Raw genomic sequence first — 115343 nt, 5'->3', positions numbered from 1 at the left:
GATGCAGCCTGGAATAGCTTTGCGGTAAAAGCGTTGGTCGCCCAGCAGCAGAAAGCGGCAGCCGATCTTAATCTGCAGGGCGTGCCAGCTATCTTCGTTAACGGCAAATACATGGTGAACAACGGCGGCCTGGACACCAGCTCTATGGACAATTTCGTTGCCGATTATGCCAACGTAGTGAAATTCCTGGTTGAGAAGAAGTAATTAAGCTCGAATAAACGCCGGCGATGTCGGCGTTTTTACTCCCTTTCCCATGACGTAATAATGATATCCCCGTTAACCCTCCGCTTAATATCCACATGGACGATCACCTTTTCAAAAAGGCGCGCTTCATCACGGTAAGTTAATAACAAATTGAAAAACCATAACTTTTATCTGTAAAATGATTGCAATAAGCGTAAATAACAATACGTTATGAATTTTACGCACAAAGTTATCCACAGACCGATCCTTGCGATCCACTCCGCGTAACAACGAAAAAGATCCTGACATCTCTGCTCTGATTCAACATTCCTCTCTGGTTGTGGCATCCTTATAGCCCTCATTATCGCAACGAAGAAAATACGAACCTATGGCGCAAATTGCAGAAAATCCCCTGATTCTGGTAGACGGATCCTCTTATCTCTACCGGGCGTATCATGCCTTTCCGCCGCTGACCAACAGTGCAGGCGAGCCCACGGGCGCGATGTACGGTGTGCTCAACATGCTGAAAAGTTTGCTGATGCAGTATCAGCCGAGCCATGTGGCCGTGGTCTTCGATGCGAAAGGCAAAACTTTCCGCGATGAATTATTCGAGCACTACAAATCGCATCGTCCGCCAATGCCCGACGATCTGCGTGCACAGATCGAGCCGCTGCACGAGATGGTCAAAGCGATGGGATTACCGCTGCTGGCGGTGACCGGCGTTGAGGCTGATGATGTGATTGGTACTCTGGCACTGGAAGCAGAAAAGCAGGGCCGTGCAGTGCTGATCAGTACCGGTGATAAGGATATGGCGCAGCTGGTCACGCCGGGCATTACGTTGATTAATACCATGACCAACACCGTGTTGGGCCCGGAAGAGGTTGAGCAAAAATACGGTGTGCCGCCTTCATTGATTATCGATTTCCTTGCCATGATGGGTGACAGCTCGGATAACATTCCGGGTGTGCCTGGCGTGGGTGAGAAAACGGCACAGGCGCTGCTGCAGGGCCTGGGCGGTATGCAGTCGATTTACGACAACCTGGATAAAGTGGCGGATCTTTCGTTCCGTGGCGCGAAGACCATGGCAGCGAAGCTAGAGCAGAATCGCGAAGTCGCATTCCTGTCCTATCAGCTGGCGACCATCAAAACGGATGTAGAACTGGAACTGGGTTGTGAGCAACTCACCGTTAACGAACCGGACGTTGAAAAGCTGCAAAATCTTTTCGGCCGTTATGAATTCAAACGCTGGATCACAGATTTACAGGACGGCACCTGGTTGCAGGGCAAAAAGAGCAATGTGCAGGCGCAGAAATCGCTGGCGACTGAACCTGTGGCTGCGGTGGCGGAAACCGCTAGCGTGCTGTCATCTGACGGCTACGTCACCATTTTGGATGAGGCAACCTTCGACGAATGGCTGCAAAAACTGAATAAAGCAGAACTCTTTGCCTTCGATCTGGAAACCGATTCTCTGGATAGCTGGAGTGCCAACATTGTCGGCCTCTCCTTTGCGGTTGCGCCCGGTGAAGCCGCTTATCTTCCGGTGGCCCATGACTATCTTGATGCGCCAGAACAACTCGACCGCAGCGACGTGTTGAAAAAGCTAAAACCGCTACTGGAAGACGCTAAATCTGCAAAAGTCGGCCAGAACCTCAAATACGATCGTGGCGTGCTGAAGAACTACGATATTGAGCTGAACGGCATTAAATTCGACACCATGCTGGAATCTTATTGCCTGAGCAGCGTCGGCGGCAAACATGATATGGATAGCCTGGCTTCGCGCTGGCTGAACCATAAAACCGTCACCTTCGAAGAGATTGCCGGTAAAGGAAAAAATCAGCTGACCTTCAACCAGATTGCTATCGAGCAGGCCGCTCATTACGCTGCAGAAGACGCAGATGTCACGCTGCAGTTGCATCTGCAGATGTGGCCGAAGCTGGAGCAGGAAGCGGGTCCGAAGCAGGTCTTCACCGATATCGAGATGCCGCTGGTGACCGTGATTTCACGCATTGAACGCAACGGCGTATTGATCGATCAAAACATCCTGGCCAAACATTCGCAGGAGCTGACCGCACGTCTGGCGGAACTGGAGTTGAAAGCGCACGAACTGGCAGGCGAGCCGTTTAATCTCTCCTCCACCAAACAGCTGCAAACCATTCTGTTTGAAAAGCAGGGTATCAAGCCCACTAAAAAAACGCCGGGTGGCGCACCGTCAACCAGCGAAGAAGTGCTGGCTGAACTGGCGCTGGACTATCCGCTGCCCAAAGTGATTCTGGAGCATCGTGGCCTGTCTAAGCTGAAGTCGACTTATACCGACAAATTGCCTTTGATGATCAATCCGGTTACCGGCCGCGTGCATACTTCTTATCATCAGGCGGTCACGGCCACCGGACGTCTCTCATCTACCGATCCCAACCTGCAAAATATCCCAGTGCGCAACGATGAAGGCCGTCGTATTCGCCAGGCTTTTATCGCAGGTAAAGATAATCGCATCGTTGCGGCTGACTACTCGCAAATTGAACTGCGCATCATGGCGCATCTGTCGCAGGATAAAGGCCTGCTGGATGCGTTTGCGCAGGGTGAAGACATTCACCGCGCGACAGCGTCAGAAGTCTTTGGTGTTGCGCTGAGCAAGGTTTCAGGTGAGCAACGCCGCAGTGCCAAGGCAATTAACTTTGGTCTGATTTATGGCATGAGTGCCTTCGGTCTGTCGCGCCAGTTGAATATCGGTGCTGGCGAAGCGAAAAAGTATATGGATCTCTACTTTGAGCGTTATCCGGGCGTACTGCGTTACATGGAAGAGACTCGCACCCAGGCGGCCGATAAGGGCTACGTGGAGACACTGGATGGTCGCCGCCTGTGGCTTCCGGACATCAGCTCCAGCAACGCCATTCGTCGTAAGGCGGCAGAGCGCGCGGCGATTAACGCCCCGATGCAGGGCACCGCAGCGGACATTATCAAACGCGCGATGATCGCTGTAGATGGCTGGTTACTGCAACAGCAGGATGACGCTGTGAAGATGATCATGCAGGTACACGATGAACTGGTGTTTGAAATCCACAAAGATGCGGTAGAGAGTGCGAGTGCGACGATCCGCCAACTGATGGAGAGCAGCATGAAACTTGATGTACCGCTGCAGGTTGAAGTGGGAACGGGCGATAACTGGGACCAGGCGCACTAAGGAACGTTGTCGGCGGTATATCTATGCCGCTGACATCGTCATAAGAAAAAAGTTTACTTAATCGGTTCAGCAACGATGTAAAGCCGCTTGTTAAATGCGCATTTTGTAACTGCCTATCGGCTAAGCATTTTTTTAGTAATTAAACTACACGCCTTAAGCCAAAGTGTGACGGACCCGGAAAAAAAGATGTGGAATCCTGAAACTTAACAACAAAAAACCCTTTGTTGGTCAGGAAAAATCAGGTAAAGTTCATCGCGTAGGGTACAGAGGTAAGATGTTCTATCTTTCAGACCTTTTACTTCACGTAATCGGATTTGGCTGAATATTTAGCCGCCCCAGTCATTTATGACTGGGGCGTTTTTTATTGGGCTTTTTCTGAAAAGCGGGTCGTAAACCCGCGCTTCACATTACTCAGAAGGGGCTTCTTCATCTTCCTGCGCCGGTTCCAGTTCACTGAACCAGCTATCCAGTTTCTGACGAACGATATCAACGCCGATCTTCTTGAGTGACGAGAACATCTCTACCTGCACATCACCCATAAAACTTAATGCTGCCTCACGCACCAGTTTGAGCTGCGCTTTACGTGCACCAGATGCCAGCTTATCTGCTTTGGTTAACAGCACCAGTACAGGGATGCCGCTCTGGACTGCCCATTCAATCATATTCTGATCGAGGTCTTTCAGTGGATGGCGAATATCCATCAGCACCACCAGGCCTTTCAGTGCCTGGCGCTTCTGCAAATATTCAGACAGCGCACGCTGCCATTTACGTTTCATCTCTTCCGGGACTTCGGCGTAGCCATAACCCGGTAAGTCGACCAGGGTTTTCCCCTCGACGACCTGGAACAGGTTGATGAGCTGAGTACGACCTGGCGTTTTACTGGTACGCGCCAGGCTTTTCTGGTTAGTGATGGTATTCAGCGCGCTGGATTTGCCTGCGTTAGAGCGTCCGGCAAACGCGACCTCAATGCCCACATCTGCCGGTAAATGGCGAATATCCGGGGCGCTGAGCACGAAGTGGGTCATGTGATAATTCAAAGCAGACAAAGTAAAGCTCCAGCAAAGTGATTCGTTCAATTGGGCTGATTATACCTGTTATGGCGCAAAAGTGCCCGATAGCGTCTTAACGCGCCACTTTGTAAGAGATCGACGATAATTACTGCCAGTCATTACCGATTAATAGAATGTTCATATGTTGGATAGCGTAATATTTTCAATAAGATAAATAGATATTGAAAATTACCGCTCTAAATTAAAGACATGTCTCACTTGTTCATTTTACTGATTGGTCTACATTTGGTGTCAGTGCACGGCAGCACCCATCAGGATGATGCGCTCAGGAGTGTCGGGGATGACCAGGAGCATGGCAGGATGTGATTCAGGTATGAGTCGGACAAGGAAAAGGATTACTCGCAGGAGCGATGAGGCGAAGGAGCAACCGGGACGTTGAGAGCTGTAAAGGATTTATACCGTTATTCCTTCAGTAGAAGGTGCGAAATAAGGCGATAGCATAGGCTATCGCCTTTTTTCTTTGTCATCTTTCTGCTAGATTTCGCCGCAATTCTATACTGAAGAAAAATCGCCGAGACCGGACACCATGAAGCAACCTGCACCAGCCCAGCGTGGCAAACCTGCTGCTAAAGCCAAACGCAAATCGCGTGAAGAACTGAACCAGGAAGCACGCGATCGTAAACGCGATAAAAAGCACAGCGGCCATAAAGCGGGCAGCCGTGCTAACCCGGAAACCAAAGGCGCTGGCAAAGGCCAGGGTCAGAAAAATGCCGATCCACGTACTGGCAGTAAAAAACCGGTTGCGCTGGTGGCCGATGGTAAAACCGTACCGGAGAAAAAGCCGGTAGCGAAAGCCAGGCCGAAAGCGGAGAAGGTTCGTCTGACACCGGAAGAAGAGCTGGCGAAGCTGGAAAATGATGAACGCCTCGACACCTTACTGGACCGTCTGGAAAGTGGTGAGACACTCAGCGCTGAAGATCAGGCATGGCTCGATCAGACGCTGGATCGCATTGACGAACTGATGGAAACCCTCGGTATCGCGTTGGATGATGACGGTGCTGAAGATGAACAAGCCGAAGTCGATATGATGCGCTTGTTAAAAGGCAACTAAGTCATTTTTGATCGGCATGCGCATTTGCGCATGCCGCGCTAAACAGGTATTCGCTGATGCTTTGGCCTGGATCAATTTTAGCGCTGCTGCTGACATGTTATCTCCTGTGGTTATTGTTTAAACTTCGTCGCCTGTCGCGTCTGAAGTCGCGTTTACGCCGGCGTACGGCTCACCGCTATCTCTCCTCTTCTGCAACGCGACCCTCCCTCAAACGACGGCACCGTAAGGAGTGAGCATGTCATCGCAGCAGATTGAATGGGACCAGCGGCTGATTGAAAAATACAATTACGCGGGTCCGCGCTACACCTCATATCCCACTGCGCTGGAGTTCAATGAGAACTTTGGCGAGGCAAGCTTCCAGTTTGCGGTTGAACGCTATCCTCAACGTTCCCTGTCGCTGTATGTCCATATTCCGTTCTGCCATCGCCTTTGCTACTTCTGCGGCTGTAATAAGATTGTGACGCGCCAGCTGCACAAGGCCGATCGCTATCTGGATGTGCTGGAGCAGGAAATCCGCCAGCGTGCGCCGCTGTTTGCCGGACGCCGCGTCACGCAATTGCACTGGGGCGGTGGTACGCCAACCTTTCTCAATCAAGCTCAGGTCAGCCGTCTGGTGGCGCTGCTGCGTGGCCATTTTGAGATTGCTGATGACGTTGAGATGTCGATCGAAGTCGATCCACGCGAAATTGAGCTGGCGATGATCGATCATCTGCGTGCTGAAGGTTTTAATCGCCTGAGTATGGGTGTGCAGGACTTCAATAAGGCGGTGCAGGAGCGTGTCAATCGCGTGCAGGATGAAGAGACTATCTTCGGGCTGGTCGAGCGCGCGCGTGCGCGAGGATTCCGCTCAGTCAGCCTGGATCTGATTTACGGCCTGCCGCTCCAGACGCCCGAAAGCTTTGCCTTCACCTTACAGCGAGTCATCGCGCTTAATCCCGATCGTCTCAGCGTATTCAATTACGCGCACATGCCGACGCTGTTTGCTGCACAACGCAAAATCAAAGATGAAGAGCTACCTGGTGCGGAACAGAAGCTGCAAATCCTGCAGCAAACCATTGGCACCCTAACGGATGCAGGCTATCAGTTCATCGGGATGGATCACTTTGCCAAACCGGATGATGAGCTGGCCATTGCGCAACGTGCGGGTGAACTGCACCGCAATTTTCAGGGGTACACCACGCAAGGCGAGACTGAGCTGGTGGGATTCGGCGTCTCAGCGATCAGTATGCTGGGAGACAGTTATGCTCAGAACCAAAAAGAATTGAAAGAATACTATGCCAGCGTGGAGCAGAGCGGGAACGCGCTATGGCGTGGTTTGACACTAAGCGACGATGACTGTCTGCGCCGTGATGTCATCAAAACGCTGATTTGTCATTTCTCATTAGATTTCGCGGCGATTGAAGCGCAGTGGCCGATCACCTTCGAAACCTATTTTGCGGAAGATTTAGCGTTACTGGCACCTTTGATGGCGGATGGTTTGCTGGAACGGCGTGGGCGTAGTCTGCATGTCACAGGAATTGGGCGTTTACTGATTCGTAACATCTGCATGTGCTTCGATCGTTATTTGCGCCAAAAGGCTCGCATGCAGCAATTCTCGCGGGTGATATAAAAATTCAGGGGAGCATCGCGCTCCCCTGATTCTCACTTATTCCATTCCGAGCTCTTTCAGTTTACGCGTCAGGGTATTACGACCCCAACCCAACAAACGTGCGGCTTCCTGCTTGTGTCCCTGAGTGTGACGCAGGGCGGTGGTGAGCAGCGTGCGCTCCATCTCCGGCTGCGCTTCAGAGAGCAGGTTTTGATGACCGGAACGCAGCGCGCGGTCCGCCCATTGTGCCAGCAAGGTGGCCCAGCTATCCGGCAGAGACTGCACTGGATTGTCCGGCGTGCTCGACTCAAACAGCTCCGGCGGCAGATCCTGAATCAGTACTTCCTGGCCTGCAGCCATCACGGTTAACCAGCGGCAGGTATTTTCCAGCTGGCGTACGTTACCGGACCAATGCAGGCGCGTCAGCGCGGTTTCGGTTTCCGGATGCAGAATCTTCGCTTCGACGCCCAACTCACGCGCGGCGACTTGCAGGAAGTAGCGCGCCAGACGTGGGATATCTTCGCGACGCTCACGCAGCGGCGGTAAGTGCACGCGAATCACGTTCAGGCGATGGAACAGATCCTCACGGAACTTGCCTTCCTGCACGCGCAACTCAAGGTTTTGGTGGGTTGCCGCGATAATACGCACATCCACTTTCACCGGTGCGTAGCCGCCCACGCGATAGAACTGGCCATCGGCCAACACGCGCAGCAAGCGGGTTTGCACGTCGAGCGGCATATCACCTATTTCATCAAGAAACAGCGTGCCCCCATCGGCCTGTTCAAAACGGCCCTGACGGATCTGATTCGCCCCGGTAAAGGCCCCTTTCTCATGCCCGAACAATTCGGATTCGATCAGGTCTTTCGGGATTGCCGCCATATTCAGCGCGATAAACGGTGATTTGGCACGCGGGCTGTGACGATGCAGAGCATGCGCCACTAACTCTTTACCGGTACCCGATTCACCATTAATCAGCACGCTGATGGAAGATCGCGACAAACGGCCGATGATGCGAAACACATCCTGCATCGCCGGCGCTTCGCCAATGATGTCGGTTGTCGGGCCGCTTACCGGCTGATTACGCGGCTGCTGCTGTTCCTGATAGTGACTGATCGCACGTTCAACCAGCGCGACCGCTTCATCAATATCAAACGGCTTGGGCAGATAATCGAACGCGCCTTGTTGATATGCGCTGACGGCGGCATCAAGATCCGAATGCGCGGTCATTATGATGACCGGTAGCATTGGGTGACGCTGTTTAATTTGTTTCAGCAGCGCCAGTCCATCCATGCCCGGCATGCGAATATCCGATAACAATACATCTGGGGTTTTACTTGAGAGTGCATCCAGCACCTCATTGCCGCTGTCAAATGTCGCGCAGCTCAAACCGGCTCCAGTGAGCGCACGTTCAAGCACCCAGCGGATGGAGCTATCGTCATCGACGATCCAGACTATCCCTCGTTGCATAGAAACCTCACTGGCGAATAGGCAGGTAAACCGAGAATTCGGTATGTCCTGGCCAACTGTTAAATTCTATTTTTCCTGAATGCTGATCGATCAGGCTGCGGGCGATGGAGAGACCTAAACCGGTGCCTCCTTCTCGACCACTCACCATCGGATAGAACAGCGTGTCCTGTAGCTGAGCAGGAATCCCAGGGCCATCATCTTCGATATCAATACGTGCCACCAGGCGATAACGGGTGCCGTGCAGCGTCAGCTGGAACGCGGTACGGGTGCGGATCACGATAGTGCCACCTTCGTCACCCAGCGCCTGCAACGCATTACGCACTACGTTGAGTAGCACCTGCTCAATCTGATCGGGATCGTGTGGCAGCTCGGGCAGGCTCGGGTCGTAATCACGCACCAGCGAGACATTGTCCGGCAGCTCCATCGAGACCAGATTCACCACGCGCTCCGCCACCTGATGAATGCTTTGTGTGACGTGCATACCGGGCTGTTGGGGCCCCAGTAAACGATCAACCAGATTACGCAGGCGGTCCGCCTGTTCGATAATAATCCGGGTATATTCATGCAGCGAAGGATCGGGCAGAGCACGCGTTAATAACTGCGCGGCGCCGCGTAAACCTCCGAGCGGGTTTTTAATTTCATGCGCCAGTCCGCGCACTAAATCACGTGCAGCGACCTGCTGAGCATGTTGCAGCTGTTCCTGGCTGAGACGGCGTTGATTATCCATCGGCGCCATTTCCAGCAAGATAAGACCATCGGGTAGACGCTGTGCGGTCAGCGACATAATGTGCGCGCGGCCATCGACCACTAACGTCACTTCGCTGTCGGTAAAGCCCTGGCCTGCTCCAAGACTCTCGCTCATCACCTCAATATTCAGCGAAAAATAGCCGGTTAATTCCGGTAATGGCGTGCCGAACAATTTGCGTGAGCTTTGTGCCAGTAATTGCTGCGCTGCCGGGTTGGCATAATGGATAACCAGATCGTTATCGACCAGCAAAATACTGTTGATTAGAGAGTTAAGAATCTGCCCCGCGTCGGGCAATGTGCCAGTTGCCATACAGCGTTCCTCTGCACTAATTTAGTGCATTATAGCCTTTTGGGACTGAAAACTATCATTCGAACGATGAATTCGCGGTGAAAAAAGCCCATCCGGAGATGGGCTAAAGTTTCCACGGCAACAAAAAAACGTTCAGGTTATTTACGCCGCCAATCAGCGGCGTGAAATGCGCTGAAATTTTTTAAATTAAACGCTGTAGTACAGTTCGAACTCAACTGGGTGCGGAGTCATGCGCACGCGGTCAACTTCTGGCTTACGCAGTTCGATATACGCGTCGATAGCGTCATCAGTGAACACGCCGCCACGGGTCAGGAACTCGCGGTCTTCGTTCAGTGCGTTCAATGCTTCTTCCAGAGAACCTGCAACTTTTGGAATCTCAGCTTCTTCTTCCGGTGGCAGGTCATACAGGTTTTTGTCCATCGCATCGCCAGGGTGGATCTTGTTGATAACACCATCAAGACCCGCCATCAGCAGCGCGGTGAAGGCCAGGTACGGGTTAGCCGCTGGATCCGGGAAGCGTGCTTCGATACGACGCGCTTTCGGGCTCGCAACCACTGGGATACGGATTGAAGCTGAACGGTTACGTGCTGAGTAAGCCAGCATAACAGGTGCTTCGTAACCCGGGACCAGACGCTTGTAAGAGTTGGTGGTTGGGTTAGCCAGGGCGTTGATCGCTTTAGCGTGCTTGATGATACCGCCGATGTAGAACAGAGCAGTTTCAGACAGGCCGCCGTACTTGTCGCCAGAGAACAGGTTCACGCCGCCTTTTGACAGGGACATGTGGCAGTGCATACCAGAACCGTTATCGCCGAACATTGGCTTAGGCATGAAGGTTGCAGTTTTGCCGTACGCGTGAGCAACGTTGTGCACTACGTATTTGTAGATCTGAATTTCGTCAGCTTTTTTGGTCATGGTGTTGAAGCGGGTAGCCACTTCGTTCTGACCAGCAGTAGCAACTTCGTGGTGGTGAGCTTCAACCACCAGGCCCATCTGCTCCATGGTCAGACACATAGCAGAACGGATGTCCTGAGATGAATCGACTGGTGGAACCGGGAAGTAACCGCCTTTCAGACCTGGACGGTGACCTTTGTTACCGCCTTCGTATTCTTTACCGGTGTTCCATGCCGCTTCGATATCATCGATAGCCACGTGTGAACCTGAAGTAGAAGAACCGAAACGAATGTCATCGAACAGGAAGAACTCTGGCTCTGGTCCAAACAGCACGGTATCCGCGATGCCTGAAGAACGCAGGAACTCTTCTGCACGTTTAGCAATGGAGCGTGGGTCACGGTCGTAGCCCTGCAGCGTGCCTGGCTCGAGGATGTCACAACGGATGATCAGCGTTGGATCTTCGAAGAAAGGATCCATAACTGCAGTGGTCGCATCCGGCATCAACACCATGTCTGATTCGTTAATGCCTTTCCAGCCACCGATGGATGAGCCATCGAACATTTTGCCTTCTTCGAAAAAGTCAGCGTTAACCTGGTGAGCAGGGATAGTAACGTGCTGTTCTTTACCTTTGGTATCGGTAAAACGCAGGTCAACAAACTTAACTTCGTGCTCGTTCATCATCGAGAGGACGTGTTCAGCGGACATACTTAAACTCTCCTGGAAATGGTCATAATCGTCATGGTGAGAGAACTTCGTTGCCTGGAATGTGTCACGCTTACTGACCACCCCTAACCAAGATCTCGGCAAGCTCTTTTCAACCGTTGTATAACTGTCGTTTTCGCTTGAAAGATATAAAGCGAATTCTGTGCCAACTTTATTACAATGGTAAAAATGGCGCTGTGACGCGCTCTTTCGTGAGTCGGTCACTGCACCAGTATGGATGATGCGCACTAATTTGGTGCTTCATAGATCAATTTTCGCCCCAAAAAGGTGCAAAACCCCATCGCAGTGCAGATTAATGCACCGTTATTGGTGCTAAAAAACAGCACTAAGATAAACTTTAAGGGAATACTGTGATCATGTTCAGTCTTTCGCTTAATCCGTGTACAATACCGCGTTATTTCTATAATGCCTGAGGCAAAGCTGTGATCGAAAATTTGCGTAACATCGCCATCATCGCGCACGTTGACCATGGTAAGACCACCCTGGTTGACAAGCTGTTACAACAGTCTGGTACGTTTGATGCTCGTACCGAAGCGACTGAGCGCGTAATGGACTCCAACGATTTGGAGAAAGAGCGTGGGATTACCATCCTCGCAAAAAACACCGCCATCAAATGGAACGACTACCGTATCAACATCGTTGATACCCCAGGACACGCCGACTTCGGTGGTGAAGTGGAACGTGTTATGTCCATGGTGGATTCGGTGCTGCTGGTTGTAGATGCGATGGATGGCCCTATGCCGCAAACCCGCTTCGTAACCAAAAAAGCCTTTGCTCATGGTTTGAAGCCGATTGTAGTCATCAACAAAGTTGACCGTCCGGGCGCGCGTCCTGATTGGGTTGTTGATCAGGTGTTTGACCTGTTCGTTAACCTCGACGCGACTGACGAGCAGCTGGACTTCCCTATCATTTATGCGTCAGCGCTGAATGGTATCGCCGGTCTGGATCACAACGACATGGCAGACGACATGACCCCGCTGTACCAGGCGATTGTGGATCGTGTTTCTCCACCACAGGTTGAAGTTGAAGCCCCACTGCAGATGCAGATCTCGCAGCTGGACTACAACAACTACCTGGGCGTTATCGGCATTGGCCGCATCAAGCGCGGTAAAATCAAGCCGAACCAGCAAGTCACTATCATTGATAGCGAAGGCAAAACCCGCAACGGTAAAGTCGGTAAAGTACTGGGCCACCTGGGTCTGGAACGTATCGAGAGTGCCGAGGCTGAAGCAGGCGATATCATCGCTGTGACCGGTCTGGGCGAGCTGAACATCTCTGACACCATCTGCGACACGCAGAAGGTTGAAGCGCTGCCAGCCCTGAGCGTTGATGAGCCAACCGTAACCATGTTCTTTAACGTCAACACTTCACCTTTCTGCGGTAAAGAAGGTAAGTATGTGACTTCGCGCCAGATCCTGGAGCGTCTGAACAAAGAACTGGTGCACAACGTGGCACTGCGTGTTGAAGAAACCGAAGATTCAGACGCATTCCGTGTGTCTGGTCGTGGTGAGCTGCACTTGTCTGTTCTGATCGAGAACATGCGTCGTGAAGGTTTCGAACTGGCGGTATCCCGTCCGAAAGTTATCTTCCGCGAATTCGAAGGCCGTAAACAAGAGCCATTCGAAAACGTGACCCTCGACATCGAAGAAACCCACCAGGGTTCTGTGATGCAGGCGATGGGTGAGCGTAAAGGCGATCTGAAAAATATGGATCCAGATGGCAAAGGCCGTGTACGTCTCGACTACATGATCCCAAGCCGCGGCCTGATCGGCTTCCGTAACGAATTCATGACCATGACTTCAGGTACTGGCCTGCTGTACTCCACCTTCAGCCACTACGACGATGTGCGTCCAGGCGAAGTGGGCCAGCGTCAGAACGGTGTACTGATCTCTAACGGCCAGGGTAAAGCAGTCGCATTCGCACTGTTCAGCCTGCAGGATCGCGGTAAGCTGTTCCTGGGTCACGGTGCTGAGGTTTATGAAGGCCAGATCATCGGTATTCACAGCCGTTCTAACGACCTGACAGTTAACTGCCTGACCGGTAAGAAACTGACCAACATGCGTGCATCAGGTACTGATGAAGCGACCACTCTGGTTCCACCGCAGAAAATGACGCTGGAGCAGGCTATCGAGTTCATCGATGATGACGAACTGGTAGAAGTGACTCCGCAGTCAGTCCGTATTCGTAAACGTCACCTGACCGAGAACGACCGTAAGCGTGCGTCTCGCGGCGGTAAAGAGTAAGCGAAACAGTCTGATATTTAAGCCCCGCATCGCGGGGCTTTTTTGTGCCTGCAACCCGCTGCAACGCTCGCTTTGTGAAAGTTGTCCCCGATTCCAGAACGCTTATTTCCCCCTCATCGTACCTGTTCAGTCATGCTTTTTGCCGCTAAAGTGAATGATCCAGGGAATAGAAGGAGAGGCGTCATGCTGTACATCTTTGATTTAGGCAATGTGATTGTTGATATCGATTTTAATCGCGTGCTCGGCGTCTGGAGTGACCTGGGACGTGTGCCGCTGGCGACCTTACAAAGTCGCTTCCAGATGGATGAGGCGTTCGAGAAACACGAACGTGGTGAGATCAGCGATCCCGAGTTTGCGGCGCGTATCTGTGATCAACTGGATATCGCCTTAAGCTATCCGCAATTCACCGCGGGCTGGCAGGCGGTGTTTGTCGGGGTGCGTCCGGAAACGCTGGCGATCATGAACACACTGCGCGCCAACGGTGAGCGCGTGGTAATCCTGTCCAACACCAATCAGTTGCACTTTGAGTTCTGGCCAACGCAGTATCCGGAAGTGCAACAGGCCGCCGATCACGTCTATATGTCGCAAGACATAGGCATGCGTAAGCCAGAAGCGCGTATCTATCAATATGTGCTTGAGCACGAAGGCTATACCGCCGATCAAGCGGTGTTCTTTGATGATAATCGCGCCAACATTGATGCCGCGCGCGCGCTAGGTATAGAGAGCGTGCTGGTGGAAGACGCGAAAACCGTGCCGGACTGGTTCGCGAGCCGTCGCTGAGTGGTAACACGTAACCATTTGCGTCACTCGGCACACGCGTTTTTCCTGTGGGTTAAACTGCTCTGGCGCCGTGTTGATGAAGACAACATGACGACGCAGGCCGGGAATCTGGCCTACGTCTCATTGCTGGCTTTGGTGCCGCTGATCGCCGTGGTGTTTGCGCTTTTTGCCGCTTTCCCGATGTTTTCGGAGATCAGCGTCCAGCTTAAACATTTCATCTTCAGCAACTTTATGCCGGCAGCCGGAGACGTTATCCAGCGCTATCTCGACCAGTTTGTGGCCAACGTCAATAAAATGACAGCGGTAGGGATTGTCGGATTGATCGTGACCGCGCTGTTGCTGATGCACTCGGTGGACAGCGCACTCAACGCGATCTGGCGCAGTACTAAACCACGGCCAATGGTTTACTCCTTTGCCGTCTACTGGATGATCCTGACGCTCGGCCCGATACTGGCGGGTGCCAGTCTGGCCATCAGCTCTTACTTGTTATCGCTACGCTGGGTCAACGTCACCGGCGTCACCAGCCTTATCGATCAGGTGTTACGCATCTTCCCTCTGGTGCTCGCCATCCTCGCGTTCTGGTTGCTCTATAGCATCGTCCCAACGCGCCGTGTGCCAACGCGTGATGCACTGGTCGGCGCGATTGTCGCCGGGCTGTTGTTTGAGCTGGGCAAAAAAGGGTTTGCGCTCTATGTTACGATGTTCCCTTCGTATCAATTAATTTACGGCGTACTGGCAGTCATCCCGATTCTGTTTTTATGGGTTTACTGGACCTGGTGTATTGTGTTGTTAGGCGCGGAAATCACCGTCACCCTGGATGACTATCGCCAGCTAAAACAGCAGGAACGCGAAAAAGAACGAGAGGAAACATGATTGCTTTGATTCAGCGCGTCAGTCGCGCCAGCGTCGTGGTGGATGACGCGACGGTGGGCGAGATTGGCGCCGGTTTGCTGGTGTTATTAGGGGTGGAGAAGGGCGATGATGAGCAAAAGGCACAGCGCTTATCTGAACGCGTGCTGGGTTATCGCATCTTCGGTGATGAGAACGACAAAATGAACCTGAACGTACAGCAGGCCGGTGGCAGCGTGCTGGTGGTTTCGCAATTCACACTTGCCGCCGACACCAACAAAGGCATGCGTCCCTCATTCTCGGGTGGTGCCGAACCGGCGGAAGCCGAGCGTCTCTATCACTATTTCAGCGATTGTTGCCGGGCACAGGGTGTGACCACGGCGAACGGTCGTTTTGCTGCCAACATGCAGGTTTCGCTGGTGAATGATGGCCCAGTGACCTTCTGGTTGCAGGTGTGAGGTTTTCAGCCGAGCGGCCAGGGATCAGCCACGCAAGCTCCGAACGAGAGAATCACTTTATGTATCATCTTCGTGTGCCGCAAACGGCGGAAGAACTGGATACTTATTATCAGTTCCGCTGGGAAATGTTACGTAAGCCGCTGCGTCAGCCGCAGGGCTCTGAACGTGATGCCTGGGATGCGCTGGCGCATCATCAGATGGTGGTCGATGAGCAGGGTGATCCTGTTGCGGTTGGCCGTCTCTATATCAATGCGGAAAACGAAGCGGCCATCCGCTTCCTGGCCGTACACCCTTCGGTGCAGGGCAAAGGATTAGGGACGCTGGTGGCGATGACGCTGGAATCCGTTGCGCGTCAGGAGGGGGCGAAGCGCGTGACCTGTAGCGCGCGTGAAGACGCCGTGGAGTTCTTCGCCAAGCTGGGCTATGTCAATCAGGGAGAAATCACCGCGCCACAAACCACGCCGGTGCGCCATTTCCTGATGATCAAACCGGTGGTAACACTGGATGACATTCTGCACCGCGCTGACTGGTGTGGTCAGTTGCAGCAGGCCTGGTACGAGCATATTCCGCTCAGTGAGAAAATGGGCGTGCGCATTCTGCAATATACCGGGCAGAAGTTCGTTACTACCATGCCAGAAACCGGCAACCAGAACCCGCACCACACATTATTTGCTGGCAGTTTGTTCTCACTGGCTACGCTCACAGGCTGGGGGCTGATTTGGCTATTACTGCGCGAGCGGCATCTCGGCGGCACTATCATCCTTGCCGATGCTCATATTCGTTACAGTAAGCCCATTAGTGGGCGTCCGGGTGCAATTGCCGACCTGGGATCACTGAGTGGCGACCTTGACCGTCTGGCGCGTGGTCGTAAAGCACGCGTGCAGATGGAAGTGGAACTGTTTGGTGACGATGAGCTGGGTGCGGTGTTTGAAGGGGTATATATCGTACTGCCAGCCGATGCAGAGGGTGCATTAGAAGAGGGTGGCTCGGGTGCACGCATTAATTAATGCGTGCAGATTACGTTTTAGCCATCTTCAACCTTAATCGGTAGCAGCGCGAAGAATGGCGCATCGGTGAGCGACAGGGTGTCGCTACTGATACGCGGCATTCCTCGCATCGCTACCGTTTGCTGCCAATCTATTGAACCTGACCCGCATGCATCGTCTGCTGCACCGATTGTGTATCGGTGGTCACGGACACATTACCCTCAACACTTTGGCGCAATGGCGCGGCAGCACTCAATGAACCTTTCACCTGTAACAAAAGATTACTGTTGCCGCTAAGAGGCAACGCAGGCCAGCCCCAGTTCTGCAACACATTGGCGGGCACCGCCTGACCTTTGAGATTCAGCGTCAATGGACGCTGTGCATCCTGGCCAACACTCGCCGTCCCTTCCAGCAAACCGTTACCGTTGAAGGCGCTCATTTCCGTCACCTGAATCTGCTGATCGTTAGCATTAAAGGCAATGGAGGGATGGCGCAGATCGGTGCGATTAAACGTTGCTTCCGCCGCGTTAAAGCTCGCTTTACCGCCCCAGATTCCCCACTGATGCTGGCGTGCCAGTAGCAGGTTATCGGCGTTACCATCCAGCGCGGTCATCTGGAATGGGAAAGCAGGGTTGATGTCGATCACCAGATTACGATTGGCTGTAGCGTGTGTCACCAGCACGCTATCCAGCCATGATGGCAACGCTTGCTGCCAGCGGTCGCGCCAGTTCTGCGGTAAGGTATATTCCAGCCCGGCAATGGCTAAATCATTCAGCGTCAGGCGTTTATCGCTGCGCGTCCAGTTGCCGCTGGCACGGATCACGCCATTGGCCCAACGTGAACTGAACTGGGCCAATTCAATGCCCTGCGCCGAGAAGTTGGCATTCACAATCGGATCGTTAAGCTCAAAGCCACCATTAATGAAGTTACCGGCATTCATCGACAGTGAGCCATCATCGCTTTGCCAGTCATCTCCACGCAGCGTGATGTTCTTCAGGGTTAAATCGAGGTCGGTGACAGCCCAATCGGGCCCTTGCAGTCGGGCATCGGTCATATCCAGGCGATTGATGCTCACTGACGGCACGTCGCGCAGAGGATTGAGGAAATCACTCAGATTTTGATGGGTCTGCAGGCGGATATCGTTAAGACGTAGCTGATCAATCTTCCAGTTACCCTGCGCGTCGCGCTCGGCGTTGCCGGTCATCGAACCACGCGCGAGATCGGCCCCAATATTGCTGAATATCATGCGGTGCTGCTTCACACTTCCCTGCAGCAGCACATTGTTGCCCGGAACACCATTCAGCGTCAGCTTGCCTGCGCTCATCTGGAACTGTGCATCGCTGCCCAGCATATCCGTCGGGGTCGGTTTCCACGGGATAATTCCTCCATTAACCCGTTCAGCGATCATCGGCAGCATGCTGTGCGGGCTATCAATGCGCACGTTGTTCAGTTGCAGGCGATTGGCCTGGATAGGCAGCGTGGTATCGGGCGTCTGATTCGCGAGGTTAATCTCGCCATCACGCACGTCGATGCTATCAAAATGCAGCCAGTCACTGAATTGCACCAGCGCCAGTCCAAGATCGACGCGCTTGGCCACCAACACCGCTGGCTGACCATCGTGCCCAAAGCTGAAATCATCCAGCATGATGTGCGAGGGAGAAGAGAAGTTGTGCTCTATCTTGCTGAGGGAAAGATGCCAGGCGGTCTTATCACTTACCCAACGGCTAAACCAACCTGCGCCCCACTGTGTCTGTAGCAAGACATACAGGACAACCAGCCCCAGCAGAATCAGCAGCAGTAAGGTAAGGAAAAACTTGCCTAAAAATTTCATCGCATCCATCCATCCCGATATTTATCCGGTAAGAGGTTGTTATGCCTGAATTACCGTTACAGCTCAACAGCCTGGATGTAAAAGCGGATAAATAACAGGCAGGCCGTAGCCTGCCTTAAGGGTTACTTTTCCTGTGGAAAGACGAGGTTAAGCACGATTGCGGTGATACCACCGGCAGCAATGCCTGAGGAGAGCAGGGTTTTCAGCCAGTCCGGGGCGAATTGCAGAATCAGCGGTTGCTGTGAAACACCCAGGCCAACGGCCAGCGACAGTGCGATGATCATAATGGCGCGACGGTTCAGCGGCTCGCGCGAAACGATGCGTACACCCGATGCCGCAATCGTACCAAACATCACGATGGTGGCACCACCCAGCACTGGCTCAGGAATGTGCTGCACAAAACCACTCACCGCCGGGAACAGGCCAAGCACGATCAGCATCAGTGCCACGACAAAGCCCACATAACGGCTGGCAACGCCGGTCAATTGGATCACGCCATTGTTCTGCCCAAAGCAGGAGTTCGGAAACGTATTGAACAATGCGGATACAAATGAGTTGAGGCCATTAGCCAGCACGCCGCCTTTTAAGCGCTTCATATACAGTGGGCCGCTCACCGGTTGCTCTGACACATCCGAGGTGGCAGTGATATCGCCGATGGTTTCCAGCGAGGTCACCATAAACACCAGCATCAACGGGATCAGCAGGTTCCAGTCAAAACCGAGACCGTAATAAAGCGGTGTCGGCACTGCCACCAGCGGTTGATCGGTGGGCGCGCTGGTGGCAGGCAGCATATCCAGCGCCCATGCCAACGCATAACCGACCGCCATCGCGATCACCAGTGAAGCCACACGCAGGTAGGGATTGCGCTGACGGTTGAGCAGGATAATCACCACCAATACCGCGCCAGCCAGCAGCAGGTTCTTTGGTGCGCCGAAAGTGTGATCGCTCATCGCCGCGAAGCCACCGCCAATCGAGGTCAGGCCGACCTGAATCAGTGACAGGCCAATAATCATCACCACAATGCCGGAAACCAGCGGGGTAATAATACGACGCGCCAGATGCAGAACGCGTGACAGCACCATTTCGGTACAGGACGCCACCATCAACGTACCGAACAGCGCGGCCATCATGGTCGGGACATCGGCACCGCCATTTTTCAGCGCCATGCCACCCATAATCAGCGGTGTCACAAAGTTAAAGCTGGTGCCCTGAATGGAGAGCAAACCCGAACCCACCGGTCCCCAGGTTTTGATTTGCAGGATCGAAGCCACACCCGATGCAAATAGCGACATGCTGATAATGTGCTGCGTATCCTGAGCCGGTAAGCCCAGCGCCTGGCAGATCAACAGTGCAGGGGTAATCACAGCAACGAACATCGCCAGCAGATGCTGACAGGCAGCAAACAGCGTTTGTGGCAACGGTGGACGATCTTCGAGGCGGTAAATCAGTTCACTCTTTGGACGGGCTGACTGATGAGATTCAGCGGTATTGACGGACATGGTGCGCGTTCTCAATGACAACAAAGGGGCGATTTTAAACGGTTGCGTTGTGAAAGCAATCGTTTGCAATGCCCCTTTTCACTTGCATTGATTTAAAGCGTAAACACGGTACGGCTGCGGCTATCATCTTCCTGCCATGCCTGAGTCACTTCACGCAACGGGCGCATCTGGAAAGCGACCGAAAAATCACTCTCCGCCGCGGCATTCAACATTTCGCTGATGCAGGCGATCAGATCCGCATCGGATACGCTACCCAGACCGCTGCCCATTAATGTCAGACCCGATGAGCGCAACAGCTTGCTGTGCAGGGTGATCTCCTGGCCACTCAGCGAGCCGATTTGCACGAAGCGCACCGATTTCTCTCCACCCGCGACAGCCGCCTGCATGATATCAAGTGCACTCTGGCCCCACAGGTAATCCAGCACGATATCGATACCTTCTTTCATCAGTGCGGGCAGTGCGCCGGGCAACTCATCCAGCGTCAGGGTGATGTCCGCGCCCTGGGCACGCAGTTGATCCAGTACTTCACGATTGCGACCAGTGGCGATGATTTTGCCCGCGCCGAGATGGCGGGCAATGCGTACCGCTAGTCCACCTGAGGTGCCGGTGGCGCCATTGATCAGCACCGTTTCACCTGGCTGCAACTGCGCCCGGCGCGTCAATGCTGCCCAGGAGGACATGCCCGGATTGGCGATGGCGGCTGCCAGCACCGGATCGAGTGAGGCGGGCAGAGGCACAATGGCAGTGACTGGAACCAGGGTTCTTTCCGCCATGCTGCCCCAGGGCGCATCAAAGGCGAGAAAATAGACCGGATCGCCGTTGCTGAGTGTACCGGTGCCGTCAATGCCGGTGATAAAAGGGTAATGCGTGGTGGCGCTGTAGTGTTTGCCAGAAGCGCGTGCTTTCGCCAGTTGACTGACGGCAGCTGCTTTAACGCTGACAATAACATGTTGTTCATCGGCTTGCGGTTCAGGGAAATCAGCGTAAACCGGCTGTTCGCCCGCTGCAGAAACGATAGCTGCTTTCATGCTTTCTCCTTCAGATAATCGGAATATATGTGTAATATGCACACATTAGTTCTGCCTCGGGATGACGTCAATGAAAAGTGTGCAAAATACACATAATAGTGCAGGGTTCGACGATCTGCATAATGCGCTGCTGATGATTGTGGGTACTTTTAATCGCCCGCAACGTGATGAATTACTAATAAAAGAGTCCAATATTCAACTCGATCGTGCGCTATTTCCGCTGCTAATTCAGATTGGCCGCTTTGGACCGATTGGCGTGGTGGAACTGGCAGAGCGCGCCGGACGCGATTACACCACCGTGAGCCGTCAGGTGGCGAAACTGGAAGAGCTGGGGTTAGCGCAACGACAGAAAAATGCCAAAGACAAACGCGTAAACGAAGCGGTCATTACCGCCACTGGCAAAGCGATGACGGATAAAATCGATGCCGCACGGGCGCAGATTTATCAGCATCTGTTTGAGAACTGGCAGGATAGCGAGCGCACCGAGCTGGCGCGTCTGTTGCAGAAATTTGTCGGGGATTTTATGGCGATCGATCGTAGTGAGTAAGGGCGGGCATCGTGTCGTGTTGGCTCTTTAACACGCTGTCTTTTGCCCACTTTTAAGCATTGCTGTAGCGCTCGGTCTCTGGCAGCCAGCGTTCAATCAACGCCTGCGCCTGTTCTGGATAGTGCTGGTGGATATGGCGTGCCACGCGTTGCACTTCCGGGATCATGCCCTGATCGCGCAGTAAGTCTGCAACCTTAAACTCCGCATTACCGGTCTGGCGCGTACCAAGTAATTCACCAGGACCGCGAATTTCCAGGTCGTGCTGAGCGATGACGAAGCCATCGTTGCTGTCGCGCAGTACCTGCAAACGCTTCTGCGCGGTTTTGCTGAGCGGCGCTTTATACAACAGCACGCAATGCGAGGCGACTGCGCCACGGCCCACGCGACCGCGCAGCTGATGCAGCTGAGCCAGGCCCAAACGTTCCGGGTTTTCGATGATCATCAGGCTGGCGTTGGGCACGTCTACCCCGACTTCAATCACCGTCGTCGCGACCAGTAACTGAATCTCGTTGGCTTTGAAGGCCGCCATGACCGCCTGTTTTTCTGCCGGTTTCATGCGGCCGTGCACCAGCCCAACCTGCAAGCCAGGCAGCGCGAGTTTCAACTCTTCCCAGGTGGCTTCCGCCGCTTGTGCTTCCAGTACATCTGACTCTTCAATCAGCGTACAGACCCAGTAAGCCTGGCGACCTTCATGGCAGGCGTTTTTCACACGCTCAATAATATCGCCGCGGCGACTGTCAGGAATGGCCACTGTGGTGACCGGTGTGCGGCCAGGCGGTAATTCGTCGATGGTGGAGGTGTCGAGATCGGCATAGGCGGTCATCGCCAGGGTACGCGGAATCGGCGTGGCGGTCATAATCAGCTGATGCGGATGGAACCCCTGCTCTTCACCTTTTTCCCATAGCGCAAGACGTTGATGCACGCCGAAGCGATGTTGCTCATCAATGATCACCAGCGCCATGCCGTTGAATTTGACCTGCTCCTGGAACAGCGCATGCGTGCCGACCACCATCGCTACCTGCCCGCTGGCAATCGCTTCCTGCTGGGCTTCACGTGCTTTGCCTTTTTGCTTGCCAGCCAGCCAACCCACTTCAATGCCCAGCGGCGCAAACCACTGGCGGAAATTGTTGGCATGCTGCTCGGCCAGCAGCTCGGTCGGCGCCATCAGCGCCACCTGTTTGCCATGCGCAATGACATTCAGCGCCGCCAGCGCCGCGACCAGCGTTTTGCCCGATCCCACATCGCCCTGCACCAGACGCATCATTGGGAAGTCGTTGGCTAAATCGCGCTCGATCTCCTCAACCACGCGTTTTTGCGCGCCGGTGGGTGAGAAGGGCAGCGCGGCCAGCAATTGATTCACCAGATTATGCTTAGCAGGCATCGGCAACGCATGATGACGTTGTGCGCCGGCACGAACCGCCAGCATGCTGAGGTTGTGCGCCAGCAGCTCTTCAAGGATTAAGCGCTTTTGTGCGGGATGGCGACCGGTTTCCAGCTCGCTCAGACGTAAATCGGGCGGCGGACGATGCAGCGTGCGCAGGGCATCCGGCAAACTCATCAAGCCACCGCTCAGTTCTGACGGAAGCAACTCGGCAATCGGGCAGCTTTCCAGCAACGTCAGCGCTTGATCGGTGAGATTGCGCAGCGTGGCCTGACGAATGCCTTCAGTGGTGGGATAGACCGGTGTCAGGGTTTCCTGTAGCTCGACGCCGCCCTGTTCGCCCTGCACGCGATACTCGGGATGAATAATTTCAGCACCGCGCTGACCACGTTTGATTTCGCCATAAGCGGTGACGCGGCGGCCTGGCGCCAGACTGTTTTTCATCCCGGCATTGAAATTGAAGAAGCGCATGGTCAGCACGCCGCTGCCATCACTGATCTGGCACACCAGCATGCGGCGGCGGCCAAAGGTGATCTCACTGTGTAGCACTTCACCTTCCACCGTGGACCAGACGCCCGGCAGCAGGTCATTAATCTTGTAGAGTTGGGTGCGATCTTCGTAGCGCAGCGGCAGATGCAGCAGCAAATCCTGAATAGTGAACAGGCTGAGTTTAGCCAGTTTTCCCGCCTGACTGGCGCCGACGCCGGTCAGGGTACTGAGCGGTATGGCATCCAGCAGACGGCCTTTCATTTTTTACCTGTGGATTGCATGGTGGCCCACCAGTCGGCATCGGCTTCCACCTCGCCCTGGGCGTTGATATGCGGATAAGGCAGACCTTTTTGCTTCGCCACGCGTGCAAGCACCGGATAACCGCCTTCAAACAGCAAACGCTGCTGTTCATCGGCATCAAGCAAGCTGTGCTGACGTTTGTACATGCCGGCGTTCTGCCGTTGACGCTGCGCTTCATACAGAATCAGCGCGGAGGCGACGGACACGTTGAGCGACTGCACCATGCCCACCATCGGCACAATGATGTCTTGATCGGCGAGCGCCAGCGCTTCAGCGGTGATGCCTGTTTTTTCCTGCCCCATCAGAATGCAGGTCGGTTTGGTGTAATCGATCTCGCGAAAATCCACTGCATTGGCCGACAGATTGGTCGCCAGCACCTGCATCCCCTGATCTTTCAAGTGACGCACGGCTTCTGCGATATGACGATGCGTCTGCACTTTCACCCAACTGTTGCTGCCCGCTGAAGCAGATACCATGGTGCGCATGCGCACGCTAGGCCAGACGGCGTGCACTTCATGGATGCCGACCGCGTCAGCAGTACGAATCACCGCCGAGACATTATGCGGCTTATGGACCTGCTCCATGCATACGGTGAGGTCGTGCTGGCGCATGGCCAGCATTTCCTGGATACGAGCAAAACGTTGAGCGTTCATGCACTAATTACGGTTACGGTGAACTTTAATCACATCCGGCATTACGCGGATTTTACGCATAATATTGGCCAGATGGACGCGGTCGTTCGCGGTGAGACGGATAAAGGCGCTGTAAACACGGCCGTCGCGCTCTTCCGTGTTAAGACTTTGGATGTTGGATCCCGCTGTGTTGATAGCTGCCGTCAGGTTCGCCAGTGCGCCCTGATGGTTGAACATATCAACCTTAATTTCCGCGACAAACTCCTGGTCGATAACCTTGTCCCACTCAACCGGCATAAACTTCTCGGGCTCTTTCTGATAGCCACGGATGTTACGACAGGATTCGTGATGCACCACCAGACCTTTACCCGGGCTGACGTGCGCGACAATCGGATCGCCAGGAATCGGACGACAGCACTTGGCAAAGGTAATCAATACGCCATCAGCACCTTTGATCGGCAGCTTTTTGCGTTTGCTGTTGCTTTGCGGCTGCTCAGCACCCGACTGCAGCAGGTTTTTCGCCACGACCACGCTCATGGCGTTGCCGAGGCCGATCTCCGCCAGCAAATCGTCAATGCTGGTCAGCTTAATGCGCTCCAGCTCGTGCTGAATATTTTCCGGCGGGATCTCTGCCAGCTTCTTGCTGCCGCCGAGCGCATGGCTCAACAGACGACGGCCAAGGTTGACGGAGTCTTCGCGTTTGAGGTTTTTTAGTAGCTGACGAATTTTGGCGCGTGCTTTCGAGCTCACCACAAAGTTGAGCCATGCCGCGTTAGGACGGGCACCTGGCGCAGTGATGATTTCGATGGTTTGGCCGCTAGTTAGCGATTGCGACAGCGGATAAGGCTGGCGATCGACGCGGGCGCCCACACAGGCATGGCCAATATCGGTGTGCACGGCGTAAGCGAAGTCTACCGGTGTGGCGCCAGCAGGCAGTTCGACGATACGGCCTTCCGGCGTGAAGACGTAGATCTCATCCGGGAAGAGATCGGATTTCACGCTCTCGATAAATTCAAACGAGCTACCGGCGCTTTGTTGCAGCTCCAGCAGGCTTTGCAGCCAGCGCTGGGCGCGAATCTGTGCGGTCGTGCCGCTTTCACCGGCCTCTTTATAAGCCCAGTGTGCCGCTACCCCCATCTCCGCCATCTGATCCATATCTTCGGTACGGATTTGCACTTCAACGGGCACGCCGTGCGGGCCAATCATTGATGTATGCAGTGATTGATAGCCGTTGGCCTTGGGAATAGCGATGTAATCTTTGACGCGTCCAGGACGCGGTTTGTACAGGCTGTGCATCTGACCGAGCACGCGATAACAGGTATCCAGGTCTTTCACGATAACGCGAAAGGCATAAATATCCATGATCGAGTGGAATCGCTGCTCTTTCAGGTGCATTTTGCGGTAGATCGAATAGAGATGCTTCTCGCGGCCACTGACACGGCAGGGAATGCCTGCTTCCTGTAAGCGCCCGTCGATTTCAGAAAGGATCTTCTGAATCATCTCTTTACGATTACCGCGTGCCGCTTTCACCACCTCTTTGATCACGCGGAAACGATTTGGATAGAGGGCTTCAAAGCCGAGTTCTTCCAACTCTGTTTTCAGGTGATGAATACCAAGTCGGTGCGCCAGAGGACTGTAAATCTCCAGCGTTTCGAGTGCGATACGACGTTTCTTATCCGGTCGCAACGCACCGAGCGTGCGCATGTTGTGCGTGCGGTCAGCCAGCTTGATCAGAATGACGCGGATATCCTGCACCATCGCCATGATCATTTTGCGGAAGTTTTCAGCCTGCGCTTCTTTCTTGTCGCGGAACTTCAGCTTGTCGAGTTTCGACACGCCTTCCACCAGTTCGGCCACGCTTTTGCCAAACAGCTGTTCCATATCCTGGTAAGTGGCGGGTGTATCTTCGATCACGTCATGCAGCAGCGCTGCCATCAGCGTTTCATGGTCGAGTTTCATCTCGGCCAGAATGCAGGCAACGGCAACAGGATGGGTGATGTAAGGTTCACCGCTGGAGCGTGTCTGACCCTCGTGGGCATCACGCGCGACGAGATAAGCTTGCTTGAGGCGCTTGATTTGCTCCTCAGGCAAGTATTTTTCAATCAGTTGATTGAGGCTTTCAAACAGATACAAGGTTGACCTGCGAAGTGCTGTTAACGACGACCTTCAGCGATAGCGGTAACGGCTTGTAACTCAGCGGCTTCCTGCTCTTGCTGCTCCTGACGATCACGCACATCCAGAATCTGGGTAGTGATCAGGCCTTCTTCGATTTCGCGCAGGGCGATAACGGTGGCTTTATCGTTCTCTTCCGGAACCAGCGGATCTTTACCGCCTACCTGCATCTGACGTGCACGACGTGCAGCGACCAACACCAGGTCAAAACGGTTACCAATTTTCTCTACTGCGTCCTGAACGGTTACGCGTGCCATAGGTGTGCTACTCCACAGATGATGAAGAAATGACTGGGCATAATACTGAAAGTGACTTCAGACTGCCAATAGTTTGCTGATTAAAGCATCATGTCGCGATTTTTGGCGACTCATACGCAGACGTTCTGCGCGAATAATGTGTTTCAGGTCGGTCAGTGCCAGGTCGAAATCATCATTCACGATCAGATAATCGTATTCTGCGTAGTGACTCATTTCCGCCACGGCCTGAGCCATACGGCGGGCGATAACCTCTTCGCTATCCTGACCACGGCCACGCAGGCGACGATCTAACTCTTCAGTCGACGGCGGCAGCACAAAAATGCTGCGTGCGGCAGGCATTTTCTGGCGAATTTGCTGAGCACCTTGCCAGTCGATATCCAGAAATACATCGACACCGGTCGCCAGCACGCGCTCAATCGCGGCGCGCGAGGTACCGTAGTAATTGCCAAACACTTCCGCATGTTCGAGGAAGTCTTCAGCGGCAATCATGGTCTCAAATTCAGGCTTGGAGACAAAGAAATAGTGTTCACCATGAACTTCACCGGGACGCACGCCGCGAGTGGTATGGGAAACAGACACCTGCGTATCGTACAGCGGCTGTGTCTTCAATAAAGCCTGAATCAGACTGGATTTACCCGCGCCACTGGGGGCGGAAACAATATAAAGCGTGCCTTGAGCCATGGTTATCTTGAATTGAGTAAAGAGCGGAGTCGATTTCCTGCACAGTATACACGGCTTAACGGTGCCACGCAGCGTTTGCCGTTGGGCTAAGGTAATTCTTTTTCTGTGAACCCGCGCCAGATAACGCGGTAAGCCGCTGCAAACGGCTTAAAAAACTGGGAATACGTTTGCTCTCTACCACCTTCAGCACTGGTCATTGCCCTCATCGCACTCTCCAATAGACAAAAAGGAGAGCAACGATGAAAGGATGGTGGTGGTTGTGTTGCTGGTTTTTCACCGCGGCTTGCGGGGCTGAAGCGCTGTGCCCTAACTGGTCACCGGTGCGCGCCGAACAAGAGATGGTTCAATTACATAGCCAGCTACGGCACTGGGATGATGCCTACTATCGCAAGGGCACGAGTCTGGTTAGCGATGGGGACTATGACAGCCTGCAGCAACGCTTACTGCATTGGCAGCGCTGCTTCGCGCCGGATCAACGGGCTTATCAAGCGCAGCCCACAACGGACGGTAGTACCCGACACCCGGTGGCACACACAGGGGTACGGAAACTGCGTGACAAGTTGGCGGTGGCTTACTGGATGCAGGATAAATCGCCACTGTGGATACAGCCGAAAGTCGATGGCGTGGCGGTAACGCTGGTGTATCGACGCGGGCAATTGGTTTCTCTGGTGAGTCGCGGCGATGGCTTGCGTGGCGAAGAGTGGATAACCAAAGCCCGCCATATTCCGGCGATTCCTACTCACATTGAAACCGATCGTGAAGAGGTGGTGCTGCAAGGCGAGCTGTTTCTGCTTATGACCGATCATCAGCAAGCACGTGACGGAGGGCGAAATGCCAGAGCGCAGGTGGCGGGTGCGATGATGCGTCATGAAGCTTCTCCGCTGCTGGCAGATTTCGGCATTTTTATCTGGGCATGGCCCGATGGTCCAATCCAGATGCCCGCTCGACTGGCGCAGTTATCACGCTGGGGATTCGGTCTGGCGCAGGACTGGAGCCACCCAATCGAGAATGAAGAGGAGGCGGAGGTGTGGCGCGATCGCTGGTTCCGTGCATCTTTGCCGTTCGTCACCGATGGCGTCGTGATCCATCAATCACCCGTCGGTGCCGGGCGGGACTGGCAGCCTGGCCAGGGACATTGGTCCGCCGCGTGGAAATATCAGCCGGTTGAAGTCAGCAGTGAAGTGCTGTCCGTGGATTTCAACGTTGGGCGCACGGGGAAAATTGCCGTGGTGCTGAACCTCACTCCCGTTCAGCTGGATGATAAAACCGTGCGCAGAGTGAATCTTGGATCGCTGCGGCGATGGCGGGAGCTGGATGTCATCGCAGGTGATCAAGTGATAGTCACGTTAGCCGGTCAGGGTATTCCTCGCTTAGAGCGAGTCATTTGGCGGGTGAGAGGGCGAGATTATCCTTTAACACCACAGCAGGGCGAATTTAATCCGCTGTCTTGTTTGCACTTCAACCAGGATTGTCGGCTGCAGTTCTTATCACGCCTCACCTGGCTCAGTCAGAAATCGGTGCTGAACATCCCTGGCGTGCAACGTAGTAGCTGGCAGCGGTTACTGAACAGTGGCGCCATCACCCATCTTTTCTCCTGGCTGACGTTAACGCCAGAAGAGATCGCGCAGGACAGCGGGATGTCCTCTGCGCGGGCACAAGAGATTTGGCAACGTTTCCAACAGACACGTCAGCAACCCTTTCGGCGCTGGGTGAGCGCACTAGGTCTACCGCTTCCCCGAACCGCGTTGCAGGCCTTAGCGGATAACGACTGGACAGCGTTGCTGGCTCGCTCGGCAGATGAGTGGCAGCAGCTACCCGGCATCGGGCGCACACTGGCAGAGCGGATTGTTAGCATGCTGCAGGATGAGGAATTACAGCAACTGATCCGCTTTTTACAGCAGCAGGAAATTCCTGCTGCACCTTTAATGTTCGGGGTGGGGATAGTTGAAGATCGGCAGACCAAGGCGGAAGCGCAGCGCTAATAAACGGCCAATGAAGCCGGCCAGCAGCGTAATGATCACCACGGCTTCATGGGGAAGCGGCGTTTTGAGCAGCAGAATGTAGATCCAACCTGCGGCAAATGCGATACCGGCATAGAGCTCTTTTTGGAACACCAGCGGGATGCGATTGCAGAACATATCACGCAGCACGCCACCAAAAACCCCCGTGATCACGGCGGCAATAGCGGCAATGATCGAGGCATGACCAGAATCCAGCGCGACCTGCGCGCCAATAATGGAGAACACCACCAGGCCAAGCGCATCCAGTACCAGAAACACTTTACGCAGATGATTCATTAAAGGGGCAACAAAAGTGGTCACCACCGCCGCGGCGGCCACGATCATGATGTACTCCGGGTTTTTAACCCAACTCAACGGATAATGCCCGAGCAGGATGTCACGCACCGAGCCGCCTCCGATTGCAGTGACGGACGCAATGATGATGACGCCAAACAGATCCATTTTGCGGCGACCAGCGGCCAGCGCACCGGTCATGGCTTCGGCGGTGATGCCAATAATGTAGAGAACGGTTAATAACATAGAGCACTCCATAAGATCGGCGGCCAGCCTAAAGATTTCCTCAGCTATCGACCACTGAGTATTTCTAAAGCAGACGTCATCGGATTAGCTGTTTTGATGCCGCTCATGCTAACAGGCTTAACCCGCTTGATAAATCAGGAGTGCGTTACGCTTTCGCATTAAAAAATGTGATGTGATCTGTGTGATCGTGCAGGTCTGAGGGGTAAGAAGACGGGGGAAGAAGAGATGTTAACCGTATCAAAAAAGAAAAAAGCGTGCTGGCGACCAGCACGCGAACGCATCTTCTCAGATGCCCAGAGCCCACCATACAGACTTGTTTTTATTATCCGTTTCTTGCTCGCACGTTAGCGAAACTTTTCAGGCTAAAACGGTATTCTGGCTGGAACCAGGAACGACCGTAGTAGCAGTAGACCAGCATTCTGATGGATACCATGGCCAGGTAGCCCCATATAGCGCACAACACTGAAGGGGTCAGCCATACGGTAAACAGTGTGACACCCAGACCAACCAGCACCGATGAGGTTTCTGTGAAGGCGATACGCGAGAATTGTTTCTCACGCTGTAATATGGCGCGATAATGTTGCCCTTGTGGAATAATGATGAAAATCACCGAAATCATTTCCAGCATAATCGCCATTTCCGGTTGGTTCATGATTCGGCTATATAAATCACTACCAATAAACAGCACGGCGAATATCATCATGCCACTTAATACATTTCCCCAGTAGAGAATGGATAGTTCGCTGTTATTAAGATTTATATTTCTGATAACTGAATTGCCAAATCCACGGTCGGCAAGCGTATCAATAATCAATAACATCACAATGGCAATGGCGAGTAAATCTAACTCGTTTGCCTGAAGTATTTGTGCCAGAAGTGAAAGTTGTAAAACACCAATGCCGACGATTTTTATGGATGACAAAATTGACCATTTGGCGCTGGCCAAACTTTTTTCTCTTATCGCCATGTTCTGCTCGTTATGGTACATGTACCAATGCAATTAAGGGTTCACCCGGGCGCCTGCCCAGAGTACAGATCACATCAATGCAGCGTGTCCTGACGCAGCCCTGAAATGCCTTTCAGAGTTTGCCACGTAAAGATGCATTCAATTAAATGATGTTCTGAATTTAAAGAGATGCCCCTGGCGCGTAAATATTTCATTGTCTCAGCGGTATCTCCTCCTGTTCGGAGGAAATCCGCAAGATCATTATAAAATCCCTTTGAATTATTATATTCCCCGGCCAGTATCCTACTGGCAATCTCAACAAATTCTTTTTCAGACAACAAAGGATAGGTTGAGCGATCCATGTTATTTCCCTGCTGTTGTTATTATCGGGTATTGCTGTGTGTGAATGAGTTATACCGTGTTTTAATTAAATTAACACCATAAGAAAACTCCTATAAATGAACTTCAGAAATCAATGGTTTCAGACTTTGCATCAGAATAGATAAGGGGACGGATGAGCGATTAATAAGTCCTGTTAGACATTTTGATCGGCGATTAAACAAGCCATTTGAATAAGTAAGAAAAAACACCGATAAATCAGAGGGGCTAAGACTTAGGAGGCGTGCTCTCACCAGGAGTTTTCCTGGTGAGAAGACTTTAGCCAGACTGGTGATTAGCACGAAAAGCAACAGATATTATCGTTAAACAGTTAAACGCTATTGCGTAGAAAAAGATGACTTTTTTATTGATTGCTTCCAGCGAAAGTTAAAGCAGTACGATTTTTATAATGCATTGATTCTAATGAGTTAACAGGTGGAGAAGTTGATCCAGGTCGCGTTTTACCCAGTCAACGTCCTGAGCAAATTTTTCATCAGACATAAGGGGTTGGCGATAAACCACCATCACCACTTCGGCTCCCTTTTCGTTAGCAATCACGCGCATCGGCATATAAATCTCCTTACCGCTGCCGGTATCGATCCAATGATCCATGACGCCAAAGGGGTTGTGTGGCGTGAAGCGGATTTTCACTGAACCTTCAGGTCCTTTGGCTTTCCAGTAGTTACCCTCTTGCGTGAGCGTACTGGCACTTAGCCCACTGGCCCATTTGGCAAAGCATTCAGGTTTCCAGATGGTTTCATATAAATCTAACCAGTTGCGGGGAATGGTCAGCGTGACTGTCTGAGATGGCAGCATGGAACCTCCGTTAGGCGAATGAAAGGCAGGGAATCCGTAAGGGTGGCTTCTGGAGATGAATGATGGCCGCCACAGTAAAATGGCGGTCTTAAGGCCGTACCCTACAGAATGATGAGACCGCCTACAGCAAAGAGTACCTTAACTGAAGGGGATTCCGCTGCAAATGGCAGGATAGTGGAAGTGTGCTGCAACAGAGGTTTCCAGTAAAAATCCTGCTATCAGATAAACTTGCCGCGTCCCTGAATATCCTTCATCTCTGCTGTACCGTCCTGATGGCGTAAAACGAAGCGGTCAGATTGAGCCACTACCGCGCAGCTGTGATTGGGGAAGATGCGTAGCAGAGCCCCAAGCGCCGGAGCATGATCTCCGTATTGCAGAAAGCCATGCTCTTCCGAAAGTTTCAGAACTTCGTATTGGTTGCCCTGCTCATCAACGGCGATACCGAAACCGCTGGCGTTAGTGCCGTGCGGACCCTTATCAGAGCTGAGCATCTTGGAGCCGGCATCAATAATCGCGAAATGCGGATTCACCGCCACTACACGCGTTACCACGCTGAGTGCCAGTGCATCGGGCGTGCACAGCCCCAGGCGCCAGGCGGTAAGATCCAGCAGCGCATAATTTCCAGGACGAATTTCGTCGCTGCCTTCAGCCACCGGCGCGGCCAGGGCTGTAGGCGTGGAGCCAACAGAAATGCGGCAACGCGCAAAGCCTGCAGCGATCAATTGCTGCTGAACCTGGTTCATTAACATGATTTCCTGCTGTGCAACTTCAGCGATAGCCTCGGCATGACCCGCGCCGTAAGCATGGCCGGCGTGCGAAACCAGTCCGGCAAAAGGCAATCCCGCTGCTTTAATCTGCTGCGCCAATGCCACGGCCTCACCGCTGTGCGGATCCACTCCCACGCGATGCAACCCCACATCGACTTTAATGGCGATAGACAATTCACACGTGGGCTGCTGGCGATGCGCTTGAGCGATTGCCGTGACGCCGAGAGTACAGTCGGCAATACAGGTGACACGCGCCTGATATTGCACGGCGACAGCCAGTAATTCAGTGAGTGTATCGGCGTGAACAACGGGATAAGCCAGCAGCAAATCGCGCTCCCCACCGAGGATAAAGGCAACACCCTCACTAGGTTTTGACACGGTAATACCACGCGCACCTAACTGGCGTTGCTGTTCGGCAATCCAGACACTTTTATGCGTTTTGATATGTGGACGCAGCGTGACACCTGCGGCATCGGCTTTTTGCTGCATGTGTTGCAGATTGCGTTGCAGGTGTGTCGCATCAATTTCGAGGTAAGGCGTCAGTCGGTCAGCGATAAGCGGGCGTAACCAGCCGGCATTGGCATTCTGTTCCATCATGATAGTCCGCAGAGTATTCCAGGTGCGGACTATCATTCATTAATGTGCGGCAGAATGCCAGCCGTCAGCTTATTCCTTCACTGAAGTGTCAGTGTTCTGGAATCCGCCGCCCAGGTCTTCAATTAATACCACTGCCAGATTGATCTGCTGCGCCTGCAATGCCACCAGTTTCTGATCGGACTCGATGAGTTGGTTCTGGATGGTTAGCACATCAAGGTACGGACGCAATCCTGCGGTGTATTCACGGTTTAAATCATCCCATGCGCTATGAATGAGTTGATTCGCGCTCTGCTGCTGCGCCAGCTGATCCTGAATCGACTGCAGTTGCGTAATGGTATCGCTGATATTCCCCAGGGAACCAATCAGCAGCTTGTTGTACTGCGCGACAGCCAGATCATAGTTAGCGTCACTTTCCGCTAAATCGGCGCGGCGCTTGCCGGCATCGAAGATCGGCAGAGACAGACTTGGACCCACGTTAAAGAACCGGCTGGGTGCACCGAAAAATGCATCGCCGAGCAGTGAACGGGTACCGGCTTCCGCCACCAGGTTGATGTTGGGATAGAACTCGGTTTTCGTTGCGGCAATTTGTTTTGATGCTGCTTCTACGCGCCAGCGTGCTGCCACCACATCCGGGCGACGACCCAGTAGCTCCGCCGGAATATTACCCGGCAGCGTGGCGGCAATGGGGACATCCATTTTCGCCGCTTTCAGTTGGTGCCAGTAATCCGGCCCTTTACCAATTAGCGTGGAAAGTTGAATGCCAGCATCGGTGACATTCTGTTTGGCTTCGGTCAGGGTGGCTTCAGCGGTTTTTTGCTGCGATAACGCCTGCTTGTATTGATAGTCGGACGTTAAACCGGCGCTGACATACTGCTGCTGAATTTTGGCGATGCCACTGGAACGGTCGGCATTCTGTTTTGCCAGTTCAGCGTTCGACCAGGCCAGGTTGAGGTTATTCCAGGCGCGCGTCACGTTGACGGCGAGCGTCAACTGGCTGGCCTGGCGATCCAACTCACTGGCGCGCGCCTGACCTAGCGCGGCTTCTGCTGCATCTTTCTTGCCGCCCCACAGGTCAAAGGTGTAGCTCATGCCGATATTGGCCGTGCGCAGCGTGCTGTAGCTTTTACCTTGCAGAAGCGGGTCGTCGACTTTTGCCACACGGGAACGCGTGATCCCGGCATTAAGATCCACATCGGGATAGCGCTCAGCCTCGGCGGCAATGACCTGCGCATTGGCTTTGTCTGCCTGCGCGTTCACCACCTGCAAATCCGGGCTTGAAGTCATAGCATCGGCAATGAGCCGATTCAGTTGTGGATCGTTAAATCCCTGCCACCATTCGGTTTTTGGCCAGTTTGCTGCGCTGAAATGCGCGCCGCTAAGGGATGCTTTGGCTTGCAGTGAGTTGGCATCAAGCAGAGAGTTATGAGGATGTAAGCCGTGCGGATTGGCACAACCGGTCAGCAGAGCGCTGGCCACGGCAAGCGCCAGCAGCGCGCGTGGTTTGGTGGTAAGTAGCAGGTTCATGTTTTTGGTCAGAATAGAAGAGAGCAGACCATTACATGAGTCTGTGCAATTTTTGACAAACCTGTTTTTCGTTAAGAATGGTTGGTAAATGTGAGCAGTGCAGAAGGGGCAGCAGGCGAAGGCCTGCTGCATCAACAGATTAGACGTAAAGTGACGCTTCACCCGGTGGGCGAGTTTTAAAGCGGCGGTGCAGCCATAAGTACTGCTCAGGTGCGCGCAGGATCTCTTTCTCGATCACTTTATTCATGTAAGCCGCGGCAGCCGCTTCATCTTCATACGGATAGTTTTGCAACTCCGGTTGAATGATGAGCTGATAACCGCTCTTATCGCTGTTGCGGATCAGCACTATCGTTAGCATGGCCGGTTTAGCCAGACGCGATAATACGAAGGTGCCATTGGTGGTAGCCGCTTTTTCGACAGCAAACAGCGGAGCGAACACGCTGCCTTTCGGGCCGTAATCCTGATCTGGCGCGAACCAGACGGCTTCGCCCTGTTTCAATGCCTGCACCATACCGCGCAGATCGCGACGATCAATCATCGCCTTATTCGATCGCATACGACCTTTTGTCTGCGCCCACTCCATTGCCTGATTATTGTGAGGGCGATACATCGCCATCATTGGCTGGCACAGTCCGGTAATGCGGCCACCCAGCTCAAGCGACATGAAATGCACACCAATCGCCATCACGCCGCGATGGTTTTGCTGCGCATTTTGCAGGTTGTGCAGGCCTTCAACCTGGAAATAACGGCGGACGCGCGCATCCGACCAGAACCAGGCAATACCGGTTTCTGCCAGCGCCATACCAAGGGATTCAAAATTACCGGCGATCAATACCTCTTTATCTTCCTCATTGATATGCGGGAAGCAGAGTTCAATATTGCGGCGGGTAATGCGCTCACGACGCTTCAGAAAGTGACGCGACAGCTTGCCGGCAGAGGCGCCAAGCCGAATTAAAATAGGATAGGGAAGCTGCACCAGCAGCCACAGCACACCCAGCCCAAACCAGGTAAACCAGTAGCGGGGATGCAAAAGTTTAGAATTGAACTGCCCGTTTTTCTTCATAACGCCTTCAGGGAAAGAGTGGGTGTATCGCACAAAGAAGGGTGTCCATGAATTCCTGGCGGTACGGCTGTGTTAATTACGACCAGTAGATTAGCAAATAGTGCCCTCAAAGAAACGTAATCTCTGCAATCTTTAGGATGGAGAGGTTTCATTGAGGAAGCGTATTTTCAACGGAAGATTCATGGAATGAAAATAAATAGTTGATGAAAAACAACAACATAATTTCTTACTGTGAAAGTCCCTAAGGTTGATTCACAGTCATGTTTGGTCAGCCATTGACATGCATCATCATCAAAGCTTTCACAATCTTTACATTGCAAAGTCTGCAAATTGGTCTAAAGGATAAACGAAACGCACTGGGCATGCTGAGCGGGCAAAAAAGCCCGGATCACCGGGCTTTTTTTAACACCAGCCGAATGAGGTGTTATTCGATGTTCTGAATCTGCTCGCGCATCTGCTCAATCAATACCTTCAGCTCAATAGCTGACGCCGTGATATCGGCATTGATCGACTTAGAGGCCAGTGTGTTCGACTCACGATTGAACTCTTGCATCATAAAGTCGAGACGGCGACCAACCGCTTCTTTCTTCTTCAGGATGTTGTAGGTCTCTTTGACGTGCGCATCCAGACGATCCAGCTCTTCCGCCACATCAATGCGCTGCGCCATCATGACGAGTTCTTGCTCAAGGCGCGTATTTTCCAGCTGTACTTCCGCTTCTTCCAGTTTGCTGACCAGACGTTCACGCTGCCACTTCACCACTTCCGGCATCTGCGCACGCACCTTGCTGACTTCCAGCGACACGCCTTCTAAACGCTGCTCAATCAGGGTTTTGAGCGCAGTGCCTTCGCTTTCACGAGCAATGATGAAGTCATCCAGTGTGCCGTCGAGTGCGGTCAGCAGTTCGGTATTGATAGCATCCAGATCCTGTTCCTGAGCTGACATCACGCCAGGCCAGCGCAGAATATCCAGCGGATTGATCGCGCCTTCGTCGGTCTGCATCTTCACCCAGTTGGCGGATCGCACCAGCTGTTTCGCCAACGCCTCATTCAGTTGCAGCTCACCTTGTGCACTGGGGTCGGCATCAAAGCGCAGGTTGCACTCGATTTTACCGCGCGTCAGGCGATTACGGATACGCTCGCGAATCACCGGCTCCAGGCTACGAAATTGTTCCGGCAGACGGATGTAGGTTTCCAGATAGCGTTGGTTTACCGAACGGATTTCCCAGGCTGCGCTGCCCCAGTGGCCTTTTGCTTCACGGCGGGCGTAAGCGGTCATGCTGCGGATCATAAGCTTGTACTCATTTTCAGGAATGTTCATCGCATTATAGTGATGGCAGCCAAACCATGATAGGCATAAGCGCAATGAGCTAACGCCGCGCGCAACTTTCAGTGAAAAGGATGACGTATCCATCATTCACACCCTATGATGTCCAGTGTGATACTTAAACAGTCTGAGGCTATGATGCTGAATAAATTGGCGATGCCGTTGGCTATCGTCTTCTTTCTGGCCGGATGCCAGACACCCGCTGCACCTCGTGAACAAATTCTACCCAATACCGCCCCTGTTGCCGTGTGCGGCTCAGGAGACATCATGATGCAAACCACCCTGTGGTTTGGGATGAACAAGCCGAAAGGCGGCGTCATCAGCAGCAGCGAATGGCAGCAATTTGTTGATAATGATGTCACGCCACGATTCAAAGATGGGCTTTCAGTGTATGACGGTAAAGGTCAGTGGCTGGGAGAGGGTGGAAAGCTGGCGCGTGAAAACAGCAAAGCGTTAATGCTGATACATCAGCCGGGCCGTGCAAGTTCTGACAGCATCAATGCGCTGCGCGACATTTATAAAACGCGCTTCGATCAGGAGTCGGTGATGCGTGTCGATTCGCTGGTGTGTGTCGCGTTCTAAAGCAGAACAGGGCCGCTTTGATGGGCGCGCCCCTGTAAAGAGCGGCTAGCAGGCCGCTCCGCTGTGATTAAATGAACAATCCTGCAAACGCGGCTGACAGCAGGCTCACTAGTGTGGAACCATAAACCAGCTTCCAGCCAAAGCGCGATACCACATTGCCCTGGCGCTCATTCAGTCCTTTAATCGCTCCCGCCACGATGCCAATTGAGGCAAAGTTAGCAAAAGACACTAAAAACACGGACAGAATGCCGAGACCGCGCGGTGACATTCCCGCAGCGACTTTCTTCAGCTCAATCATGGCCACGAATTCATTGGCTACCAGTTTGGTCGCCATGATGCTTGCCGCTTGCAGGGCATCGGCAGAAGGAATGCCAATCAACCACGCAAACGGATAGAAGACATAGCCAAGCAGTTGCTGGAAGCTGTAGCCAAATACCGCGGCAAACAGAGCGTTAATGGCGGCGATCAGGGCGATAAATCCAATCAGCATCGCCAGAATAATCATCGCCACTTTAAAACCTGCCAGGATGTATTCGCCCAGCATCTCAAAGAAGCTCTGGTCTTCGTGCAGCTTATCCAGTGCAATGCGTTCTTCATTTTCCGGGCGTGTCGGGTTGATGATCGACAGGATAATGAAGGTACTGAACATATTCAGCAGCAGTGCGGCAACCACATATTTTGCATCAATCATCGACATGTAAGCACCGACAATCGATAGCGACACCGTCGACATCGCAGTTGCGGCCATGGTGTACATGCGCGGTGCGGAGATATCGCCGAGGATACCTTTATAGGCGATGAAGTTCTCCGATTGACCCAGAATCAGCGTACTCACGGCATTGAATGATTCAAGTTTGCCCATCCCGTTCACCTTCGACAGCAGGGTACCGACCAGACGAATCAACAACGGCAGAATACGCCAGTGCTGCAAGATGCCGATCAGGGCGGAAATGAACACAATCGGACAGAGCACGCCGAGGAAAATAAACGCCAGTCCCTGTTTCGCCATATTGCCGAACACAAAATCGGTACCTTGCGCAGCAAAGGTCAATAAGGTTTCGAAGAAGCCGCCGACAGCGGTCACCACAGACTGGCCGCCCGCAGAATGCAGGAAGAACCAACCCAGTGCCGCTTCAACCACCAGCAATTGAATAATAAAACGTGGGCGAATCAGTTTGCGGTCATGACTGACCAATAGCGCAAGGGCGAAGATCACCACCAGCGCCAGCAGGAAATGGAGTATTGCTGTCATCATTTGTCTTTTTATGAGAGGAAAGGGCGCATTTAGCCACAGCTGAGGCGAAATTTCATCCGGGAAAAGTGCCGCATGTAGGCAGGACAGCCGCGCACGAAGTCCGTATAATGCGCAGCCAAACCTAAGTAAGCCGGAGAGAAACCATGCGTCCAGCAGGCCGTAACGCATCTGAAGTGCGTCCCGTCACCCTCACTCGTCACTACACCAAACATGCAGAAGGATCCGTGCTGGTTGAGTTCGGTGAAACCAAAGTGCTGTGCACCGCCACCGTTGAAGAGGGTGTGCCACGTTTCCTCAAAGGCAAAGGTCAGGGCTGGGTCACTGCGGAATACGGCATGTTGCCGCGTTCCACCCACAGCCGTATGGCGCGCGAAGCGGCCAAAGGTAAGCAAGGTGGCCGTACGCTGGAAATTCAACGTCTGATTGCTCGCTCGCTGCGTGCCGCAGTGGATTTGGATGCGTTGGGCGAGTTCACCATCACACTGGACTGCGACGTGATTCAGGCCGACGGTGGCACGCGTACTGCGTCGATTACCGGTGCATGCGTCGCGTTAGCCGATGCGTTGAATGCGCTGGTTGCAGCGGGCAAGTTAAAAGCCAGCCCGTTAAAAGGCATGGTGGCGGCGATTTCGGTCGGTATCGTTGGCGGTGAAGCGCTGTGCGATCTTGAGTACGTGGAAGATTCTGCGGCTGAAACCGATATGAACGTCGTCATGACTGAAGATGGCCGCATGATTGAAGTGCAGGGCACCGCCGAAGGCGAGCCGTTCAGCCATGAGGAATTACTGCAGCTGCTGGCGCTGGCGCGAGGCGGCATTGAGCAGTTGATTCAGGCGCAAAAAGCAGCGCTAACAAATTGATATAACAGGCGACCATAGAGTCGCCTTTTCTTTATTTGAGGAGTGAGAAATGAAAGCCTGGCAGCGTCAGTTTATTGAATTCGCCCTGAACAAAGGGGTGCTGAAGTTTGGTGAGTTCACCCTGAAATCGGGTCGTAAAAGCCCATACTTCTTTAATGCCGGTTTATTCAATACTGGCCGTGACTTAGCGCTGCTGGGACGTTTCTATGCGCAGGCGCTGGTGGATGGCGGCGTTGATTTTGATCTGCTGTTTGGCCCGGCCTACAAAGGGATTCCGATTGCCACCACCACGGCCGTCGCACTGGCCGATCATCATGATCGCGATGTGCCTTACTGCTTCAATCGTAAAGAAGCCAAAGACCACGGTGAAGGCGGCTTGCTGGTCGGTAGCCCGCTGCAGGGTAAAGTGATGCTGGTGGATGATGTGATCACCGCAGGTACCGCTATTCGTGAATCGATGGACATCATCAGCGCGCACAATGCCACATTGGCGGGCGTCATGATTTCGCTGGATCGCCAGGAGCGCGGCCGTGGTGATATCTCCGCCATTCAGGAAGTGGAACGTGACTATCAGTGCAAGGTCACGGCGATCATTACGCTCGCGGAACTGATTGATTATCTGGAAGAGAAGCCGGAAATGGCAGACCATCTGGCGAAAGTGCGGGCGTATCGTAAAGAGTACGGTATTTAACACCGCGGCTTTATCACGGCCGCCATCGCTGGCGACCGGATGATGAACCAAGGTATTTTATCGCGCGCCCAATCATGGGCGCGCCTGATGAATCGCTAAACTAACTGTGCCGCAATCAGTGGCCAGCGGCTGTCAAAATCAGTGGTTGGGCGATAGCGGAATTCAGATCGCACATAGCGGGAAAGCAACCCTTCGCAGAACGCCAGCAACTGGCTCGCCAGCAGCGTTTCATCAGTCTGGAAGCCTTCCCCATCACGCATTTTCTTTTCTCGCATCACCTGACGCAGCTGCACCTCAATGCGTTCGAACAACTGATTGATACGCCCTTGCAGGCGATCCTGTTCAAACATCAGCGCGTGGCCAGTCAAAATGCGTGTCAGCCCCGGATTACGCTCACCAAATCCCAGAATCAGCTGCACGATTAAACGCAGTCGTGCGAGTGTTTCTTTCTCATCTTTCAGGATTAGATTGATGCGGGTAATCAGACTGTCTTCAATAAACTCGATCAGGCTGTCGAACATACGCGTTTTGCTCGGGAAGTGGCGGTAGAGTGCCGCTTCCGAAACGCCTACATTGGCTGCCAGCTTGGCGGTGGTGATTCGCTGACTGCCATCGCCCGACTCCAGCATTTGCGCTAGCGCCTGCAAAATCTCTTCGCGACGATTCCGTTTCGCGGCTTTTTTTTCTGCCATGACCTTCAAGACCCCTGAAATTCACCAAAAACAGGCAATACTGCCTCGTCAGCCACAAGCAGTTTGGCCCGTAGCGACGAGAGATAAAAAGATGGCTTGCGAAAAGTGTCGCGTGTTACTGACGACCAGAGTGGCCAAAACCGCCGGCGCCGCGATCGCTGGTGTCAAAATCTTCCACCAGGTTGAATTCGGCTTGTACCACCGGAACAAAGACCAGTTGTGCCAAACGGTCGCCAGGCTGCAGCGTAAAGCTATCCTGACCACGGTTCCAGACGGAGACCATCAGTTGGCCCTGATAATCGGAGTCGATTAAGCCCACCAGGTTGCCCAGCACGATTCCATGCTTATGGCCCAGACCTGAGCGGGGCAAAATCACAGCGGCCAGCGCAGGGTCAGCAATGTGAATCGCCAGACCAGTTGGCACCAGCGTGGTCATGCCTGGGGAGATCTCCAGTGCACCATCAAGGCAAGCACGCAGATCGAGACCCGCAGAACCCGAGGTGGCATAAGTTGGCAGTGGGAATTCGTTACCCACGCGCGCATCCAGAATTTTAACGTCGATTTTTTTCATCATAACGGCTGACAATCTCGTCTATTAATTGTTGGCCAAGGAGCGTCTTATCACTGAGCGGTAAGACTTTCTCTCCTTCCTGCCAAAAAAGGTGAAGAGCATTGGTGTCGCTATTGAATCCCTGTCCTGCCTGCGCCACATCGTTCGCGCAGATCAGATCCAGATTTTTTCGCACCCGTTTTTGCCGCGCGTATTCTTCCACATTCTGGGTTTCGGCAGCAAATCCCACCACATAAGGGCGATGTTTCTGTAATGCCGCTACGCCTGCGACAATATCCGGGTTCTTCACCAACTGCAGCGTGACGTTATCATCGCCACCCTGTTTTTTGATTTTCTCTGCGGCAATGTTTGCCGCCCGGTAGTCTGCCACGGCAGCGCTGGCAATGAAAATATGTTGTTGGCTGATTTGCGCCATCACCGCCGCTTCCATTTCCAGTGCACTCCCCACATCAACGCGCGTGACGCCAGCGGGCGTAGGCAGTGTGACCGGGCCCGCCACCAGTGTCACCGTTGCGCCACGTTTTGCGGCGGCGGCGGCAATGGCGAATCCCATTTTACCGGAGCTGTGATTGCTAATGTAACGAACCGGGTCCAGCGCCTCACGGGTTGGGCCCGCGGTGATCATAATGTTGAGATGTTGCAGATCGTTGACGGGCGCGGCCCACTCCAGCGCATGAGCGACAATTGCCAGCGGATCAAGCATGCGGCCGGGACCTACATCGCCGCAGGCCTGGCTGCCGCTGTCCGGCCCCCAAATCAGAACGCCTCGCTGATCCAGACGCTGAAGATTCTCCTGGGTAATCGGCGCGCGGTACATCTGTTGGTTCATGGCCGGCACGATGGCCAGAGGCGCTGCGCTGGCGAGACAAGCCGTGGTGACCAAATCGTTAGCCATCCCTGCCGTGATGCGTGCAATCAAATCGGCGGTCGCGGGGGCCAGTACAATCAGATCAGCCCATTTCGCCAGCTCGATATGGCCCATAGCGGCTTCAGCGGCAGGGTCGAGTAAATCATCCAGCACCGGATATCCGGAAACGGCTTGTAAGCTGAGCGGAGGGATAAAGGCTTTCGCTGCATCAGTCATCATGACACGCACCTCTGCGCCACGATCGCGCAGACGACGAACCAACTCGGGTGTTTTATAAGCAGCAATACCGCCGCTGACGCCGAGCAGAATTTTTTTTCCGGCTAATCCCGTCATGTTCTTTGCCTCAACTCAAAACGGATTGCCGCTGTGATGCGGCAGATGCAGGCAACTTTATCACAAAATCCAGCGACCGCCTTTTCACGGCCTGCGCCCTTTGCGAGATGGCTCTGAAATCGCGACCGGCTTGCTGGTATGCCTCCTGGCAAATACGCACAATCGCCCTGACCCAGGAAGGAGAATGTCATGACGGAACTGGCCCCACGAGAAAAACTGGCCATCACAGGCGCAGAATCATTGAGCGATGCAGAACTGTTAGCGATTTTTTTGCGCACCGGCAGCCACGGTATTCCGGTGATGGCGCTGGCGCGACAAATGCTTAATGAGTTTGGCTCGCTATATCGCATCATGACCGCAAATGAAACAGAACTGAGCGTGATTAAAGGCGTAGGCACGGCCAAAATTACCCAACTGCATGCAGTGGCTGAACTGGGGCGACGTTTTTTCGCCAGTCAGCTGGCGCGAGAAAATGTGATGGAGAATCCACAGGTGACAAGGCATTACTTGCAAAGCGTGCTGGCGCATCAGGAGCGAGAGGTTTTTATGGCGCTATTCCTGGATAATCAGCATCGGGTTTTGCAGGCGCAAAAGATGTTTACCGGCAGTATTGCCAGTGTCGAAGTGCATCCACGTGAAATTGTGCGCGAAGCGTTAAAACTCAACGCGGCCGCCGTGATTTTGGCGCATAATCATCCTTCCGGCATAGCCGAGCCCAGTCGCGCCGATCGTGATATTACCGGTAAAGTCGGGCAGGCTTGCGCGCTGCTGAATATTCGCTTACTTGATCATTTGGTGATCGGTCACGGCGAGTATACCTCCTTCGCTGAGCGCGGTTGGCTGTAAAATAACCATCCGATTGCGCAGAAATGATGCATTTTCGCGCGATCCATCGGGATCTTTATTTGTTCGGGACTTGAGCACTTGGGCTGAGCGGCGTATACTACGCCACCTTTGAGAATCTCGGGTTTGGCGTTTGGGCCAGCTTAGCGGGTTCACATGGAACTCGCTTGGGCGGGCTAAGGCCTGACGAGGCGGCCAAAACCTAGTTTTTAAAGCTCGAGCTGATTTGATTTTTGGAGAATAGAAATGTCACGAGTCTGCCAGGTAACTGGAAAGCGTCCGGTAACGGGTAACAACCGTTCCCACGCAATGAACGCGACGAAACGCCGTTTCCTGCCGAACCTGCACTCTCACCGTTTCTGGGTTGAGAGCGAAAAGCGCTTCGTTACTCTGCGTGTATCTGCTAAAGGTATGCGTGTTATTGATAAAAAGGGCATTGATACGGTTCTGACCGAAATCCGCGCCCGTGGTGAGAAGTACTAAGTACTAAGGAATTGAATCATGGCTAAAGGTATTCGTGAGAAGATCAAGCTGGTTTCCTCTGCTGGTACAGGTCACTTCTATACCACCACGAAGAACAAACGTACTAAACCAGAGAAACTGGAACTGAAAAAGTTCGATCCGGTTGTACGTCAGCACGTGATCTACAAAGAAGCCAAAATTAAGTAATTTTGGTGTTCTTGCGAAAAACCCGGCTTCGGCCGGGTTTTTTGTTTCTGCGATTTGTTGAGGAGATGACATGCCTGAATTACCAGAGGTAGAAACCAGCCGACGTGGTATTGAGCCACATATGGTGGGCGCAACGATTTTGCATGCGATTGTGCGTAATTCACGCCTGCGCTGGCCGGTCTCGCACGAAATTCATGCGCTGAGCGACCAACCAGTGTTGAGCGTGCAACGGCGCGCAAAATACCTGCTGCTGGAATTACCCCACGGCTGGATCATCATTCACCTCGGCATGTCTGGCAGTTTACGCATGTTACCGGGTGAGCAACCCGCGGCTAAGCACGACCACGTCGATTTGGTGATGAGTAACGGCAAGGTGCTGCGTTACACCGACCCACGTCGCTTTGGTGCATGGCTGTGGGCCTCTGAGCTTGAAGGCAGCAGCGTACTGGCACATCTCGGTCCTGAACCGCTCAGCAGCGAATTCGATGGTGCTTATCTGTTTGAGAAGTCACGTGGAAAGCGCACGGTCATTAAACAGTGGCTGATGGATAACAAAGTGGTGGTTGGCGTGGGCAACATTTATGCCAGTGAATCACTGTTTACCGCCGGGATCTTACCCGATCGATCGGCGATGAGTTTGAGTCGTGATGAAGCGGAGTTGATGGTGGCGACAATCAAGGCCGTCTTGCTGCGTTCGATTGAGCAAGGCGGTACCACGCTACGTGATTTCCTGCAAACCGATGGAAAGCCTGGCTACTTTGCCCAGGAATTGCAGGTGTACGGTCGGGCGGGCGAACCCTGCCGAGCCTGCGGTACGCCAATCGTCAGCGGCAAACATGGCCAGCGCAGCACCTTCTGGTGCCCTCGCTGCCAGCATTAATCAGGGCTGCGCCAGTTTTGTCAGCAATGCCTGATGCACCACGGCAGGCAGAAATGCCTGCACATCACCTTTATGACGCGCCACTTCCTTCACCAGCGATGATGACACGAATGAGAATCCTTCGGACGGCATCAGAAACACGCTCTCCAGTGTAGGTAGCAAATGACGGTTCATCTGTGCCAGCTGCAGTTCATATTCGAAATCTGACACCGCACGCAGTCCTCGCACCAGCACATTGGCATTTTGCGCTTTGGCGAAGTTCGCCATCAAATCGCTAAAACCCAGCACCTCAACATTGGCTAAGTGTTGAGTGGCCTGCCGTGCCAAATCCACGCGCTCATCGAGTGTAAACAGCGGCTTTTTGCTGGGGCTGGCGGCAATAGCAACCACGATGCGATCAAACATCTGCGCCGCGCGCGTCACAATATCCACATGGCCCAACGTGATGGGATCGAACGTGCCGGGATAAATCGCTTTGGTGCTCATACGCGACCTTGTGTTGAGGTGTGATGCAGCGCCCAGAGCGCTGAGTATTTGTTAAAGGTGTATTGCGCGTTGACGACGGCCAGAATCCAGCCCTGCTTGCCGTCGAGGAATCCGGCGCGCAGCAGCAACGTCTTAAGGAATGCGCCTAACGTGTGGCTGAAAATCGAGAAGATGCCACAACGCTTGCCTCGCTGAAAACGTTCTTGCGCCCAGGCTTCGGCATAATTCATCTGTTTACGTTGGAAAGCAATCAAATCGCGGCAGGTGAGATGCTGGAGATCGCCTGGTAACGTCACCACCGGTGCGCCCTGAGTTTCCAGCGATTCGTGCACCAGATTGTCATTGTAATTGAGTACGCGAGGATAGAGGCGCATCACGCGATCCGGATACCAGCCACTATGGCGCATAAAGCGGCCAAGGAACAAATTGCTGCGTCCCAGGCAATAAACAGTATCAGAGGGTGGTTGCTCCAGTACGTTTTCAATCGCGCGGCGTAACTCGGGCGTGACACGCTCATCGGCATCCAGCATCAGAATCATATCGCCGCTTGCATGGGCTTGTGCACGCTGGCGCTGCTTGCCGAAGCCCGCCCAGCCTTCAGCCTGATGCACCTGCGCGCCGTGCGCGCGGGCCACTGCTACGGTGTTATCCTGGCTGCCTGAATCCAGCAGCACAATCTCATCTGCCCAGCTCACTGAGGCCAGCGCCTCCGGCAGCAATTCAGCTTCGTTTTTGGCGATCATCACCACGGAAAGACGTTGGCGTTGTGGCATGCGTTAATGAGCTCGTGGCGGCAAATGTGGTTCGAGTAACTGTAGCAGACGCTGCAATGCGCCCTGATTTTGATGCAGCACTTCGACTGCGTGGCGGCCGTAATAGCGGCGGTAATCATCATCCTGCAGCAGATTGGCCACCTGTTTCTCCAGCGAAACCACGTCCGTGACGGTGATCAGGCCTTCAGCCTGCTGCAATTTGGCGCAGATATCTTTGAAGTTCCAGATATGCGGCCCCATCAGCACCGGAATGGCATGGGCAGCCGGTTCCAGCGGATTATGACCGCCGCGTTCTACCAAACTGCCACCAACAAAGGCGATATCGGCGATGCCGTACAGCAGCATTAATTCACCCATGGTGTCGCCAATCACGACCTGCGTTGCGCCAGACGGAATCTCACCGCTGCTGCGCAGAGTGAAACTGAAACCGCGCTTTTGCGTTAGCTCGCAGGCATCTTTGAAACGTTCAGGATGGCGTGGCACCAGAATCAGCAACAGATCGGGAAATTGCTGCAACAGGCGACGATGCGCATCAAGGATGATGGTCTCTTCACCCTCATGTGTACTGGTGGCGATCCACACCGGACGGCGCGATGCCCATTGACGGCGCAACGTGACCGCACGGGCCGCCAACTCTGGCGTCACGGAGATATCAAACTTCAGGCTACCAGTGACGGCGAGATGCGTACGCTTGAGGCCCAGGCTCAGGAAACGCTCAGCATCCTCGTTGTTCTGCGCCGCAATCAGCGTAATACGCTGCAGCAAATCGCGCATAAAGCCACCGAGCTTTTTATAGCCTTTGGCCGAGCGCTCTGACAGACGGGCATTGGCAATGACCAGCGGAATTTGGCGCTGGTGCAGAATACGGATGATGTTCGGCCACAACTCGGTCTCCATGATGATCACCAGACGAGGTTCAACGGTATCAAGGAAACGGTTAATCGAACCGGGCAAATCATAGGGCAGATAGACATGATGCACATCTTTACCAAACGCGGACTGAGCGCGTTCGGAACCGGTTGGCGTCATGGTAGTCACGGTGATCGGCAGAGTAGGATAGCGATGGCGCAATGCGCGTACCAGCGGCACGGCGGCCAGTGTTTCACCCACAGAAACCGAATGCAGCACAATGCCGTGCGGTTCAACTTTTCCCACACAGTAGCCGTAGCGTTCTGACCAGCGTTTACGATAGGCCGGTGCTTTTCGACCGCGCAGCCACAGGCGCAGCCAGATCAGTGGCTGTATTAAATAGAGCAGGGCTGTGTATAGAGTTGTCATAGTTATCGTTACGACAGATTCGCGTCAAAAAACACATGAAAGGCGGCATGTTATCAGAAACTGACCGCCTGCTCATACCACTTCGTCAGCTGGTCTTCAGCACCTGCTGATAGAGTGAAGTCAGGGACTGCGCCAGCCGCTGTGGACCAAAAGGTTCGATTCTGCGGCGTGCGGCTTCACCCATGGCAGAATTCTGCGAAAGTGCAGGTGTGGCGACAATGGCGTCATTTAATGCCTTGATATCTAATGCATCACAAACGAAGCCTTCCTGACCGGCTTGAATAAATTCTGCGCCGCCACAGCCGGTGCTGGTAATCACGGCCAAACCGCAGGCCATCGCTTCAAGCACCACATTCGGAAAAGGATCATAAAGCGTGGGCAACAGTAAGGCGTCAGCGGCGTGATAATAGGGCTGCACATCCTGCTGCACGCCAACAAAGCGCAAGCGATCAAGGCAATTAAGCTGGTTAGCCAGCTGCTGATAGCGTGAAAGTTGTTTGTCCTGGCCAACCACAACCAGATAGCGATCGCTGTGGGCGAGTGCTTCAATGGCGGCTTTCAAGCCTTTGCGCTCAAAGCCTGAACCCACGTAGATCATCACCGTGGCATCCTGTGGCAGCGTCAATTGCTGGCGTATGGCGTAGCGCTGAGCTTCAGTTGCTGGCTGGAAACGTTGGCTATCGATGGCGTTGTGAATGACATGGATTTTGCTGGCATCTAGCGTGAAATGACGCAAAATATCTTGCTTCACCATCTCTGAGTTACAGATCACCGCTTTCAGTGATGCTGCATTGAACATCTCTGCTTCAGCCTGCAGAACATAACGATGGTAAGGACTCAGGCTGGCGCTCAAGCGCTGCCAGGGTGAGACGATACGCGCACGTTGTTCCAGCCACACGCGATGGACGCCATCACCGGCGCGGAAAATATCGCAGCCCGCAATGCGTTCGTGGCTCTGCACGATATCGAACTTCTCACGTTCCCAACATGCACGTGCCGCGTGGGCAAAACCGCGTTCGCGCGATACGCGTCCAAATTTGGCGGGATTGCAGATGTGCAGATGCCAGGCTGGATTGGGTGTGCCCTGCCAGCTGCGTGTGATGATATTCAGATCGAGCTGCTCGCTGTCCAGTGCTTCCAGCGCCCGCGAGATGAAACGCTCGGCACCGCCATCCGGACGATATTTCTGCCGGACAATCGCCAGGCGTAACTTAGTCATGCAAAAAACTCCTGGCGGCGGCCACCACATCATCCACCGGAATGGCTGAGAGATAGCGCTGTTCTGTTTTGGTATCGATGTCGTCTGGCGAAGGCAGCGGTGCATAATCACCGGCCCAGATCACGCGATTGTTTTCACCCCACGGACGCCAGTGTTGCAGTTTGGTGGGGCCAAACAGCGCAAGACAGGGCGTATCGAGTGCGGCGGCCATGTGCATGGGGGCAGAATCCACACCGATAAACAGCTGCGCTGCATCAATCAATGCCGCCAATTGCGGCAATGAAAGCTGCCCGGCAAGTGAAACCACATTCTGGCTATGGCACAGCGACTGAATGTGAGCGATCATCGCTTGCTCATGCTTGTCAGGTGCGGCAGTCAGCACGATGGTATGACCATCGGCGGCGAGCGTATCAATCAGCTGCGCGACCTTTTCATCTTCCCAGCATTTGAATACCCAACGCGATGTTGGCTGTAACACGATAAATGGCCCGCTGACCTTTTGCTGAACCAATGCATCCTGCACTTTCTGTTTATCTGCCGCACTAAAGTGCATTGAGGCTTTTGCACCTTCTGCGCTGATACCTAGCGGTTCAAGCGCCGCCATATTCTGCTCGACGGTGTGCAATTGATTATGTGTTTTTGTCGAAACCAGATAGTTATGGCACCAACGCCACAGAGCGTGATCACGTTTGGCGTAGGCAAAACCAATGCGCACCGGCGCAGCTGAAAAACGTGTGATAATCGCGCTGCGCCATTGATCGGCGAGGTTAATGACCACGTCATAATGGCAGGCACGTACAGCTGAAAGCAGCGCCATCTCATGGCGGAACTTCTGCCAGCCGCCCTCTTTTTTCCAGTTGCGGTCAATAATGTGCAACTGGCGAATAGCGGGGTGTGCTTCCAGCATCGGCCGCGTCTCTTTATACAACAGGACGTCGATGTTGGCGTTTGGATAGCGCTGGCGCAGCGCATTGATAGCGGGCGTGGTCAGCAGCATATCGCCGTGATGGCGCAGCTTGATCAGCAGAATATTTTTCGGTGCAAATTGGACTGGAATCGGGCTTGCCATACTCAAATGATCTCAAATTTCAGTGAGCTGATTGTAGGGCAAACCCCTATAGGGCGAAAGCCAGCCGCGACGCTTATTTGTTACGCCAGCGATAAATCCGACTCAGCCATAACAGCAGTTGATACCACTGCCGCGCGCCGCGTGCATTCCGCAGCATACGTTTATGGGTTTGCGTGGCAAACAGATCCGCAATCATCGCCTGCCGTGCGCTCTCTTCCGGTTCACGGCGAATGGAATGGCAGACGCTGAGGGCTTCATGCGTGATTTGATAATGGAATACGGGATAGATTTTAACTTTATCGCGATAGCGTGCATTGATCTCTTCCAGCATCTGCGCGATTTTCAGGTAGTGGCGTTGATACTCAACATTTCGTTGGCCGGTACGTTTGCGGTTGCTGATGGAGGCATCGTGCAGGTAGTAGCGGTAGAGCATTTGATCGGTGTAGCGCACGCGTCTGGCGTTGAACATGAACTCTGTGGTCCAGGGAATATCCTGATGATGTAACCCCGGTTCGAAAGTGAGATTGTTTTGTTCAATCAGTTCACGGCGATAAATACCCAGCCATACCACGTGCATGTATCGATGCGTCTGCAGTGCGGTGTTCAGCCATTCTGGGCCGCTCAATACATCGGTGCTGGTTAAGCGATCCAGGGGAATCAACGGTTTGGTCGTCTGGCTGGCTTTGAAAAACCACTCCGCATTACACTGCGCGACATCGAGATCGTCTCGCTCGGCCATCTCAACCAGTATTTGATACATGGTTGGGCTCATGGTGTCGTCTGCATCCGGGAATGTGACGTACTTGCCTTTTGCGACGGCTAATCCGGCATTGCGTGCCCGTGAGACGCCACCATTAGCCTGGTGAATAACCCGCACCTGAGAATATTGATGCGTATAAGCCTCAGCTCGTTCGCCTGAACCATCGGTGGAACCATCATCGACAATGATGATCTCGAGATCTGTCAGCGACTGCGCCAGTAGAGACTGCATAAACGTCTCGAACATCGCGCCAGCGTTGAACATGGGTGTAATGATGGAAAGTGCGGGATTATCAAGCGACATTGTTAGTTATGGTTTTATGAATTATTTACGATTTTATAACGTTAATTATTGCTAAGAAATTCAGAACTTTTTGGACATTAATGGTCAAAAGTAGTTAGCTCGCTGGCATTTTTGCGCTTTTAGGAACGGTTCTGGCCGGAATGTTTGGCATCAATCCTTTTTACCCTGGGCATCAGTATGAAAAACATCCTTGTTATCCGACGCGATAACATTGGCGATATGGTGTGTACCACTCCACTGCTGGAAGGTTTGAAACGCACTTTTCCTGACGCAAAAATCACCCTACTGGTTAATAAGATTGCTCAGGATGTGGTGAGCCATAATCCTCACGTTGACCGTCTGTATGTCTACAAAAAAGCCAAACATCGCGGTAAGAACGAAACCACACTCGGTGTTTACTGGCAGCGCGTAAAAATCATGCTGGCACTGCGTAAAACGCGCTTTGATGCCACGATTTTGGCTAATCCGGTGCCGTGCAAATACAGCTTACGCCTGGCGAAAATGGCCGGCGCGCACAATATTATTGGCGCTGCTTTGCCCGACGTTCAGCTGGATCATCCGTTCCGTAAAAGCGATTTTCAGGGCAGCCATCAGGTCGAACATACCTTTTCTTATCTCTCTGCGTTGACTGACAGCCTGCCTGAAGTGCCATCTGTGAATCTTTATCTCGCCGATGCAGAACGTGAAGCGGCCAAAGCGCGTGTTGCACAAAGCTTTGCTTCAGCAGGAAGGGTCTATGGTGTGCACATCAGCAGTCGCAGCCCTAAGCGTCGCTGGCCGATAGCCAGTTATGCGGCTTTTATCAATAAGCTGCTGGAAGATGAGCAGGCGCGTGTTCTGGTGTTTTGGTCACCGCAGGGCACGCTGGATCCTCACGACAAAGGCGATGCGGCCCGTGCTGATGAGTTGATGGCGTTGGTCAATTCATCACGCGTAGCGCGCTATCCCACCGCATCGGTGCGAGAAGTCATCGCAGGCTTTGATTGCTGCGAGCAAATTTTGTGTAGCGATGGGGGGCAGATGCATCTTGCCGCCGGGCTGCATAAAAAGCAGGTGGTGTTCTTTGGCGATACCAATGCGACGTTGTGGCATCCATGGTCGGGTGAGTACCAGATTATGCAGACCGATTCCGGAGAATGTCGTGATATCTCACCGGAAACGGTCTGGCAGGCATGGCAGAAACTTAACGTACGGACTGCTGTAGCTTAAAACTACTGCTGTAGCTTAAAACTGTCGTGATATTCCGACAGAGTCTGGCCAACGAAACGGGGCGCTAACCAACTGAAGAGCGCCTCTAGATCCTCATAAAGCTGTTCGATATCGCGTTCGTTTTTAAACGTTGGGCTGCCGTCTGGCATGAACTCAGAGCTGTGCAGCATAAATTCCGTGTAATTATTGCCTTCTGCCAGCGACATTTCGACCACACGTTGCATATCCGCAAGATTACCGCCGGACGGGCGCAGCCAATGTACGGCGGGGCTTTTTTGCTTGCCGCGAAGTCGATACAGACTTTGTTTGAAGGTATTCATCAAAGGCGAGTATTTGTATTGAATACTCATAGGGATTTCGAGCAGTGAAGAGTTGCCGCTGCGTGAGATATCCTGCGGATCGATGAAATAAGGTTTGAACGGAAAATCTGTATAGTTTGTGCCGCCTTTACCCTGTGGTGCGCCGCGTGTGAAGGACCAGTTCACGCGCGGGGTAACGGAACAATCCACCTGATAGCCTAGTTCGGTGAGAATGGCGGCATAGCGTTCATCAAATGCCCAGCGCCCTGCACGATGGCTCAGCATTTTCGTCTGGAACTTTTCCTCCAACAGATCAGTCATATAAACGACTTTATCGCGCAGCACGGTATCCGGGTATTCGACCAGGAAAGGCTGCCAACGCCAGTCATCATCGGTGAGTGGCGCTTCTGGCGGACTGTTCCATGCATGCAGATGCATGCCAATCTCACCTTGTTTGCGCGCGATGACATCTTTGCCGAATTCCACGAAAGCAGGATCCATCGCCATTTCATAGTTGGTCAGCCAGGTGGGTTTAAAACCATAACGCTCGCACAGGTCCTGAAAACGTGGCAGATAGCCGGTATTTTCGGTGGTGATTGAACGGTGATTGCGCCAAAGGTTGTCGCCTTCAGTGTCAATGGTAATAAGGAACGCGTGCCGGGTCATGTTCGCCGCCTGAAGCCAATAAAATCGCAATGTTACGCTGAGCCATTCAGTGACGCAAAACTATTTGCCCGGGCAGGAAACAGGCGAAAAGCACGAAGGATCTGCGCTACTATCCTGGCCAGGACTGCAGGCAATCACATGTTATTTCATTCAGACAGGTAGAATATTTTGTCAAAACGCATACTCATGGTGATAGATGGATTGCCGGGCGGCGGCGCTGAAAGAGTGGTTCTGACGCTGGTCACCGGTATGCTGGCACAGGGGCACCGTGTATCACTGTTTTCCCTGCGACAAGTGTGCGAGTACCCCTTGCCGCAGGGAGTGGATTATCAGGTCATTCTGGACACCAATCGTCGACCCTGGCGCAAACTCACCGAGCTGAGTCGTCGAGCCCGTTTGCTGGACGAAGCAGTACAACAGGCGGAGAAAACGGCAGGTGAATTTGATCTTGTGGTGTCTCATCTGCACAAAACCGACCGTATCGTGCGTCGAAGTCGCGCGCTGGATGCGAAGAAAATCTGGTTCTGCCTGCATGGCGTGTTTTCAGCCTCCTATCTTGGGCATCGCACCGGATTATCACGCTGGTTAAAGGCGCGTAAAATCCAGCAGGTTTATCAGGGGCGTAACGTAGTCGGCGTTTCACCCGCCGTGCTGGAGGATTTGAAAGAGGCCTTTGCTGTGAAGCTCACAGGCGAAGCGGTAATTGGCAATCCGTTCGATATTGCACTGATTCGGCAGTTGGCAGCAGAGCCCGCCGAAGTGCCTGAGTCTGGTTTTCTGGTGCATGTCGGGCGCTTCCACGAAACCAAACGGCATGACCGCCTGTTAAAGGCTTACGCATTAAGCAATATTCAGTTGCCGTTGGTGTTATTGGGGCAGGGATCGGCACAGCGTAAAGCCGCTTTAGAAGCCCAGGCACAAGCGTTAGGGATTGCCAATCGTGTTATTTTCCAGGGCTTTACACAAAATCCTTATGCATGGATCAGCCGGGCGGCAATGCTGATTGTCAGTTCGGATAGCGAGGGTTTTGGTAATGTGCTGATCGAAGCCATATTGTGTGGCACGCCTGTTGTCAGTACGCGTTGTCCGGGTGGCCCGATGTGGCTGTTGCAAGGTGATTTAGCGCGCGGCCTGGCAGATCTCAATCCTGAATCGCTGGCAACAGCAATGTGTGACATTTATCAGCACCCGCCGTTGTTAGCAGCGGATGCCTTTGCCGAATTTGATACGGCGGCAATCTGTCAGCAATATCTGGCGCTGATTAAGTGAAGCCATGGGAGGCCCAAAAGCCTCCCTGTGAATCCTTAATCCCAGCTCAATACCACTTTTCCTGAACGCCCGGATCGCATCTCGTCAAATCCCTGCTGGAATTCATCGATGTGGTAGCGATGTGTGATAATGGGCGTTAAATCGAGGCCGGATTGAATCAACGCTGCCATTTTGTACCAGGTTTCAAACATCTCGCGGCCATAGATGCCTTTGATGAACAGTCCTTTGAAGATCACCAGATTCCAATCGATCGCCATCTCGCCCGGCGGAATGCCCAGTAGGGCGATTCGCCCGCCATGGTTCATCACCTCCAGCAGGGTGCGAAACGCGGGAGGCGCGCCAGACATCTCCAGCCCGACATCGAAACCTTCGGTCATACCCAACTCAGCCATCACATCGCGCAGATTTTCCTGCGCCACATTTACGGCGCGTGTCACGCCCATCTGGCGTGCCAGGCCGAGGCGATAATCATTGATATCGGTGATGACCACATTGCGTGCGCCCACATGTTTGCACACCGCTGCAGCCATAATACCAATAGGACCAGCACCAGAGATCAGCACGTCCTCGCCGACCAGATCAAACGAGAGCGCGGTATGCACGGCGTTGCCAAAGGGATCGAAAATCGCTGCCAGCTCGTCAGAGATATTGTCGGGAATCTTGAAAGCGTTAAATGCAGGGATGACCAGGTACTCGGCGAAACAGCCCTGACGATTGACGCCGACACCCACGGTATTGCGGCACAAGTGAGTGCGACCGGCGCGGCAATTTCGGCAGTGACCGCAGGTGATATGACCTTCGCCGGACACACGATCGCCAAGGGTAAAGCCTCTTACCTCTTCGCCCATACCGACGACTTCGCCGACATATTCATGGCCAGTGATCATCGGAACGGGAATGGTTTTACGCGACCAATCATCCCAGTTGTAAATGTGAACATCGGTGCCGCAAATTGCAGTTTTACGAATTTTAATCAGCAGGTCGTTGTGACCAGGTTCCGGAATCGGCGCATCTTTCACCATCCAGATGCCTTCTTCAGCTCTTAACTTGGCTAGTGCTTTCATTTTGCGGCTCCTGCAATCACGCCCAACTGTTGACCAATGCGCGTAAAGGCGGCAACGGCATGTTCCAACTGTGCCTGCGTATGGCCTGCAGATATCTGAGTGCGAATGCGCGCCTGACCCTGCGGCACCACCGGGTAAAAGAAGCCGGTGACATAGATACCCTCTTTTTGCAGCAGGCTGGCAAACTGCTGAGCCACTTTTGCATCGCCAAGCATCACCGGGATGATGGCGTGGTCAGCACCCGCCAGCGTAAAGCCGGCTGCGGTCATCTTCTCGCGGAAGAATCGGGCGTTATCCCAAAGGCGCTGGCGTAACCCATCGCCTTCACTGAGCAGGTCTAACACCCGCAGCGAGGCGGCGACGATGGCAGGTGCCAGGGAGTTGGAAAATAGGTAAGGGCGTGAACGCTGGCGTAGCCATTCAACCACCTCTTTTTTCGCAGCCACATAGCCACCTGAAGCACCACCTAGCGCTTTGCCTAATGTGCCAGTCAGGATATCTACGCGATCCATTACGCCGCAGTATTCATGGGTGCCACGTCCAGCCGCTCCGACAAAACCGACTGCGTGGGAATCATCAACCATCACCAATGCGTCAAATTCGTCGGCCAAATCGCAAATGCCTTGCAGATTGGCAATCACGCCATCCATCGAGAACACACCGTCTGTGGCGATCAGAATATGGCGTGCACCTTTATCACGCGCTTCCTCTAACCGAGCACGTAACTCAGACATATTGTTGTTGGCATACCGATAGCGCTGGGCTTTACACAGGCGTACGCCATCGATAATTGAGGCATGATTGAGTGCATCAGAGATGATGGCATCTTCCGCACTGAGCAACGTTTCAAACAGACCGCCATTGGCATCGAAGCAAGAGGAAAACAGGATGGCATCTTCCATGCCGAGAAAGGCCGCCAGCTTTTGTTCCAACTGCTGATGAATATCTTGCGTGCCGCAGATAAAGCGCACGGATGCCATGCCGAAGCCGTGGGAATCCATGCCTTCTTTGGCGGCCTGAATAAGCGCGGGGTGATTCGCCAGACCGAGATAGTTGTTGGCGCAGAAGTTAATCACCGGAGGGCTATTAGCGACATGGATCTCAGCCTGCTGCGCCGACGTGATGGTACGTTCTTGTTTGAACAATCCATCGCTACGTGTTGTCACAAGCTGTTGACGGATTTGCGAATAAAACTGACTGGACATGATTCTGCTCCTCAGATAGCAAAATTTTGGAACATATTACTGATCAGGATGCATCGTGCCGACATTTCCGCCAGAGAAATCTTTGTTTTGCAGCATAGTTCACGCGATGGATGCAAATTGTGCAGCGGTTACGGAGTCATCTGGCTGCCTGTCTCGGGCTGAAATGTTATGATGTTAGGCATTCGTGCGTGAAACCTCCTGTTTCACCCCAACTCTTTAAAGGCAAAGCATATGATTATCGTAACCGGTGGCGCTGGCATGATTGGCAGCAACATTGTTAAAGCGCTGAACGATCGCGGTCTTACCGATATTCTGGTGGTGGATAATCTGAAAGATGGCACCAAATTCGTGAACCTCGCAGATCTGGATATCGCGGATTACATGGACAAAGAAGAGTTCCTCTCTTACATCATGTCCGGCGAAGATCTGGGTCCAATCGAGGCGGTGTTCCATGAAGGTGCCTGCTCGGCGACCACCGAGTGGGACGGCAAGTACATGATGGATAACAACTATCAGTACTCCAAAGACTTGCTGCATTTCTGCCTGGAACGTGAAATTCCTTACCTGTACGCCTCTTCAGCGGCCACTTACGGTGGCCGCAATGAAAACTTTATTGAAGAGCGCCAGTACGAGCAGCCGCTGAACGTCTATGGCTATTCAAAAATGCTGTTCGACCACTACGTGCGTCAGATTCTGCCGGAAGCCGATTCTCCTGTGTGTGGCTTCCGCTACTTCAACGTCTACGGCCCTCGCGAGGGTCACAAAGGCGGTATGGCGAGCGTGGCATTCCACCTCAACACGCAGATCAGCAACGGTGAAAATCCAAAACTGTTTGAAGGTAGCGACGACTTCCGCCGCGATTTCATCCATGTTGACGATGTCGTTGCAGTAAACCTGTGGTGCTGGGAAAACGGGGTATCTGGCATCTACAACTGTGGTACTGGCCGTGCAGAATCCTTCCAGGAAGTCGCCGATGCAGTACTGAAGTTCCATCAGCAAGGCCAGATTGAATACATCCCGTTCCCTGAGAAACTGAAAGGCCGCTATCAGGCATTCACTCAGGCGGACCTGACCAATCTGCGCGCAGCGGGTTATGACAAGCCATTTAAAACCGTTGCTCAGGGCGTGGGTGAATACATGACCTGGCTCAATCGTAAAGCATAAGGAAACCGGCACCAGCGATGAAAATTCTGGTCATTGGCCCTTCCTGGGTCGGCGATATGATGATGTCGCAAAGTCTCTATCGCACGCTCAAGGCTGAGCACCCGGATGCGGTCATTGATGTGATGGCGCCGGCCTGGTGCCGGCCACTGCTGTCACGGATGCCGGAAGTCAATCAGGCGCTGGCGATGCCACTGGGCCATGGCGCTTTGGCACTGGGTGAAAGGCGGCGTTTGGGCAAATCCCTTCAGGTCAGCAATTATGACCGTGCTTATGTGCTGCCAAATTCGTTCAAATCAGCGCTGGTGCCGTTCTTTGCAGGTATTAAGCGCCGTGTCGGCTGGCGTGGTGAGATGCGCTATGGCGTGTTGAACGATGTGCGTGTGCTGGATAAAGCCGCGTTTCCGCTGATGGTGGAGCGCTATGTTGCACTGGGCTACGACAAACCCATCGCCTCCGCACAACAGTTGCCGCAGCCCTTACTGTGGCCGCAGTTGCGTGTCGATGAAGATGAAAAGCGCATGACAGCAGCGCAATTTTCTTTGTCGGCCGATCGTCCTGCTATAGGGTTCTGCCCTGGCGCTGAATTTGGCCCAGCCAAGCGCTGGCCGCACTACCATTACGCGGCGCTTGCCGAGCAACTGATTGCCGAAGGGTACCAGGTGGTGTTGTTCGGTTCCGCAAAAGATCGCGAAACCGGTGACACTATTGTTCAGACGTTATCGGAATCAGCACGAGCGCACTGCAAAAATCTGGCCGGCGATACGCAATTAGAACAAGCGGTTATCTTAATTGCACATTGCGCGGCTATCGTCAGTAATGATTCCGGGTTGATGCACATTGCCGCCGCACTGAATCGTCCTTTGGTCGCCTTATATGGCCCAAGTAGCCCGGATTTCACTCCGCCGCTCTCTCATCAGGCACGCGTAATTCGTTTGATCTCTGGCTATCACAAAGTACGTAAAGGTGATGCCGAAGAGGGTTATCACCAAAGTCTCATTGATATTCAGCCTGCTCGAGTTCATCAGGAATTTAGCACGCTGCTGCATCCGGTGCAGGAGTAGCCATGCACGTTTTGATTGTAAAAACCTCCTCAATGGGGGACGTGCTGCACACGTTACCGGCGCTCACTGATGCGATGCAGGCCATTCCTGGCATCCGTTTTGACTGGGTCGTCGAAGAAAATTTTGCACAGATCCCCAGCTGGCATCCGGCAGTAGATAAAGTGCTGCCGGTGGCGATTCGTCGCTGGCGTAAACATTGGTTTGGTAGCCAGCAGCGTGAAGAGCGCGTTCTGTTTAAGCGAGACCTGCAATCGCGCCAGTATGATGTGGTGATCGATGCGCAAGGGTTGATCAAAAGCGCCGCGCTGGTGACGCGACTGGCTAAAGGCGTAAAGCATGGGCAAGACAGCCGCAGCGCGCGGGAACCCTTTGCCAGCTGGTGGTATGACAAACGCCATGAAATTAATAAACAGCAACACGCGGTTGAACGCACGCGTGAGCTATTTGCGAAAAGCCTGGATTATGCGAAACCGGAGACCCAGGGTGATTATGCCATTGCGGGACATTTCCTTTCTACGCTGCCCAACGATGCGCATCAATACCTGGTGTTTTTGCATGCGACCACCCGCGATAACAAACATTGGCCAGAGGCGCACTGGCGCGAACTTATTGAACGGGTACAGCCGACAGGTCTGCGAGTGAAACTGCCTTGGGGTGCTGAACATGAGCATCAGCGTGCATTAAGAATGGCGGAAGGTTTTAACCATGTTGAGGTGCTGCCAAAATTAGCGCTGGAGCAAGTGGCACAGCAATTGGCGGGGGCACGCGCTGTCGTTTCGGTCGACACGGGTTTGAGTCACCTGACCGCCGCGCTGGACCGCCCGAATATTACGCTGTTTGGTCCAACTGATCCGGGGCTGATTGGGGGGTATGGGAAGAATCAGCATGAGCTACGCGGTGCAGGTGGCAGAATGCAGGCTATATCCGCCGTGAGCGTAATGGAAAAATTGCGGGAATTGCTTTGAATGGGATCAATATTTAAACAAATCTATCGTTATACCCATGAACGAGCTTATCGGCACAATGAAAATTTTTGGCCTCATATCAGAATTCAACGTGGAGCAGAAGACCATATTGAACGGCTAGTCTGGCGAAAAAATGAAATAAAAATTGAAGCATTAGATTCATTACGTAAAACCGTTACCAATGATATGACGATACTGGCAACTGGCCCGTCAGTGAATGATCTTGATTTTGAATTACTTTCAGAAACGACATTTATTGGTGTTAATGGCGCTTATCACCTACGAGATAAAGTCGTATTTTCATATTATGTTATTGTCGATCGCGGTTTTGTTGAGAATCGTTTTGATATTGTCGGAAAAGTACTGGGCGACCCTGAGTTGACGCTCTTTACAACAGTTCATTGCCTCAATGATATGTTGAATTGCATTGGAGTCGATAAGATAAAGTGTCGTTTGGCTATTATTGAAGATCTGAGTTATAAGATATTTCGAAAATCAGTAGTACCTGCTGAGTATGCTTTGAATTTCAATGATAATAAAGGATTATCAGTCTATCCAACTGATCCATTATCAGGTTTTTCATGGGATATCAGACAAGGTATTTTTGATGCGGGTACAGTGGCCTATTGGGCGTTGCAAATAGCCGTATGGCTCAGTTCAAATCGTATACTGTTAGCAGGGGTTGATATGAATAATTTTTCATCCCCACGATTTTATGAAAATGAAAATAATAAGCAGAAAAGCTTTTTAGGGGAAAACTTTACTCAAGTTATAAAGCCCGCATTCTTGAATGCCAGCATCGAGCTTAATCATGCAGGGATAAAGGTTTACAATTTGTCTATGAATAGTGGACTGACAGAGGAAATTTTCGAGAAGGCGACGCCAGATGTCATTTTTAAAAAAAACTGAAAGTTTAGAATTTATTGCATCTATTTCTTTTATGGCATTTTTATTTTTAATGACCATATTTACAGGTGTTGGAAAAGTAAATAATTTATTTCATCTGTCGATTACAACGATGATGATATTTTTGTTTTTCCAGCGAAAAAAGCTTAGTCTTCCCGAGCCATATCCCTGGAGGTCAATAGGCGTTATTGCACTATTCCTCATTTATTACAGTATTACGAACTTATGGACAAGTGTTCCAGAGAATATAATTTCAACTCTGAAGCATACCGTTTATCTTCTTTTTTTCGTTTGTATGTTTGATTACTGTATTAAGCGTTATGGTTTGCTGAAGGTTTATGGATGCATTTTTTCCGGGTGTTTTATTGTCCTTGTTTTGACATTTATGTTGGTAGACAAAAGCACGCTACTGACTAATAGACTTGAAAACGGTTTTTTTGCCGCGCCAAAAAATGTCATTGATCTCGGTGGATATTTTGCTCTTGGTATTTTAAGTGCACTGATTATTGCCCGTGAGTCAGGCCGACACTGGATTTACATACCTGCATCGTTGCTCTTTATTGGCTTGATCTTGACGCAAAGTCGAGGTCCATTATTGGCTTTAATGGTTTCTTTAGCTGTCTTACTTGCTAAATATAAACATGTTCACCTTAAACATGTTTTGTATATCATGATTTCAATCGCTACTATTTTATTATTCTTCGGCTTTACCGATTATGGCAGTGATTTTTATGCGCGCATTGTTTCCTCTTATGCGCAGAGTTTTATCAGATTTGGAATCTGGAATCATGCCATTTCAGATGCAATGATTCATCCCTATTTCGGTTGGGGGTTTGATAAGCAGCTGACATTTGTAAACAGTATTGGCCAACATGTTATAACCACACACAGTATTTATGTATCGGCCTTCTTAAAAGGCGGTGTGGTGGGTGTGCTATTTATGGCATCACTCATCCTGGTTGGCTTGTATCATGCGTATAGAAAGTATCATCAAGGCATGGGGTTAGAAGCCTCAATTTATCTCTTCTCTTTGATGTTTTTTGTTACTCAGGGGATGTTTGTGATTGGTGGACCAGGAGAAACATGGGTATTATTCTGGTTGCCATTAGCGATAGTTTTGTCATCCCGTAAGGCCTAGATAAAAACCACTACCAGATCGCTTGCTATCTGGTAGTGTAATTTTAGACTGAAATATTTTTCATCATCACGTTATAAACCTGATCAACGCTTATTTTTCTTAATGGGTAATGCGGATCATCATTAGATTCAGGTTCAATTCTGATAGTCTGATGGATGTGTAAATCCTGATAAGGTCCTGTATGTCTGGGATTAGCACTGACATAAAGACTCACTGTCGGCGTTTCTGCCGTGATAGCAATATGTAGTGGTCCAGTGTCACCTGTGATCAACACATCAAGGTTTTTAATTATCTGTAAGAGTTCAGGTAGGCGAGTCTTACCAATATAAGAGTGAACCCTTGAATGGTATTTATTTTTTAATAAATCAAAGAATGATTTTTCAATGTTTTTATCCTGGGTGGCACCAGTCAATACTATTTTTGCATCTTTGTTATTTTCTAAAATACGCTCTGCTAGTTCAGAAAAATGTTCAACTGGCCAGCAACGGTTTTTCCCGGACGCCCCCATTTGAAAGCCAATTACAGGTCGATAGTTTTCACGTTCTACAGAGTGAATTGCAATGGGAAATTGCATTCTGATATCTGTTGTATTGCATCCAAGAATACTAATCAGGTCGAGTTTGCGCTGAATAATATGAACATCTGTTGCCGATGAATAATGATCTATCCAGTGATTAAAGACGGTATTGTCACTTCTGAAATTATCTCTAATAATGTATTTTGAGCCAGACAGGCGTGCGCAGAGAATGTCATAGCCCAATGTTGAATGCAGTAGCACAGTCATATCAGGTTTGAATTTTCTCATTCTCCTGATTACGCGATGGGAATGAACTATTTTATTATCCCAGATGACTATTTCATCAAACCATTGACTTTTTTCAACGAGATCACGGTTTTTATCACTGGATACCAGCATGAGCCTGGCCTCTGGATAGCGATGCTTTATGGCTTTGATCGCAGGAGTATTAAAAAGGAGATCTCCTAATGCGGTCGTTGAGAAAATAACAATGCGCTTAAACTCATGATTTGAGCTTAGCGGTGTCTTGTTTTTGTCAATCTGGCTCAGTCTGGCATGTAAACTGAGTACGTTATTGATTACGTTTATTTTCCAAAGCTTTTTCATTATTCCATTTCACCCTAAGAACCTGGCAAATTTGACATCAGTCGCGGGAATTAATTTCGTAATGATAACGAAAAAAACGCTAGTCCCGAATGGGGCTAACGCTAATTTTCAAAAACGTTGATGATTGCGTTAAAAAAGTAAACCTAACTGATTGATTAACTTACTACCTGCCACATTTTCAATCACTATTTCAACGGCTCGACTTTGCGGCACTGGCGGCAGTGGTTTAATGACCTTACACACCCCCGGAGCACGGAATTTCGGCGCTGGAGATTTATCGGTTGTCGTCGGAGCTTTACCCTGATGCACAGGCTCATTCAGCAACTGACTTGGGCGGACCAGCGTAATATCGCCAGGCAGTGATAGCAGCATCTGTTGCAGCACACGGACGGTGGTTGGGTGCGGATGGCCAATCGCAATGGCATAACCATCGCGCTGTGCCAGTTTTACGGCACGGGTAAACTGTTCGCGAATCGATGCCTCATTCTGACTATCGTCAAGGAATACCCGGCGTTTCAGCACCTTAACATGCGTACCTTGTGCCGCTGGAATAGACTGGCTATTGCCAATCGTCATGCTATCGAGAAAGTAGTAATTGTACTGATTTAGCACCTGCATCACTTTCTGCATGCCAGGCAGGCTGGAGGTCATTTTGCTGCCCATATGGTTGTTCAGCCCCACAGCGAAGGGCACTTTACCCGAGGCATCCCGAACAATGCGTGCGATCTCTTCGCTGCTCATCTCTGGGGTTAAGGTATCTTTTTCCAGCGGCTGCTTACTGAGCGGTGCCATTGGCAAGTGAATCAACACCTCATGACCACCCTGATGTGCTTTTGTCGCCATCTCACGAGCATGAGGTGCATTCGGCAATACAGCGACCGAAATCGCAGCGGGCATTTGCAGCACTTTATTCTCTTCAACCGGACGATAACCGAAGTCATCAATCACAATTGAGAGTTTACCTGCCTGAGCCGATAGTGTGAAAAACAGTGCGCAGAACGCAATTGAGAGCTTTTGAGGCTGAAACAACACTTATCTTCCTAACCACGGTAGTGGATTGACGGCCTGTCCCTGACGTCGGATTTCAAAGTAGAGCGAAGGCGTGCCGCGGCCGCCACTGGTACCCACGAGGGCGATAGGCTGTCCTGCCTTCACCTGAGTACCCACGCTCACCAGCGCACTTTGGTTGTAGCCATAAAGACTCATATCGCCTTTACCATGTTCCAATACCACAACCAGGCCGTAGCCTTGTAGCCAGTCGGCCATCAGTACGCGTCCATCGGCGATGGCTTTCACTTCGGTGCCTTCTGGTGCATCAATCACAAGACCTTTCCAGCGCAGTTCACCCTGCATGGATTCACCGAAGCGGTGTTCAATACGTCCATTCACCGGCCATACCGCCTGCCCACCAGGCTTTCCGAGGCCACCGGTGCGCGCCATCAACTCACGTTCGCTTTGTGTGGGTTGATAACTTGATCCCTTGGCTTTTGCCTGCGCCTGACGCTGGCGTACTTTTTCTGCCTCGCGTGCTTCACGTTCGGCACGCTCACGCGCTTCGCGTTTGGCTTTGGCAATTTTATCCTGCAGACGGCTTTCGTTTTCTCGCATCTCAACCAAATCGGCCTGATCTTTTTCCAGCGAGCTTTCCAATACTGTCAGGGTTTTCTTACGTGCCGCACTGGCGGTTTCCAGTTTGGCCTGCTGCGACTGCTGTTGGGCTAACAGGGATTTTTGTTGTTCCTGCTTACCTTGCAATGCCTGACGCTGCTCGGACAGCTGTTGCTGAGTTTGTTTGAGATCGTCGATGTTTTTCTGGCGTGCAGCATTAAGGTAGCCGAAATAGGCAAGTATGCGTTCACTGCGTTGTGCTTCTTCACCACCCAGCAGCAGCTGTAACCCATTGTGTTGGCCTTGTCGGAAAGCCGCATCCAATTGTTGAGCCAGCAGTTTTTCCTGCTGAGCTTGCTGTTTTTCCAGACGAGAGATGGAGGTGGTAATTTGTGTGATTTCGCCGTCGAGCGCGGTCAAGCTATTGCGCGTTTCCCTAAGCTGCCGGCTGGCTTGCGCAATCACTTTTTCCTGACTTTGCAGTTGATAGAGAAGTTTGCTGCGCTGTAATTTCTGCGCTTTAACGCTTTTCTCTTTGTTAGCAATATCCTGCTGAATGGACTTGAGCTGGGTTTTACTGTCATCCGCACTGTGCGCGTAAACGGGCAATAACAGTGCGCCCGCGCAGAGCAAGCTCAGGGAGATTTCGGACCAGCGAGATGACAACGGATGCGCTGGGCCGTTGTGACAGGTCCTTGTGTGTGTAACGGTCGCTTTTCCCTTCATAGTCGATAATTATTCCACGATGAACAGCCGCTTACCAGTTATCCCGGGCGGGTTTTGCTTTACGAAAGATGTCGGTGCCGAGCTTAGCGGCATAAACCTTGACTCAATTTTGCGATTAGAACACTTTTTTTGGAAAATGACGCACAAATCGTAACTCTGCCCGCTTCGCGACTGTACATGCTAAGTGGCGCAGGTATACTCAGAACCCTTGTTTTAGCTTATTAGCCCGGTCTGGAGTCGTTACCCCTCATGCAAGAAATTATGCATTTTGCAAGCAATCACACCATCCTTAGTCTGGCATGGGTTGTTTTACTCGTTCTGGTGATTGTGACCACCGTTAAAGGAATGTTCTCTAAGGTAAAAACCATCAGCCGTGGTGAAGCAACCCACCTGATCAACAAAGAGGATGCGGTGGTTGTAGACGTGCGTTCGCGCGATGATTATCGCAAAGGGCACATTTCAGGTGCGGTGAATATTGCAGCGGCTGACATCAAAAAAGGGAGCTTTGCCGAACTGGAAAAGCACAAGTCGCAGCCCATAATTGTGGTATGCGCCACCGGCCAGAGCGCGGGTGAGTCAGCCGCTAAATTGAGCGCTGAAGGTTTTGAAAAAGTCTCCGTGCTGAAAGATGGCGTGAGCGGCTGGAGTGGTGAGAATCTGCCGCTGGTACGCGGTAAATAATTCCCAGAGGTAACCGCATGGCTAATGTTGAGATTTACACCAAAGTCACATGCCCTTATTGCCACCGGGCAAAAGCATTGTTGGATCAGAAAGGTGTTTCGTTCCAGGAGATTCCTATTGATGGGAACGCGGCGAAACGTGAAGAGATGATTCAGCGAAGCGGGCGTACGACAGTTCCCCAGATTTTTATTGATGCGCAGCACATTGGTGGCTGTGACGATCTTTACGCGCTGGATGGGCGTCAGGGACTGGATCCCTTACTCCAGGCATAATTTTTCGGTCAGACAATTTAACTCACAGGATTTAGTAACATGTCAGAACATAGCACAAACGAAATGCAGTTCCAGATTCAACGTGTTTATACCAAAGACGTTTCTTACGAAGCGCCAAACGCGCCTCAGGTTTTCCAGAAAGAGTGGGAACCGGAAGTGAAACTGGATCTGGACACCGCTTCATCTCAGCTGGCTGATGAAGTCTACGAAGTTGTTCTGCGCGTTACCGTGACAGCAACCGTTGGCGAAGACACCGCATTCCTGTGCGAAGTTCAGCAGGCAGGTATCTTCACTATCGGCGGTATCGAAGGCACTCAGATGGCACATTGCCTCGGTGCATACTGCCCGAACATTCTGTTCCCGTATGCACGTGAATGCATCACCAGCCTCGTGTCTCGTGGTACTTTCCCTCAGCTCAATCTGGCGCCAGTTAACTTTGATGCCCTGTTCATGAACTATCTGCAGCAGCAAGGTGAAGGCGAAGCGCCACGTCAGGATGCCTGATGACTACCCTCAACGCTTCGATTAGCGTCATCGGTGCCGGCTCGTACGGCACCGCTTTGGCCATTACGCTGGCCCGTAACGGCCATCCGGTTCTGCTCTGGGGCCACAATCCGCAAAGCGTGGCGCAGCTCCAGGCTGACCGATGTAATGCCGCTTTCCTGCCTGATGTACCTTTCCCTGACAATCTTGTTCCCGAAGCCGATTTGGCAACGGTGGTGAATGCCAGCCGCGATCTGTTGGTGGTGGTGCCTAGCCACGTATTTGGCGACGTTCTCACCCAGTTGAAGCCGCATCTGCGTGCAGACTCACGTATTGTCTGGGCAACCAAAGGTCTCGAAAAAGAGACTGGCCGTCTTTTGCAGGATGTTGCGCGTGAAATCCTTGGCGATCAAATTCCGCTGGCCGTGGTTTCCGGACCAACTTTCGCGAAGGAGCTTGCTGCGGGCCTGCCTACAGCGATAGCGCTGGCTGCCACTGACGCACAGTTCGCCGAAGATCTGCAGCAAAAACTGCATTGCGGTAAAAGCTTCCGCGTGTACAACAATCCAGACTTCATCGGCGTGCAACTGGGTGGCGCGGTGAAAAACGTGATTGCGATTGGTGCCGGCATTTCCGATGGAATTGGTTTTGGTGCTAACGCACGAACCGCGCTGATTACCCGTGGGCTGACTGAGATGAGTCGCCTTGGCGCCGCTCTTGGAGCCGATCCCACCACCTTTATGGGCATGGCGGGGCTGGGCGATTTAGTGCTGACCTGTACCGATAATCAATCCCGCAATCGTCGTTTTGGCATGATGCTGGGACAAGGCGAGAGCGTTGATGAGGCGCAGCGCATTATCGGACAAGTTGTAGAAGGGTACCGAAACACCAAAGAAGTCAAAGCATTGGCGGCGAGAATGGGTGTTGAAATGCCGATAACCGAGCAGATTTATCAGGTACTGTATTGCGAAAAATCGGCGCGAGAGGCAGCATTGAGTTTACTTGGCCGTGCAAGGAAGGACGAAAACAGCCAAAGCTGAAGCAGGATGCTCAGCTAAATCACCTGCAGCGCCTCTCAGGCGCTTTTTTTATCGGGAGCACAGAGCAATGTCGTCAGAAGAGTTAGAACTGGTCTGGAACAACATCAAAGCTGAAGCCAGAGCGCTGGCTGATTGTGAACCCATGCTGGCCAGTTTTTATCACGCGACTTTGCTGAAGCACGAAAATCTTGGCAGTGCCCTAAGCTACATGCTGGCGAACAAACTCGCCAACCCGATCATGCCAGCCATTGCGGTACGCGAAATCGTTGAGGAAGCGTATCGCGAAGATCCAGAGATGATTGTCTCTGCAGCTTACGATATTCAAGCCGTGCGCCAGCGCGATCCTGCCGTTGATAAGTATTCAACGCCATTGCTGTATCTGAAAGGCTTCCATGCATTACAGGCTTATCGCATCGGCCACTGGCTCTGGAAAGAGGGCCGCCGCGCGTTAGCCGTCTATTTGCAGAACGAAATCTCCGTCTCCTTTGCAGTGGATATCCACCCGGCAGCCCGTATTGGTCGCGGCATCATGCTCGATCATGCTACCGGTATCGTGATTGGTGAAACCGCCGTAGTGGAAAATGACGTGTCGATTTTGCAGTCGGTCACGCTAGGCGGTACCGGAAAAACCAGCGGCGATCGCCATCCGAAAATCCGTGAAGGTGTGATGATTGGCGCAGGTGCCAAGATTCTCGGTAACATTGAAGTGGGGCGCGGCGCGAAAATTGGTGCGGGTTCGGTGGTACTACAACCGGTGCCGCCGCATACCACGGCAGCCGGTGTGCCTGCGCGTATCGTTGGCAAACCCACCAGCGATAAACCTTCGATGGATATGGACCAACTCTTCAACGGCGCGGGCTTCGAGTACGGCGACGGAATTTAGCTCTTGATCAGTGCGCCAGCATAATCAAGCTGGCGCCACGCTTCATACACCACCACAGATACCGCATTCGACAGATTCATACTGCGACTTTCAGCCATCATTGGGATGCGGATCTTCTGCTCTGCTGGCAGCGCGTTCAGTATCTCTGCCGGCAAACCACGGCTCTCAGGTCCAAACAATAAATAATCCCCTTTCTGATAGCTCACAGCGCTGTGGGCAGGTGTGCCTTTGGTGGTGAGTGCAAACAGACGCTGTGGTGCTTCAGACTCGATAAACGCAGTGTAATTGGCGTGTTTTTTGAGTGAGGTGTATTCGTGATAATCGAGCCCAGCGCGGCGCAGGCGCTTGTCATCCCAGGCAAAGCCCAGCGGCTCAATCAGATGCAATTGGAAGCCTGTATTGGCACACAAGCGGATGATATTGCCCGTATTTGGCGGGATTTCAGGTTCAAATAAAACGATGTTCAGCATAAGGCCCCCGGAAACGAGGGCCGAAGCATAGCAAATTATTGACGAGCGGAGTACAGCGGCAACCAGAGTGTAAGGCGCAGCCCCCCTAATGGGCTGTCATCGGCTTTCACCCAACCGCGATGCTGTTGCACGGCTGTTTCCACAATCGCCAGTCCGAGACCGGTGCCACCAGATTCACGGTCGCGTGCTTCATCAGTGCGATAGAAGGGGCGGAAAATCTGCTCGCGATCTTCAGCGCTGACGCCTGGGCCATCGTCATCAACGTGAACGGTAATACCCTGAATATCCACCGAGAAACTCACGCTGATATGCGTGTGGGAATAACGCAGCGCATTACGCACGATGTTTTCCAGTGCGCTCTCCAGGGCATGCGGGTTGCCGTACAGTGGCCACGGACCAGGCGGATACGGCACATCCATGGTTTTACCCATCTGCTCGGCTTCAAATTTGGCATCTTCCAGTACACCGTTCCACAGGTGGTTGGCTTTCATCGCTTCACTGACTAACGCGTTTTTATGCTGAGTGCGTGAGAGCACCAGCAAATCGTTAATCATGCCATCAAGCCGCTGGGCTTCCGTTTCGATACGCTGAAGTTCTTTACCTTCACCATTGCGACGGCGCAGTAGGGCGGTAGCCAACTGCAAACGTGTCAGTGGCGTGCGTAATTCATGACTGATATCGGATAACAAACGCTGCTGTGCGGTCATCATGCGTTCAAGTGCGCTCACCATTTGGTTGAAACTTGAACCTGCTGCCAGGAATTCCTGTGGACCGGATTCCAGTTCAGGATGCTGGCGTAAGTTTCCGCTCGCCACTTCATCGGCAGCATGTTTAAGCTTGCGAGCTGGGCGCGCCAGGCTCCACGCCAGCCATAACAGCAGTGGCGAGCTAATCAGCATGGTGACAATCAACAGCAATAACGGACGGTCGAACAGTAAATTGACGAAGTCCAGTTGAGAACTGGTGGCGGGGCGGATCAGGTAGAGCTGATAGTTATCTTCACCATCCTGCACGGCGAACGGGCCCACCATCTCCACACGACCATACTTTTTCTTCTGCGGATGATCGGCATTATCAGACTGGCCGATAAAGTTACGAATCACCTGCATTTCATTGTGCTGCGCACCGATAACCCGGCCTTCGCTGGTGACTAATAACAAGCGTTGGCCGGGTGGGGCCCATTTGTCGATGGCGCGAAACAGCCGGCGCCACCACATCAGGTCGTTGGGAGGATCTTGCGATAACTCCGCTTCAACGTGCTGTTCAATCATGGTGCCCTGTCGTTGCTCACTTTCCAGCAGTGCGGTCATCTGGCGTGAGTCGAGTTTGGGCACCATCAATACCAGCATCAACACCAGAGCCAGGGTGAGCCAGAAAATGGCGAAGATGCGGGTAGTCAAACTTCCAATCATGATGCCGAAACCATCAGATAGCCGCGTCCGCGTAGCGTTTTAAACCACGGGTGGCCAACACGACGTTCCGGCAATTTACGACGCAGGTTTGAAATGTGCATATCAATCGCGCGGTCAAACGGCGTCAGGCGTTTACCCAGCACTTCCTGACTGAGGTGCTCACGCGACACGACCTGACCTAAGTGCTGTGCCAGCAAATAGAGCAGAGTGAATTCCGTGCCCGTCAGATCCAGCGTTTCACTATCGAAGCTGGCTTCCTGGCGGCCTGGGTTGAGGCGCAGGCAATCCACTTCCAGCGTGGGTGAACTATTGTCATGCTGCTGTTGTTGTTCGCTCCAGTTTGAACGGCGCAAAATAGCTCGAATACGCGCCACCAGTTCACGGTCATTAAACGGTTTTGGTAGATAGTCATCCGCGCCCAGCTCAAGGCCAAGAACACGATCCAACTCACTACCACGAGCGGTCAGCATAATGACCGGAGTTTGGTGCTGTTGTCGTAATTCTTTCAACGTATCAATACCGTTCTTCTTCGGCATCATGACGTCGAGTAATAACAAGTCAACGCTGTTATCCAGCAGGTTAAGCGCCTGCTCGCCATCGCTGGCGACAATCACCTCAAAACCTTCCATCTCAAGCAGTTCTTTAAGCAGCGAAGTTAATTCGCGGTCGTCATCAACCAACAGGATTTTATTCATTTTTTGTTGCCCTCCGCAGGCAAAATACCGTGTTCCTTGACTTGCAATCCAACGCTTTACGTAGTTTTACACCCCCTGACGGATGTTTGCAGCTATCGCCGTACACTAGCTCTCGTTGAATCGCAAAACGGAACGAACTGGGAGTAAACGATGCGCTACTTAACCGCCGTCGTCATTGCCTCAGCGATGGTTCTCAGTCACGCCAGCGCAGAAGCAGCAGACACGACGACGATTGACGAGATGCATCATAACGGCGGATTGACGACAGGCAGTATGACGCAAAATCCGCAAAGCCACATGTTCGATGGCATTGAGCTGACTGAACAACAGCGGCAACAGATGCGAGACCTGATGCAGCAAGCACGACATGAGCGCCCGGCTATGAGCGTTCAGGATATTGAAACTATGCATGACCTTGTCATTGCAGACAAATTTAACGAATCGGCTATCCGACAGCAGGCAGAGAAACAAGCCCGCGCGCAGATAGAACTGCAAGTTGAGATGGCTCGGGTTCGCAACCAGATGTATCACCTGCTAACGCCTGCACAGCAAGCGACATTGCAGAAGAATTATGAGCGTCGACTTAATGATATGCGTCAGCTCTCAGGATTGCAGTCATCATCACCGCTGCATGCAGTGAGTAGTACCAGCAGTAACCAGTAACATAGTATCCCTGTTTTCCTTGCCATAGACACCATCCCTGTCTTCCCCCGCATGATGCGGGGGTTTTTTTTATCTGCCAATCCTGTGCTGCATCATCACCTTAATATTCATTTCACGCAGCTTACGCTTGCCGATGATAAACTTGAGCCATTATGTGACTAAAGGCGTTGCGCTGAGCAGACGCTTCTATGAGGCATGGCATGGATCCCTCCTACGCGAAACTCGTCAACCGCGCGGCGCTGGCGGCAACGACGCTGGCGACATTACTGTTGATCGTGAAAATTTTTGCCTGGTGGCTGACTGGCTCAGTCAGTATGTTGGCCGCCCTGGTCGATTCACTGGTGGATATCGCTGCATCGCTCACCAATTTACTGGTGGTGCGCTATTCACTCCAGCCTGCGGACGCTGATCACACCTTCGGCCACGGTAAAGCGGAGTCGCTTGCCGCACTGGCACAAAGCATGTTTATTTCCGGCTCGGCACTGTTTTTATTTCTCACGGGTATTCAGCATCTGGCCTCACCCAATATATTACGTGCGCCGCTGGTCGGTATCGTCGTCACTGTGGTCGCCCTTTTGTCCACCCTGTTACTGGTGACTTTCCAGCGCTGGGTGGTGCGTCGGACACGCAGCCAGGCGATACGTGCGGATATGCTGCACTATCAATCTGACGTGGTGATGAACGGCGCGATCCTGGTGGCTTTGGTGTTAAGCAGCTATGGTTTTGTCCGGGCAGATGCGCTCTTTGCGCTGGGGATTGGGGTGTACATCCTCTATAACGCTTTGCGCATGGGTTATGAAGCGGTGCAATCTTTGCTGGACCGCGCATTGCCGGAAGAAGAGAAGCAGGCGATTATCGATTTGGTTAGCGACTGGCCAGGTGTGCGCGGTGCCCATGCACTGCGTACGCGTCAATCCGGGCCAACCCGTTTTATCCAGCTTCATCTGGAAATGGATGACCACCTGCCGCTGGTGCAGGCGCATCAGGTAGCGGATCAGATCGAGCAAGCACTCCGGCTTAAGTTTCCCGGTTCGGATGTTATCATCCATCAGGATCCCTGTTCGGTGGTGCCTGAAAATCAGCAAGGCTTTTTCCAGTTTTAGCGTTTAAATATCATGGCGTTGCGTTATAAAAATGACGTAACGCTAACAACTCTGTAAAAAAATAGCGAAAACTTGTCTGACCTGAATCAATTCAGCATCAAGCCTTTGATATACTATCTGCAACTATTAAGCCGCACGATCGTGAGCGGGTTTACACCGGTCGGCAGGCAGGAATAATCCTTAGTTTTGAACAATCCAGAGGTTGTCATGATCAAAAAAATCGGAGTACTGACCAGCGGCGGTGACGCCCCAGGCATGAACGCAGCCATCCGCGGAGTTGTCCGTTCCGCGCTGAGTGAAGGCCTTGAAGTTTTTGGTATCTACGACGGCTATCTGGGTTTGTATGAAGACCGTATGATCAATCTCGACCGATACAGCGTGTCCGACATGATCAACCGTGGCGGCACTTTCCTCGGTTCTGCGCGCTTCCCGGATTTCCGTAATGAGGAAGTTCGTCAGGTTGCCATTGAGAACATGAAGAAGCGCGGCATTGACGCGCTGGTGGTCATCGGCGGTGACGGTTCCTACATGGGTGCCAAACGTCTGACGGAAATGGGTTTCCCGTGCATTGGTCTGCCAGGCACCATCGATAATGACGTTGCCGGTACCGATTACACCATCGGTTACTTCACGGCGCTGGAAACCGTGGTTGAAGCGATTGACCGTCTGCGCGACACCTCCTCTTCGCATCAGCGCATTTCCATCGTGGAAGTGATGGGTCGTTACTGCGGCGATCTGACTCTGGCTGCTTCCATCGCCGGCGGTTGTGAATTCATCGTGCTGCCGGAAATTCCTTATACCCGTGAAGAACTGGTCGAAGAGATCAAAGCGGGTATCGCCAAAGGTAAAAAACACGCCATTGTGGCCATTACCGAACACATCTGTGATATCGACGATTTGGCGCATTACATCGAAGCAGAAACCAAACGCGAAACACGTGCAACGGTGCTTGGGCATATTCAGCGTGGCGGTGCACCATGCGCTTACGACCGTATCCTGGCGTCACGTATGGGTGCCTACTCCATCGAACTGCTGTTGCAGGGCTACGGCGGACGTTGTGTCGGTATTCAGAATGAGAAGATGGTGCATCACGACATCATTGACGCGATTGAAAACATGAAGCGCCCATTCAAGCGCGACTGGCTGGATACGGCGAAAAAACTCTACTAATCAAACTAAAATAGGGCGCGGCCTCCACCGTGCCCTTTTTTATTCCCACTTATATTCTCTCCAGTTATAACCACTTATTTTTAATTCTTTAATCATTGAATTGGTTTATGTCAGTCTTGTTCTATAACGACCTCGGGAGAGCAAGCAATGAACAAGTGGAGTATTGGTGTCACCCTGTTACTGGCTTCCACCAGTGTTTTGGCAAAGGATATCCAGCTGTTAAACGTTTCTTACGATCCAACGCGTGAGCTGTATGAGCAGTACAACAAAGCGTTTAGCGCACACTACAAGCAGGAAACGGGTGACAATGTGGTGATCCGTCAGTCTCATGGCGGTTCAGGGAAGCAGGCGACCTCTGTGATCAACGGCATTCGTGCTGATGTCGTGACCCTGGCGCTGCAGTCTGACGTGGATGCTATTGCTGACCGTGGACGGATCGATAAAAACTGGATTAAGCGCCTGCCAGACAACTCCGCCCCTTATACTTCCACCATCGTGTTCCTGGTCCGTAAGGGCAACCCGAAGGGCATTCATGACTGGAACGATTTAATTAAACCCGGCGTATCGGTGATCACCCCGAACCCGAAAACCTCAGGTGGCGCACGCTGGAACTATCTGGCCGCATGGGGCTGGGCACTGGATCAAAACAACGGTGACCAGGCCAAAGCGCTGGCGTATGTGAAGGCGCTGTTCAAGAACGTAGAAGTGCAGGATTCGGGTGCACGTGGCGCCACCAACACCTTCGTAGAACGTGGCATCGGCGATGTGCTGATTGCCTGGGAAAACGAAGCGTATCTGGCAGTGAACAAGCTGGGTAAAGACAAGTTCGAAATCGTCACGCCAAGCGAATCGATTCTGGCAGAACCAACCGTTTCGGTGGTCGATAAGGTGGTGGATGAGCAGGGCACGCGTAAAGTGGCCGAAGATTACCTGAAGTATCTCTACTCACCAGAAGGCCAGACCATCGCAGCGGAAAACTTTTATCGTCCACGCGATCCTGAAGTCGCGAAAAAGTTTGCCAGCACCTTTGCGCCGGTGAAACTGTTCACTATCGACAGCAAGTTCGGTGGCTGGACGCAAGCGCAGAAAGCGCACTTCGCCGATGGTGGTAGTTACGATCAGGTCATGAAACCTTAATCGTCATCGCATCAAACTGAAACGGTCAGCCTGATGCTGACCGTTTTGCATTACACAGCAGTAAAAGTCCGTGACATTGCCCAGACGGCAGGCGAGGATGCTGGCAGGTGATGAACAGAGGAATTCGGCCATGCAGGGAAGTCGTCGCACCCTGAAGTTGCTAACCGTTTTACTGCTGGTGCTGATTGTCGGACTGATCGTCAGCGCCTTCCATTTCCAGAAAAACTCCAATGCCCTCTGGCAGATCATCAGTGAAAAGTGCGAGCCCAATCTGGCGAAGAGTGGCAATCCCGCCCCTTGTCAGCAAGTGAATACGGCACAGGGTTATGTCACGCTGAAAGACCTCAACGGTCCACTGCAGTATTTACTGATGCCGATCGAAAGAATCACTGGCATGGAAAGCCCGATTATTCTCGAACCCACCACGCCCAATCTGTTTGCCGCCGCCTGGCTGCAGCGCAGTCTGTTGGCCAAAAAACGCGGTGCACCGATTGATGATAGCGTGCTGTCACTGGCGATTAATGCGCAATATGGCCGTACGCAGAATCAACTGCACATCCACATCTCCTGTCTGCGTCCTGATGTGCGCCAGCGGCTTGATGCGTTAAGCCCTAAGCTCAATGAACAGTGGCAACCAGCCACGCTGCGCAAACATCGCTATTTGATTCGCACACTGTCTACGGCTGAACTGGCGCAGCAAAGTGTCTTTATTCGTCTGGCGACTGAAGTGCCTAATGCGCGCAGCGAGATGGGAAAATATGGGATGGCACTGGCGGAATTACCGGATGGGCGCTTAGCGTTGCTGGCGCTGGAACGTAACTGGTTAATGCTAAACAGCGGTTCTGCGGAGGAGTTGCAGGACCACCAATGCCAGATTTTGAACCATTAACCATGGCTTCCAATATAAAGCTTCAATGAAACGTATAAGCACGCTGGGGGGTTCCAGAACTGTTTCATCACATCTTCCTCAGTGTATGAGTTACATGTCTCAGTACGAATCTCTGGCAATAAAAAAGGCGGCTCATCAGCCGCCTTGTTCTACACCGAAAAAACTTAGGCGTTTTTCGCTGCTGCAGCTGCTTTCACGATCACTGCGAACGCATCGGCTTTCAGTGAAGCACCGCCAACCAGCGCGCCATCGATATCTGGCTGGGTGAACAGTTCTGCGGCATTTTTGTCGTTAACAGAACCGCCGTACTGAATGATGACCTGCTGAGCAATCGCCGCATCTTTCTTCGCGATATGGTCACGAATGAATTTGTGCACGGCCTGGGCCTGCGCAGGTGTAGCGGATTTGCCGGTACCGATCGCCCAGACTGGCTCATAAGCGATAACCACGCCTTCGAACGCAGCCGCACCCTGCGTTTCCAGCACGGCGTCGATCTGACGTGCGCACACATCTTCAGTCTTGCCCGCTTCGTTCTCTGCTTCAGTTTCACCGATGCACAGGACTGGTACCAGGCCGGCTGCTTTCAGAACAGCAAATTTCTTCGCGATGAACTCGTCGCTTTCATTGTGGTAAGTACGACGCTCAGAGTGGCCGATGATGATGTATTTCGCGCCGACATCTTTCAGCATTTCTGCGGAGGTTTCACCGGTGAATGCGCCAGACAGGTTAACGTCAACGTTCTGTGCACCCAGTGCAATGTGGCTGCCGGAGACGGCGTGTTTTGCCAGGTCAAGATAGAGAGTGGGTGGAGCAATTGCTACGCCACAACCTTCAACACCAGACAGCTCTTTGCGCAGACCTTCAATCAGCTCGCCTGCCATGTGCTTGCTGCCATTCAGTTTCCAGTTACCCATAACCAGTGGATGTCGCATTCTTTCCTCCGCATAACGCGATTCATGAAATAGCGCTGCCATCGGGCAGCGATGTCTGCCAGACAGTATAGAGATCAAACGTGTCGCTGGCTTTGCTTTTCGTCATTTTTGCCGCGGTGATCAAGGGGTCGCGAGCGCCAGTTTTATTGGCTCAACCGCGAAGGTTAATCCTTTGTCACCGTTATCCGCGACCACAAAACGCAATGCGCCTTCAGTACTGGCAAAATAGCGTGCGCCTTTGCCTGCGCTGAGCAATGCATCAAGCTTTTTGCGTCCATCTGCAGGCGATAAACCTGGGACAAAAAATCGCAATAATGCTGTCATGTAATCCATCGCACGTGCCTGCGCGGCTTTCATATCCGGGCCGGGAACCGGTAGCCAGGTAATTTGCAGCGTTTTGATTTTTCCGGTGCCCTGCTCCAGCGCGGTAGAAGCATAGAGTGTTTCATTGATCTTGCTGGCGGCGCGCGTCAGGTTGCTTTTATCGTCTCGATTATCAATCGCACGATATTCCTGCAACGGCAGGTCCGGATTCGTTGCGTTGTACTTCTCGCGGAACTGCGCGATGGTCATATCGAAGGTGGGGGCACCTGCCAATAGATAAGGGGCGGCAGGCAGGTGATCGCTTCGATCCTGCGGTGTCGCATCCTCCGCCCAGGCGGGAAATGTCAGCGCGACGCTCAAGAGCAGCGCGACTGGCAGGTTCTTCATTGCTTCGGCCCTAAATCATTCACTTAGCCCACGATTAGAACGGTTTTTACCGACCAAAGTCAAAACCCGCACAGGGAAAAGTCTGACATTCTTCACACCGCATGGATTACCAGTAATGCTCGCTGGTCATATGGCCGGGTTTGCGTTTGAAATGTTTACGCATCTCACGCGTATCTTTCAGCAATTGCTGGGTATCGCGCACCATTTGCGGGTTACCACACAGCATCACGTGGCTGGTGTCAGCGGTCATCGGCAAACCCACCGCACGTTCAAGTTCACCGCTCTCAATGAGCTGCGGAACACGACCGTGCAGCGAACCGGCGATCTCTTCGCGACTCACCACCGTCTGAATATGCAATTTGCCCTGATAACGCTGTTGCAGCTGCTGCATCAACGGCAGGAAGCTCAGGTCATCGGCGAAACGTGCCGCATGTACCAGCACAATGTTATCAAACCGTTCCAGGTCTTCGCCCTGTTGCAGAATCGATAAATAAGGACCGATCGCCGTGCCAGTGGCCAGCATCCAAAGCGTGCTGCAGTCGGGAATTTCATCGAGTACAAAGAATCCGGCGGCTTCTTTGGTCACCATCACCTGATCGCCAGGCTGCAATGCCTGCAAACGTGGACTGAGCTTACCCTCTGGCACCGTGACCAGATAGAACTCCAGTAAGGGATCGCGCGGTGCATTCACATATGAATAGGCGCGTTGCACGCGTTCACCATCAATTTCCAGCGCCAGCTTGGCAAACTGCCCGGCGGTAAAGGTATCAATCGGCGCGGTAACGCGCAGGCTGAACAGTGCATCGGTCCAGTTTTTCACTTCTTTCACTTCCGCATTGATCCACTCTGCCATGATCGCTCCTTATTATTGATTATTCAGGCGTATCACTATCATCGTCAGCCCTCTCACAGATTTCCAGCCCAGCGGAGAGTAAAGGGCTCTCAGCGACAAATCATGCGCACTCCACATCAACTGTAGCGGTCGGGTTACGACCCGGTACATAATCTTGACACCACTGTGCCAGTCGCTTTGCGCTCACCTCTCGATTTGTAACGCAATCCTGATATTTTTGCCGCCATTAATCGCCAGCAGCACTTTTTTAGTGCTGCTTTTATTTTGTTTCTCAGGCAGACATTTTGTTCCATGTTGAAGAATAAAACACAAAACCGCTTCCTGTTATTCATGCTGATCGTGCTGGTGGCGGTCGGACAGATGGCGCAAACCATCTATGTGCCGGCGATGGCGAACATGGCCGAAGCCCTGAACGTACGCAGTGGCAGCATGCAGCAGGTCATGGCCGCTTATTTGATGACCTATGGTGGGTCACAACTGATCTATGGTCCGTTGTCAGACAGCTTTGGCCGTCGTCCGGTGATCCTTGTCGGTATGACGATCTTTGCTGTGGGGGCATTGATCGCCATGTTTGCGCCATCACTGCAGATTTTGGTGCTGGGCAGCGCGGTGCAGGGTTTGGGTACTGGCGTCGCGGGGGTGATGGCGCGCACTATGCCGCGCGATCTCTATTCCGGTATCGCCCTGCGCCAGGCCAATAGTCTGCTGAATATGGGAATTCTGGTGAGCCCGCTACTGGCACCGGTGATTGGCGCGCTACTGACGCACCTGTTTGGCTGGCACGCTTGTTTTGCCTTTCTGCTGTTGCTGTGCGTCGGCGTCACAGCTTCCATGGCGCGCTGGCTACCCGAAACGCGTCCCGTGGATACGCCTGCCACACCATTTCTGCGCCGTTATGCTAGCTTACTTAGCGACGGGAATTTTATCCGCTATCTGCTGCTGCTGGTGGGCGCCCTGGCAGGCATCGCTGTGTTCGAAGCCAGCTGTGGCGTGTTGATGGGTGGCGTGCTCGGTCTGGATGGCATCACCGTCAGCATTCTGTTTATCCTGCCGATCCCGGCCGCCTTTTTTGGTGCGTGGTTTGCCGGACGCGAGCAGAAGTCCTGGCATACGCTGATGTGGTACGGCGTGAACAGTTGCTTGCTGGCGGGTCTGCTGATGTGGATTCCGGCATGGTTCGGCATCATGAATATCTGGACACTGCTGGTGCCTGCCGCACTGTTCTTCTTTGGTGCCGGGATGCTGTTCCCATTGGCAACATCCGGTGCGATGGAGCCGTATGCATGGTTAGCAGGGAGTGCGGGCGCGCTGATTGGTGGCATACAGAATTTGGGCTCTGGCGTAATTGCCTGGCTGTCGGCGCTACTGCCGCAGCACGATCAGTCGAGCCTCGGCATGCTGATGTTTGTCACATCGCTGGTGATGCTGCTGTGCTGGTGGCCGCTCTCACGTCATCCGGAGAGCGGCAAACAGGCGATTACAGGATAAACTGATGCAGCGCCGCGTCTTTGCGATCCAGATAATGGATCGACTGGATGCGGCGGATGGTGCGTGATTTACCGCGCACCAGCAGGGTTTCGCTGGTAGCGATGTTGCCTTTGCGTGTAATGCCTTTGAGCAGGTCACCGGTGGTGATACCGGTGGCGGCGAAAATCACATTATCGTTACGCGCCATCTCTTCCAGCTTCAGCACTTCTCCGGCTTTAATGCCCATTTCAACACAACGTTGCAGCTCCTGCTCGCCCAAACGACGGTTCTCTTCACTGTCGCCTTTGACGTCGTGGCGCGCCAATAGGCGAGCCTGCATGTCGCCATCCATTGCACGGATCACTGCAGCGGACACCACACCTTCTGGCGCACCGCCGATACCGTAAAGCACATCCACTTCACTGTCAGGCATGCAGGTCAAAATCGAGGCCGCAACATCACCATCCGGGAAGGCAAACACACGCACGCCGAGCTGCTGGAGCTGAGCGATCACCGCGTCATGGCGCGGCTTAGCCAGAATCGACACGGTCAGCTGGCTGAGGGGTTTATCCAGAGCGATGGCGATGTTCTTCAGATTGGCTTCGAGCGGCAGGTTGAGATCGATAGCACCGCGCGCGCCGGGCCCGACAATCAGTTTTTCCATGTACATATCAGGTGCGTGCAGGAAGCTACCTTTATCGCCCACGGCTAATACTGCCAGTGCGTTGGCCTGACCCATCGCCGTCATGCGTGTGCCTTCGATAGGATCGACAGCGATATCCACCGCATCCCCACGGCCGGTACCGACTTTTTCACCGATATAGAGCATCGGCGCTTCGTCGATTTCGCCTTCGCCAATCACAATCTGACCGTCGATATCAATGGTATTGAGCATAATGCGCATGGCGTGGACGGCTGCACCGTCGGCCGCATTTTTATCGCCGCGTCCTAACCAGTGATAGCCCGCTAATGCAGCGGCTTCGGTCACACGGGAAAATTCAATCGCGAGTTCTCGTTTCATGGTTGCACCTGATAAAAAACAGGCAGGCAGTGTAACACGGAGGGGAAAGCAGGGCGGGGAGAAAAACCCGCGGCAGGGTGCCGCGGGTCAAAGGTATTACTCAGCGTCTTCCCACGCTTGCGCACGTGCTACGGCTTTCTTCCAGCCTGCATAGCGCACGTTGCGTTCGGTGGTTTCGATGCTTGGGCGGAACTCACGTTCAACGACCGCTTTCGCACGTACTTCCTCCAGATCGCTCCAGAAGCCCACCGCCAGGCCAGCAAGGTAAGCTGCACCCAGCGCGGTCACTTCACGTACTTCCGGACGCTCAACGCGCGTACCGAGAATGTCTGACTGGAACTGCATCAGGAAGTTGTTGGCGACCGCACCACCGTCCACGCGCAGAGATTGCAGACGGGTGCCCGCATCGTTCTGCATCGCTTCCAGCACGTCACGTGTCTGATAAGCAATCGATTCCAGGGTTGCACGGATGATGTGATTTGCGTTGGCACCGCGCGTCAGACCGAAGATGGCGCCACGGGCATACGGATCCCAGTAAGGCGCACCCAGACCGGTAAACGCAGGCACCATGTAGACGCCGTTGGTGTCTTTCACTTTCAGGGCGAAGTATTCAGAGTCCGTTGAATCACTGATCAGCTTCATCTCATCACGCAGCCACTGAATGGAGGCACCGCCGATGAACACCGCACCTTCCAGTGCGTAGTTCACTTCGCCACGCGGGCCGCAAGCAATGGTAGTCAGCAGACCGTGCGTTGAAGTCACGGCTTCGGTGCCGGTGTTCATCAACATGAAGCAGCCGGTACCGTAGGTGTTTTTCGCCATACCCGGTTGTACGCACAGCTGGCCGTACAGGGCTGCCTGTTGGTCACCTGCAATACCCGCGATTGGAATACGCGTACCGCCTTTACCCCCGATGTTGGTCTGGCCGTAGATTTCAGAAGAGCCTTTCACTTCCGGCAGCATTTCGCGCGGAATATCGAGGATCTCCAGCATACGATCATCCCACTCCAGCTTGTGGATGTTGTACATCATGGTACGAGAGGCGTTGGTGTGGTCGGTGATGTGCACACGCCCCTGGGTCATTTTCCATACCAGCCAGGTATCAACGGTACCAAACAGCAGCTCGCCACGTTTTGCACGCTCGCGCGCACCTTCAACGTTGTCGAGGATCCACTTCACTTTGGTGCCTGAGAAGTAAGGGTTAATCACCAGACCGGTGGTATGCTGGATGTACTCTTCCAGACCCTCTTTCTTTAGCTTGTTACAATAGTCCGCTGTACGTGGATCCTGCCAGACGATGGCGTTATAAATCGGCTTACCGGTCTCTTTATCCCACACGATGGCAGTTTCACGTTGGTTGGTGATACCAATCGCGGCAATCTCATCAGAACGGATGTCGGCATGGGCCAGCACTTCGACCAGCGTTGAGCTTTGTGACGCCCAGATGTCCATTGGGTCGTGTTCTACCCAGCCCGCTTTCGGGTAAATCTGGGTGAATTCGCGCTGCGAGACGGCGACGATGTTCGCGTCATGATCGAGTACCACGGCACGCGAGCTGGTCGTGCCCTGATCGAGCGCGAGAATGTATTTTTTATCAGTCGTAGTCATTTTATTTTCCTGATGATTAACGATGAAACTTACGCTTTACGCTGCTCAGCGCGTGCGACCGGTTTTTCTGTTTTGCTGGCTTCCGCCACGTTGACCGGCAGGTTACGGCCAATCAGTGAACGGTAACCGAAGGCTCCGAGGCAAGCACCCACCAGTGGGCCAAAAATCGGAACCAGGAAGTAAGGAATATCTTTGCCGCCGGTGAAGGCCACATCACCCCAACCTGCGATGAAGGCGAACAGCTTAGGACCGAAGTCACGCGCCGGGTTGAGTGCGAAGCCGGTGAGCGGGCCCATTGAACCACCAATCACGGCAACCAGCAGACCAATTAACAGCGGAGCCAGTGGACCACGTGGTACGCCATTGCCGTCATCGGTCAGCGCCATGATCACCGCCATCAGTACCGCCGTAATCACCATCTCAACCAGGAACGCCTGACCGACACTGATGTGCGGGTTAGGGTAGGTTGAGAAGATACCGGCCAGATCGAGGCTCTGCACGCTGCCTCGCACCATTTGATGGCTGGCTTCATAATCAAAGAACAAATTGTAGTAGAGGCCATAAACCAGCGCCGCCGCACAGAAGGCACCTGCAACCTGCGCCAGGATGTAAGGCAGCACTTTGCGGCCTTCAAAGTTAGCAAACAGGCACAGCGCGACCGTTACCGCTGGATTCAAATGCGCGCCGGATACGCCCGCACTGAGATATACGGCCATGGAGACAGCAAGACCCCAGATAATACAGATTTCCCACTGACCGAATGCGGCACCAGCCAGTTTTAATGCAGCAACACAGCCTGCACCAAAAAAGATGATCAAACCGGTACCGAGAAACTCGGCGATGCATTGACCTTTTAGTGTGTTCGTTGTCTGACTCATAATGGCATTCCTGAAGCGAGGTTAAATTTTATCAGTTTTTGTTCTCAATCCATGAGTCACCCAGCTCTTATGTAGGGCTGATGTGAATTTATCGTTAACGAGCATAAACGAGAAATAGCGAAATCGAAATATGTGTACTCCGTCATAAAAATGCGCGTTTTCGCGTCTTTTACCTTTCTTTAAGGGCCATTAACCCTGCTTTACTTAAGTCCAATATCGTGACCGCGCGCAAAAATGCGCGATCGTGAGCATTTTTTTAAGCATTAACTGAAAAGTGTTACAGACTGCCCGTGCAGGCCTTGTGTCGCTGGACTTGCGGGGTGTGGCTACATACAATCGGGACATCGTGGCTGGACGCACCATAACAAGGCAGTCCCAGCACCATCAACGCCTTGCAAGAGATTTAGGAGAGGTCATAAAGATGTCATTTGAAGTGTTCGAGAAACTGGAAGCCAAAGTACAGCAGGCGATTGATACCATCACCCTGCTACAGATGGAAATCGAAGAACTGAAAGATCAGAATAATACGCTGCGCAACGAAGCTAGCCAGGCTTCCGGCAACCAGGATGCACTGGTGCGTGAAAACCAGCATCTGAAAGAAGAACAGCACGTGTGGCAGGAGCGTCTGCGTGCACTGTTGGGAAAAATGGAAGAGGTTTAAGCGTCTATGCTTAAACCCATGACGGGTGCTGCGGCACCCGTTTTTGTTGAGGCTTACTCGATATCGAGGGCGTCTTCCGACAGAATGATGCCGGTGTTATCGGCATAAAGATGGTCTCCAGAGAAGAAGGTTACGCCGCCAAAGTTAACGCGCACGTCACTTTCGCCAATCCCTTCTCCCGCCGCACCGACCGGAATCGCGGCAATCGCCTGAATACCAATTTCCAGCTCTTCCAGATCGTCCACCTGACGCACTGAGCCGTAGATCACCAGGCCTTCCCACTCGTTTTGCGCTGCCAGACGCGCCAGTTGCGCATCAACCAGAGCACGACGTACCGAGCCGCCGCCATCAATCACTAACACGCGACCCCGGCCATTCTCTTCCAGCAGATCGTAAAGCAGGCCGTTGTCTTCGAAACATTTCACTGTGGTGATTTGCCCACCGAATGAGGTGCGTCCGCCAAAATTGGAAAAGAGCGGTTCAACCACGTTCACTTCTTCATGGTAGATGTCACAGAGTTCGGAAGTATCGTATTTCATGAGGGTATCGTCTGTTTGCCACAGGAGCGGTAAGTATATCGCTATCTGACGATTGTTGGCAAAATCATCACCCGCTAAAAAAAGCGCTGCATCAATATCCTGCGTAAAAAAATGCCCGGCACAGTGGCCGGGCAGCGGATAACGATGGAACCTTTACAGAATAAAGCGGCTGAGATCTTCGTCGGCCACCAATTCGTCCAGATGCTTGCCTACGTAATCAGCATCGATGGTGATGGATTCGCCGTTGCGATCGCTGGCGTCATAGGAGATGTCTTCCATCAGACGCTCCAGCACCGTGTGCAGACGACGCGCACCGATGTTTTCAGTCGTTTCGTTCACCTGCCATGCGGCTTCGGCGATGCGACGGATGCCGTCTTCGGTGAAATCAACGTTCACGCCTTCAGTGCCCATCAGTGCTTTGTACTGTACGGTCACAGAAGCGTTTGGCTCCGTCAGAATACGTTCGAAATCATTCACGGTCAGCGCCTGCAGCTCTACACGAATCGGCAAGCGACCCTGCAGTTCTGGAATCAGATCTGATGGGCTGGCGACCTGGAACGCGCCTGAAGCGATAAACAGAATGTGGTCGGTTTTCACCATGCCGTGCTTGGTGGACACGGTGCAGCCTTCCACCAGTGGCAGCAAGTCGCGCTGTACACCTTCGCGTGATACATCCGGGCCGCCCGCATTCTGGCCGCCGCGCTTACAGATCTTATCGATTTCATCAATGAACACGATACCGTGCTGCTCAACGGCTTCGATGGCGTCTTGCTTCAGCTCTTCCGGATTCACCAGTTTTGCCGCTTCTTCTTCAATCAGCAGCTTCATGGCTTCTTTGATCTTCAGCTTGCGCGCTTTCTGCTTCTGTCCGCCGAGGTTCTGGAACATCGACTGCAGCTGGCTGGTCATCTCTTCCATGCCTGGAGGCGCCATGATTTCAACACCGGCTGCGGATGCGGCCAGATCGATCTCAATCTCTTTATCATCCAGCTGGCCTTCACGCAGTTTCTTGCGGAAAGACTGACGGGCCGCAGAAGGTTCGGCAGTGTGCTCAGCCTGGCCCCAGTTATTTTTCGCTGGTGGGATCAGCACATCAAGAATGCGCTCTTCCGCCATCTCTTCGGCGCGGTATTTGTTTTTCTCGATGGCCTGACTGCGCACCATTTTGATGGCAGAGTCGGTCAGATCGCGAATAATTGAGTCGACTTCTTTCCCCACGTAACCCACTTCGGTGAATTTCGTGGCTTCGACTTTGATGAAAGGCGCGTTGGCGAGTTTTGCCAGACGACGCGCGATTTCGGTTTTACCGACACCGGTCGGGCCAATCATCAGGATGTTTTTTGGCGTCACTTCATGACGCAGCTCTTCGTCGAGCTGCATGCGGCGCCAACGGTTACGCAGCGCAATCGCCACGGCCTTCTTTGCGCCGTCCTGGCCGATAATAAAGCGGTTAAGCTCGCTGACAATCTCGCGGGGAGTCATCTCAGACATGATGTTTAGTCCTTAGCCTTAGACGGTAATTCTTCAAAGTTGATGTTGTGGTTGGTGTAAATGCAGATATCGCCAGCGATGTTCAGCGCCTTCTCAACGATATCGTGCGCACCAATGTCGGTATTCTCCAGCAGGGCACGAGCCGCTGCCTGGGCGTAAGGCCCACCAGAACCGATAGCAATCAGATCATTTTCCGGCTGAATGACGTCACCATTACCGCTGATGATCAGTGAGGAGTTCTCATCAGCTACCGCCAGCAGCGCTTCAAGACGGCGCAGCATGCGATCGGTACGCCAGTCTTTTGCCAGTTCGACCGCGGCTTTCACCAGGTGGCCTTGATGCATTTCCAGCTTGCGCTCGAACAGTTCAAACAGGGTGAAGGCATCTGCGGTGCCGCCAGCAAAACCAGCGATCACTTTATCATTGTAGAGACGACGCACTTTCTTCACGTTACCTTTCATCACGGTATTGCCGAGCGTAGCCTGGCCATCACCGCCAATCACGACTCGGCCGTTGCGTCGTACACTTACTATTGTTGTCACGGGCAGACCCCTTGTTGCAGTGGATAAGGAACTTCGCGCACAGAGCGCGGAGTATCATGCAACCAGATATGGGGTAGGTTTGAAGGGTTTCAACCCCGAGATTTGTCTTACTTGAAATGGCCGGTACGTTGGCGAGGTGCGTTCACCCCTGTAACTTACTGATGCAAGCTCAGGGGATTCACGCACTTGCCGCGAGGCGAATGACTTAAGGTAAAGCGAGAGGAATGCAGCTTCCGTGTCCGGAGCTGTGTAAGCGTTTGACCGTGCTGTCAGCGCTGCTGCGATCTTTAAACGGCCCGATTACCACACGATTCCAGCCCCCGCTGGTGGTGATACGACTCTCGAAACCTTCAAAAGCCAGACCTGCGCGCACAGACTCTGCCTGGTCAGTGCCTTTGAACGATCCACACTGCACCATCCAGCGCTGCGAAGCGGCTTTCTCTTCCGGTTTCGCTTTTGCCGTTTCCTGGGGTTTCGGCTGTTGCACTGGTTCACGCGTTATCGGCGCTGGCTGTTGTTGTTGACGCGTCGCCTGCTGTTGCTGCAACTGTTGTTGACGTTGTTGCTGCTGTAACTGTTGCTGCTGGCGCTGCATCTGTTGCTGTTGTTGCTGAACCTGCTGCTGGCGTTGCAGAGTTTGCTGACGCTGTGCCGGAGTTTGTTCGTTCCACGGCACTTCGTTGAGCTGCGTCGGTTGCTGGCGCATATCAGCCTGCATCTGTTCCAGCAATTGGCGCTGCTCATCCGTCAGCTGTGTTTGTGATTGCACACCACCACCAGCAGACGGTTCAGTCGGCGTCGGCACGGTGATTTGGCGATTTTCCAGCTCTTTGATGTATTTCCAGCGCTCTTCCGGCTTAGGCGGAAGGCCGTTGCCGTTGGCTTTATGATTCGGAATGACCTCAGTCTCTTCTTTTTTATGATGAGAGATGAACCATAAACCACCGGCAAAGGTGACCAGCACGGCCACGGCCAGTACGATCATCAACTTTGACGTGCCGGAGCCGCCTTTGCTTTTCTTACTGCGGCCTGCAGCGGGTTTTTTGCGACGCGTCCCTGTTGAACGCCCGCGGCCTACATAATCTCTCTGTGCCACTTTCGTTCTGATACCCTTCAAAAAAATGCCAATGGGCGAAACCCTAAATTAAGACGGGTGTAAAAGTTCTGTTAATTGCCCGGCAACGAATGCGTCATGTTACTCAAGGGCTGGAACTTTGACCAGCAAAGTCTGCCTTCAGAATCCGCTGAAAATGCAGTGAAGCCTAGACCATTTTTCCCGTTTTTGTGGCGGGTGCGGTGCTTCCGCGCACGCGTAATTCCGCGTCGAGTAAACGTGAGCCGTTGTTGACGCGTTTGCCCTGCAGTTCATCCAGCAACAGCAGCATCGCCTCACGACCAATGGCAAATCGCGGCTGTGCCACGGTGGTGAGTGGGGGATCGTAATACTGCGCCAGTTCGATATCGTCAAATCCCACCACGGAAAGATCCTGCGGAATGCGCATGCCCAGCTTTCGTGCCTGATTCATTGCACCTAATGCCATCAAGTCGCTGTGGCAGAAAATGGCTTTCGGCGGCTGCGGTAAGCTCATCAACTGTTTCAGCGCACTGGCACCAGCTTCGAAGGTGAAATCACCGTGCACAATCATCGTGGGATCAATGGCGATACTGCTGCGGCGCAGAGCCTGAATGTAGCCTTGTAAACGATACTGGCTGAGCGGGATATGTTCCGGCCCGGTAATGCAGGCAATCTGGCGATGACCGAGTTGCAGCAGATGATTGACAGCTTCAAATGCCGCCGTCAGGTTATCAATATGCACGGTAGGCAGAGCCATTTCCGGGGCGAATTCGTTGCCCATCACCATCGGCGGCAGGTTACGCTGATCTTCAATTCCTGCATCGAACGGCAGTTGTGAACCCAGCAGCACCATGCCGTCGATTTGGCGCGTCAACATCAGGTTGAGGAAGGTTTTTTCCTGCTGATCCTGATGTGCGCAGTCGCCAATCAACACCAGATAGCCTTCCTGCGCCGCGGTGACTTCGACGCCACGGATGATTTCACTAAAGAACGGATCGCAGATGTCCGGCACTATTACCAATATGGTTTGCGTTTCGCCGCGTTTGGCATTGCGCGCCAGCCCGTGTGGCGCATAGCCGACATCAATCACCGCTTGTTCTACTTTCTGCCGGGTGGCAGCCGAGACTTTTTCCGGGTTCATCAGCGCGCGAGAAACCGTGGCGGTAGAGACGCCGGCTTTCTCGGCCACATCTTTCATGGTGGCAGCAGATGAAGGTTGCTTCTGGTCCAACGTATAACTCCTGACGCGGTACAGCGCATTGATTTTCAGACATTGCCGGGCTTCAGCCGGGATGGGCACTATTGATAACCCAACGTCGGGTGAGGTTGTTACTTAATTTGCATAAAAATTGTGACTTGTGCGACTTTTTTCGATCTGGCTCGCAGATGTGATGCGGCCTAAATCTCGGTGGGGTCGATATCCAGTGTCCATTTGGTTTTGCGCGCGGCGGGCAGGGTGGAGATCAGCGGTAGCGAACTGCTTAGCAGCTGTTGCAGGCGTTTACGCGAAGGATGCTGTAGCAACAGTTGCCAGCGCCAGCGCCCACTGCGCTTTGGTGCCAATGCCGGAACCGGACCCATCAGCCACATAGCCTCATCTTTCAGCGGGCTGGCTTCGAGTAAATTGCGCAGCTGTGTGAGGAATTCAGCGGCCTGCGCATTGTCCATGTCTTCCGCGCGGAACAGCGCGTGGCTGGTCCACGGCGGCAGCTGCACCGATTGGCGCTCCAGCAAGGTTTCCTCGGCAAAGGCGAAATAGCCACGATGCAGCAACGTTTGCAACAGCGGATGCTCGGGATGGTGCGTCTGCAGCAGTACTTCACCCTGTTTACCGGCGCGCCCGGCGCGCCCGGCCACTTGGGTATAGAGTTGAGCAAAGCGTTCGGCGGCGCGGAAATCGGCGGAGAATAAGGCGCCATCGACATCCAGCAGGGAAACCAGCGTCACGTCGGGGAAATGGTGCCCTTTTGCCAGCATCTGTGTGCCAACCAAAATGCGGGCACCGCCGCGATGCACATCCGCCAGATGCTGCTCCAGTGCACCTTTGCGGCTGGTGGTATCGCGATCAATGCGCGACACCGGTACGCCGGGAAAGAGTGTGCTGAGCTGCTGCTCAAGCTGCTCTGTACCGACGCCGACCGGCATCAGGTGTGTGGAACCGCAACCCGGACATTGATTGGGCAGCGGGCGCTGGCTGTCGCAGTGGTGGCAGCGCAGCTGACGATGATGCTGATGCAGCGTGTAATAGCTGTCGCAGCGTTGACACTCTGCCAGCCACCCGCAGTCGTGGCACATCAATGCAGGCGAGAATCCGCGGCGGTTGAGGAACAGCAATACCTGATTATCGGCCTGCAGGTGCTGGCGCATTTTGCCCAGCAATGCGGGCGCGAGCCCACCCTTAAGCTGCTGGCCTTTAAGGTCGATTAGCTGTTGCAGTGCCGGTTTGGCGTTGCCCGCGCGTTTGGTAAGATTGAGCTGTCGATACTTGCCGACGCGCACATTGTGCAGCGTTTCCAGCGCCGGTGTGGCAGAACCCATCACAATCGGGATATCTTCTTCGTGAGCGCGAAACACCGCCAGGTCGCGCGCCTGATAGCGCCAGCCTTCCTGCTGCTTGTACGAACTGTCGTGTTCTTCATCAATAATGATTACCCCCGGACGCGCCAGCGGTGTGAACAGCGCGGAACGCGTACCGATGATAATCGCGGTTTCGCCACTGCGCGCACGCAGCCATACCGCAAGACGCTCACTGTCATTGAGTGCCGAGTGCAGCACATCGATCGGCGCATCGAAGCGTTCACGGAAGCGTGCAATAGTTTGCGGTGTCAGGCCGATTTCCGGCACCAGTACCAGCGCCTGTTTGCCGCGCGCCAGCACATTCTCTAGCACGCTGAGATAGACTTCGGTTTTGCCCGAACCGGTAATGCCTGCCAGCAACCACGCTGCATAATGATCATCTTCGCTGCGCATCGCGCCGACGGCCATCGCCTGATCGGTATTGAGACGCAGGCGATCGCCCTTCACCGCAAAGGTGGTGCGCCAGTCGTGCATCTGCGGTGCGTGTTCACGCAGATCGCACAGACCTTTGGCACGCAATGATTGCAGCGCGGCGTCAGTCAGATCCTGTTCACTGACCTGATGGCGATAGAGAGGTTGCTGGCGCAGTGCCGCTAAAGCTTGCTGCTGCTTGGGTGCACGCTTCAGGCTTTCCATGGCCACTTCGCGTCCGGCGTCGTTGACCACCCACTGCCACAACGGCGTTTCCTGCGCCGGTTTGCCCTGACGCAGCAGCACAGGTAGAGCATGGTTGAGCACCTCGCCGAGCGGCGAATGGTAATAGCTGGCGGCCCAGTTAAGGATGCGCCACAGCGCTGGAGAGAATAGGCTTTGATCGTCCAGCACGCTCTCCAGCGGTTTAAGCTGAATCAGAGGCAGGTCGCTGCTTTCTTCTATCGCCACCACAATGCCGATCATTTTGCGATTGCCAAACGGCACGCTGACGCGCGCGCCCACTACCGGCTGCGGCGCATCGGCGGGCAGCAGGTAGTCAAACAGGCGAGGCAGCGGAACGGGCAGGGCAACCTGAACAACGGGCATGTCGATCTCTATCCGGTACTGTAATAAGGAGAAGTAGTGTACACGCTGATGCAACCCTCGTCATACTTCACGCCACAGCCACAGCCACAGCCACAGCCACAGCCACAGCGCATAGACACATTGGCTGCGCACGCTCTTTCTATCAGATGGACTGGGATGAGGACGTTCACTGCCTCCCAGTGGCTCAGAGAATAAACAGCTGATATTTGCCTGGTGCGGTCAATTTCTGTATACTATGCCGCCTTTGATGAGATGACTTGTCAAAGATACACTTAATTATTAACCGCGTGTGGTGCTGTGCAGGTTCGCCTGGCACGGAGAGCGACACGGCCTTTTATGAGGTTCTCCCATGAAACAAGGTATTCACCCGAAATACGAAGCTGTGACCATCACCTGCTCTTGCGGCAACGTGATCAACACCCGTTCAACCATGACTGGTACCCTGAACCTGGACGTGTGCGGCAAATGCCACCCGTTCTACACTGGTAAGCAGCGTGTTGTTGATTCTGGTGGTCGTGTTGATCGCTTCAACAAGCGTTTCAGCATCCCAGGCAGCAAGAAATAAGATTATTTGCCATCGAATCTTCGGATTCGGCAGCAAGAAAAAACCCAGCCTTGGCTGGGTTTTTTTGTTTCTGGACTCAGTATTCCCAGGTGTCGGGATCGATGCCCATCTCACGCATAATCTGCTTAGCTTCTTCCGGAATCTCATCGCTACGTTCTTTGCGCAAATCGACATCATTTGGCAGCGGCTGCCCGGTGAAAGCATGCAAAAAGGCTTCGCACAGCAATTCGCTATTTGTGGCATGACGCAGGTTATTCACCTGACGGCGCGTGCGTTCATCCGTTAAAATTTTCAGCACTTTCAGCGGGATAGAAACTGTAATCTTCTTAACCTGCTCGCTCTTCTTGCCGTGTTCAGCGTAAGGGCTGATATATTCGCCGTTCCATTCAGCCATGGGTTACCTTAATCAATAAAAGTTGAATATGGGGAAATCCGTTGATTATGCCCGATTTTTCGATGCCTGACCGCTTAAACTGCCGGTTTTATGCTTACGCATCGCTTTTCACAGGAAAGCGCGCTGAACACCAGGCGATGACGCGTAATTTTAGCGGGTATTGATGATTTGCTCAATCTATACGCAAAGACATTTAGATGTCCAGATGTATTGACGTCTATGCGCTGAATGTTATCCTGTTGCCACTTCTTATTACACTTCAGGAACAGTAAGCACCATGACGCGTAAACAGGCAACCATCGCAGTACGCAGCGGTTTGAATGATGACGAGCAATATGGCTGCGTTGTCCCACCGATTCACCTCTCCAGCACCTACAACTTCCTCGACTTTAATGAACCGCGTGCACATGACTACTCACGTCGCGGTAACCCCACGCGTGATGTGGTACAACGCGCGCTGGCAGAACTGGAAGGCGGTGCGGGCGCGGTATTAACCAATACCGGGATGTCAGCGATTCATCTGGTGACCACCGTGTTCCTGAAGCCGGGCGATCTGCTGGTTGCCCCACATGACTGCTACGGCGGCAGCTATCGCCTGTTCGACAGCCTGAGCAAACGCGGTGCTTATCGCGTGAAATTTGTCGATCAGGGTGACAAAGCCGCGCTGGCAGCCGCGCTGGCCGAGAAACCCAAACTCGTGTTGGTGGAGAGCCCAAGCAATCCGCTGCTGCGCGTGGTAGATATCGCCGGCATTTGCCAGGCGGCGCGTGCAGCGGGTGCGATCAGTGTAGTGGATAACACCTTCCTGAGTCCGGCATTGCAAAATCCGCTGGCGCTGGGAGCCGATCTGGTTATCCACTCTTGCACCAAATACCTGAATGGTCACTCGGATGTGGTGGCCGGAGCGGTGATTTCTAAAGATCCGGCGATGGCCACGGATCTTGCCTGGTGGGCGAATAATATTGGTGTAACCGGCGCAGCGTTTGATAGCTACCTGCTGTTGCGCGGTCTGCGCACGCTGGCGCCGCGTATGGCGGCAGCGCAGCGTAATGCGCTGGCGATTGTTGATTACCTGAAGCAACAACCGCTGGTGAAAAAACTGTATCATCCGTCTCTGCCGGAAAATGCCGGACATGAGTACGCGGTGCGTCAACAACGTGGCTTTGGTGCGATGCTCAGCTTTGAACTTGACGCTGATGAAGCGCGTCTGCGCCGCTTCCTGAAAGCGCTGCAGTTGTTCACGCTGGCGGAATCCCTGGGTGGCGTGGAGAGCCTGATTTCGCACACCGCGACCATGACGCATGCCGGCATGTCTGCGGAAGCGCGCGCGGCAGCGGGTATTTCAGAAACGCTGCTGCGTATTTCTGTCGGAATTGAAGATCACGAAGATTTAATCGCCGATCTGGATAATGCATTCCGGATCGCAGCCGAGGAGTAAGCATGACAAGTTCAGCAGGCGCGGGAACGCCGAACAAGCAGTTGCACAAATTTGGTGGCAGTAGCCTGGCGGATGCACGTTGTTATCAACGTGTCGCCAGCATCATGGCGGATTACAGCCAGCCGGGCGATTTAATGGTGGTCTCTGCCGCAGGCAGCACCACCAACCAGCTGATTAGCTGGCTTAAACTGAGCCAGAGCGATCGCTTATCTGCCCATCAGGTGCAACAAGCTTTACGCCGTTTTCACAGCGAACTGATCGCTGCGCTGTTGCCTGTTGAATTTGCTGAAACGCTGACCGCTGCCTTTATTCGCGATTTAGAACGTCTGGCGGCACTGCTTGACGGCGCTATCACCGATGCGGTGTATGCCGAAGTGGTGGGGCACGGTGAAATCTGGTCGGCACGCTTGATGGCGGCAGTGCTGAGCCAGCGTGATATCGAGTCTGCATGGCTGGACGCGCGTGACTTTCTGCGTGCCGAACGTGCTGCGCAGCCACAGGTCGATGAAGGCAAGTCCTGGCCATTGCTACAGGCGCTGCTGGCTCAGCATCCTCATAAACGTTTGGTAGTAACCGGCTTTATCAGCCGTAGCGATGCCGGTGAAACGGTGTTACTGGGTCGCAATGGTTCGGACTACTCAGCCACGCAGATCGGTGCGCTGGCAGGCGTAAACCGTGTCACCATCTGGAGCGATGTGGCCGGTGTCTATAGCGCCGATCCGCGTAAAGTGTCCGACGCCTGCTTGCTGCCTTTACTGCGCTTAGATGAGGCCAGCGAGCTGGCGCGTCTGGCCGCACCGGTATTGCATACACGTACGCTGCAGCCCGTGTCGAATAGCGATATCGATCTGCAGTTGCGTTGCAGCTATCAACCTGAGCAGGGCTCAACGCGCATTGAGCGCGTACTGGCTTCCGGTACCGGCGCGCGTATTGTCACCAGCCACGACGATGTGTGCCTGGTAGAGATCCACATCCCAGAAAACCACGATTTCAAAACGCAGCAGAAAGAGATCGATCTGCTGCTGAAGCGTGCGCAACTGCGTCCGCTGGCGATGGGTGTCCATCCCGATCGCCGTTTGCTGCAACTCTGCTACACCTCCGAAGTGGTGAACAGCGCATTCAATTTGTTGCAGGACGCTGCGCTGCCGGGTCATCTGCAACTGCGCGATGGCTTAGCGTTGGTGGCGTTGGTCGGCGCAGGCGTGACGCGTAACCCGCTCCATAGCCATCGTTTCTGGCAACAGATCAAAGACCAGCCGGTTGAGTTTGTCTGGCAGTCAGAAGATCACATCAGTATTGTTGCCGTACTGCGCGTAGGACCGACGCAGCACCTGATTCAGGGGCTGCACCAGTCATTGTTCCGCGCCGAAAAGCGCATCGGTCTGATGCTGTTTGGTAAAGGCAATATCGGCTCACGCTGGCTGGAGTTGTTTGCCCGCGAGCAGGAAGGCTTATCGGCGCGTACCGGCTTTGAGTATGTGTTGGCAGGCGTGGCGGATAGCAGTCGTAGTTTGCTGAGCTACGAAGGTCTGGAAGCCAGCCGTGCGCTCGCCTTTTTTGATGACGAAGCCGAAGAACGCGATGAAGAGTCGCTGTTCCTGTGGATGCGCGCCCATCCGTTCGATGATTTAGTGGTGCTGGACGTCACCGCCAGCGCACCGCTGGCACAGCAATATCTTGATTTTGCCAGCCACGGTTTCCATGTCATTAGCGCGAACAAAGTCGCAGGCGCATCCAGCAGCCAGAGTTGGCGGCAGATTCGTGATGCGTTCGCCAAAACCGGCCGTCACTGGCTATATAACGCCACGGTAGGCGCAGGATTACCGGTGAACCATACGGTGCGCGATCTGCGCGAAAGCGGCGACAGCATTCTGGCCATCAGTGGTATTTTCTCCGGCACGCTGTCCTGGCTGTTCCTGCAATTTGATGGCACCGTGCCGTTCAGTGAGCTGGTGGATCAGGCCTGGCAGCAAGGTCTCACCGAACCCGATCCGCGCGTAGATCTGTCGGGGCAGGATGTGATGCGCAAGCTGGTCATCCTGGCGCGTGAAGCCGGTTATGACATCGAGCCGGATCAGGTGCGTGTTGAATCGCTGGTGCCGTCGGATTGCGAAGAAGAATCGATTGACCACTTCTTCGAGAATGCCGACGAGTTGAATGACCAAATGCTGCAACGCTTTGAAGCGGCGCAGGAGATGGGCCTGGTGCTGCGCTATGTGGCACGTTTCGATGCCAACGGAAAGGCCCGTGTGGGGGTGGAAGCGGTGCGTCCGGAACACCCGCTGGCTTCACTGCTGCCGTGCGATAACGTGTTTGCTATCGAAAGCCGCTGGTATCGTGATAATCCGCTGGTGATCCGCGGGCCGGGCGCCGGCCGTGATGTGACAGCCGGTGCGTTACAATCGGATATCAATCGTCTCGCACAACTGCTGTAGTCTGCCTTGCAACGCAGACGGTGCCCGCCGTCTGCGCTTTTCACCCTCTGCGCTAACATGAAACTCTTTCAACTTGATTGAATATTTGTCACGCCTGTACATTAATTTTAAGTTGACGCTAACGCGCTAATGGTTCATTTTGTGCATCTGGACGTCTAAACGTATAGATGTTCGCAGGCCGCAAGTTAACCGATATGTGACGACGAGGTAATCTGGATGAGTTTCTTTCACGCCAATCAGCGCGAAGCGTTGAACCAAAGCCTGGCTGAGCTGAACGGGCAAATTAATGTCTCTTTTGAATTTTTCCCGCCTCGCACCAGTGAAATGGAAGAAACCTTGTGGAGTTCGATTGATCGACTGAGCATCCTGAAACCGAAATTCCTCTCTGTCACCTACGGTGCGAACTCTGGCGAACGCGACCGTACGCACAGCATCATCAAAGGCATTAAAGAGCGCACCGGCCTGGAAGCGGCTCCTCATCTGACCTGCATTGATGCCACGCGTGATGAGTTACGCACCATCGCGCGCGATTACTGGGATAACGGTATCCGTCACATCGTGGCCCTGCGCGGCGATTTGCCTCCGGGTAGCGGCAAGCCTGAGATGTACGGCGCTGATTTGGTTGAATTGCTTAAAGAAGTGGGCGATTTTGATATCTCCGTAGCCGCTTATCCGGAAGTGCATCCTGAAGCGAAAAGTGCGCAAGCGGATTTGATCAACCTGAAGCGTAAGGTTGATGCTGGTGCCAACCGCGCCATCACGCAGTTCTTCTTTGATGTTGAGAGTTACCTGCGCTTCCGCGATCGCTGTGTTGCGGCAGGCATTGATGTCGAAATCGTGCCGGGCATTTTGCCGGTATCTAACTTCAAACAGCTGCAGCGCTTTGCCACCATGACTAACGTGCGCGTGCCGGGCTGGATGAATGCGATGTTTGCCGGACTGGATGACGATCCAGAAACCCGCAAAATGGTCGGCGCCAATATCGCCATGGACATGGTGAAAATCCTGTCACGCGAAGGGGTGAAGGATTTCCACTTCTACACGCTGAACCGCGCAGAATTGAGTTACGCCATCTGTCACACGCTGGGTGTGCGTCCGACCTTAACGAACTGATTTTATTAAATAGAATTATGAGGGGGCCAATGTGCCCTCTTTTCATTGGCACCATGTTACCCAGCGGGAAGAGGCGGCAAATGGAGTAAAGCGTTGGGCGCCAGGGATGGCGCACGCCGAGCGATCAGGGACGAGATAGCGGCTTTACGTAATTGCCGCCTCTTCCCGCGACGCGCAACACCCATTAAAAAAGGGGCACATTGGCCCCTTCGTGATTAGCGTTTTACGCCACTAGCCCGTATTACGCATACCCGCTGCTACACCCGCAATCGTCACCATCAACGCTTGTTCAACACGCGCATCCGGCTCGTCACCACGCTCTTCCTGCGCACGTGCACGATGCAGCAGTTCAGCCTGCAACACGTTGAGCGGATCGGTGTAAACGTTACGCAGCGCGATAGACTCGGCGATCCATGGCTGGTCAGCCATCAAATGCGCATCGTTGGCGATGGTCAACACGGCTTTGATATCCGCAGCCAGCTGATCGCGCAATTGCAGACCCAGCGGCCACAGTGATTTATCAACCAGACGCTGATCGTAATACTCCGCCAGCCACAGGTCAGCTTTTGAGAACACCATCTCCAGCATGCCCAGACGGGTGGCGAAGAACGGCCATTGGCTACACATCGCTTCCAGCTGGTCCTGATGCCCTTCGTCCATCGCCTTCTGCAGCGCCGCACCGGCACCGAGCCAGGCTGGCAGCATCAAGCGGTTCTGCGTCCAGGCGAAGATCCACGGAATCGCACGCAGTGATTCCACGCCGCCGGTAGGACGACGCTTCGCCGGACGTGAACCGAGTGGCAGTTTACCCAGCTCTTGCTCTGGCGTGGCCGAACGGAAATACGGTACGAAGTCCGGGTTTTCACGCACATAGCCGCGATACATGGCGCAGGAATGGGCTGACAAACCGTTCATGATCTCTTTCCACTCGCGCTTAGGCTCGGGCGGTGGCATCAGGTTGGCTTCCAGAATCGCACCGGTATACAGCGACAGGCTGGCGATGGTGACTTCTGGCAAACCGTATTTGAAGCGAATCATCTCGCCTTGTTCGGTCACGCGCAGGCCGCCTTTCAGGCTGCCCGGCGGTTGCGACAGCAGTGCTGCGTGTGCCGGTGCGCCGCCACGGCCGATGGAACCGCCGCGTCCGTGGAACAGCGTCAGCGTGATGCCGGCTTTCTCACAGGTCTTGATCAACGCATCCTGTGCTTCGTACTGCGCCCAGCTGGCGGCCATCACGCCTGCATCTTTCGCCGAATCGGAATAACCAATCATCACCATCTGTTTGCCGTTGATGAAACCGCGATACCAATCGATATTCAGCAACTGTGTCATCACGTCATTGGCGTTGTTCAAATCGTCGAGAGTTTCGAACAGTGGCGCTACCGGCATCGCGTAAGGAATACCGGCTTCTTTTAACAGCAAGTGCACCGCCAGCACGTCCGATGGCGTTTTCGCCATTGAAATCACGTAGGAGGCGATGGAACCCTGCGGCGCTTCAGCCACCACTTTACAGGTGTCCAGCACTTCACGGGTGTTGTCGCCCGGCTCCCATTGATGCGGCAGCAGCGGACGTTTGGAATTCAGTTCGCGGATCAGGAACGCCTGTTTGTCGGCTTCTGACCAGCTTTCGTAGTCACCCAGTCCCAGATAGCGCGTCACTTCGGCAATCGCTTCGGTGTGACGGGTGCTCTCCTGACGGATATCGATGCGCACCAACGGCACGCCGAAACACTTCACGCGACGCAGCGTATCCAGCAACTGACCGTTGGCGATGATGCCCATGCCGCACTGTTGCAGAGATTGATAGATGGCGAACAGCGGTTGCCACAGTTGATCGTTCGAGACCAGTAGATCGGCAGGGCGCGGCAGGCGCTCGCCTTTCAAACGACGGCCTAAATAAGCTTGCGTGGTCATCAGCTGGCCACGGATGCGCTTCAGAATCATGCGGTACGGTTCCAGCGCTTCTGGATCGCCGCACAACTCGCGTACTTCATCGCTGCATTCGGACATCGACAGTTCAGAAATCAGCACGCCCACGTCGCGCAGGAACAGATCGGCGGCTTTCCAGCGGCTCAACTGCATCGCATGGCGTGTGATAGGTGCGGTGACGTTCGGGTTACCGTCGCGATCGCCGCCCATCCACGAGGTGAATTTAATCGGCACGAAATCGACGGGCAACTTAATACCAAAGGTCTCTTCAACCTGCTCGTTCAGCTCGCGCAGGAATGCCGGTACGCCTTGCCACAGGCTATTTTCGACCACGGCAAAGCCCCATTTGGCTTCATCAATCGGTGTTGGACGATACTTACGGATTTCATCGGTATGCCAGGCTTGTGCGACCAACTGACGCAGGCGACGCATGACTTGCGTGCGCTCGTAATCGGAGAGATCGCTGTGGTCGAGTTGCTGCAGGCAGCTATTCACTTCGCCCAGCATGTGGATCAGCGTACGTCGGGTGATCTCCGTTGGGTGAGCGGTCAGCACCAGCTCCAGCGACAGTTCTTCGATCGCCTGGCGAATCGAACTTTCGCTGATGTCGTTTTGCTGCTTCAGACGCTCAAAGGTCTTCTTCAGGATTTCCGGATTATTCGCGCCATCGCCGCTGCGGGAGATGGTCTGATACTGCTCTGCCACGTTGGTCAGGTTGAGGAACTGGCTAAACGCGCGTGCAACAGGTAGTAACTCGTCATTAGACAGGTTTTGCAGCGTGTTCAGCAGTTCCTTACGATCGGTGTCATTGCCTGCGCGGGAGGACTTAGAGAGTTTGCGGATGGTTTCCACCCGATCGAGGATGTTCTCTCCCAGTGCATCCTTTATCGTATCCCCGAGCAGTTTGCCGAGCATACTGACATTACTTCGCATTGCGGAATATTGTTCGTTCATTTGACCCTGACACCCTTATCGTCTTGAAAGTACCCTTACACCCAACGGGCATAACATCGTCTTTTATCTAGCCACGGTTCTTCCTGTTCGTCAATTGACTTAAATTGACGATAATTCGCTGCTAACTACCGGAAATTCATAGAATTAACTTGGGGGGAAGCGAGATAAGTTATTCTTATTATCAAATCCCGAACAATGACCGGGCAATTTACTGTTTTAACAGTGAATTGCCCCATTTATTGTTAATCAGTGACAAAAATGCTGAACAACCTGCGTGATAAGCGCATGAGTTGGCTTAATAAATGCGGTATCGATAAATTCATCTGGCTGGTGCGCCTGATTGATCGATCCTGGACCTAAAACCAGCGTTGGACACAATTGCTGGATAAAAGGCGCTTCGGTGCAATAGTTCACCACTTCAGTCGGCACGCCCAGCAGTTTCTCTACCACTTTCACCAGCTCATGATCGGCCGGACATTCGTAGCCAGGAATCGGCGGGTGCAGTTCACCTACCGTTAAACGCCCCGGCCAGCGTTCGCTTACTGGCGCCAAGGCTTCATTCAGCAAGCCATCCAAATCGCTCAGAGTTAAGCCCGGCAGCGGACGAATATCCATGTGCAATTCGCAGCAGGCGCAGATACGGTTCGCGGCATCGCCACCGTGAATGTGACCAAAGTTCATGGTCGGGTAAGGAATCGCAAATCCATCGTGGTTATAGCGATTTTTCAGGGTATTGCGCAGTTGCATCAGCTGGGTAATGGATTCATGCATCAGCTCAATGGCGTTCACACCGCGTGAAGGATCGCTGGAGTGGCCTGACTGACCCTGAATACGAATCACGTTCGACAGATGACCTTTGTGCGCGCGCACCGGCTTCAGTGAGGTCGGCTCACCAATGATGGCGCAATCTGGACGCAACTGGGTGGATTCGGAAAAGTACTTCGCACCGGCCATGGTGGTCTCTTCATCGGCGGTGGCGAGGATGTACAGTGGCTTGCTCAGTTTGGTCACGTCAACGTCACGCAGCGCATCCAGAATAAAAGCAAAGAAGCCTTTCATATCCGCCGTACCTAAACCGTATAGCTTGTTGTCGTGCTCGGTCAGGGTGAAAGGATCGCGCGTCCAGCGGCCATCATCATACGGAACGGTATCGGTATGGCCTGCCAGCAGCAGGCCGCCAGCACCCAAACCGCTGCGTGCCAGCATATTGAATTTATGACGCGTACCCGGGACTGGCTGGACTTCAACACTGAAGCCTAAATCGCGGAACCAGCCCGCCAGCAAATTGATTAAAGTTTCATTGCTCTGATCCAGCGCGCTGTCAGTGGCGCTGATCGATGGTGTGGCAATCAGCTGGCGGTAGAGTTCGATAAAAGGTGGTAATTTTGTCTTCACTGTTGACGGTCCTTGGGTTAGGATGTATCAATATTCATGCATTAATAGTGAATAAAAATACAATAACGTCGTTTGCAAGTGAAGCGTAAAATCATCTGCAAACGGCATCGTGGGCAACGGGGCAAAGCCGCGACCCGGAATGAGTGACTGTAAAAAGGGTTACAGCCTGATGTTGAATACGCTGATCGTTGGTGCCAGTGGTTATGCTGGCGTAGAGCTTGCCACTTACCTGAATCGCCATCCGCATATGAACATAACCGCTTTGGCGGTTTCAGCGCAAAGCCCGGACGCCGGAAAATTACTCTCCGATCTGCATCCGCAGCTGAAAGGCATTGTCGATTTGCCGCTGCAGCCGCTGAGTGAGGCTTCCGAGTGGGCAGACAAAGTCGATGTGGTGTTCCTCGCGACCGCGCATGAAGTCAGCCACGATCTGGCACCCGAATTCCTCAAAGCAGGCTGTGTGGTGTTTGACCTTTCCGGTGCGTTCCGTGTCAACGACGATGCTTTCTATACTCAATATTATGGTTTCAGCCATCAACATCAGGATTGGCTGGATAAAGCCGTTTACGGCCTGGCCGAATGGCAGCATGACAAAATCAAAGATGCACAGTTGGTTGCTGTGCCGGGTTGCTATCCAACGGCTGCACAATTGTCATTGAAGCCGCTGGTCGAAGCCGGTTTGCTTAACGATGCACAATGGCCGGTGATCAATGCCACCAGTGGTGTGAGCGGCGCAGGGCGTAAAGCCAACGTCGGCACCAGCTTCTGTGAAGTGAGCCTGCAGCCGTATGGCTTGTTCAATCATCGTCATCATCCTGAAATCGTGGCGCATCTCGGTACGCCTGTGATTTTCACCCCGCATCTGGGTAGCTTCCCGCGCGGTATTCTTTCGACCACCACCTGCCGCCTGAAAGCGGGCGTGACGCAGCAAGACGTGGCAGATGCCTTCCACAAGGCTTACCACGACAAACCGCTGGTGCGTGTGTATGACAAAGGTGTCCCGGCATTGAAAGCCGTGGTCGGCTTGCCGTTCTGCGATATTGGCTTTGCCATGCAGGGCGAGCACCTGATTGTGGTGGCGGCCGAAGATAACCTGCTGAAAGGTGCCTCTTCGCAGGCGGTTCAATGCTTAAACATTCGTTTCGGCTACCCTGAAACATTGTCTCTGATTTAACGGACGGAAACTGCAATGAATCCATTGATTATTAAGCTGGGTGGCGTTCTGCTGGATAGCGAAGAAGCGCTGGCCCGCTTGTTTGATGCGCTGCTGGCCTACCGCAATGACCATCAGCGTCCGCTGATCATTGTGCACGGCGGCGGCTGCCTGGTGGACGAGCTGATGAAGAAGCTCGCTCTGCCAGTGAAAAAGAAGAACGGTTTGCGCGTGACGCCAGCCGATCAGATTGACATTATTACTGGTGCCCTGGCGGGTACAGCGAACAAGACCTTGCTGGCCTGGGCGAAGAAGTACGGCATTGGTGCTGTGGGCTTATGCCTCGGTGATGCGGGCCTGGTAAACGTGGCGCAGTTCGACGAGGAACTTGGCCATGTGGGCAATGCGACGCCGGGTAATCCAGCGCTGGTGAATACCTTACTGAGCGCGGGCTATATGCCGGTGATCAGCTCCATCGGTATTACTGACGGCGGCGATCTGATGAACGTCAACGCTGACCAGGCAGCGACCGCGCTGGCAGCGACCATTGGTGCTGATTTAGTCCTGCTTTCAGATGTCAGCGGTATTCTCGATGGCAAAGGTCAACGTATCGAAGAGATGACGGCCGATAAAGCACAGCAGCTGATCGATCAGGGCATTATTACTGATGGCATGATCGTTAAAGTGAACGCGGCACTCGATGCCGCACGTACTTTAGGTCGTCCGGTTGATATCGCCAGCTGGCGCCATGCTGAACAGCTGCCAACCCTTTTCAACGGCGTGTCGATTGGCACCCGGATTCTCGCATAATCAAGGATTTAAGACATGAGCACGCAAAACATCAAAAAAATCGTTCTGGCCTATTCTGGCGGTCTGGATACTTCGGCCATCATTCCATGGTTGAAAGAGAATTACGGCGGTTGTGAAGTGGTGGCATTCGTGGCCAACATTGGCCAGGACCCAGCCGATCTGGAAGGCGTTGAGAAGAAGGCGCTGCAGTCTGGTGCATCTGAGTGTCACGTTGCTGACCTGCGTGAAGAGTTCATCAGCGAATACGTGTATCCCGTGCTGCAAACCGGTGCTTTGTACGAAGGCACTTACCTGCTGGGCACCTCAATGGCACGTCCAATCATCGCTAAAGCGCAGGTTGAGCTGGCGCTGAAAGTCGGTGCAGACGCGCTGTGCCACGGTGCGACCGGTAAAGGCAACGATCAGGTGCGTTTTGAAACCACCTACACCGCACTGGCGCCACAGCTGAAAGTGGTTGCGCCATGGCGTGAGTGGGATCTGCGTTCACGTGAAGCGCTGCTGGATTACCTGAAAGTGCGTAACATCCCAACGACGGCATCACTGGAAAAAATCTACAGCCGTGATGAGAACGCGTGGCACATCTCTACTGAAGGTGGCGTGCTGGAAAGCCCAGCGAATGCACCGAACAAAGATTGCTGGGTGTGGACCGTTGATCCACTGGAAGCGCCAGATCAGCCAGAGAACGTCACTGTGACCGTTGAGAAAGGTCGTGTCGTTGCGGTAAACGGCGAGAAGCTGAGCCCGTTCCAGTGCCTGGAGAAACTGAACGTGCTGGGCGCGAAACACGGCGTGGGTCGTATCGACATCGTGGAAAACCGTCTGGTCGGTATCAAATCTCGCGGCTGCTATGAAACCCCTGGCGGCACCATTATGGTCAACGCACTGCGTGCGGTTGAGCAGCTGGTACTGGATCGTGACAGCTTCAAATGGCGTGAGCAGCTGGGCCACGAAATGTCATATGTAGTTTACGACGGTCGCTGGTTTGCGCCGCTGCGTAAATCTATCCAGGCTGCTGCCGAGTCCCTGGCAGAAGAGGTGAATGGCGAAGTGGTACTGCAGCTGTATAAAGGCCACGCCACTGCGATTCAGAAAACCTCGGCGAACAGCCTGTACTCGGAAGAGTTCGCGACCTTCGGCGAAGACGAAGTTTACGACCACAGCCACGCGGGCGGCTTCATCCGTCTGTTCTCTCTCTCTTCACGCATTCGTGCACTGAACGAGCAGAAGAAGTAATACCGCGGCAGATAACACATTTTGCAAGGGCGGCTTCGGGCCGCCCTTTCTATAACAGCATTCAGGAGTTAAGCAGATGGCACTTTGGGGCGGACGTTTTTCGCAGGCAGCAGACCAACGGTTTAAACAGTTCAACGATTCACTGCGTTTTGACTATCGTCTGGCGGAGCAGGACATCACCGGTTCGGTAGCGTGGTCTAAAGCGCTGGTTACCGTGAATGTGCTGAGCAGCGATGAGCAGCAGCAACTGGAAGCCGCATTGAATGAACTGCTGGCAGAAGTGCACGCCAATCCAGAGCAGATTCTGCAAAGCGATGCCGAAGATATCCATAGCTGGGTAGAAGGCAAGCTGATCGACAAAGTCGGCGCACTGGGCAAAAAACTGCACACTGGCCGTAGCCGTAACGATCAGGTCGCTACCGATCTGAAACTGTGGTGCAAAGAGCAGGTCGCGGTGTTGCTGGACGCCACGCGCGAACTGCAATCTGCCCTCGTTGCCACCGCTGAAGCTAATCAGGACGCGGTGATGCCAGGCTATACGCACCTGCAGCGTGCGCAGCCAGTGACCTTTGCGCACTGGTGCCTCGCCTATGTAGAAATGCTGGCGCGTGATGAAAGCCGTCTGCAGGATACGCTGAAGCGCTTAGACGTGAGCCCGCTGGGCTGTGGCGCACTGGCCGGCACCGCATATGAAATCGATCGCCAGCAGCTGGCCGGCTGGTTAGGCTTCGCGTCTGCTACTCGCAACAGTCTCGATACCGTGTCTGATCGTGACCACGTGCTGGAGCTGCTGTCGGATGCCTCAATCGGCATGATTCACCTTTCACGTTTCGCAGAAGACCTGATTTTCTTCAACACTGGCGAAGCGGGCTTCCTTGAACTGTCTGACAAAGTAACGTCGGGTTCTTCATTGATGCCACAGAAGAAAAACCCGGATGCACTGGAGCTGATTCGCGGCAAATGTGGCCGTGTACAAGGCGCACTGACCGGCATGATGATGACACTGAAAGGCTTGCCGCTCGCCTACAACAAAGACATGCAGGAAGACAAAGAAGGCCTGTTCGATGCGCTCGATACCTGGGTTGATTGTCTGCATATGTCAGTACTGGTGCTGGACGGCATTCAGGTGAAACGTCCACGTTGTCAGGAAGCGGCCGAGCAGGGTTACGCCAACTCCACCGAACTGGCGGATTATCTGGTGGCCAAAGGTGTACCGTTCCGTGAAGCGCACCACATTGTTGGTGAAACCGTGGTTGAAGCGATCAAGCAGGGCGTGGCGCTGGAAGCGTTAAGCCTGGCGCAATTGAAGCAGTTCAGTGCGGTGATTGAGGATGACGTTTATCCGATTCTGTCGCTGCAATCCTGCCTCGACAAGCGTAATGCACAGGGCGGTGTGTCGCCTCAGCAAGTCGCATTTGCCATCGCTGAAGCGAAAAAGCGTTTAGGCTAAAAAAAGAGCGGGCTCCTTTTCGGTAGCCCGCCAACCTCTAGCTTCAGAAATACATATTGTTATAGGCACATCATCAAGGGCTGGCACTCCCGGCCAACACTTTGATTTTTACCGCTGATTGCAGGTGATGCTCGACGTCATCTCAGCGTCTTTTTCAACATTGCTTGCTATGGCCGGTATTATTCCTGTTCATCGCTTGATAGGGCTAATCGTTCATTGCTATTCTATCTATCGCCACGGGCTATCGTGGTTTGGAGGAAATCAATGAACATTCGTGATCTGGAGTATCTGGTTTCGCTTGCGGAGCATCGCCATTTCCGGCGTGCAGCTGATGCGTGTCATGTCAGCCAACCTACCTTGAGCGGTCAAATTCGAAAGCTTGAAGATGAGCTCGGTGTGATGCTGCTGGAGCGTACCAGCCGTAAGGTGTTATTTACCCAGGCTGGACTGTTGCTGGTGGATCAGGCGCGAACTGTGCTGCGCGAAGTCAAAGTGCTGAAGGAGATGGCGAGCCAACAGGGCGAAGCGATGTCCGGACCGCTGCATATTGGTCTGATTCCAACCACTGGCCCGTATTTGCTGCCGCAGATCATTCCCATGCTGCATCAAACCTTCCCTAAACTCGAAATGTACCTGCACGAAGCGCAAACGCAGCAACTGCTGGCACAACTCGACAGTGGCAAACTGGATTGCGCGATTCTGGCGCTGGTGAAAGAGAGCGAAGCCTTTATTGAGGTGCCGCTGTTTGATGAGCCAATGAAGCTGGCGATCTACAAGGATCATCCATGGCACGATCGCGATCGTGTGCCGATGTCTGATCTGGCCGGCGAAAAGCTGCTGATGCTGGAAGATGGCCACTGCTTGCGCGATCAAGCCATGGGCTTCTGCTTTGAAGCCGGTGCGGATGAAGATACCCATTTCCGCGCAACCAGCCTGGAAACGCTACGCAACATGGTCGCGGCAGGAAGCGGCATTACTTTGCTGCCTTCGCTGGCGGTGCCGAATGAGCGAGTGCGTGATGGCGTGTGCTATCTGCCTTGCTATAAGCCGGTTCCGCAGCGCACGATTGCTTTGGTTTATCGCCCAGGATCACCTCTGCGCAGCCGCTATGAGCAGCTGGCAGAAGCAATCAAAACCCACATGCAGGGTCATCTGGACACGTCGTTAAAACAGGCGGTTTAAGCCGTTGAGCGCCGCGACGCGATAGGCCTCGGCCATGGTCGGATAGTTGAAGGTGGTATTCACGAAGTACTCGATCGTGTTGCCGCCGTTCTTCTGCTCCATAATGGCTTGCCCGATGTGAATAATTTCTGCCGCACGTTCGCCAAAGCAGTGAATACCTAAAATCTCTTTGGTTTCACGATGGAATAGAATCTTCAGGCTACCCACGTGCATCCCCACAATCTGCGCACGCGCCAGATGTTTGAACTGCGCACGACCCACTTCGTAAGGCACTTTCATCGCAGTCAGCTGCTGTTCGGTTTTACCCACTGAGCTGATCTCCGGAATGGTATAAATCCCGGTGGGAATATCTTCGATCAAATGAGCAGTGGCTTCACCTTTAATGATCGCCTGTGCCGCAATTCGGCCCTGATCGTAGGCGGCTGAAGCCAGGCTCGGATAACCAATCACGTCGCCCACTGCATAGATGTGCGGCTGCGCAGTCTGGTACATGCTGTTCACTTTCAACAGGCCACGACCATCAGCTTCCAGCCCAACATTTTCCAGCGCCAGTGAATCGGTGTTACCGGTACGGCCGTTAGCGTACAGCAGGCAATCCGCTTTCACTTTCTTGCCCGACTTCAGGTGCATGATCACGCCGTCACTGACACCTTCAATCTTCTCGAACTCTTCGTTGTGACGAATCACCACGCCGCTGTTCCAGAAGTGATAGGAGAGCGAATCTGACATTTCCTGATCGAGGAATGCCAGCAAACGATCACGGGTGTTAATCAAATCCACCTTGACGTTCAGGCCACGGAAAATTGATGCGTATTCGCAACCAATCACACCGGCACCGTAGATGATCACATGGCCAGGTTCATGATGCAGATTGAGGATGGAGTCGGAGTCGTAAATGCGTGGGTGCGTAAAGTCGACGTCTGCAGGATGGTAAGGACGTGAACCGCACGCAATCACGAATTTTTCTGCGGTTAAGCGTTCGCGGGTGCCATCGGGCTGTTCAACTTCGATGGTGTTGGCATCAACAAAATGGGCATCGCCCTGATAAAGCTCACAACGGTTGCGCTCATAAAATCCCTGACGCATTGCCGTTTGCTGACTGATAACGTTTTCGGTGTGATTCAAAATGTCAGCAAATGAGGAGCGCAGGAGTCGGGTGTGATCGCTATAAAGAGGGTTTTGATTGAACTCGATAATACGGCTGACAGCGTGACGTAAAGCTTTGGAGGGGATGGTCCCCCAGTGAGTACAACCGCCGCCGATATTATGGTAGCGTTCGATCACTGCAATGCGCGCTCCCTGCTTCACCAGGCCCATTGCCGCACCTTCGCCGCCTGGACCTGAGCCAATCACAATGGCATCGTAATCGTAAGACTTTTGCATACCAGTACGTCCTATTTTTCTATCACATTTTTACAACGAGATTCTAACATCTCACCGCGCACTTCTGAATTCTAACAGCGAAAAATCCCCAGTTTTGACAAAGCGTGAGGTACACAGGCGGTCACAAACTTTGCGCCACTGTACGCTGAAAAGTTTGTTATAGTGCCTTCCAGATCACTTAAAAGGCCGGGAAAATGGGCGTCAGGGCGCAACAGAAAGAACGTACAAGACGTACGCTGATTGAAGCAGCCTTCAGTCAGTTAAGTGCAGAAAGGAGTTTTGCCAGCCTGAGTTTGCGTGAAGTTGCGCGTGAAGCCGGGATTGCACCTACCTCGTTTTATCGTCACTTTAAAGATGTGGATGAACTGGGTTTGACCATGGTCGACGAAAGCGGCCTGATGTTACGCCAGTTGATGCGCCAGGCACGCCAGCGCATTGCCAAGGGCGGCAGCATCATCAAGACCTCCGTTTCCACATTTATGGAATTTATCGGGAACAATCCCAACGCTTTTCGTCTCTTACTACGCGAGCGCTCCGGAACATCGGCCGCGTTTCGTGCCGCAGTTGCGCGAGAAATTCAGCACTTTATTGCTGAGCTCGCGGATTACCTTGAGCTGGAAAATCGGATGCCGCGCAGCTTTACCGAAGCGCAGGCCGAAGCCATGGTGACCATCGTGTTCAGCGCCGGTGCGGAAGCGCTGGATGTGGATATCGAACAGCGTCGCAAGCTGGAAGATCGCCTGGTGCTGCAATTGCGCATGATCGCCAAAGGCGCTTATTACTGGTATCGCCGGGAGCAGGAACGTCTGGCGGTGACCCTGGAAAAACCCGAAGAGTAATGTGATAAGGATAATGAAATGATTGAGCAAGACCCACGCGATAAAGGAACCCTGTTGTTGGCTTTTATCACCGGTTTAGCGATCAACGGCTCCTTTTCGGTGCTGTTCAGTACGTTTGTGCCTTTTTCGATATTCCCGCTGATCGCCCTTGGCCTCGCAGCCTGGTGTCTGCATCAGCGTTATCTTAACCGCAATATGCCCGATGGCATGCCTTCACTGGCCGCGGCGTTTTTCCTGTTGGGTATTCTGGTGTATAGCGCGCTGGTGCGTGCTGAATATCCGGATATCGGTTCCAACTTCATCCCGACCATTTTGATGGTGGCGCTGGTGTTCTGGATTGCCACTCGCTTCCGCCGCGCCAGGAACAAAAGCTAAATACAACAACGGGAACCGCAGGGTTCCCGTTTTGTTTTACGCTTTACGCGTGAGCCAGACGCCGCATTCCATATGATGGGTGTACGGGAACTGGTCGAACAACGCTAGCCGCGACACGTCATGCGTTTCACTCAGCGTGGCAAGATTGTCGCACAGGGTTTGCGGGTTGCAGGAGATATACAGGATGCGTGGATACGCCTGCACCATCTTCACGGTTTCCTCATCCAGGCCACTGCGTGGTGGATCGACAAAGATGGTCTCGCATTGATAGCTCTTCAGGTCGATACCTTCTAAGCGGTTGAAGCTGCGCACGCCATTCATCGCCTGCGTAAACTCTTCCGCCGCCATGCGAATGATCTGCACATTGTCGATATGGTTGGCGGCAATATTGTACTGCGCCGACGCCACCGAAGGCTTCGCGATCTCGGTTGCCAGTACGCGATGGAAGTTTCGCGCCAGCGCCAGTGAGAAGTTGCCGTTGCCGCAGTAAAGCTCCAGCAAATCACCACGTGAGCCCTGAGTGACATCCAGCGCCCATTCCAGCATCTGAATGTTCATCGCCGCATTAGGCTGGGTGAAGCTGTTCTCCACCTGACGATAAATCATCTCTTTGCCCGCTACGGGCAGGCATTCATCGACGTAATCGCGATCAAGGCAGATTTTGGTTTTGGTCGCACGGCCAATCAACTGCACATCGATGCCTTCAGCGCGCAGGGTGTCGCGCAGCGCGGTGGCGGCTTCCGTCCAGTCCGCTTCCAACTTACGGTGATACAACAGCGAAATCACAATCTGATTGCTCATCGTCGACAGGTAGTCGATTTGGAAAAGCTTGAAACGCAGCGCTTTGTTATCACGGATCGCATCGATCAATTTTGGCATCAACTGGTTGATCAACGCGCTGGCAGTAGGGAATTGATCCACACGGATGCGCTGCTTAGTCTCTTGATCAAAGATGATGTGGTACAGATCGTCGCCATCATGCCAGATACGGAATTCGGCGCGCATACGGTAGTGGCTGACCGGTGAGCGGAACACCTCCACGTCAGGCGCGGCAAAGGGCACCATCATCGCCTGTAAACGGCTGACTTTTTCCGCCAGTTGCGCGTCGTATTGTTCAATCGGGAGCTGTTCGGGTGTCATCTTTAATCCTGGTAATAAGCTAGCTTGCCGGGCGATTGTAGGCATTCACCTGCTGATGTCCAGTTCTGTGAGAAGATGATGGCTGGCAGTCTGGATTCCCGACCTTCTTAACCGTAGACTGCGACTGCCGGCCTCCTTGAGTTAAAAGGGAATCCAGTGTGAATCTGGAGCTGACGCGCAGCGGTAAAAGAATGTCATGGTGATCGATCATTAAACACTGTCCTGTGGGATGGGAAGTTTTTCACCATTTATGATTCTCAGCCCGAAGACCTGCCGGTGTGTCGTCGCAATCACTGCAACCATCGCGTGCTATCGGTTGTAGGCCTGCGGCATCCTGCTTCGTCTTTTGGATGCTTACAACAATGAATAAAAGCAAAACTACGCTGTGTGCCTTCAGTGCAACGGCGCTTTCACTCTGGGCTGCGTATGGCTACGCTCAGGATGATGATACGCAAATCGTTACCGCTAATCGTTTCGCTCAGCCGGTTTCATCGGTGCTGGCACCGACAACGGTAGTCACCCGTGAAGAGATCGATCGCTGGCAGGCGAAAAGCCTGACGGATGTGATGCGCCGTTTACCGGGCGTGGATATCGCGCAGAATGGTGGCCTTGGTCAATCCAGCTCGATGTTTATCCGTGGTACTAACTCCAGCCATGTGCTGATATTAATTGACGGCGTTCGCCTCAATCAGGCGGGTATTTCTGGTTCGTCTGATCTAAGCCAGATTCCGTTGTCACTGGTGCAGCGCATCGAATATATCCGTGGCGCGCGTTCAGCGGTTTATGGTTCGGATGCGATTGGTGGGGTGGTGAACATTATTACCGGCCGCGATAAAGCAGGTACCACGTTGACGGCGGGTGTCGGTTCCAATGGCTACCAAAGTTATGATGGTTCCACGCAGCAAATGCTGGGCGATGCCACCAAACTCACCATGGCGGGTAATTATACCTACACCAAGGGTTACGACGTGGTGGCCAACTTGCCTGACGTTTACGGCGATCCCGCGCAGAAAGACCGTGACGGCTTTATGAGCAAAACCTTGTATGGATCGTTGGAGCATCAATTTAACGATGAATTCAGCGGTTTCGTGCGTGGCTATGGTTTCGACAACCGAACGGCTTACGATGGTTACCCTACTTATGTAGAGCCGAACACCTTTGTCGATACTCGCCAGCTTTACAGCCAAACCTGGGATACCGGTCTGCGCTTCAATCAGGGTATCTACTCATCCCAATTAATCGCCAGCTACAGCCATACCAAAGATTACAACTACAGCCCGCAACTCGGTAAATACGATGCGACCGCCTCATTAAATGATGTGCAGCAGTACAACCTGCAGTGGGGTAACACTGTGCAGGTCGGACATGGTGCAATCAGCGGGGGCGTGGACTGGCAGAAACAGACTTCAGAACCGGGTACTAACTCCACTATTGAAGGTCAGGAACAACGTAATACTGGGATTTATGCTACTGCGCAGCAGCAATTTGGCAGCGTAACGCTGGAAGGGGCAGTACGTGGCGACGACAATGATGCGTTTGGCTGGCATAACACCTGGCAGAGCAGTGCCGCGTGGGAGTTTGTTGACGGCTACCGTGTTTTCGCTTCTTACGGTACGGCATTCAAATCGCCGAATTTAGGACAGCTTTACAGCCAGACGTATGGTAACCCGGATCTGAAGCCTGAAAAGAGCAAGCAGTGGGAAGGGGGCTTTGAGGGGCTGACGGGCCCGGTAAACTGGCGTGTATCCGGCTACCGCAATGATATCGACAATCTGATTGATAGCGACCCAAGCACTTACGTTTATTACAACATCGATAAAGCACGCATCAAAGGGGTGGAAGCCACAGCATCCTTCGATACTGGCCCGCTCAGCCATCAAATCTCATACGATTATGTTGATGCGCGTGATGCAGAGACTAATCAGCAGCTAGTACGCCGTGCTAAGCAGCAGGTGAAATACCAACTCGACTGGACAATCTACGATTTTGACTGGTCTGTGACCTATCACTATCTTGGCGATCGTTACGATAACGATTACAACCACTCTTACACGCCGCAGCGCGTGAAATTGGGCGGTGTGAGCTTGTGGGATCTCGCAGTCTCGTATCCGGTCACATCACAACTCACCGTTCGTGGTAGAATTGCCAACCTGTTCGATAAAGACTACGAGACAGTGTATGGCTATTCAACTCCAGGAACGGAGTATTACCTCAGCGCCAGCTACAGCTTCTGATCTGCGTCCCACCGTGCTGGTGTTTGACTCCGGCGTCGGTGGGCTCTCCGTCTATGATGAGGTCCGGCAGTTATTGCCGGATCTTCACTATTTATATGCCTTCGATAATGAAGGTTTCCCTTACGGTGAAAAAACCGAAGACTTTATTGTCGAGCGCGTGGTTGCTGTGGTTGAGGCGATTACAAAACGCTTCCCGCTGGCATTAGTCATCATTGCCTGTAACTCGGCTAGCACCGTTTCTTTACCTGCACTGCGTGAGCGATTCGAGTTTCCTGTTGTCGGTGTTGTGCCGGCGATTAAACCTGCTGCGCGTCTCACGCGTAATGGTGTCGTGGGATTACTGGCAACGCGCGGCACGGTAAAACGTCCTTATACTCATGAGCTGGTGGCGCAGTTTGCGCGCGAGTGCAAAATCGAAATGCTGGGTTCTGCTGAACTGGTAGAGCTGGCGGAAGCGAAACTGCATGGTGAAGGGGTGGAACTCTCTGATGTGCGCCATGCTGTGCAACCCTGGCTTCGTATGAAAGAGCCACCTGACACTGTCGTCCTGGGATGTACGCACTTTCCTCTATTGCGTGACGAGCTGCAAATGGTACTGCCTGAAGGCACGCGGCTAGTGGATTCTGGTGCAGCCATTGCACGCCGCACAGTATGGTTATTAGAACATGAAGCGCCGCACGCCGTTTCTTCTGGTCAGAATATGGCGTTCTGCACGCTTATGGATGAGGAGGCGGTGCAATTATCACCGGTTCTACGGCGTTATGGCTTTCCATTGCTGGAAAAACTGGCGATTTAGTGGGGTTTCGACGAAAAAAACAACACTCAGAATTTAATTTGCATTTAGCGCTTGTCAGCCAAAAAGAAATCCCTATACTGCGCCTCCACTGACACGGAACAACGGCTTACGAAGCGAAGTGTTCAGGAGGTGGTCTTCAAGGCAACCTTCAGAAAAGCAAAAATAAATGCTTGACTGAGAATGCGGAAAGCGTAATATACGCATCCCGCGCCGCTTGAGAAATCGCGGCACTGCTCTTTAACAATTTATCAGACAATCTGTGTGGGCACTCGCAGGATTGATATCAACGTCTCAGGACGTAAAAAATATCAAGTCTCACGAGTGAACACATAATGAAATTCATTATGACGTTTTACAGATGAGCATCGCTGCACTTGTTGCAGCAAATCAAACTTTAAATTGAAGAGTTTGATCATGGCTC

Annotated in this window: 106 protein-coding genes and 1 riboswitch (1 of these 107 running past the window's edge); of the genes, 50 read left to right on the top strand and 56 right to left on the bottom strand. The window is 53.1% G+C overall.

Going from position 1 to position 115343, the window contains the following annotated elements; genetic code table 11:
* Positions 1 to 204, top strand: partial view of a thiol:disulfide interchange protein DsbA gene (gene dsbA, locus FD737_RS18315; RefSeq protein ID WP_034823914.1) — the 3' portion only. It extends 426 nt beyond the left edge of the window; only the last 204 of its 630 coding nucleotides appear in the window; its start codon lies off the left edge, out of view; its stop codon occupies positions 202 to 204.
* A gap of 367 nt (positions 205 to 571) precedes the next feature.
* The gene (gene polA, locus FD737_RS18310) at positions 572 to 3361 is read left to right on the top strand and encodes a DNA polymerase I (protein WP_097119636.1); all 2790 of its coding nucleotides are present in this window, start codon (positions 572 to 574) and stop codon (positions 3359 to 3361) included.
* A gap of 407 nt (positions 3362 to 3768) precedes the next feature.
* Here polA and yihA read toward each other — a convergent pair whose 3' ends face one another.
* Positions 3769 to 4407, bottom strand: coding sequence for a ribosome biogenesis GTP-binding protein YihA/YsxC (gene yihA, locus FD737_RS18305; protein WP_097119637.1), 639 nt, complete (start codon positions 4405 to 4407; stop codon positions 3769 to 3771).
* Between the two features lie 550 nt (positions 4408 to 4957).
* Here yihA and yihI point away from each other — a divergent pair.
* The gene (gene yihI, locus FD737_RS18300) at positions 4958 to 5482 is read left to right on the top strand and encodes a Der GTPase-activating protein YihI (protein ID WP_097119638.1); all 525 of its coding nucleotides are present in this window, start codon (positions 4958 to 4960) and stop codon (positions 5480 to 5482) included.
* Between the two features lie 235 nt (positions 5483 to 5717).
* Entirely contained in the window at positions 5718 to 7091 is a 1374-nt protein-coding gene (hemN, locus tag FD737_RS18295) for an oxygen-independent coproporphyrinogen III oxidase (RefSeq protein WP_097119639.1), read from the top strand.
* Between the two features lie 36 nt (positions 7092 to 7127).
* Here hemN and glnG read toward each other — a convergent pair whose 3' ends face one another.
* The 3 genes from glnG to glnA all read right to left on the bottom strand — a co-directional run bounded on the left by glnG (position 7128) and on the right by glnA (position 11190).
* Positions 7128 to 8537, bottom strand: coding sequence for a nitrogen regulation protein NR(I) (glnG, locus tag FD737_RS18290; RefSeq protein ID WP_034823905.1), 1410 nt, complete (start codon positions 8535 to 8537; stop codon positions 7128 to 7130).
* A gap of 7 nt (positions 8538 to 8544) precedes the next feature.
* On the bottom strand, positions 8545 to 9594 hold the full coding sequence (gene glnL / locus FD737_RS18285) for a nitrogen regulation protein NR(II) (protein ID WP_034823903.1): 1050 nt from the start codon (positions 9592 to 9594) through the stop codon (positions 8545 to 8547).
* A gap of 186 nt (positions 9595 to 9780) precedes the next feature.
* On the bottom strand, positions 9781 to 11190 hold the full coding sequence (gene glnA / locus FD737_RS18280) for a glutamate--ammonia ligase (protein WP_097119640.1): 1410 nt from the start codon (positions 11188 to 11190) through the stop codon (positions 9781 to 9783).
* 440 nt (positions 11191 to 11630) lie between these two features.
* Between glnA and typA the strand changes: the two genes are divergently transcribed.
* The 5 genes from typA to fabY all read left to right on the top strand — a co-directional run bounded on the left by typA (position 11631) and on the right by fabY (position 16545).
* Positions 11631 to 13451 carry a ribosome-dependent GTPase TypA gene (gene typA, locus FD737_RS18275; protein WP_034823899.1) on the top strand — a complete coding sequence of 607 codons (1821 nt, stop codon included), beginning with the start codon at positions 11631 to 11633 and terminating at the stop codon, positions 13449 to 13451.
* A 183-nt stretch (positions 13452 to 13634) separates the two neighbouring features.
* Positions 13635 to 14231: a glucose-1-phosphatase gene (gene yihX / locus FD737_RS18270; RefSeq protein WP_038644008.1), complete on the top strand. Its 597-nt coding sequence runs from the start codon at positions 13635 to 13637 to the stop codon at positions 14229 to 14231.
* Positions 14232 to 15104, top strand: a complete 873-nt coding sequence (locus tag FD737_RS18265) for a virulence factor BrkB family protein (protein ID WP_045815735.1) — start codon at positions 14232 to 14234, stop codon at positions 15102 to 15104. It begins immediately after the preceding gene.
* On the top strand, positions 15101 to 15538 hold the full coding sequence (dtd, locus tag FD737_RS18260; protein ID WP_034823876.1) for a D-aminoacyl-tRNA deacylase: 438 nt from the start codon (positions 15101 to 15103) through the stop codon (positions 15536 to 15538). The genes FD737_RS18265 and dtd overlap by 4 nt, the downstream gene beginning before the upstream one ends.
* A gap of 59 nt (positions 15539 to 15597) precedes the next feature.
* Positions 15598 to 16545 carry a fatty acid biosynthesis protein FabY gene (fabY, locus tag FD737_RS18255; protein WP_034823865.1) on the top strand — a complete coding sequence of 316 codons (948 nt, stop codon included), beginning with the start codon at positions 15598 to 15600 and terminating at the stop codon, positions 16543 to 16545.
* A gap of 130 nt (positions 16546 to 16675) precedes the next feature.
* Here fabY and FD737_RS18250 read toward each other — a convergent pair whose 3' ends face one another.
* The 3 genes from FD737_RS18250 to FD737_RS18240 all read right to left on the bottom strand — a co-directional run bounded on the left by FD737_RS18250 (position 16676) and on the right by FD737_RS18240 (position 20882).
* Positions 16676 to 18355 carry an AsmA family protein gene (locus tag FD737_RS18250; RefSeq protein ID WP_097119685.1) on the bottom strand — a complete coding sequence of 560 codons (1680 nt, stop codon included), beginning with the start codon at positions 18353 to 18355 and terminating at the stop codon, positions 16676 to 16678.
* A 122-nt stretch (positions 18356 to 18477) separates the two neighbouring features.
* Positions 18478 to 19854: an NCS2 family protein gene (locus FD737_RS18245; protein WP_058960146.1), complete on the bottom strand. Its 1377-nt coding sequence runs from the start codon at positions 19852 to 19854 to the stop codon at positions 18478 to 18480.
* Positions 19855 to 19946: 92 nt separating this feature from the next.
* Positions 19947 to 20882 carry a zinc-binding alcohol dehydrogenase family protein gene (locus FD737_RS18240; protein ID WP_160834201.1) on the bottom strand — a complete coding sequence of 312 codons (936 nt, stop codon included), beginning with the start codon at positions 20880 to 20882 and terminating at the stop codon, positions 19947 to 19949.
* Between the two features lie 70 nt (positions 20883 to 20952).
* Here FD737_RS18240 and FD737_RS18235 point away from each other — a divergent pair, with 70 nt between their 5' ends.
* Positions 20953 to 21429 (top strand): MarR family winged helix-turn-helix transcriptional regulator, encoded by a 477-nt coding sequence (locus FD737_RS18235; protein WP_160834200.1) that lies wholly within the window; start codon positions 20953 to 20955, stop codon positions 21427 to 21429.
* A 52-nt stretch (positions 21430 to 21481) separates the two neighbouring features.
* On the opposite strand, the gene recG is transcribed toward FD737_RS18235, so the two are convergent.
* The 5 genes from recG to gmk are packed head-to-tail and all read right to left on the bottom strand — an operon-like array spanning position 21482 to position 27341.
* On the bottom strand, positions 21482 to 23560 hold the full coding sequence (gene recG / locus FD737_RS18230; protein WP_097119644.1) for an ATP-dependent DNA helicase RecG: 2079 nt from the start codon (positions 23558 to 23560) through the stop codon (positions 21482 to 21484).
* A complete protein-coding gene (gene trmH, locus FD737_RS18225; RefSeq protein ID WP_034823857.1) occupies positions 23557 to 24252 on the bottom strand; it encodes a tRNA (guanosine(18)-2'-O)-methyltransferase TrmH in 696 nt (231 codons plus the stop codon). Before trmH ends, recG begins: the two co-directional genes overlap by 4 nt.
* Before the next feature lie 3 nt (positions 24253 to 24255).
* Positions 24256 to 26364 carry a bifunctional GTP diphosphokinase/guanosine-3',5'-bis pyrophosphate 3'-pyrophosphohydrolase gene (spoT, locus tag FD737_RS18220; RefSeq protein ID WP_160834199.1) on the bottom strand — a complete coding sequence of 703 codons (2109 nt, stop codon included), beginning with the start codon at positions 26362 to 26364 and terminating at the stop codon, positions 24256 to 24258.
* 20 nt (positions 26365 to 26384) lie between these two features.
* A complete protein-coding gene (rpoZ, locus tag FD737_RS18215; RefSeq protein WP_034823855.1) occupies positions 26385 to 26660 on the bottom strand; it encodes a DNA-directed RNA polymerase subunit omega in 276 nt (91 codons plus the stop codon).
* A gap of 57 nt (positions 26661 to 26717) precedes the next feature.
* Entirely contained in the window at positions 26718 to 27341 is a 624-nt protein-coding gene (gene gmk, locus FD737_RS18210) for a guanylate kinase (protein ID WP_034823854.1), read from the bottom strand.
* A 239-nt stretch (positions 27342 to 27580) separates the two neighbouring features.
* Between gmk and ligB the strand changes: the two genes are divergently transcribed.
* Positions 27581 to 29323 carry an NAD-dependent DNA ligase LigB gene (gene ligB, locus FD737_RS18205; RefSeq protein ID WP_160834198.1) on the top strand — a complete coding sequence of 581 codons (1743 nt, stop codon included), beginning with the start codon at positions 27581 to 27583 and terminating at the stop codon, positions 29321 to 29323.
* Here the strand turns inward: ligB and FD737_RS18200 are convergent.
* The 8 genes from FD737_RS18200 to FD737_RS18165 form a co-directional block, all read right to left on the bottom strand.
* The gene (locus tag FD737_RS18200; RefSeq protein WP_058960141.1) at positions 29264 to 29881 is read right to left on the bottom strand and encodes a trimeric intracellular cation channel family protein; all 618 of its coding nucleotides are present in this window, start codon (positions 29879 to 29881) and stop codon (positions 29264 to 29266) included. The two genes, ligB and FD737_RS18200, sit on opposite strands and share 60 nt — an antisense overlap.
* A 322-nt stretch (positions 29882 to 30203) precedes the next feature.
* The gene (locus FD737_RS18195) at positions 30204 to 30848 is read right to left on the bottom strand and encodes an oligosaccharide flippase family protein (protein ID WP_038649777.1); all 645 of its coding nucleotides are present in this window, start codon (positions 30846 to 30848) and stop codon (positions 30204 to 30206) included.
* Positions 30849 to 30922: 74 nt separating this feature from the next.
* Complete coding sequence (locus tag FD737_RS18190; RefSeq protein WP_034823852.1) at positions 30923 to 31189, bottom strand: hypothetical protein; 267 nt, start codon at positions 31187 to 31189, stop codon at positions 30923 to 30925.
* Positions 31190 to 31625: 436 nt separating this feature from the next.
* Complete coding sequence (locus FD737_RS18185) at positions 31626 to 32021, bottom strand: polyketide cyclase (protein WP_097119647.1); 396 nt, start codon at positions 32019 to 32021, stop codon at positions 31626 to 31628.
* A gap of 218 nt (positions 32022 to 32239) precedes the next feature.
* On the bottom strand, positions 32240 to 33382 hold the full coding sequence (locus FD737_RS18180) for an alanine racemase (protein WP_370523113.1): 1143 nt from the start codon (positions 33380 to 33382) through the stop codon (positions 32240 to 32242).
* A 72-nt stretch (positions 33383 to 33454) separates the two neighbouring features.
* Positions 33455 to 34909 carry an efflux transporter outer membrane subunit gene (locus FD737_RS18175; RefSeq protein WP_160834196.1) on the bottom strand — a complete coding sequence of 485 codons (1455 nt, stop codon included), beginning with the start codon at positions 34907 to 34909 and terminating at the stop codon, positions 33455 to 33457.
* Between the two features lie 139 nt (positions 34910 to 35048).
* On the bottom strand, positions 35049 to 35972 hold the full coding sequence (lpxP, locus tag FD737_RS18170; RefSeq protein ID WP_034823845.1) for a kdo(2)-lipid IV(A) palmitoleoyltransferase: 924 nt from the start codon (positions 35970 to 35972) through the stop codon (positions 35049 to 35051).
* A 424-nt stretch (positions 35973 to 36396) separates the two neighbouring features.
* Positions 36397 to 37260 carry a YicC/YloC family endoribonuclease gene (locus FD737_RS18165; RefSeq protein WP_097119686.1) on the bottom strand — a complete coding sequence of 288 codons (864 nt, stop codon included), beginning with the start codon at positions 37258 to 37260 and terminating at the stop codon, positions 36397 to 36399.
* A gap of 174 nt (positions 37261 to 37434) precedes the next feature.
* On the opposite strand from FD737_RS18165, the gene FD737_RS18160 reads away from it, so the two are divergent.
* Entirely contained in the window at positions 37435 to 37878 is a 444-nt protein-coding gene (locus FD737_RS18160) for a DUF3574 domain-containing protein (RefSeq protein ID WP_097119687.1), read from the top strand.
* Positions 37879 to 37945: 67 nt separating this feature from the next.
* Here FD737_RS18160 and FD737_RS18155 read toward each other — a convergent pair whose 3' ends face one another.
* Positions 37946 to 39130 (bottom strand): NupC/NupG family nucleoside CNT transporter, encoded by a 1185-nt coding sequence (locus FD737_RS18155; protein WP_097119688.1) that lies wholly within the window; start codon positions 39128 to 39130, stop codon positions 37946 to 37948.
* A gap of 146 nt (positions 39131 to 39276) precedes the next feature.
* Between FD737_RS18155 and rph the strand changes: the two genes are divergently transcribed.
* Both rph and pyrE read left to right on the top strand, forming a co-directional pair.
* Positions 39277 to 39993 (top strand): ribonuclease PH, encoded by a 717-nt coding sequence (gene rph / locus FD737_RS18150; RefSeq protein ID WP_034823841.1) that lies wholly within the window; start codon positions 39277 to 39279, stop codon positions 39991 to 39993.
* Between the two features lie 49 nt (positions 39994 to 40042).
* Positions 40043 to 40684 (top strand): orotate phosphoribosyltransferase, encoded by a 642-nt coding sequence (gene pyrE / locus FD737_RS18145; RefSeq protein WP_034823839.1) that lies wholly within the window; start codon positions 40043 to 40045, stop codon positions 40682 to 40684.
* 95 nt (positions 40685 to 40779) lie between these two features.
* Here pyrE and slmA read toward each other — a convergent pair whose 3' ends face one another.
* From slmA to coaBC, 3 genes are all read right to left on the bottom strand, one after another.
* The gene (gene slmA / locus FD737_RS18140; protein WP_097119650.1) at positions 40780 to 41376 is read right to left on the bottom strand and encodes a nucleoid occlusion factor SlmA; all 597 of its coding nucleotides are present in this window, start codon (positions 41374 to 41376) and stop codon (positions 40780 to 40782) included.
* A gap of 115 nt (positions 41377 to 41491) precedes the next feature.
* Entirely contained in the window at positions 41492 to 41950 is a 459-nt protein-coding gene (gene dut / locus FD737_RS18135) for a dUTP diphosphatase (RefSeq protein ID WP_034823835.1), read from the bottom strand.
* Entirely contained in the window at positions 41928 to 43148 is a 1221-nt protein-coding gene (coaBC, locus tag FD737_RS18130) for a bifunctional phosphopantothenoylcysteine decarboxylase/phosphopantothenate--cysteine ligase CoaBC (protein WP_160834195.1), read from the bottom strand. Before coaBC ends, dut begins: the two co-directional genes overlap by 23 nt.
* 189 nt (positions 43149 to 43337) lie before the next feature.
* Between coaBC and radC the strand changes: the two genes are divergently transcribed.
* From radC to mutM, 4 genes are all read left to right on the top strand, one after another.
* Positions 43338 to 43994 carry a DNA repair protein RadC gene (gene radC, locus FD737_RS18125; protein ID WP_160834194.1) on the top strand — a complete coding sequence of 219 codons (657 nt, stop codon included), beginning with the start codon at positions 43338 to 43340 and terminating at the stop codon, positions 43992 to 43994.
* 243 nt (positions 43995 to 44237) lie between these two features.
* The gene (rpmB, locus tag FD737_RS18120) at positions 44238 to 44474 is read left to right on the top strand and encodes a 50S ribosomal protein L28 (protein WP_007885297.1); all 237 of its coding nucleotides are present in this window, start codon (positions 44238 to 44240) and stop codon (positions 44472 to 44474) included.
* 18 nt (positions 44475 to 44492) lie between these two features.
* A complete protein-coding gene (rpmG, locus tag FD737_RS18115; protein WP_001051798.1) occupies positions 44493 to 44660 on the top strand; it encodes a 50S ribosomal protein L33 in 168 nt (55 codons plus the stop codon).
* Between the two features lie 70 nt (positions 44661 to 44730).
* Positions 44731 to 45540 carry a bifunctional DNA-formamidopyrimidine glycosylase/DNA-(apurinic or apyrimidinic site) lyase gene (gene mutM / locus FD737_RS18110; protein WP_034823825.1) on the top strand — a complete coding sequence of 270 codons (810 nt, stop codon included), beginning with the start codon at positions 44731 to 44733 and terminating at the stop codon, positions 45538 to 45540.
* On the opposite strand, the gene coaD is transcribed toward mutM, so the two are convergent.
* The 6 genes from coaD to FD737_RS18080 form a co-directional block, all read right to left on the bottom strand.
* On the bottom strand, positions 45541 to 46026 hold the full coding sequence (gene coaD, locus FD737_RS18105) for a pantetheine-phosphate adenylyltransferase (RefSeq protein ID WP_097119655.1): 486 nt from the start codon (positions 46024 to 46026) through the stop codon (positions 45541 to 45543).
* Positions 46023 to 46799 carry a glycosyltransferase family 2 protein gene (locus tag FD737_RS18100; RefSeq protein WP_097119656.1) on the bottom strand — a complete coding sequence of 259 codons (777 nt, stop codon included), beginning with the start codon at positions 46797 to 46799 and terminating at the stop codon, positions 46023 to 46025. The genes coaD and FD737_RS18100 overlap by 4 nt, the downstream gene beginning before the upstream one ends.
* A gap of 3 nt (positions 46800 to 46802) precedes the next feature.
* Positions 46803 to 48077: a lipid IV(A) 3-deoxy-D-manno-octulosonic acid transferase gene (gene waaA / locus FD737_RS18095; RefSeq protein ID WP_097119657.1), complete on the bottom strand. Its 1275-nt coding sequence runs from the start codon at positions 48075 to 48077 to the stop codon at positions 46803 to 46805.
* A gap of 85 nt (positions 48078 to 48162) precedes the next feature.
* Positions 48163 to 49296 carry a glycosyltransferase family 4 protein gene (locus tag FD737_RS18090; RefSeq protein ID WP_097119658.1) on the bottom strand — a complete coding sequence of 378 codons (1134 nt, stop codon included), beginning with the start codon at positions 49294 to 49296 and terminating at the stop codon, positions 48163 to 48165.
* Positions 49289 to 50365 (bottom strand): putative lipopolysaccharide heptosyltransferase III, encoded by a 1077-nt coding sequence (gene rfaQ / locus FD737_RS18085; RefSeq protein WP_160834193.1) that lies wholly within the window; start codon positions 50363 to 50365, stop codon positions 49289 to 49291. The genes FD737_RS18090 and rfaQ overlap by 8 nt, the downstream gene beginning before the upstream one ends.
* Positions 50366 to 50438: 73 nt before the next feature.
* Positions 50439 to 51428, bottom strand: a complete 990-nt coding sequence (locus FD737_RS18080; protein WP_160834192.1) for a glycosyltransferase — start codon at positions 51426 to 51428, stop codon at positions 50439 to 50441.
* A 177-nt stretch (positions 51429 to 51605) separates the two neighbouring features.
* On the opposite strand from FD737_RS18080, the gene FD737_RS18075 reads away from it, so the two are divergent.
* A complete protein-coding gene (locus FD737_RS18075) occupies positions 51606 to 52637 on the top strand; it encodes a glycosyltransferase family 9 protein (protein ID WP_160834191.1) in 1032 nt (343 codons plus the stop codon).
* A gap of 2 nt (positions 52638 to 52639) precedes the next feature.
* On the opposite strand, the gene FD737_RS18070 is transcribed toward FD737_RS18075, so the two are convergent.
* Positions 52640 to 53602, bottom strand: a complete 963-nt coding sequence (locus FD737_RS18070) for a polysaccharide deacetylase family protein (RefSeq protein WP_097119661.1) — start codon at positions 53600 to 53602, stop codon at positions 52640 to 52642.
* A 186-nt stretch (positions 53603 to 53788) separates the two neighbouring features.
* On the opposite strand from FD737_RS18070, the gene FD737_RS18065 reads away from it, so the two are divergent.
* Entirely contained in the window at positions 53789 to 54871 is a 1083-nt protein-coding gene (locus FD737_RS18065; protein WP_160834205.1) for a glycosyltransferase, read from the top strand.
* 35 nt (positions 54872 to 54906) lie between these two features.
* Here the strand turns inward: FD737_RS18065 and tdh are convergent, their stop codons facing one another.
* Both tdh and FD737_RS18055 read right to left on the bottom strand, forming a co-directional pair.
* Positions 54907 to 55935, bottom strand: a complete 1029-nt coding sequence (gene tdh / locus FD737_RS18060; RefSeq protein WP_097119663.1) for an L-threonine 3-dehydrogenase — start codon at positions 55933 to 55935, stop codon at positions 54907 to 54909.
* Complete coding sequence (locus FD737_RS18055) at positions 55932 to 57140, bottom strand: glycine C-acetyltransferase (RefSeq protein ID WP_160834190.1); 1209 nt, start codon at positions 57138 to 57140, stop codon at positions 55932 to 55934. The genes tdh and FD737_RS18055 overlap by 4 nt, the downstream gene beginning before the upstream one ends.
* Positions 57141 to 57371: 231 nt before the next feature.
* On the opposite strand from FD737_RS18055, the gene rfaD reads away from it, so the two are divergent.
* From rfaD to FD737_RS18030, 5 genes are read left to right on the top strand one after another with little or no spacing between them, the layout of a single operon-like run.
* Positions 57372 to 58304, top strand: a complete 933-nt coding sequence (gene rfaD / locus FD737_RS18050; RefSeq protein ID WP_160834189.1) for an ADP-glyceromanno-heptose 6-epimerase — start codon at positions 57372 to 57374, stop codon at positions 58302 to 58304.
* Positions 58305 to 58321: 17 nt separating this feature from the next.
* Complete coding sequence (rfaF, locus tag FD737_RS18045) at positions 58322 to 59365, top strand: ADP-heptose--LPS heptosyltransferase RfaF (RefSeq protein WP_160834188.1); 1044 nt, start codon at positions 58322 to 58324, stop codon at positions 59363 to 59365.
* A gap of 2 nt (positions 59366 to 59367) precedes the next feature.
* A complete protein-coding gene (rfaC, locus tag FD737_RS18040) occupies positions 59368 to 60330 on the top strand; it encodes a lipopolysaccharide heptosyltransferase RfaC (RefSeq protein WP_097119666.1) in 963 nt (320 codons plus the stop codon).
* Positions 60331 to 61239, top strand: coding sequence for a sugar glycosyltransferase (locus tag FD737_RS18035; RefSeq protein WP_097119667.1), 909 nt, complete (start codon positions 60331 to 60333; stop codon positions 61237 to 61239).
* Positions 61217 to 62374, top strand: a complete 1158-nt coding sequence (locus FD737_RS18030; RefSeq protein WP_160834187.1) for an O-antigen ligase — start codon at positions 61217 to 61219, stop codon at positions 62372 to 62374. The genes FD737_RS18035 and FD737_RS18030 overlap by 23 nt, the downstream gene beginning before the upstream one ends.
* A 43-nt stretch (positions 62375 to 62417) precedes the next feature.
* Here FD737_RS18030 and FD737_RS18025 read toward each other — a convergent pair whose 3' ends face one another.
* The 3 genes from FD737_RS18025 to envC all read right to left on the bottom strand — a co-directional run bounded on the left by FD737_RS18025 (position 62418) and on the right by envC (position 65831).
* Positions 62418 to 63497 (bottom strand): glycosyltransferase family 9 protein, encoded by a 1080-nt coding sequence (locus FD737_RS18025; RefSeq protein WP_058960120.1) that lies wholly within the window; start codon positions 63495 to 63497, stop codon positions 62418 to 62420.
* 129 nt (positions 63498 to 63626) lie between these two features.
* On the bottom strand, positions 63627 to 64526 hold the full coding sequence (locus FD737_RS18020) for a divergent polysaccharide deacetylase family protein (protein ID WP_160834204.1): 900 nt from the start codon (positions 64524 to 64526) through the stop codon (positions 63627 to 63629).
* Positions 64527 to 64529: 3 nt separating this feature from the next.
* The gene (gene envC / locus FD737_RS18015) at positions 64530 to 65831 is read right to left on the bottom strand and encodes a murein hydrolase activator EnvC (RefSeq protein WP_160834186.1); all 1302 of its coding nucleotides are present in this window, start codon (positions 65829 to 65831) and stop codon (positions 64530 to 64532) included.
* Between the two features lie 249 nt (positions 65832 to 66080).
* Here envC and FD737_RS18010 point away from each other — a divergent pair, with 249 nt between their 5' ends.
* From FD737_RS18010 to cysE, 5 genes are all read left to right on the top strand, one after another.
* Positions 66081 to 66512, top strand: a complete 432-nt coding sequence (locus FD737_RS18010) for a rhodanese-like domain-containing protein (RefSeq protein ID WP_160834185.1) — start codon at positions 66081 to 66083, stop codon at positions 66510 to 66512.
* Positions 66513 to 66529: 17 nt separating this feature from the next.
* A complete protein-coding gene (gene grxC, locus FD737_RS18005) occupies positions 66530 to 66784 on the top strand; it encodes a glutaredoxin 3 (protein WP_007885328.1) in 255 nt (84 codons plus the stop codon).
* A 39-nt stretch (positions 66785 to 66823) separates the two neighbouring features.
* Positions 66824 to 67288 (top strand): protein-export chaperone SecB, encoded by a 465-nt coding sequence (secB, locus tag FD737_RS18000; protein ID WP_034823785.1) that lies wholly within the window; start codon positions 66824 to 66826, stop codon positions 67286 to 67288.
* Positions 67288 to 68307, top strand: coding sequence for an NAD(P)H-dependent glycerol-3-phosphate dehydrogenase (gene gpsA / locus FD737_RS17995; protein ID WP_160834184.1), 1020 nt, complete (start codon positions 67288 to 67290; stop codon positions 68305 to 68307). The genes secB and gpsA overlap by 1 nt, the downstream gene beginning before the upstream one ends.
* Positions 68308 to 68374: 67 nt before the next feature.
* Complete coding sequence (gene cysE, locus FD737_RS17990) at positions 68375 to 69190, top strand: serine O-acetyltransferase (protein WP_034823780.1); 816 nt, start codon at positions 68375 to 68377, stop codon at positions 69188 to 69190.
* Here cysE and trmL read toward each other — a convergent pair.
* From trmL to cpxR, 3 genes are read right to left on the bottom strand one after another with little or no spacing between them, the layout of a single operon-like run.
* Positions 69187 to 69660 (bottom strand): tRNA (uridine(34)/cytosine(34)/5-carboxymethylaminomethyluridine(34)-2'-O)-methyltransferase TrmL, encoded by a 474-nt coding sequence (trmL, locus tag FD737_RS17985; protein WP_058960119.1) that lies wholly within the window; start codon positions 69658 to 69660, stop codon positions 69187 to 69189. The two genes, cysE and trmL, sit on opposite strands and share 4 nt — an antisense overlap.
* A gap of 35 nt (positions 69661 to 69695) precedes the next feature.
* Positions 69696 to 71072 (bottom strand): envelope stress sensor histidine kinase CpxA, encoded by a 1377-nt coding sequence (gene cpxA / locus FD737_RS17980; RefSeq protein WP_160834183.1) that lies wholly within the window; start codon positions 71070 to 71072, stop codon positions 69696 to 69698.
* Positions 71069 to 71767 carry an envelope stress response regulator transcription factor CpxR gene (gene cpxR / locus FD737_RS17975; protein ID WP_160834182.1) on the bottom strand — a complete coding sequence of 233 codons (699 nt, stop codon included), beginning with the start codon at positions 71765 to 71767 and terminating at the stop codon, positions 71069 to 71071. The genes cpxA and cpxR overlap by 4 nt, the downstream gene beginning before the upstream one ends.
* Before the next feature lie 150 nt (positions 71768 to 71917).
* Here cpxR and cpxP point away from each other — a divergent pair, with 150 nt between their 5' ends.
* The 5 genes from cpxP to FD737_RS17950 all read left to right on the top strand — a co-directional run bounded on the left by cpxP (position 71918) and on the right by FD737_RS17950 (position 76729).
* Positions 71918 to 72430 carry a cell-envelope stress modulator CpxP gene (cpxP, locus tag FD737_RS17970; protein WP_097119670.1) on the top strand — a complete coding sequence of 171 codons (513 nt, stop codon included), beginning with the start codon at positions 71918 to 71920 and terminating at the stop codon, positions 72428 to 72430.
* 200 nt (positions 72431 to 72630) lie between these two features.
* The gene (gene fieF / locus FD737_RS17965) at positions 72631 to 73533 is read left to right on the top strand and encodes a CDF family cation-efflux transporter FieF (RefSeq protein WP_034823770.1); all 903 of its coding nucleotides are present in this window, start codon (positions 72631 to 72633) and stop codon (positions 73531 to 73533) included.
* Between the two features lie 207 nt (positions 73534 to 73740).
* Entirely contained in the window at positions 73741 to 74703 is a 963-nt protein-coding gene (pfkA, locus tag FD737_RS17960; protein WP_034823768.1) for a 6-phosphofructokinase, read from the top strand.
* Positions 74704 to 74850: 147 nt separating this feature from the next.
* Positions 74851 to 75840 (top strand): sulfate ABC transporter substrate-binding protein, encoded by a 990-nt coding sequence (locus FD737_RS17955; protein ID WP_034823765.1) that lies wholly within the window; start codon positions 74851 to 74853, stop codon positions 75838 to 75840.
* A gap of 130 nt (positions 75841 to 75970) precedes the next feature.
* Positions 75971 to 76729, top strand: coding sequence for a CDP-diacylglycerol diphosphatase (locus tag FD737_RS17950; protein ID WP_160834181.1), 759 nt, complete (start codon positions 75971 to 75973; stop codon positions 76727 to 76729).
* A 164-nt stretch (positions 76730 to 76893) separates the two neighbouring features.
* Here the strand turns inward: FD737_RS17950 and tpiA are convergent, their stop codons facing one another.
* The 3 genes from tpiA to fpr all read right to left on the bottom strand — a co-directional run bounded on the left by tpiA (position 76894) and on the right by fpr (position 79225).
* Positions 76894 to 77661: a triose-phosphate isomerase gene (tpiA, locus tag FD737_RS17945; protein WP_160834180.1), complete on the bottom strand. Its 768-nt coding sequence runs from the start codon at positions 77659 to 77661 to the stop codon at positions 76894 to 76896.
* 120 nt (positions 77662 to 77781) lie between these two features.
* Positions 77782 to 78372, bottom strand: a complete 591-nt coding sequence (locus FD737_RS17940) for a YiiQ family protein (RefSeq protein ID WP_034823757.1) — start codon at positions 78370 to 78372, stop codon at positions 77782 to 77784.
* Positions 78373 to 78478: 106 nt separating this feature from the next.
* Positions 78479 to 79225, bottom strand: coding sequence for a ferredoxin--NADP(+) reductase (gene fpr / locus FD737_RS17935; RefSeq protein WP_097119673.1), 747 nt, complete (start codon positions 79223 to 79225; stop codon positions 78479 to 78481).
* A 291-nt stretch (positions 79226 to 79516) separates the two neighbouring features.
* On the opposite strand from fpr, the gene emrD reads away from it, so the two are divergent.
* Positions 79517 to 80713 (top strand): multidrug efflux MFS transporter EmrD, encoded by a 1197-nt coding sequence (gene emrD / locus FD737_RS17930; RefSeq protein WP_160834179.1) that lies wholly within the window; start codon positions 79517 to 79519, stop codon positions 80711 to 80713.
* Here the strand turns inward: emrD and glpX are convergent.
* From glpX to FD737_RS17915, 3 genes are all read right to left on the bottom strand, one after another.
* Positions 80703 to 81713 (bottom strand): class II fructose-bisphosphatase, encoded by a 1011-nt coding sequence (gene glpX, locus FD737_RS17925; protein WP_097119674.1) that lies wholly within the window; start codon positions 81711 to 81713, stop codon positions 80703 to 80705. The two genes, emrD and glpX, sit on opposite strands and share 11 nt — an antisense overlap.
* Before the next feature lie 96 nt (positions 81714 to 81809).
* Positions 81810 to 83321, bottom strand: a complete 1512-nt coding sequence (gene glpK, locus FD737_RS17920; RefSeq protein ID WP_160834178.1) for a glycerol kinase GlpK — start codon at positions 83319 to 83321, stop codon at positions 81810 to 81812.
* A gap of 29 nt (positions 83322 to 83350) precedes the next feature.
* Positions 83351 to 84199 carry an MIP/aquaporin family protein gene (locus FD737_RS17915; protein WP_034823747.1) on the bottom strand — a complete coding sequence of 283 codons (849 nt, stop codon included), beginning with the start codon at positions 84197 to 84199 and terminating at the stop codon, positions 83351 to 83353.
* A gap of 421 nt (positions 84200 to 84620) precedes the next feature.
* Here FD737_RS17915 and zapB point away from each other — a divergent pair, with 421 nt between their 5' ends.
* Positions 84621 to 84860 (top strand): cell division protein ZapB, encoded by a 240-nt coding sequence (gene zapB, locus FD737_RS17910; RefSeq protein WP_034823745.1) that lies wholly within the window; start codon positions 84621 to 84623, stop codon positions 84858 to 84860.
* A gap of 53 nt (positions 84861 to 84913) precedes the next feature.
* On the opposite strand, the gene rraA is transcribed toward zapB, so the two are convergent.
* The 6 genes from rraA to priA form a co-directional block, all read right to left on the bottom strand.
* Positions 84914 to 85399, bottom strand: coding sequence for a ribonuclease E activity regulator RraA (rraA, locus tag FD737_RS17905; RefSeq protein ID WP_034823742.1), 486 nt, complete (start codon positions 85397 to 85399; stop codon positions 84914 to 84916).
* A gap of 153 nt (positions 85400 to 85552) precedes the next feature.
* Entirely contained in the window at positions 85553 to 86890 is a 1338-nt protein-coding gene (gene hslU, locus FD737_RS17900) for an HslU--HslV peptidase ATPase subunit (RefSeq protein WP_045815700.1), read from the bottom strand.
* Between the two features lie 5 nt (positions 86891 to 86895).
* The gene (gene hslV / locus FD737_RS17895; RefSeq protein ID WP_071845580.1) at positions 86896 to 87432 is read right to left on the bottom strand and encodes an ATP-dependent protease subunit HslV; all 537 of its coding nucleotides are present in this window, start codon (positions 87430 to 87432) and stop codon (positions 86896 to 86898) included.
* A 205-nt stretch (positions 87433 to 87637) separates the two neighbouring features.
* Positions 87638 to 88528: a cell division protein FtsN gene (gene ftsN, locus FD737_RS17890; RefSeq protein ID WP_097119676.1), complete on the bottom strand. Its 891-nt coding sequence runs from the start codon at positions 88526 to 88528 to the stop codon at positions 87638 to 87640.
* Positions 88529 to 88694: 166 nt separating this feature from the next.
* Positions 88695 to 89738 (bottom strand): DNA-binding transcriptional regulator CytR, encoded by a 1044-nt coding sequence (gene cytR / locus FD737_RS17885; RefSeq protein ID WP_034823733.1) that lies wholly within the window; start codon positions 89736 to 89738, stop codon positions 88695 to 88697.
* Positions 89739 to 89905: 167 nt separating this feature from the next.
* Positions 89906 to 92104 carry a primosomal protein N' gene (gene priA / locus FD737_RS17880; RefSeq protein ID WP_160834177.1) on the bottom strand — a complete coding sequence of 733 codons (2199 nt, stop codon included), beginning with the start codon at positions 92102 to 92104 and terminating at the stop codon, positions 89906 to 89908.
* 349 nt (positions 92105 to 92453) lie between these two features.
* On the opposite strand from priA, the gene rpmE reads away from it, so the two are divergent.
* The gene (gene rpmE, locus FD737_RS17875; RefSeq protein WP_021506837.1) at positions 92454 to 92669 is read left to right on the top strand and encodes a 50S ribosomal protein L31; all 216 of its coding nucleotides are present in this window, start codon (positions 92454 to 92456) and stop codon (positions 92667 to 92669) included.
* A 76-nt stretch (positions 92670 to 92745) separates the two neighbouring features.
* Here rpmE and metJ read toward each other — a convergent pair whose 3' ends face one another.
* Positions 92746 to 93063, bottom strand: a complete 318-nt coding sequence (gene metJ / locus FD737_RS17870) for a met regulon transcriptional regulator MetJ (protein WP_034823729.1) — start codon at positions 93061 to 93063, stop codon at positions 92746 to 92748.
* 277 nt (positions 93064 to 93340) lie between these two features.
* On the opposite strand from metJ, the gene metB reads away from it, so the two are divergent.
* From metB to metF, 3 genes are all read left to right on the top strand, one after another.
* On the top strand, positions 93341 to 94501 hold the full coding sequence (metB, locus tag FD737_RS17865) for a cystathionine gamma-synthase (RefSeq protein ID WP_045815698.1): 1161 nt from the start codon (positions 93341 to 93343) through the stop codon (positions 94499 to 94501).
* A gap of 2 nt (positions 94502 to 94503) precedes the next feature.
* On the top strand, positions 94504 to 96936 hold the full coding sequence (locus FD737_RS17860; RefSeq protein WP_058960107.1) for a bifunctional aspartate kinase/homoserine dehydrogenase II: 2433 nt from the start codon (positions 94504 to 94506) through the stop codon (positions 96934 to 96936).
* A gap of 216 nt (positions 96937 to 97152) precedes the next feature.
* On the top strand, positions 97153 to 98049 hold the full coding sequence (gene metF, locus FD737_RS17855; RefSeq protein WP_160834176.1) for a methylenetetrahydrofolate reductase: 897 nt from the start codon (positions 97153 to 97155) through the stop codon (positions 98047 to 98049).
* Positions 98050 to 98280: 231 nt separating this feature from the next.
* On the opposite strand, the gene ppc is transcribed toward metF, so the two are convergent.
* Both ppc and argE read right to left on the bottom strand, forming a co-directional pair.
* The gene (gene ppc / locus FD737_RS17850) at positions 98281 to 100932 is read right to left on the bottom strand and encodes a phosphoenolpyruvate carboxylase (protein ID WP_045833619.1); all 2652 of its coding nucleotides are present in this window, start codon (positions 100930 to 100932) and stop codon (positions 98281 to 98283) included.
* Positions 100933 to 101178: 246 nt separating this feature from the next.
* On the bottom strand, positions 101179 to 102327 hold the full coding sequence (gene argE / locus FD737_RS17845) for an acetylornithine deacetylase (RefSeq protein ID WP_045815696.1): 1149 nt from the start codon (positions 102325 to 102327) through the stop codon (positions 101179 to 101181).
* 169 nt (positions 102328 to 102496) lie between these two features.
* Between argE and argC the strand changes: the two genes are divergently transcribed.
* The 5 genes from argC (at position 102497) to oxyR (ending at position 108155) form a co-directional block, all read left to right on the top strand.
* Entirely contained in the window at positions 102497 to 103501 is a 1005-nt protein-coding gene (gene argC / locus FD737_RS17840) for an N-acetyl-gamma-glutamyl-phosphate reductase (protein WP_034823925.1), read from the top strand.
* Positions 103502 to 103516: 15 nt separating this feature from the next.
* A complete protein-coding gene (argB, locus tag FD737_RS17835) occupies positions 103517 to 104290 on the top strand; it encodes an acetylglutamate kinase (RefSeq protein ID WP_160834175.1) in 774 nt (257 codons plus the stop codon).
* Between the two features lie 15 nt (positions 104291 to 104305).
* Positions 104306 to 105523, top strand: coding sequence for an argininosuccinate synthase (locus tag FD737_RS17830; protein ID WP_038644110.1), 1218 nt, complete (start codon positions 104306 to 104308; stop codon positions 105521 to 105523).
* A 76-nt stretch (positions 105524 to 105599) separates the two neighbouring features.
* Positions 105600 to 106973: an argininosuccinate lyase gene (gene argH, locus FD737_RS17825; protein ID WP_097119679.1), complete on the top strand. Its 1374-nt coding sequence runs from the start codon at positions 105600 to 105602 to the stop codon at positions 106971 to 106973.
* Between the two features lie 264 nt (positions 106974 to 107237).
* Positions 107238 to 108155: a DNA-binding transcriptional regulator OxyR gene (oxyR, locus tag FD737_RS17820; protein ID WP_097119680.1), complete on the top strand. Its 918-nt coding sequence runs from the start codon at positions 107238 to 107240 to the stop codon at positions 108153 to 108155.
* On the opposite strand, the gene sthA is transcribed toward oxyR, so the two are convergent.
* On the bottom strand, positions 108138 to 109538 hold the full coding sequence (sthA, locus tag FD737_RS17815; protein ID WP_021506825.1) for a Si-specific NAD(P)(+) transhydrogenase: 1401 nt from the start codon (positions 109536 to 109538) through the stop codon (positions 108138 to 108140). The genes oxyR and sthA overlap by 18 nt on opposite strands.
* 194 nt (positions 109539 to 109732) lie before the next feature.
* Here sthA and fabR point away from each other — a divergent pair, with 194 nt between their 5' ends.
* Both fabR and FD737_RS17805 read left to right on the top strand, forming a co-directional pair.
* Positions 109733 to 110377: an HTH-type transcriptional repressor FabR gene (gene fabR, locus FD737_RS17810; RefSeq protein ID WP_034823706.1), complete on the top strand. Its 645-nt coding sequence runs from the start codon at positions 109733 to 109735 to the stop codon at positions 110375 to 110377.
* Between the two features lie 18 nt (positions 110378 to 110395).
* Positions 110396 to 110752: a YijD family membrane protein gene (locus FD737_RS17805; protein ID WP_097119681.1), complete on the top strand. Its 357-nt coding sequence runs from the start codon at positions 110396 to 110398 to the stop codon at positions 110750 to 110752.
* A gap of 36 nt (positions 110753 to 110788) precedes the next feature.
* Here the strand turns inward: FD737_RS17805 and trmA are convergent, their stop codons facing one another.
* Entirely contained in the window at positions 110789 to 111892 is a 1104-nt protein-coding gene (trmA, locus tag FD737_RS17800; protein ID WP_160834174.1) for a tRNA (uridine(54)-C5)-methyltransferase TrmA, read from the bottom strand.
* Between the two features lie 111 nt (positions 111893 to 112003).
* Positions 112004 to 112185: riboswitch (cobalamin riboswitch) on the top strand.
* A 69-nt stretch (positions 112186 to 112254) separates the two neighbouring features.
* Between trmA and btuB the strand changes: the two genes are divergently transcribed.
* Together btuB and murI are read left to right on the top strand one after the other, a co-directional pair.
* Complete coding sequence (gene btuB, locus FD737_RS17795) at positions 112255 to 114126, top strand: TonB-dependent vitamin B12 receptor BtuB (protein ID WP_160834173.1); 1872 nt, start codon at positions 112255 to 112257, stop codon at positions 114124 to 114126.
* Complete coding sequence (murI, locus tag FD737_RS17790) at positions 114071 to 114922, top strand: glutamate racemase (RefSeq protein WP_058960101.1); 852 nt, start codon at positions 114071 to 114073, stop codon at positions 114920 to 114922. The genes btuB and murI overlap by 56 nt, the downstream gene beginning before the upstream one ends.
* Positions 114923 to 115343: the final 421 nt, after the last annotated feature.

Source organism: Pantoea sp. Seng (assembly GCF_009829935.1).
GTDB lineage: Bacteria > Pseudomonadota > Gammaproteobacteria > Enterobacterales > Enterobacteriaceae > Pantoea > Pantoea communis.
This window is presented reverse-complemented; position numbering and strand designations above follow the sequence as displayed.

Coding starts and splice junctions, on each gene's coding strand:
- coaD (WP_097119655.1), bottom strand. CDS start 46,026: ATGAGCACCAAAGCGATTTATCCCGGCACGTTCGATCCCATCACGTTG.
- priA (WP_160834177.1), bottom strand. CDS start 92,104: ATGCCCGTTGTTCAGGTTGCCCTGCCCGTTCCGCTGCCTCGCCTGTTT.
- trmL (WP_058960119.1), bottom strand. CDS start 69,660: ATGCTGAACATCGTTTTATTTGAACCTGAAATCCCGCCAAATACGGGC.
- FD737_RS18025 (WP_058960120.1), bottom strand. CDS start 63,497: ATGAAAAAGCTTTGGAAAATAAACGTAATCAATAACGTACTCAGTTTA.
- rfaQ (WP_160834193.1), bottom strand. CDS start 50,365: ATGGCAAGCCCGATTCCAGTCCAATTTGCACCGAAAAATATTCTGCTG.
- pyrE (WP_034823839.1), top strand. CDS start 40,043: ATGAAAGCCTGGCAGCGTCAGTTTATTGAATTCGCCCTGAACAAAGGG.
- cpxR (WP_160834182.1), bottom strand. CDS start 71,767: ATGAATAAAATCCTGTTGGTTGATGACGACCGCGAATTAACTTCGCTG.
- ppc (WP_045833619.1), bottom strand. CDS start 100,932: ATGAACGAACAATATTCCGCAATGCGAAGTAATGTCAGTATGCTCGGC.
- secB (WP_034823785.1), top strand. CDS start 66,824: ATGTCAGAACATAGCACAAACGAAATGCAGTTCCAGATTCAACGTGTT.
- polA (WP_097119636.1), top strand. CDS start 572: ATGGCGCAAATTGCAGAAAATCCCCTGATTCTGGTAGACGGATCCTCT.
- rraA (WP_034823742.1), bottom strand. CDS start 85,399: ATGAAATACGATACTTCCGAACTCTGTGACATCTACCATGAAGAAGTG.
- murI (WP_058960101.1), top strand. CDS start 114,071: ATGGCTATTCAACTCCAGGAACGGAGTATTACCTCAGCGCCAGCTACA.
- FD737_RS18165 (WP_097119686.1), bottom strand. CDS start 37,260: ATGATCCGCAGCATGACCGCTTACGCCCGCCGTGAAGCAAAAGGCCAC.
- FD737_RS18035 (WP_097119667.1), top strand. CDS start 60,331: ATGGGATCAATATTTAAACAAATCTATCGTTATACCCATGAACGAGCT.
- envC (WP_160834186.1), bottom strand. CDS start 65,831: ATGAAGGGAAAAGCGACCGTTACACACACAAGGACCTGTCACAACGGC.
- fpr (WP_097119673.1), bottom strand. CDS start 79,225: ATGGCAGAGTGGATCAATGCGGAAGTGAAAGAAGTGAAAAACTGGACC.
- glnA (WP_097119640.1), bottom strand. CDS start 11,190: ATGTCCGCTGAACACGTCCTCTCGATGATGAACGAGCACGAAGTTAAG.
- FD737_RS18065 (WP_160834205.1), top strand. CDS start 53,789: ATGGTGATAGATGGATTGCCGGGCGGCGGCGCTGAAAGAGTGGTTCTG.
- sthA (WP_021506825.1), bottom strand. CDS start 109,538: ATGCAAAAGTCTTACGATTACGATGCCATTGTGATTGGCTCAGGTCCA.
- gmk (WP_034823854.1), bottom strand. CDS start 27,341: ATGGCTCAAGGCACGCTTTATATTGTTTCCGCCCCCAGTGGCGCGGGT.
- fieF (WP_034823770.1), top strand. CDS start 72,631: ATGGATCCCTCCTACGCGAAACTCGTCAACCGCGCGGCGCTGGCGGCA.
- recG (WP_097119644.1), bottom strand. CDS start 23,560: ATGAAAGGCCGTCTGCTGGATGCCATACCGCTCAGTACCCTGACCGGC.
- pfkA (WP_034823768.1), top strand. CDS start 73,741: ATGATCAAAAAAATCGGAGTACTGACCAGCGGCGGTGACGCCCCAGGC.
- radC (WP_160834194.1), top strand. CDS start 43,338: ATGACGGAACTGGCCCCACGAGAAAAACTGGCCATCACAGGCGCAGAA.
- FD737_RS18195 (WP_038649777.1), bottom strand. CDS start 30,848: ATGGCGATAAGAGAAAAAAGTTTGGCCAGCGCCAAATGGTCAATTTTG.
- cpxA (WP_160834183.1), bottom strand. CDS start 71,072: ATGATTGGAAGTTTGACTACCCGCATCTTCGCCATTTTCTGGCTCACC.
- FD737_RS17955 (WP_034823765.1), top strand. CDS start 74,851: ATGAACAAGTGGAGTATTGGTGTCACCCTGTTACTGGCTTCCACCAGT.
- trmA (WP_160834174.1), bottom strand. CDS start 111,892: ATGACACCCGAACAGCTCCCGATTGAACAATACGACGCGCAACTGGCG.
- argH (WP_097119679.1), top strand. CDS start 105,600: ATGGCACTTTGGGGCGGACGTTTTTCGCAGGCAGCAGACCAACGGTTT.
- zapB (WP_034823745.1), top strand. CDS start 84,621: ATGTCATTTGAAGTGTTCGAGAAACTGGAAGCCAAAGTACAGCAGGCG.
- FD737_RS18055 (WP_160834190.1), bottom strand. CDS start 57,140: ATGTCCAGTCAGTTTTATTCGCAAATCCGTCAACAGCTTGTGACAACA.
- rpoZ (WP_034823855.1), bottom strand. CDS start 26,660: ATGGCACGCGTAACCGTTCAGGACGCAGTAGAGAAAATTGGTAACCGT.
- FD737_RS18155 (WP_097119688.1), bottom strand. CDS start 39,130: ATGACAGCAATACTCCATTTCCTGCTGGCGCTGGTGGTGATCTTCGCC.
- hslU (WP_045815700.1), bottom strand. CDS start 86,890: ATGTCTGAGATGACTCCCCGCGAGATTGTCAGCGAGCTTAACCGCTTT.
- yihX (WP_038644008.1), top strand. CDS start 13,635: ATGCTGTACATCTTTGATTTAGGCAATGTGATTGTTGATATCGATTTT.
- FD737_RS18235 (WP_160834200.1), top strand. CDS start 20,953: ATGAAAAGTGTGCAAAATACACATAATAGTGCAGGGTTCGACGATCTG.
- ligB (WP_160834198.1), top strand. CDS start 27,581: ATGAAAGGATGGTGGTGGTTGTGTTGCTGGTTTTTCACCGCGGCTTGC.
- argB (WP_160834175.1), top strand. CDS start 103,517: ATGAATCCATTGATTATTAAGCTGGGTGGCGTTCTGCTGGATAGCGAA.
- FD737_RS18185 (WP_097119647.1), bottom strand. CDS start 32,021: ATGCTGCCATCTCAGACAGTCACGCTGACCATTCCCCGCAACTGGTTA.
- FD737_RS18010 (WP_160834185.1), top strand. CDS start 66,081: ATGCAAGAAATTATGCATTTTGCAAGCAATCACACCATCCTTAGTCTG.
- FD737_RS17805 (WP_097119681.1), top strand. CDS start 110,396: ATGATTGAGCAAGACCCACGCGATAAAGGAACCCTGTTGTTGGCTTTT.
- tdh (WP_097119663.1), bottom strand. CDS start 55,935: ATGAAAGCACTAGCCAAGTTAAGAGCTGAAGAAGGCATCTGGATGGTG.
- FD737_RS18100 (WP_097119656.1), bottom strand. CDS start 46,799: ATGCCACAACGCCAACGTCTTTCCGTGGTGATGATCGCCAAAAACGAA.
- btuB (WP_160834173.1), top strand. CDS start 112,255: ATGAATAAAAGCAAAACTACGCTGTGTGCCTTCAGTGCAACGGCGCTT.
- rpmG (WP_001051798.1), top strand. CDS start 44,493: ATGGCTAAAGGTATTCGTGAGAAGATCAAGCTGGTTTCCTCTGCTGGT.
- FD737_RS18090 (WP_097119658.1), bottom strand. CDS start 49,296: ATGACTAAGTTACGCCTGGCGATTGTCCGGCAGAAATATCGTCCGGAT.
- FD737_RS17915 (WP_034823747.1), bottom strand. CDS start 84,199: ATGAGTCAGACAACGAACACACTAAAAGGTCAATGCATCGCCGAGTTT.
- yihI (WP_097119638.1), top strand. CDS start 4,958: ATGAAGCAACCTGCACCAGCCCAGCGTGGCAAACCTGCTGCTAAAGCC.
- hemN (WP_097119639.1), top strand. CDS start 5,718: ATGTCATCGCAGCAGATTGAATGGGACCAGCGGCTGATTGAAAAATAC.
- FD737_RS18070 (WP_097119661.1), bottom strand. CDS start 53,602: ATGACCCGGCACGCGTTCCTTATTACCATTGACACTGAAGGCGACAAC.
- FD737_RS18240 (WP_160834201.1), bottom strand. CDS start 20,882: ATGAAAGCAGCTATCGTTTCTGCAGCGGGCGAACAGCCGGTTTACGCT.
- FD737_RS18080 (WP_160834192.1), bottom strand. CDS start 51,428: ATGTCGCTTGATAATCCCGCACTTTCCATCATTACACCCATGTTCAAC.
- FD737_RS18200 (WP_058960141.1), bottom strand. CDS start 29,881: ATGTTATTAACCGTTCTCTACATTATTGGCATCACCGCCGAAGCCATG.
- trmH (WP_034823857.1), bottom strand. CDS start 24,252: ATGAACGCTCAACGTTTTGCTCGTATCCAGGAAATGCTGGCCATGCGC.
- glpX (WP_097119674.1), bottom strand. CDS start 81,713: ATGAAACGAGAACTCGCGATTGAATTTTCCCGTGTGACCGAAGCCGCT.
- glnG (WP_034823905.1), bottom strand. CDS start 8,537: ATGCAACGAGGGATAGTCTGGATCGTCGATGACGATAGCTCCATCCGC.
- waaA (WP_097119657.1), bottom strand. CDS start 48,077: ATGACAACTCTATACACAGCCCTGCTCTATTTAATACAGCCACTGATC.
- FD737_RS17860 (WP_058960107.1), top strand. CDS start 94,504: ATGACAAGTTCAGCAGGCGCGGGAACGCCGAACAAGCAGTTGCACAAA.
- mutM (WP_034823825.1), top strand. CDS start 44,731: ATGCCTGAATTACCAGAGGTAGAAACCAGCCGACGTGGTATTGAGCCA.
- coaBC (WP_160834195.1), bottom strand. CDS start 43,148: ATGACGGGATTAGCCGGAAAAAAAATTCTGCTCGGCGTCAGCGGCGGT.
- glpK (WP_160834178.1), bottom strand. CDS start 83,321: ATGACTACGACTGATAAAAAATACATTCTCGCGCTCGATCAGGGCACG.
- FD737_RS17830 (WP_038644110.1), top strand. CDS start 104,306: ATGAGCACGCAAAACATCAAAAAAATCGTTCTGGCCTATTCTGGCGGT.
- rfaC (WP_097119666.1), top strand. CDS start 59,368: ATGCACGTTTTGATTGTAAAAACCTCCTCAATGGGGGACGTGCTGCAC.
- gpsA (WP_160834184.1), top strand. CDS start 67,288: ATGACTACCCTCAACGCTTCGATTAGCGTCATCGGTGCCGGCTCGTAC.
- rfaD (WP_160834189.1), top strand. CDS start 57,372: ATGATTATCGTAACCGGTGGCGCTGGCATGATTGGCAGCAACATTGTT.
- FD737_RS18250 (WP_097119685.1), bottom strand. CDS start 18,355: ATGAAATTTTTAGGCAAGTTTTTCCTTACCTTACTGCTGCTGATTCTG.
- metF (WP_160834176.1), top strand. CDS start 97,153: ATGAGTTTCTTTCACGCCAATCAGCGCGAAGCGTTGAACCAAAGCCTG.
- lpxP (WP_034823845.1), bottom strand. CDS start 35,972: ATGAAGAAAAACGGGCAGTTCAATTCTAAACTTTTGCATCCCCGCTAC.
- emrD (WP_160834179.1), top strand. CDS start 79,517: ATGTTGAAGAATAAAACACAAAACCGCTTCCTGTTATTCATGCTGATC.
- rph (WP_034823841.1), top strand. CDS start 39,277: ATGCGTCCAGCAGGCCGTAACGCATCTGAAGTGCGTCCCGTCACCCTC.
- FD737_RS18075 (WP_160834191.1), top strand. CDS start 51,606: ATGAAAAACATCCTTGTTATCCGACGCGATAACATTGGCGATATGGTG.
- dut (WP_034823835.1), bottom strand. CDS start 41,950: ATGATGAAAAAAATCGACGTTAAAATTCTGGATGCGCGCGTGGGTAAC.
- slmA (WP_097119650.1), bottom strand. CDS start 41,376: ATGGCAGAAAAAAAAGCCGCGAAACGGAATCGTCGCGAAGAGATTTTG.
- rpmE (WP_021506837.1), top strand. CDS start 92,454: ATGAAACAAGGTATTCACCCGAAATACGAAGCTGTGACCATCACCTGC.
- cpxP (WP_097119670.1), top strand. CDS start 71,918: ATGCGCTACTTAACCGCCGTCGTCATTGCCTCAGCGATGGTTCTCAGT.
- FD737_RS18245 (WP_058960146.1), bottom strand. CDS start 19,854: ATGTCCGTCAATACCGCTGAATCTCATCAGTCAGCCCGTCCAAAGAGT.
- FD737_RS17950 (WP_160834181.1), top strand. CDS start 75,971: ATGCAGGGAAGTCGTCGCACCCTGAAGTTGCTAACCGTTTTACTGCTG.
- glnL (WP_034823903.1), bottom strand. CDS start 9,594: ATGGCAACTGGCACATTGCCCGACGCGGGGCAGATTCTTAACTCTCTA.
- dtd (WP_034823876.1), top strand. CDS start 15,101: ATGATTGCTTTGATTCAGCGCGTCAGTCGCGCCAGCGTCGTGGTGGAT.
- FD737_RS17940 (WP_034823757.1), bottom strand. CDS start 78,372: ATGAAGAACCTGCCAGTCGCGCTGCTCTTGAGCGTCGCGCTGACATTT.
- argC (WP_034823925.1), top strand. CDS start 102,497: ATGTTGAATACGCTGATCGTTGGTGCCAGTGGTTATGCTGGCGTAGAG.
- FD737_RS18180 (WP_370523113.1), bottom strand. CDS start 33,382: ATGGAACAGAATGCCAATGCCGGCTGGTTACGCCCGCTTATCGCTGAC.
- grxC (WP_007885328.1), top strand. CDS start 66,530: ATGGCTAATGTTGAGATTTACACCAAAGTCACATGCCCTTATTGCCAC.
- fabY (WP_034823865.1), top strand. CDS start 15,598: ATGTATCATCTTCGTGTGCCGCAAACGGCGGAAGAACTGGATACTTAT.
- rfaF (WP_160834188.1), top strand. CDS start 58,322: ATGAAAATTCTGGTCATTGGCCCTTCCTGGGTCGGCGATATGATGATG.
- FD737_RS18160 (WP_097119687.1), top strand. CDS start 37,435: ATGCTGAATAAATTGGCGATGCCGTTGGCTATCGTCTTCTTTCTGGCC.
- metB (WP_045815698.1), top strand. CDS start 93,341: ATGACGCGTAAACAGGCAACCATCGCAGTACGCAGCGGTTTGAATGAT.
- fabR (WP_034823706.1), top strand. CDS start 109,733: ATGGGCGTCAGGGCGCAACAGAAAGAACGTACAAGACGTACGCTGATT.
- FD737_RS18190 (WP_034823852.1), bottom strand. CDS start 31,189: ATGGATCGCTCAACCTATCCTTTGTTGTCTGAAAAAGAATTTGTTGAG.
- FD737_RS18175 (WP_160834196.1), bottom strand. CDS start 34,909: ATGAACCTGCTACTTACCACCAAACCACGCGCGCTGCTGGCGCTTGCC.
- metJ (WP_034823729.1), bottom strand. CDS start 93,063: ATGGCTGAATGGAACGGCGAATATATCAGCCCTTACGCTGAACACGGC.
- rpmB (WP_007885297.1), top strand. CDS start 44,238: ATGTCACGAGTCTGCCAGGTAACTGGAAAGCGTCCGGTAACGGGTAAC.
- oxyR (WP_097119680.1), top strand. CDS start 107,238: ATGAACATTCGTGATCTGGAGTATCTGGTTTCGCTTGCGGAGCATCGC.
- FD737_RS18030 (WP_160834187.1), top strand. CDS start 61,217: ATGTCATTTTTAAAAAAAACTGAAAGTTTAGAATTTATTGCATCTATT.
- cysE (WP_034823780.1), top strand. CDS start 68,375: ATGTCGTCAGAAGAGTTAGAACTGGTCTGGAACAACATCAAAGCTGAA.
- tpiA (WP_160834180.1), bottom strand. CDS start 77,661: ATGCGACATCCACTGGTTATGGGTAACTGGAAACTGAATGGCAGCAAG.